The organism is Cryobacterium sp. Y50, assembly GCF_002929805.1.
Lineage (GTDB): Bacteria > Actinomycetota > Actinomycetes > Actinomycetales > Microbacteriaceae > Cryobacterium.
The window spans coordinates 56,446-167,805 of the sequence record NZ_PJJM01000105.1; the positions used below are offsets into that span (position 1 = coordinate 56,446).

116 protein-coding genes, 1 tRNA gene and 1 pseudogene (2 of these 118 cut by a window edge) are annotated in these 111,360 nt (G+C 64.0%); 73 read left to right on the plus strand and 45 right to left on the minus strand.

Annotation, left to right across the window (positions count from 1 at the left end; translation table 11 throughout):
- The 7 genes and pseudogenes from rpsR to CXY73_RS23070 form a co-directional block, all read left to right on the plus strand.
- Window positions 1-143 carry the 3' portion of a 30S ribosomal protein S18 gene (gene rpsR / locus CXY73_RS20270; protein WP_035835236.1) on the plus strand. It extends 121 nt beyond the left edge of the window, so 143 of the gene's 264 nt are visible here — the last part of the coding sequence; the start codon falls outside the window, past its left edge; its stop codon occupies window positions 141-143.
- 9 nt (window positions 144-152) lie between these two features.
- Complete coding sequence (gene rplI / locus CXY73_RS20275) at window positions 153-602, plus strand: 50S ribosomal protein L9 (RefSeq protein ID WP_104136015.1); 450 nt, start codon at window positions 153-155, stop codon at window positions 600-602.
- A 577-nt stretch (window positions 603-1,179) separates the two neighbouring features.
- A complete protein-coding gene (gene dnaB, locus CXY73_RS20280) occupies window positions 1,180-2,487 on the plus strand; it encodes a replicative DNA helicase (protein ID WP_255411409.1) in 1,308 nt (435 codons plus the stop codon).
- A gap of 86 nt (window positions 2,488-2,573) precedes the next feature.
- The gene (locus CXY73_RS20285) at window positions 2,574-3,170 is read left to right on the plus strand and encodes a hypothetical protein (RefSeq protein WP_104178727.1); all 597 of its coding nucleotides are present in this window, start codon (window positions 2,574-2,576) and stop codon (window positions 3,168-3,170) included.
- 26 nt (window positions 3,171-3,196) lie between these two features.
- Complete coding sequence (locus CXY73_RS20290; protein WP_233198498.1) at window positions 3,197-3,466, plus strand: hypothetical protein; 270 nt, start codon at window positions 3,197-3,199, stop codon at window positions 3,464-3,466.
- 210 nt (window positions 3,467-3,676) lie between these two features.
- Window positions 3,677-3,766: pseudogene (locus CXY73_RS23065) on the plus strand (alcohol dehydrogenase catalytic domain-containing protein); the annotation flags it as partial.
- A 32-nt stretch (window positions 3,767-3,798) separates the two neighbouring features.
- Entirely contained in the window at window positions 3,799-4,011 is a 213-nt protein-coding gene (locus tag CXY73_RS23070) for a hypothetical protein (RefSeq protein WP_233198524.1), read from the plus strand.
- A gap of 58 nt (window positions 4,012-4,069) precedes the next feature.
- Here the strand turns inward: CXY73_RS23070 and purB are convergent, their stop codons facing one another.
- Together purB and CXY73_RS20305 are read right to left on the minus strand one after the other, a co-directional pair.
- Entirely contained in the window at window positions 4,070-5,452 is a 1,383-nt protein-coding gene (purB, locus tag CXY73_RS20300; protein ID WP_104136013.1) for an adenylosuccinate lyase, read from the minus strand.
- A complete protein-coding gene (locus CXY73_RS20305) occupies window positions 5,449-5,976 on the minus strand; it encodes a low molecular weight protein-tyrosine-phosphatase (RefSeq protein WP_104136012.1) in 528 nt (175 codons plus the stop codon). Before CXY73_RS20305 ends, purB begins: the two co-directional genes overlap by 4 nt.
- A 126-nt stretch (window positions 5,977-6,102) precedes the next feature.
- On the opposite strand from CXY73_RS20305, the gene CXY73_RS20310 reads away from it, so the two are divergent.
- Both CXY73_RS20310 and CXY73_RS20315 read left to right on the plus strand, forming a co-directional pair.
- Window positions 6,103-6,390: a hypothetical protein gene (locus CXY73_RS20310; protein WP_104178728.1), complete on the plus strand. Its 288-nt coding sequence runs from the start codon at window positions 6,103-6,105 to the stop codon at window positions 6,388-6,390.
- Entirely contained in the window at window positions 6,387-7,811 is a 1,425-nt protein-coding gene (locus CXY73_RS20315; protein WP_146071833.1) for a hypothetical protein, read from the plus strand. The genes CXY73_RS20310 and CXY73_RS20315 overlap by 4 nt, the downstream gene beginning before the upstream one ends.
- A gap of 9 nt (window positions 7,812-7,820) precedes the next feature.
- Here the strand turns inward: CXY73_RS20315 and CXY73_RS20320 are convergent, their stop codons facing one another.
- The gene (locus tag CXY73_RS20320; protein WP_104136009.1) at window positions 7,821-8,213 is read right to left on the minus strand and encodes a phage holin family protein; all 393 of its coding nucleotides are present in this window, start codon (window positions 8,211-8,213) and stop codon (window positions 7,821-7,823) included.
- A 113-nt stretch (window positions 8,214-8,326) separates the two neighbouring features.
- Between CXY73_RS20320 and CXY73_RS20325 the strand changes: the two genes are divergently transcribed.
- From CXY73_RS20325 to CXY73_RS20390, 15 genes are all read left to right on the plus strand, one after another.
- Window positions 8,327-9,433 (plus strand): histidinol-phosphate transaminase, encoded by a 1,107-nt coding sequence (locus tag CXY73_RS20325; protein WP_104178730.1) that lies wholly within the window; start codon window positions 8,327-8,329, stop codon window positions 9,431-9,433.
- Window positions 9,434-9,530: 97 nt separating this feature from the next.
- A complete protein-coding gene (locus CXY73_RS20330) occupies window positions 9,531-10,622 on the plus strand; it encodes a thiamine pyrophosphate-dependent dehydrogenase E1 component subunit alpha (RefSeq protein ID WP_369831270.1) in 1,092 nt (363 codons plus the stop codon).
- The gene (locus CXY73_RS20335) at window positions 10,622-11,626 is read left to right on the plus strand and encodes an alpha-ketoacid dehydrogenase subunit beta (RefSeq protein ID WP_104136006.1); all 1,005 of its coding nucleotides are present in this window, start codon (window positions 10,622-10,624) and stop codon (window positions 11,624-11,626) included. Before CXY73_RS20330 ends, CXY73_RS20335 begins: the two co-directional genes overlap by 1 nt.
- A gap of 32 nt (window positions 11,627-11,658) precedes the next feature.
- Window positions 11,659-13,041 (plus strand): dihydrolipoamide acetyltransferase family protein, encoded by a 1,383-nt coding sequence (locus CXY73_RS20340; protein WP_104178731.1) that lies wholly within the window; start codon window positions 11,659-11,661, stop codon window positions 13,039-13,041.
- A gap of 294 nt (window positions 13,042-13,335) precedes the next feature.
- Window positions 13,336-13,527: a hypothetical protein gene (locus tag CXY73_RS21685; RefSeq protein WP_104136004.1), complete on the plus strand. Its 192-nt coding sequence runs from the start codon at window positions 13,336-13,338 to the stop codon at window positions 13,525-13,527.
- Window positions 13,528-13,586: 59 nt separating this feature from the next.
- Window positions 13,587-14,624, plus strand: a complete 1,038-nt coding sequence (locus CXY73_RS20345; RefSeq protein WP_104178732.1) for a metal ABC transporter substrate-binding protein — start codon at window positions 13,587-13,589, stop codon at window positions 14,622-14,624.
- 7 nt (window positions 14,625-14,631) lie between these two features.
- A complete protein-coding gene (locus tag CXY73_RS20350; RefSeq protein ID WP_233198499.1) occupies window positions 14,632-15,429 on the plus strand; it encodes a metal ABC transporter ATP-binding protein in 798 nt (265 codons plus the stop codon).
- A complete protein-coding gene (locus CXY73_RS20355; RefSeq protein WP_233198500.1) occupies window positions 15,430-16,314 on the plus strand; it encodes a metal ABC transporter permease in 885 nt (294 codons plus the stop codon). It abuts the gene before it with no gap.
- The gene (locus tag CXY73_RS20360; protein WP_104136001.1) at window positions 16,314-17,165 is read left to right on the plus strand and encodes a metal ABC transporter permease; all 852 of its coding nucleotides are present in this window, start codon (window positions 16,314-16,316) and stop codon (window positions 17,163-17,165) included. Before CXY73_RS20355 ends, CXY73_RS20360 begins: the two co-directional genes overlap by 1 nt.
- Window positions 17,162-17,563, plus strand: coding sequence for a Fur family transcriptional regulator (locus CXY73_RS20365; protein ID WP_104178733.1), 402 nt, complete (start codon window positions 17,162-17,164; stop codon window positions 17,561-17,563). The genes CXY73_RS20360 and CXY73_RS20365 overlap by 4 nt, the downstream gene beginning before the upstream one ends.
- Before the next feature lie 245 nt (window positions 17,564-17,808).
- Window positions 17,809-18,045, plus strand: coding sequence for a 50S ribosomal protein L28 (gene rpmB, locus CXY73_RS20370; protein ID WP_035835252.1), 237 nt, complete (start codon window positions 17,809-17,811; stop codon window positions 18,043-18,045).
- Window positions 18,045-18,212 (plus strand): 50S ribosomal protein L33, encoded by a 168-nt coding sequence (gene rpmG, locus CXY73_RS20375; protein WP_035880539.1) that lies wholly within the window; start codon window positions 18,045-18,047, stop codon window positions 18,210-18,212. Before rpmB ends, rpmG begins: the two co-directional genes overlap by 1 nt.
- A 2-nt stretch (window positions 18,213-18,214) precedes the next feature.
- Window positions 18,215-18,520, plus strand: coding sequence for a 30S ribosomal protein S14 (gene rpsN, locus CXY73_RS20380; protein ID WP_092110538.1), 306 nt, complete (start codon window positions 18,215-18,217; stop codon window positions 18,518-18,520).
- Between the two features lie 290 nt (window positions 18,521-18,810).
- Window positions 18,811-19,098 carry an HU family DNA-binding protein gene (locus CXY73_RS20385; RefSeq protein ID WP_092447981.1) on the plus strand — a complete coding sequence of 96 codons (288 nt, stop codon included), beginning with the start codon at window positions 18,811-18,813 and terminating at the stop codon, window positions 19,096-19,098.
- 236 nt (window positions 19,099-19,334) lie between these two features.
- A complete protein-coding gene (locus tag CXY73_RS20390; protein WP_104135999.1) occupies window positions 19,335-21,326 on the plus strand; it encodes a cytochrome c oxidase assembly protein in 1,992 nt (663 codons plus the stop codon).
- Between the two features lie 95 nt (window positions 21,327-21,421).
- Here the strand turns inward: CXY73_RS20390 and CXY73_RS20395 are convergent, their stop codons facing one another.
- A complete protein-coding gene (locus CXY73_RS20395; RefSeq protein WP_104178734.1) occupies window positions 21,422-22,489 on the minus strand; it encodes a hypothetical protein in 1,068 nt (355 codons plus the stop codon).
- Window positions 22,490-22,615: 126 nt separating this feature from the next.
- Here CXY73_RS20395 and CXY73_RS20400 point away from each other — a divergent pair, with 126 nt between their 5' ends.
- Window positions 22,616-23,971 carry an ATP-dependent RecD-like DNA helicase gene (locus CXY73_RS20400; RefSeq protein ID WP_104178735.1) on the plus strand — a complete coding sequence of 452 codons (1,356 nt, stop codon included), beginning with the start codon at window positions 22,616-22,618 and terminating at the stop codon, window positions 23,969-23,971.
- Between the two features lie 38 nt (window positions 23,972-24,009).
- Here CXY73_RS20400 and CXY73_RS20405 read toward each other — a convergent pair whose 3' ends face one another.
- From CXY73_RS20405 to CXY73_RS20420, 4 genes are all read right to left on the minus strand, one after another.
- On the minus strand, window positions 24,010-24,585 hold the full coding sequence (locus CXY73_RS20405) for a hypothetical protein (RefSeq protein WP_104178736.1): 576 nt from the start codon (window positions 24,583-24,585) through the stop codon (window positions 24,010-24,012).
- Between the two features lie 54 nt (window positions 24,586-24,639).
- On the minus strand, window positions 24,640-25,050 hold the full coding sequence (locus tag CXY73_RS20410) for a DUF4383 domain-containing protein (RefSeq protein ID WP_104135995.1): 411 nt from the start codon (window positions 25,048-25,050) through the stop codon (window positions 24,640-24,642).
- A gap of 191 nt (window positions 25,051-25,241) precedes the next feature.
- On the minus strand, window positions 25,242-25,505 hold the full coding sequence (locus CXY73_RS20415; RefSeq protein WP_104135994.1) for a GlsB/YeaQ/YmgE family stress response membrane protein: 264 nt from the start codon (window positions 25,503-25,505) through the stop codon (window positions 25,242-25,244).
- Between the two features lie 132 nt (window positions 25,506-25,637).
- Window positions 25,638-25,913 carry a hypothetical protein gene (locus CXY73_RS20420; protein ID WP_146072819.1) on the minus strand — a complete coding sequence of 92 codons (276 nt, stop codon included), beginning with the start codon at window positions 25,911-25,913 and terminating at the stop codon, window positions 25,638-25,640.
- 270 nt (window positions 25,914-26,183) lie between these two features.
- Between CXY73_RS20420 and CXY73_RS20425 the strand changes: the two genes are divergently transcribed.
- Entirely contained in the window at window positions 26,184-26,651 is a 468-nt protein-coding gene (locus CXY73_RS20425; RefSeq protein WP_104135992.1) for a MarR family winged helix-turn-helix transcriptional regulator, read from the plus strand.
- Window positions 26,652-26,742: 91 nt separating this feature from the next.
- Here the strand turns inward: CXY73_RS20425 and CXY73_RS20430 are convergent, their stop codons facing one another.
- A complete protein-coding gene (locus CXY73_RS20430; protein WP_104135991.1) occupies window positions 26,743-27,606 on the minus strand; it encodes an NAD-dependent epimerase/dehydratase family protein in 864 nt (287 codons plus the stop codon).
- Between the two features lie 154 nt (window positions 27,607-27,760).
- Here CXY73_RS20430 and CXY73_RS20435 point away from each other — a divergent pair, with 154 nt between their 5' ends.
- The 6 genes from CXY73_RS20435 to CXY73_RS20460 all read left to right on the plus strand — a co-directional run bounded on the left by CXY73_RS20435 (window position 27,761) and on the right by CXY73_RS20460 (window position 34,210).
- The gene (locus CXY73_RS20435) at window positions 27,761-29,026 is read left to right on the plus strand and encodes an alkaline phosphatase PhoX (protein ID WP_104135990.1); all 1,266 of its coding nucleotides are present in this window, start codon (window positions 27,761-27,763) and stop codon (window positions 29,024-29,026) included.
- Between the two features lie 108 nt (window positions 29,027-29,134).
- Window positions 29,135-29,656: a methyltransferase type 12 gene (locus CXY73_RS20440; RefSeq protein WP_104135989.1), complete on the plus strand. Its 522-nt coding sequence runs from the start codon at window positions 29,135-29,137 to the stop codon at window positions 29,654-29,656.
- Between the two features lie 128 nt (window positions 29,657-29,784).
- Window positions 29,785-30,822: a 2-keto-3-deoxygluconate permease gene (locus CXY73_RS20445; protein ID WP_199185440.1), complete on the plus strand. Its 1,038-nt coding sequence runs from the start codon at window positions 29,785-29,787 to the stop codon at window positions 30,820-30,822.
- A gap of 33 nt (window positions 30,823-30,855) precedes the next feature.
- Window positions 30,856-32,229, plus strand: a complete 1,374-nt coding sequence (locus CXY73_RS20450; RefSeq protein ID WP_104178737.1) for a four-carbon acid sugar kinase family protein — start codon at window positions 30,856-30,858, stop codon at window positions 32,227-32,229.
- Window positions 32,226-33,251: a 4-hydroxythreonine-4-phosphate dehydrogenase PdxA gene (gene pdxA / locus CXY73_RS20455; protein ID WP_104178738.1), complete on the plus strand. Its 1,026-nt coding sequence runs from the start codon at window positions 32,226-32,228 to the stop codon at window positions 33,249-33,251. Before CXY73_RS20450 ends, pdxA begins: the two co-directional genes overlap by 4 nt.
- Before the next feature lie 83 nt (window positions 33,252-33,334).
- Window positions 33,335-34,210: a GntR family transcriptional regulator gene (locus CXY73_RS20460; protein ID WP_104178739.1), complete on the plus strand. Its 876-nt coding sequence runs from the start codon at window positions 33,335-33,337 to the stop codon at window positions 34,208-34,210.
- Between the two features lie 198 nt (window positions 34,211-34,408).
- Here the strand turns inward: CXY73_RS20460 and CXY73_RS20465 are convergent.
- Window positions 34,409-34,482 (minus strand) — tRNA-Gly (locus CXY73_RS20465).
- Window positions 34,483-34,553: 71 nt separating this feature from the next.
- Here CXY73_RS20465 and dcd point away from each other — a divergent pair.
- Window positions 34,554-35,135, plus strand: coding sequence for a dCTP deaminase (dcd, locus tag CXY73_RS20470; RefSeq protein WP_104178740.1), 582 nt, complete (start codon window positions 34,554-34,556; stop codon window positions 35,133-35,135).
- A 68-nt stretch (window positions 35,136-35,203) separates the two neighbouring features.
- On the plus strand, window positions 35,204-35,725 hold the full coding sequence (locus CXY73_RS20475; protein WP_104135984.1) for a hypothetical protein: 522 nt from the start codon (window positions 35,204-35,206) through the stop codon (window positions 35,723-35,725).
- A 36-nt stretch (window positions 35,726-35,761) separates the two neighbouring features.
- On the opposite strand, the gene CXY73_RS20480 is transcribed toward CXY73_RS20475, so the two are convergent.
- Both CXY73_RS20480 and CXY73_RS20485 read right to left on the minus strand, forming a co-directional pair.
- On the minus strand, window positions 35,762-36,562 hold the full coding sequence (locus tag CXY73_RS20480; protein ID WP_104178741.1) for an isocitrate lyase/phosphoenolpyruvate mutase family protein: 801 nt from the start codon (window positions 36,560-36,562) through the stop codon (window positions 35,762-35,764).
- A gap of 210 nt (window positions 36,563-36,772) precedes the next feature.
- Entirely contained in the window at window positions 36,773-38,083 is a 1,311-nt protein-coding gene (locus CXY73_RS20485) for an MFS transporter (RefSeq protein WP_104178742.1), read from the minus strand.
- A gap of 206 nt (window positions 38,084-38,289) precedes the next feature.
- Between CXY73_RS20485 and dnaK the strand changes: the two genes are divergently transcribed.
- From dnaK to CXY73_RS20510, 5 genes are all read left to right on the plus strand, one after another.
- On the plus strand, window positions 38,290-40,164 hold the full coding sequence (dnaK, locus tag CXY73_RS20490) for a molecular chaperone DnaK (protein ID WP_104178743.1): 1,875 nt from the start codon (window positions 38,290-38,292) through the stop codon (window positions 40,162-40,164).
- A gap of 9 nt (window positions 40,165-40,173) precedes the next feature.
- Window positions 40,174-40,785 carry a nucleotide exchange factor GrpE gene (locus CXY73_RS20495; RefSeq protein ID WP_104178744.1) on the plus strand — a complete coding sequence of 204 codons (612 nt, stop codon included), beginning with the start codon at window positions 40,174-40,176 and terminating at the stop codon, window positions 40,783-40,785.
- Complete coding sequence (locus CXY73_RS20500) at window positions 40,778-41,779, plus strand: DnaJ C-terminal domain-containing protein (protein ID WP_104135981.1); 1,002 nt, start codon at window positions 40,778-40,780, stop codon at window positions 41,777-41,779. Before CXY73_RS20495 ends, CXY73_RS20500 begins: the two co-directional genes overlap by 8 nt.
- Window positions 41,780-41,781: 2 nt before the next feature.
- Window positions 41,782-42,195, plus strand: a complete 414-nt coding sequence (locus tag CXY73_RS20505) for a heat shock protein transcriptional repressor HspR (protein WP_104178745.1) — start codon at window positions 41,782-41,784, stop codon at window positions 42,193-42,195.
- A gap of 130 nt (window positions 42,196-42,325) precedes the next feature.
- A complete protein-coding gene (locus CXY73_RS20510; RefSeq protein ID WP_233198501.1) occupies window positions 42,326-43,462 on the plus strand; it encodes a class I SAM-dependent methyltransferase in 1,137 nt (378 codons plus the stop codon).
- A gap of 60 nt (window positions 43,463-43,522) precedes the next feature.
- On the opposite strand, the gene CXY73_RS20515 is transcribed toward CXY73_RS20510, so the two are convergent.
- The 4 genes from CXY73_RS20515 to CXY73_RS20530 form a co-directional block, all read right to left on the minus strand.
- A complete protein-coding gene (locus tag CXY73_RS20515) occupies window positions 43,523-44,116 on the minus strand; it encodes a histidine phosphatase family protein (protein WP_104135978.1) in 594 nt (197 codons plus the stop codon).
- Window positions 44,113-45,435 (minus strand): glycosyltransferase 87 family protein, encoded by a 1,323-nt coding sequence (locus CXY73_RS20520; protein ID WP_104135977.1) that lies wholly within the window; start codon window positions 45,433-45,435, stop codon window positions 44,113-44,115. The genes CXY73_RS20515 and CXY73_RS20520 overlap by 4 nt, the downstream gene beginning before the upstream one ends.
- Before the next feature lie 160 nt (window positions 45,436-45,595).
- The gene (locus CXY73_RS20525) at window positions 45,596-49,069 is read right to left on the minus strand and encodes a DEAD/DEAH box helicase (protein WP_104178747.1); all 3,474 of its coding nucleotides are present in this window, start codon (window positions 49,067-49,069) and stop codon (window positions 45,596-45,598) included.
- A 170-nt stretch (window positions 49,070-49,239) separates the two neighbouring features.
- Window positions 49,240-49,746, minus strand: a complete 507-nt coding sequence (locus CXY73_RS20530) for an Lrp/AsnC family transcriptional regulator (protein ID WP_104135975.1) — start codon at window positions 49,744-49,746, stop codon at window positions 49,240-49,242.
- A gap of 192 nt (window positions 49,747-49,938) precedes the next feature.
- Here CXY73_RS20530 and CXY73_RS20535 point away from each other — a divergent pair, with 192 nt between their 5' ends.
- Genes CXY73_RS20535 through CXY73_RS20550 form a run of 4 tightly spaced genes read left to right on the plus strand, consistent with a single transcriptional unit; the run spans window position 49,939 to window position 53,142 of the window.
- A complete protein-coding gene (locus tag CXY73_RS20535) occupies window positions 49,939-51,042 on the plus strand; it encodes a thiamine pyrophosphate-dependent enzyme (protein ID WP_104135974.1) in 1,104 nt (367 codons plus the stop codon).
- Complete coding sequence (locus CXY73_RS20540; RefSeq protein ID WP_104135973.1) at window positions 51,035-52,054, plus strand: alpha-ketoacid dehydrogenase subunit beta; 1,020 nt, start codon at window positions 51,035-51,037, stop codon at window positions 52,052-52,054. The genes CXY73_RS20535 and CXY73_RS20540 overlap by 8 nt, the downstream gene beginning before the upstream one ends.
- The gene (locus CXY73_RS20545) at window positions 52,047-52,376 is read left to right on the plus strand and encodes a biotin/lipoyl-containing protein (protein ID WP_104135972.1); all 330 of its coding nucleotides are present in this window, start codon (window positions 52,047-52,049) and stop codon (window positions 52,374-52,376) included. Before CXY73_RS20540 ends, CXY73_RS20545 begins: the two co-directional genes overlap by 8 nt.
- A 4-nt stretch (window positions 52,377-52,380) precedes the next feature.
- Complete coding sequence (locus CXY73_RS20550; RefSeq protein ID WP_104178748.1) at window positions 52,381-53,142, plus strand: alpha/beta fold hydrolase; 762 nt, start codon at window positions 52,381-52,383, stop codon at window positions 53,140-53,142.
- Between the two features lie 196 nt (window positions 53,143-53,338).
- On the opposite strand, the gene CXY73_RS20555 is transcribed toward CXY73_RS20550, so the two are convergent.
- From CXY73_RS20555 to hisC, 5 genes are all read right to left on the minus strand, one after another.
- A complete protein-coding gene (locus CXY73_RS20555; protein ID WP_233198502.1) occupies window positions 53,339-53,668 on the minus strand; it encodes a type II toxin-antitoxin system PemK/MazF family toxin in 330 nt (109 codons plus the stop codon).
- 223 nt (window positions 53,669-53,891) lie between these two features.
- Entirely contained in the window at window positions 53,892-54,683 is a 792-nt protein-coding gene (locus CXY73_RS20560) for an ABC transporter ATP-binding protein (RefSeq protein ID WP_104135970.1), read from the minus strand.
- A gap of 7 nt (window positions 54,684-54,690) precedes the next feature.
- On the minus strand, window positions 54,691-55,602 hold the full coding sequence (locus tag CXY73_RS20565) for an ABC transporter permease (protein WP_104178749.1): 912 nt from the start codon (window positions 55,600-55,602) through the stop codon (window positions 54,691-54,693).
- A 32-nt stretch (window positions 55,603-55,634) separates the two neighbouring features.
- Window positions 55,635-56,630 carry an ABC transporter substrate-binding protein gene (locus CXY73_RS20570; protein ID WP_104178750.1) on the minus strand — a complete coding sequence of 332 codons (996 nt, stop codon included), beginning with the start codon at window positions 56,628-56,630 and terminating at the stop codon, window positions 55,635-55,637.
- Between the two features lie 67 nt (window positions 56,631-56,697).
- A complete protein-coding gene (gene hisC / locus CXY73_RS20575; protein WP_199185441.1) occupies window positions 56,698-57,765 on the minus strand; it encodes a histidinol-phosphate transaminase in 1,068 nt (355 codons plus the stop codon).
- Window positions 57,766-58,035: 270 nt separating this feature from the next.
- On the opposite strand from hisC, the gene CXY73_RS20580 reads away from it, so the two are divergent.
- The 4 genes from CXY73_RS20580 (at window position 58,036) to CXY73_RS20595 (ending at window position 62,694) form a co-directional block, all read left to right on the plus strand.
- The gene (locus CXY73_RS20580) at window positions 58,036-60,216 is read left to right on the plus strand and encodes an ATP-dependent Clp protease ATP-binding subunit (protein ID WP_104178752.1); all 2,181 of its coding nucleotides are present in this window, start codon (window positions 58,036-58,038) and stop codon (window positions 60,214-60,216) included.
- A 60-nt stretch (window positions 60,217-60,276) separates the two neighbouring features.
- Window positions 60,277-61,326, plus strand: a complete 1,050-nt coding sequence (locus CXY73_RS20585; protein WP_104178753.1) for a zinc-dependent alcohol dehydrogenase family protein — start codon at window positions 60,277-60,279, stop codon at window positions 61,324-61,326.
- A gap of 22 nt (window positions 61,327-61,348) precedes the next feature.
- Window positions 61,349-61,846: a hypothetical protein gene (locus CXY73_RS20590; protein ID WP_104135964.1), complete on the plus strand. Its 498-nt coding sequence runs from the start codon at window positions 61,349-61,351 to the stop codon at window positions 61,844-61,846.
- Between the two features lie 185 nt (window positions 61,847-62,031).
- A complete protein-coding gene (locus CXY73_RS20595) occupies window positions 62,032-62,694 on the plus strand; it encodes a hypothetical protein (RefSeq protein WP_104178754.1) in 663 nt (220 codons plus the stop codon).
- A 9-nt stretch (window positions 62,695-62,703) separates the two neighbouring features.
- Here CXY73_RS20595 and CXY73_RS20600 read toward each other — a convergent pair whose 3' ends face one another.
- The 10 genes from CXY73_RS20600 to CXY73_RS20640 form a co-directional block, all read right to left on the minus strand.
- Complete coding sequence (locus CXY73_RS20600; RefSeq protein ID WP_104178755.1) at window positions 62,704-64,389, minus strand: long-chain-fatty-acid--CoA ligase; 1,686 nt, start codon at window positions 64,387-64,389, stop codon at window positions 62,704-62,706.
- Window positions 64,386-65,468, minus strand: coding sequence for a low specificity L-threonine aldolase (locus tag CXY73_RS20605; RefSeq protein WP_104135961.1), 1,083 nt, complete (start codon window positions 65,466-65,468; stop codon window positions 64,386-64,388). The genes CXY73_RS20600 and CXY73_RS20605 overlap by 4 nt, the downstream gene beginning before the upstream one ends.
- A 31-nt stretch (window positions 65,469-65,499) precedes the next feature.
- Entirely contained in the window at window positions 65,500-66,612 is a 1,113-nt protein-coding gene (locus CXY73_RS20610; RefSeq protein WP_104135960.1) for an ABC transporter permease, read from the minus strand.
- Window positions 66,609-67,493 carry an ABC transporter ATP-binding protein gene (locus CXY73_RS20615; protein ID WP_104135959.1) on the minus strand — a complete coding sequence of 295 codons (885 nt, stop codon included), beginning with the start codon at window positions 67,491-67,493 and terminating at the stop codon, window positions 66,609-66,611. Before CXY73_RS20615 ends, CXY73_RS20610 begins: the two co-directional genes overlap by 4 nt.
- Before the next feature lie 98 nt (window positions 67,494-67,591).
- The gene (locus CXY73_RS20620) at window positions 67,592-68,287 is read right to left on the minus strand and encodes a response regulator transcription factor (RefSeq protein ID WP_104135958.1); all 696 of its coding nucleotides are present in this window, start codon (window positions 68,285-68,287) and stop codon (window positions 67,592-67,594) included.
- A complete protein-coding gene (locus CXY73_RS20625; protein ID WP_104178756.1) occupies window positions 68,284-69,603 on the minus strand; it encodes a sensor histidine kinase in 1,320 nt (439 codons plus the stop codon). The genes CXY73_RS20620 and CXY73_RS20625 overlap by 4 nt, the downstream gene beginning before the upstream one ends.
- Window positions 69,604-69,757: 154 nt before the next feature.
- Window positions 69,758-70,417: an SDR family NAD(P)-dependent oxidoreductase gene (locus CXY73_RS20630; RefSeq protein ID WP_104135956.1), complete on the minus strand. Its 660-nt coding sequence runs from the start codon at window positions 70,415-70,417 to the stop codon at window positions 69,758-69,760.
- On the minus strand, window positions 70,417-71,817 hold the full coding sequence (locus tag CXY73_RS20635; RefSeq protein WP_104135955.1) for a DUF6421 family protein: 1,401 nt from the start codon (window positions 71,815-71,817) through the stop codon (window positions 70,417-70,419). The genes CXY73_RS20630 and CXY73_RS20635 overlap by 1 nt, the downstream gene beginning before the upstream one ends.
- Window positions 71,818-72,032: 215 nt before the next feature.
- Window positions 72,033-72,167 carry a hypothetical protein gene (locus CXY73_RS23290; protein WP_255411408.1) on the minus strand — a complete coding sequence of 45 codons (135 nt, stop codon included), beginning with the start codon at window positions 72,165-72,167 and terminating at the stop codon, window positions 72,033-72,035.
- A gap of 161 nt (window positions 72,168-72,328) precedes the next feature.
- Window positions 72,329-73,087: a Fic family protein gene (locus CXY73_RS20640; RefSeq protein WP_104136029.1), complete on the minus strand. Its 759-nt coding sequence runs from the start codon at window positions 73,085-73,087 to the stop codon at window positions 72,329-72,331.
- A gap of 146 nt (window positions 73,088-73,233) precedes the next feature.
- Here CXY73_RS20640 and CXY73_RS23690 point away from each other — a divergent pair, with 146 nt between their 5' ends.
- The 4 genes from CXY73_RS23690 (at window position 73,234) to CXY73_RS20655 (ending at window position 75,493) form a co-directional block, all read left to right on the plus strand.
- Window positions 73,234-73,398 (plus strand): nucleotidyltransferase family protein, encoded by a 165-nt coding sequence (locus CXY73_RS23690; RefSeq protein WP_369831271.1) that lies wholly within the window; start codon window positions 73,234-73,236, stop codon window positions 73,396-73,398.
- Window positions 73,395-73,562 carry a hypothetical protein gene (locus CXY73_RS22155; RefSeq protein ID WP_158254173.1) on the plus strand — a complete coding sequence of 56 codons (168 nt, stop codon included), beginning with the start codon at window positions 73,395-73,397 and terminating at the stop codon, window positions 73,560-73,562. The genes CXY73_RS23690 and CXY73_RS22155 overlap by 4 nt, the downstream gene beginning before the upstream one ends.
- A 115-nt stretch (window positions 73,563-73,677) precedes the next feature.
- The gene (locus tag CXY73_RS20650; RefSeq protein ID WP_104178757.1) at window positions 73,678-74,676 is read left to right on the plus strand and encodes an acetamidase/formamidase family protein; all 999 of its coding nucleotides are present in this window, start codon (window positions 73,678-73,680) and stop codon (window positions 74,674-74,676) included.
- Window positions 74,677-74,731: 55 nt separating this feature from the next.
- Window positions 74,732-75,493 carry an SDR family NAD(P)-dependent oxidoreductase gene (locus CXY73_RS20655; protein ID WP_104135952.1) on the plus strand — a complete coding sequence of 254 codons (762 nt, stop codon included), beginning with the start codon at window positions 74,732-74,734 and terminating at the stop codon, window positions 75,491-75,493.
- 21 nt (window positions 75,494-75,514) lie between these two features.
- Here CXY73_RS20655 and CXY73_RS20660 read toward each other — a convergent pair whose 3' ends face one another.
- Together CXY73_RS20660 and CXY73_RS20665 are read right to left on the minus strand one after the other, a co-directional pair.
- Window positions 75,515-76,408, minus strand: coding sequence for an amidohydrolase family protein (locus CXY73_RS20660; RefSeq protein ID WP_104178758.1), 894 nt, complete (start codon window positions 76,406-76,408; stop codon window positions 75,515-75,517).
- A 35-nt stretch (window positions 76,409-76,443) separates the two neighbouring features.
- Window positions 76,444-77,220, minus strand: a complete 777-nt coding sequence (locus tag CXY73_RS20665) for a sulfite exporter TauE/SafE family protein (RefSeq protein ID WP_104178759.1) — start codon at window positions 77,218-77,220, stop codon at window positions 76,444-76,446.
- A gap of 93 nt (window positions 77,221-77,313) precedes the next feature.
- Between CXY73_RS20665 and CXY73_RS20670 the strand changes: the two genes are divergently transcribed.
- The 8 genes from CXY73_RS20670 to CXY73_RS20710 all read left to right on the plus strand — a co-directional run bounded on the left by CXY73_RS20670 (window position 77,314) and on the right by CXY73_RS20710 (window position 86,230).
- Window positions 77,314-78,864 (plus strand): ABC transporter substrate-binding protein, encoded by a 1,551-nt coding sequence (locus CXY73_RS20670; RefSeq protein ID WP_158254174.1) that lies wholly within the window; start codon window positions 77,314-77,316, stop codon window positions 78,862-78,864.
- 30 nt (window positions 78,865-78,894) lie between these two features.
- Window positions 78,895-79,848, plus strand: coding sequence for an ABC transporter permease (locus CXY73_RS20675; RefSeq protein WP_104135948.1), 954 nt, complete (start codon window positions 78,895-78,897; stop codon window positions 79,846-79,848).
- Window positions 79,845-80,732, plus strand: a complete 888-nt coding sequence (locus CXY73_RS20680; protein ID WP_104135947.1) for an ABC transporter permease — start codon at window positions 79,845-79,847, stop codon at window positions 80,730-80,732. Before CXY73_RS20675 ends, CXY73_RS20680 begins: the two co-directional genes overlap by 4 nt.
- Entirely contained in the window at window positions 80,729-81,715 is a 987-nt protein-coding gene (locus CXY73_RS20685) for an ABC transporter ATP-binding protein (RefSeq protein WP_104178761.1), read from the plus strand. The genes CXY73_RS20680 and CXY73_RS20685 overlap by 4 nt, the downstream gene beginning before the upstream one ends.
- On the plus strand, window positions 81,712-82,749 hold the full coding sequence (locus CXY73_RS20690; RefSeq protein ID WP_104135945.1) for an ABC transporter ATP-binding protein: 1,038 nt from the start codon (window positions 81,712-81,714) through the stop codon (window positions 82,747-82,749). Before CXY73_RS20685 ends, CXY73_RS20690 begins: the two co-directional genes overlap by 4 nt.
- Complete coding sequence (locus CXY73_RS20695) at window positions 82,730-84,508, plus strand: gamma-glutamyltransferase family protein (RefSeq protein ID WP_369831267.1); 1,779 nt, start codon at window positions 82,730-82,732, stop codon at window positions 84,506-84,508. The genes CXY73_RS20690 and CXY73_RS20695 overlap by 20 nt, the downstream gene beginning before the upstream one ends.
- A 154-nt stretch (window positions 84,509-84,662) precedes the next feature.
- Complete coding sequence (locus tag CXY73_RS20700; protein ID WP_158253084.1) at window positions 84,663-85,346, plus strand: GntR family transcriptional regulator; 684 nt, start codon at window positions 84,663-84,665, stop codon at window positions 85,344-85,346.
- 392 nt (window positions 85,347-85,738) lie between these two features.
- Window positions 85,739-86,230, plus strand: coding sequence for a sortase (locus tag CXY73_RS20710; protein WP_233198505.1), 492 nt, complete (start codon window positions 85,739-85,741; stop codon window positions 86,228-86,230).
- Here CXY73_RS20710 and CXY73_RS20715 read toward each other — a convergent pair.
- Window positions 86,227-87,378, minus strand: a complete 1,152-nt coding sequence (locus tag CXY73_RS20715; RefSeq protein WP_104178763.1) for a cation:proton antiporter — start codon at window positions 87,376-87,378, stop codon at window positions 86,227-86,229. The two genes, CXY73_RS20710 and CXY73_RS20715, sit on opposite strands and share 4 nt — an antisense overlap.
- An 83-nt stretch (window positions 87,379-87,461) precedes the next feature.
- Here CXY73_RS20715 and CXY73_RS20720 point away from each other — a divergent pair, with 83 nt between their 5' ends.
- The gene (locus tag CXY73_RS20720) at window positions 87,462-88,298 is read left to right on the plus strand and encodes an SDR family NAD(P)-dependent oxidoreductase (RefSeq protein ID WP_104135942.1); all 837 of its coding nucleotides are present in this window, start codon (window positions 87,462-87,464) and stop codon (window positions 88,296-88,298) included.
- 203 nt (window positions 88,299-88,501) lie between these two features.
- Here CXY73_RS20720 and CXY73_RS20725 read toward each other — a convergent pair whose 3' ends face one another.
- The gene (locus CXY73_RS20725; RefSeq protein WP_158253083.1) at window positions 88,502-89,317 is read right to left on the minus strand and encodes an alpha/beta fold hydrolase; all 816 of its coding nucleotides are present in this window, start codon (window positions 89,315-89,317) and stop codon (window positions 88,502-88,504) included.
- A gap of 137 nt (window positions 89,318-89,454) precedes the next feature.
- On the opposite strand from CXY73_RS20725, the gene CXY73_RS20730 reads away from it, so the two are divergent.
- Window positions 89,455-90,375, plus strand: coding sequence for an AEC family transporter (locus CXY73_RS20730; protein WP_104135940.1), 921 nt, complete (start codon window positions 89,455-89,457; stop codon window positions 90,373-90,375).
- 117 nt (window positions 90,376-90,492) lie between these two features.
- A complete protein-coding gene (locus tag CXY73_RS20735) occupies window positions 90,493-91,236 on the plus strand; it encodes a fumarylacetoacetate hydrolase family protein (RefSeq protein ID WP_104135939.1) in 744 nt (247 codons plus the stop codon).
- Window positions 91,237-91,279: 43 nt separating this feature from the next.
- Here the strand turns inward: CXY73_RS20735 and CXY73_RS20740 are convergent, their stop codons facing one another.
- From CXY73_RS20740 to CXY73_RS20750, 3 genes are all read right to left on the minus strand, one after another.
- Entirely contained in the window at window positions 91,280-91,951 is a 672-nt protein-coding gene (locus CXY73_RS20740) for a GntR family transcriptional regulator (protein WP_104178764.1), read from the minus strand.
- Window positions 91,952-92,131: 180 nt separating this feature from the next.
- Window positions 92,132-93,316, minus strand: coding sequence for an acyl-CoA dehydrogenase family protein (locus tag CXY73_RS20745; RefSeq protein WP_104135925.1), 1,185 nt, complete (start codon window positions 93,314-93,316; stop codon window positions 92,132-92,134).
- A gap of 35 nt (window positions 93,317-93,351) precedes the next feature.
- The gene (locus CXY73_RS20750; protein WP_104178765.1) at window positions 93,352-94,512 is read right to left on the minus strand and encodes a CaiB/BaiF CoA-transferase family protein; all 1,161 of its coding nucleotides are present in this window, start codon (window positions 94,510-94,512) and stop codon (window positions 93,352-93,354) included.
- A gap of 242 nt (window positions 94,513-94,754) precedes the next feature.
- Here CXY73_RS20750 and putP point away from each other — a divergent pair, with 242 nt between their 5' ends.
- Both putP and CXY73_RS20760 read left to right on the plus strand, forming a co-directional pair.
- Window positions 94,755-96,257: a sodium/proline symporter PutP gene (gene putP, locus CXY73_RS20755; protein ID WP_104135923.1), complete on the plus strand. Its 1,503-nt coding sequence runs from the start codon at window positions 94,755-94,757 to the stop codon at window positions 96,255-96,257.
- A 110-nt stretch (window positions 96,258-96,367) separates the two neighbouring features.
- Window positions 96,368-96,568, plus strand: a complete 201-nt coding sequence (locus CXY73_RS20760; RefSeq protein ID WP_104135922.1) for a hypothetical protein — start codon at window positions 96,368-96,370, stop codon at window positions 96,566-96,568.
- A gap of 65 nt (window positions 96,569-96,633) precedes the next feature.
- Here CXY73_RS20760 and CXY73_RS20765 read toward each other — a convergent pair whose 3' ends face one another.
- Window positions 96,634-97,470 (minus strand): exodeoxyribonuclease III, encoded by an 837-nt coding sequence (locus CXY73_RS20765; RefSeq protein ID WP_104135921.1) that lies wholly within the window; start codon window positions 97,468-97,470, stop codon window positions 96,634-96,636.
- A 125-nt stretch (window positions 97,471-97,595) separates the two neighbouring features.
- Here CXY73_RS20765 and CXY73_RS20770 point away from each other — a divergent pair, with 125 nt between their 5' ends.
- Entirely contained in the window at window positions 97,596-98,597 is a 1,002-nt protein-coding gene (locus CXY73_RS20770) for a TIGR03557 family F420-dependent LLM class oxidoreductase (RefSeq protein ID WP_104178766.1), read from the plus strand.
- Window positions 98,598-98,645: 48 nt separating this feature from the next.
- Window positions 98,646-99,443, plus strand: coding sequence for a coenzyme F420-0:L-glutamate ligase (cofE, locus tag CXY73_RS20775; RefSeq protein WP_104135937.1), 798 nt, complete (start codon window positions 98,646-98,648; stop codon window positions 99,441-99,443).
- Between the two features lie 232 nt (window positions 99,444-99,675).
- Here cofE and CXY73_RS20780 read toward each other — a convergent pair whose 3' ends face one another.
- On the minus strand, window positions 99,676-100,077 hold the full coding sequence (locus tag CXY73_RS20780; RefSeq protein WP_146071835.1) for a nuclear transport factor 2 family protein: 402 nt from the start codon (window positions 100,075-100,077) through the stop codon (window positions 99,676-99,678).
- A 132-nt stretch (window positions 100,078-100,209) separates the two neighbouring features.
- Between CXY73_RS20780 and CXY73_RS20785 the strand changes: the two genes are divergently transcribed.
- The 3 genes from CXY73_RS20785 to cofC are packed head-to-tail and all read left to right on the plus strand — an operon-like array spanning window position 100,210 to window position 101,505.
- Window positions 100,210-100,446 carry an AbrB/MazE/SpoVT family DNA-binding domain-containing protein gene (locus CXY73_RS20785; RefSeq protein WP_104135918.1) on the plus strand — a complete coding sequence of 79 codons (237 nt, stop codon included), beginning with the start codon at window positions 100,210-100,212 and terminating at the stop codon, window positions 100,444-100,446.
- Window positions 100,443-100,859 carry a type II toxin-antitoxin system VapC family toxin gene (locus CXY73_RS20790; RefSeq protein ID WP_104135917.1) on the plus strand — a complete coding sequence of 139 codons (417 nt, stop codon included), beginning with the start codon at window positions 100,443-100,445 and terminating at the stop codon, window positions 100,857-100,859. The genes CXY73_RS20785 and CXY73_RS20790 overlap by 4 nt, the downstream gene beginning before the upstream one ends.
- Window positions 100,840-101,505 (plus strand): 2-phospho-L-lactate guanylyltransferase, encoded by a 666-nt coding sequence (gene cofC, locus CXY73_RS20795; RefSeq protein ID WP_233198506.1) that lies wholly within the window; start codon window positions 100,840-100,842, stop codon window positions 101,503-101,505. The genes CXY73_RS20790 and cofC overlap by 20 nt, the downstream gene beginning before the upstream one ends.
- A gap of 3 nt (window positions 101,506-101,508) precedes the next feature.
- On the opposite strand, the gene cofD is transcribed toward cofC, so the two are convergent.
- From cofD to CXY73_RS20820, 5 genes are all read right to left on the minus strand, one after another.
- The gene (gene cofD, locus CXY73_RS20800) at window positions 101,509-102,498 is read right to left on the minus strand and encodes a 2-phospho-L-lactate transferase (protein WP_104135915.1); all 990 of its coding nucleotides are present in this window, start codon (window positions 102,496-102,498) and stop codon (window positions 101,509-101,511) included.
- Window positions 102,495-103,283 (minus strand): ABC transporter ATP-binding protein, encoded by a 789-nt coding sequence (locus CXY73_RS20805; protein WP_233198507.1) that lies wholly within the window; start codon window positions 103,281-103,283, stop codon window positions 102,495-102,497. Before CXY73_RS20805 ends, cofD begins: the two co-directional genes overlap by 4 nt.
- A complete protein-coding gene (locus tag CXY73_RS20810; RefSeq protein WP_104135935.1) occupies window positions 103,274-104,290 on the minus strand; it encodes a putative F420-0 ABC transporter permease subunit in 1,017 nt (338 codons plus the stop codon). Before CXY73_RS20810 ends, CXY73_RS20805 begins: the two co-directional genes overlap by 10 nt.
- 40 nt (window positions 104,291-104,330) lie before the next feature.
- The gene (locus CXY73_RS20815; RefSeq protein ID WP_104178768.1) at window positions 104,331-105,317 is read right to left on the minus strand and encodes a putative F420-0 ABC transporter substrate-binding protein; all 987 of its coding nucleotides are present in this window, start codon (window positions 105,315-105,317) and stop codon (window positions 104,331-104,333) included.
- 161 nt (window positions 105,318-105,478) lie between these two features.
- Window positions 105,479-106,843 carry a PLP-dependent aminotransferase family protein gene (locus tag CXY73_RS20820; RefSeq protein WP_104178769.1) on the minus strand — a complete coding sequence of 455 codons (1,365 nt, stop codon included), beginning with the start codon at window positions 106,841-106,843 and terminating at the stop codon, window positions 105,479-105,481.
- Window positions 106,844-106,995: 152 nt separating this feature from the next.
- Here CXY73_RS20820 and CXY73_RS20825 point away from each other — a divergent pair, with 152 nt between their 5' ends.
- The 4 genes from CXY73_RS20825 to CXY73_RS20840 form a co-directional block, all read left to right on the plus strand.
- A complete protein-coding gene (locus CXY73_RS20825) occupies window positions 106,996-107,871 on the plus strand; it encodes a nitrilase-related carbon-nitrogen hydrolase (protein WP_104135912.1) in 876 nt (291 codons plus the stop codon).
- A 79-nt stretch (window positions 107,872-107,950) separates the two neighbouring features.
- Window positions 107,951-109,384: a dihydropyrimidinase gene (gene hydA, locus CXY73_RS20830; protein WP_104178770.1), complete on the plus strand. Its 1,434-nt coding sequence runs from the start codon at window positions 107,951-107,953 to the stop codon at window positions 109,382-109,384.
- Window positions 109,385-109,393: 9 nt separating this feature from the next.
- Entirely contained in the window at window positions 109,394-110,410 is a 1,017-nt protein-coding gene (locus CXY73_RS20835) for a TIGR03842 family LLM class F420-dependent oxidoreductase (protein ID WP_104178771.1), read from the plus strand.
- A gap of 46 nt (window positions 110,411-110,456) precedes the next feature.
- Window positions 110,457-111,360, plus strand: the 5' portion of a protein-coding gene (locus tag CXY73_RS20840; protein WP_104178772.1) for an aspartate aminotransferase family protein. It continues 452 nt past the right edge of the window; the window shows 904 of its 1,356 coding nt (coding positions 1-904); the start codon lies at window positions 110,457-110,459; its stop codon lies beyond the right edge, outside the window.

Consider the following 111,360-nt stretch of genomic DNA (forward strand, 5'->3'; position numbering starts at 1 on the left):
TGCGCAAGTTCATCTCCGAGCGTGGAAAGATCCGCGCCCGCCGCATCACAGGCGTTTCCGTTCAGGAACAGCGCCTCATCGCCCGTGCCGTCAAGAACGCCCGCGAAATGGCTTTGCTGCCCTACGCAGGCTCAGGCCGGTAAGGAAACCAAATGTCGAAATTGATTCTGACGCATGAGGTCTCCGGCCTCGGTGCACCCGGCGACGTCGTAGACGTCAAGAACGGGTTTGCTCGTAACTACCTCGTTCCCAAGGGCTTCGCTGTGGCGTGGACCCGCGGTGGCGAGAAGCAGATCGAGCAGATCAAGGCAGCCCGCGTAGCGCGCGAGCACGCCACCTTCGAAGAGGCCGAGGCGCTCAAGGTCAAGCTTGAGAACACCAAGGTCACACTGGTCGTCAAGGCCGGTGCCGGCGGGCGTCTGTTCGGTTCAGTCAAGACCACGGATGTGGCGAACGCCGTTGCAGCCGCCGGTCTCGGCACGGTCGACAAGCGCAAGATTGAACTCACCGCGATCAAGCTGACCGGTGAGCACACGGCAACGGTTCGTCTTCGCGACGAGCTCAGCGCTACGATCACCCTGGTGGTCGTCTCAGCCAAGTAAGGTCACTGCCGGTTTCGCGAGTCACCGGTACGTTTGCCTCTTCCATAGCGGAGGGTTCCGAAAGGAATCCTCCGCTATGCGGCGTTAAGAGCCATTTTGTCGGGGTAGACGCAACACTTTTGTACACAGGTGAGCATTCGTCTCGTCAAGGTTCAACGGTTGATTGAGGTTACTTTATTCACAGCCTATAAATTCTATGAATCACCTGATCAAATCGATTTATGCGGCTGCGTTAAACTATTTATACACAGCTGAGTGCACAGGTTCTGCACAATCCGCACGGCGTTTCGCGCAGATTCTCCACAAGGTTATCCACAGGGGGGTTTGTGGGGGCGCCGCTACCTACCTAAGGTGATGCAGTGCTGGTTTCTAACCCAAGCTGGTGAATCGCGGCCCGTGTCGGTGGGTCCTGATACACCTGAAAGCACAAGAGAGAAAGAGGTATCGAGTGTCGATCGCTCACCTGGGCCTGGCCAAACAGCCAGCGTCAAACGAGTACGCTTCGTCAGCCCGCGGTGGCGCAGTCGACCAGAATCGAGGTGAGCGGCCCGCTGAAGCCTGGAAGTCGGAGCGCTCCCTGCCGCACGATCTACTCGCCGAGCAGAGCGCCCTCGGTGGCATGATGCTCAGCAAAGACGCCGTTGCCGATGTCGTCGAGACCGTGCGCGGCGGGGACTTCTACATTCCCAAGCACGAGATCATCTTTGATGCCATTCTCTCGCTCTACGCGCAGGGTGAGCCCACCGACGTCATCACGGTCACCGACGAGCTGACCAAGCTCGGTGAGTTGTCGCGAGCCGGTGGTGCCGACTACCTGCACACTCTCACGAGCCTTGTGCCCACGGCAGCCAACGCCGGCTTCTACTCGACCATCGTGGCTGAGCGTGCCCTGCTGCGCCGCCTGGTCGAGGCTGGTACCCGCATTGCTCAAATGGGCTATGCCGGCGAGGGTGAGGTGCTCGACCTCGTCAACACCGCACAGGCCGAAATTTACTCGGTCACCGGCGGCACCGAAACCGAAGACTACGTACCGCTCACCGATGCCGTCACCGCCGCCATCGAGGAGATCGAGGCGGCCAAGCTCAAAGACGGACAGATGAGCGGTGTACCGACCGGTTTCGCCGATCTAGACGAACTGACCAACGGATTTCACGGCGGCCAGCTCATTATCGTCGCCGCCCGTCCGGCCCTGGGAAAGTCCACCCTCGCGCTCGACTTCGCCCGCTCGGCTTCGATTCACAACAACATGCCCAGCATCTTCTTCTCGCTCGAAATGGGACGAAGTGAAATTGCGATGCGCCTGCTCGCAGCCGAGGCATCCGTTCCACTGCAGAGCATGCGCAAGGGAACCGTCGAGGCCCGGGACTGGACCACGATCGCGGCCACCCGCGGTCGCATCAACGATGCGCCGCTGTACATTGACGACAGCCCGAACATGACCCTGGTCGAGATTCGGGCCAAGTGCCGCCGCCTCAAGCAACGGGTGGGGCTCAAGATGGTCATCATCGACTACCTGCAGCTCATGACGAGCGGCAAGAAGGTCGAATCGCGCCAGCAGGAGGTCAGTGAATTCTCGCGCGCGCTCAAGCTGCTCGCCAAAGAACTGCAGGTTCCCGTAATCGCGCTGTCCCAGCTCAACCGTGGTCCGGAGCAGCGGGCCGACAAGATGCCGGCCATCTCCGATCTTCGAGAATCGGGTTCGCTTGAGCAGGACGCCGACATGGTCATCTTGTTGCACCGCGAGAGCGCTTATGAGAAAGACAACCCGCGTGCCGGCGAGGCCGACCTCATCGTGGCCAAACACCGTAACGGCCCCACCCGCACCGTCACGGTCGCCTTCCACGGCCACTACTCCCGGTTCGCCGACATGGTCACCGGCGGTTAGCCTCGGCACGCAGCCCGCTCGCAGTCCCGGGCCGAGTCGCCACGTAGACTGGACACGACAAAATTGTGCAACGAAAGAGGTCGTGCGTGGCGAAGACCCAGGCGCCATCAAACGTCGGTCCGGGGTACTGGACCGTTCCCTTTGGGCGCGCCATGATCGCGGTGATTCCCGCTGCGATCATCACCTTCAATCGGGATCACTCAGCCCAACTAGGATTGGTCGTGTTCGGCGCGTTCGCCCTCGCAAGTGGCCTGTTGCTCATTCTGACCGGGCCGCGCGCACTGACTGTAGCTACCGACCGCAGCCTGTTCCTGATCAATGGAATCGTGAGCATGGTAGCCGGCGGAGTGGCCCTCGCATTTTACACCGGCGGGCACGGGTTCTTCCTGTTCGTAGTGAGCGTCTGGGGGGCCGTCACTGGGTTCCTGGAGATCTATGCCGGCATTCGCGTGCGTAAGCGCGCCGTACCCGCGAAGGATTGGCTGTTCACGGGGATCAGCACCGCCATCCTCGCGCTGCTGTTTCTCCTGCTTCCGCCCAACCCCGTCGTGTCGGTAGGTTTGTTCGGAGCTTATCTGGTCTTTCTCGCGGTTTTCCTGCCCATTGCCGGGCTCTCCCTCAAGTGGGATTCCCCGCGGCAGCGCCGCGGCGTTCCCGTCCCCAACGATTCGGATTCCCTGTGACATTTAAACGCGTGCCAAGAAAAAAAGTGACCAAGAAGATTCCCGGTACGCCCAACCCCGCGCACCAGCCGAGTCGGTCCGATCGGCTGAAACCGGCTGAACTGCTCGGTATTTCCGGTCTGATGGGACTGTTCATCGCCGGCACGGTTCTTTTGACCACGCGCGACCTGATATTTTCGGCGATTGGTTTCGGCGTGACCTTCATCGTGGCCCTCGTGGTGATTGCGATGCTTGTACTCGGCATGAAGCCGAACGCGTTGGAGCAGACTGACCTTGATGAGCAAAACGGGCACTGAGCACTCGCTGGCATATCGCGTGGCACGCCCAGCTCGGGTGTTCTAAACAGGGATGCCCGCCGCGGACTCAAGCGCCGACGGTGGTCGCCGGGTCTTGAGGTCGAGACTTGGGGACTGTCCCGTGGGGCGTTCAGTGGCATCCAGCCGTCGAAAGCGGCTCGGAGTCACCCATCCGAGCGGGGGTCGACCCCCGCTCGCATCGGGCAGCGTGTGGCCGTTGAACCGCAGCGGCCGTGCCGCGCCTGCGAGCAATGCAAAGCCGGCCGTTACAACCTTTGTCCCGACATCGAGTTCTTTGCGACGCCGCCGATCGACGGGCATTCTGCGAGTACGTGGCGATTCAAACGGACTTTGCTTATGCAATTTTGGACGGCGTCTTTCGCTACACCAACACCTGGCCGCTCGGAATTCAGCTGGTCGAGAGCGGCGTCGTCGAGCTTGACGTGCTGGTCACGAGCACTTTTGTGCTCGCCGACGCTGAGCAGACTCTCACTGCCGGTCGCGAGCCGGGCCAGATGAAGGTCATCCTCTACGCCGGTCGGTGATGAAGCTGCGCACGTCCGGCCCAACCCGAACCTGCGCTGGTTCACCTGGCTGGACCGACTACGGCAGATAGTCGATCAGAGAGTCAGCGAGACCGATATAGCCGGCCGGGGTGAGGTGTAGCAGACGAGTCTTTGCGGCCGGGCCGATGTCGAGGGTTGAGACGAAAGCGGCGAGATCGGCGCTGGTGATGCGCTTGCCGCGGGTCAGCTCCTTGAGCAGGGCATAGGGGTCTTCGATCGAGGACCGGCCGGCCGAAACCTCGGCGCGAATCACGGTCTGGATCGCTTCGCCGAGAATCTCCCAGTTGGAGTCGAGGTCGCGCTCCAGCAGGGCGCGGTCGATGTCGATCTCGCCGAGACCGCGCAGAATGTTGTCGAGGGCGAGCAGGGAATGCCCTAAACCGACGCCGATGTTTCGCTGGGTGGTGGAGTCGGTGAGGTCGCGCTGCAGCCGGCTGGTCACCAGCGTCGCGGCAAGCGAGTCGAGAATGGCACAGGACAATTCGAGGTTCGCCTCGGCGTTCTCGAATCGGATCGGGTTGATCTTGTGCGGCATTGTGGAGGATCCGGTGGCTCCGGCCTGTGGAATCTGACGGAAGTAGCCGATCGAGATGTAGGTCCAGATGTCCGTGGCCAGGTTGTGCAGGATGCGGTTGGCGTGGGAGGCGCGGGAGTAGAGCTCGGCCTGCCAGTCGTGCGACTCGATCTGGGTGGTGAGTGGGTTCCAGCCGAGGCCGAGGCCTTCGACGAACTCACGGGAAACGGCGGGCCAGTCCACCGACGGCTCGGCGGCGACGTGGGCGGCGAACGTGCCGGTAGCGCCGCTGAACTTGCCGAGGTAATCACCGGCGTCGATCTGTGCCACAACGCGCTCAAGCCGATAGACGAACACGGCTAGTTCCTTGCCCATGGTGGTCGGAGTAGCGGGCTGCCCGTGAGTGCGGGCTAGCATCGCATCCGCTCGAAATTCGAGAGCACTGCCACGCAGCGCATCGATGACCAGGCGAAGCTTGGGCAGCCAGACCGTCTGCACGGCGTCACGCACGGTGAGGGCGTAGGAGAGGTTGTTGATGTCTTCGCTGGTCGCGGCGAAGTGGGTGAGCTCGCTGATGTGGGCGAGACCGAGCGTGCCAAGGCGGCGACGCACGAGGTATTCGACAGCCTTCACGTCATGACGGGTGGTTGCCTCGAGCTCGGCGAGCTCATCGATCTCGGCCTGACCGAAGTTCGTCACGAGGGCGCGCAGGTCGAGCTTTTGCTCGCCGGTGAGCGGGCCTGAGCCGAACAGGCTGCGGTCGGTGAGTGTGATCAGCCACTCGACCTCCACGCGCACCCGGGCGCGGTTAAGGCCAGCCTCGGACAGGTATTCGCCCAGATCGGAAACGGCGGATCGGTAGCGGCCGTCAAGCGGGCTTAGAACCTGTACGGGTAGGTGACTCATTGGACTCCCTGTCGAATTGCGGGTGCAAGTTGTTTCAAAAGTGCGTGGTTGGCACTCTCAATCATGCCCAATACGGAGTCAAACAACGCATCGTCGGAATAGTAGGGATCTGGCACGTCGCACAGGGCGGCCTGCTCGGCGTCAAAACTCAGCAGCAGGCGTACCTTGGCGCGATCGCGATCAGCCAGTGCCCAGTTTCGCAGGATGCGCTCCTGGCCGCGGTCGAGGACGACGACCAGGTCGTGATCAGCGAACCAGAGCGGATCGAACTGTCGAGCCCGATGGTGGCTGCCGTCATAACCCCGCTTGGCCAGCGCGGTAATCGTGCGACCGTCGGCCTGCTCACCCACATGCCAGTCTCCGGTGCCGGCCGAGCTGGTCGCGATCAGTCGCTCCAAGCCGAGCTTCGTGATCAGATCACGCAGCACGACCTCGGCCATGGGCGACCGGCAGATGTTGCCGGTGCAGACGAAAATGATGCGGAATGGCGTCGACTCGTCTGGGGTGAGCGACGCGAAAGACATGTATTCCATTGTGGAGTAGATTCGGCTCCTGCACACGGGCAGTTTTCGGGGTCTGGGCACAGAATCGTCGAGGGGAGACCCGGCGGCCGGAGATTCTGCGACGATCGGCACTGATTGGGAGGTGCCATGGGCTTTTACGATTTTCCACCGGCCGAGAATCCCGCGGATCGTCTGGACCTGCTGCGATCACAGCGGCATCTCCTTTTCACGTTGTATGAGGAAATCGCTGCCGCGCGCCGAAACCTGGTGGTGCTCGACCCCAGCGACTTCTGGAATTCAGCGTCCCAGTGTGCATTTCAGCTTTGCCTGGCAGACGTGATGGTGGACCTTGATCTCGTGCTTCACTACCTCGACGAGGCGCGCGACAGCGTGCGCGCCCAAATCCAGTTTGCGGAGGCAATGTGTCGAGCGTGAGCGCTGACCAGGCGGGTGGGGAGCTGCTTGTCTCGGTCGGTGGCACCACCATTGTGGCAACCGATGTGGTGTTGGCCCATTCGCAGTTCCTGCACGCCGTGCAGGTCGAGGCGGTGAACTGGCGCACTCGTGCGCGCCGCATCGGGCAATTGGATCTGCGCGCTCCTCTGCCCGTGCCGGAGCCTTTGCCGGATTTGCTCCACGCAGAGTGGCTGCTCGATCAGTTTCAACATCGCTGCGGCGAGTTGGCCGACCACCTGGTGAAGGCGGCGGAGAATTACGGTCACGCAGAGATTGTCGCGCAACGCATCGCCCTCATCTACGGTGCAGATCTGGCTCATAACCTCGGCCAGTTCCTAAGATCCGCGTTGATGTTCTCGCCCTTGGCAATGGTGAGCGTGGCTGTGCCGGGCCTGGGCCTGCTGGGAGTGATCAGCGGGTCGAAAAGCGGTTCGGTGGGTGGAGTCGCGATCGACCAGCGTCTGCTCACCAATCCAACCGTGGTTTCCCTGGTTCGGGTGGCGGTCTCATCTGTCGACGATGTGAAAGCAGGCTTGATGGGAACGCCGCGGATTGTTGGACGAGTATTGGGCGACGAGGGCTTGGGGGTGATCGGGGTCTCCAATACCGCGCTCGGAGTGCTGACTACAGCACGGGCCACAGGCCGGTTTCGCGAAGCGCCGGTGAAAGTGGTGCAGGTGGGTGCACCGAGACGAGTCACCGCACCCAGCGGGGTGGCTGACCTGGCCGCTGCAATCCCGAATGCCGCTGTGGGCCAGCCGCAGGTACGGATCGAGAGATACGGTCCAGCCGGGAAACCATCATGGGTGGTCTATATCGGTGGAACGGTCGATTGGAACACGGTTGCCTCGAGCGAGCCGTGGGACCTCACCGCCAACGTGACAGCCATCGCCGGGCAGAATGCGGGCTCCTTCGCCGCGGTCGTGGCCGCGATGTCGTTCGCTGGAATTGCGTCGGACGACCCGGTCATTCTCTCCGGTTGTTCGCAGGGGGGCCTGGTCGCCACCCAGGTCGCCGCCGTAGGGACGTTCAACGTGCAGGCGGTCGCCACCTTTGGAGCACCCGAATCGAGCGTGCCGGTGCCACCGGGCGTCGCCATCCTTACCGTCGAGCACACCGATGACGTGGTGCCCGCGACGGGCGGGGACAGTCGGGTCGAATCAGATGATCGCCTCACCGTGCGCCGGGAGGCCTTTGCGATGGTGCGACCACCAACCAATGAGGCCTTGCCGGCGCACAACCTCGACCGATACCAGGAAACGGCGCAGCTCATCGACGCTTCCCCAGAAAAGAGCCTGCAAAATTTTCAGGACACAGTGACCGGTATTGTCGGAAACGGGGCGGGCGAGGCCGTCTTATGGCGAGGCATCCGCTTGCCGGCAGGGCCAGCCCCGAAGTGACAGCCCGGCTCAGTTACGGTCGGTGACCGGGCGCACGATCAGGCCGAGCAGCCAGGAGATGATGCCGAGGACCAAGGCACCGAGCACGCCCCACCATAAGCCATCGACGACGAGACCGAACCCCAGAAAACCGGACAGCCAGCCGACGAGCAGCAACAGCAGGCCGTTGACGATGAGCGCGAACAGTCCGAGGGTGAGGATGTACAGCGGAAACGCGACGACCCGCACGACGCCGCCGACGACGGTGTTCACGAACCCGAAGATCAGCGCGATGAGCAGGTAGGTGATCACACTGGCACCCGAGTCGGGTGCGTACGGAATGACGTGCACCCCGGTGACGAGCAGTGCGGTGAACCACAAGGCCACCGCGTTGACGATCAACTTGATCAGGAATCTGGCCATGTCCCTACTATCTCACCGGGAAGCGCCGCCAGGGCGGTACCCGGGCCGCGCGGTCGAAAGTCGTGCAATCATTCATTCGCCATTGCGAATATATGCGGGCGTAGACTCCACGAGTGAGCCTCTTCGACCGACCCTCCGTCCGCCTGCGCCCGGAGATCATCGCACTCCCGGCCTATCAGCAGGGCAAACCGGCTGATGCCAGTGCCTACAAGCTCTCCAGCAACGAAAACCCCTTTGACCCGCTACTGGGGGTCATCGCGGCGGTCACCGCCGAAACGGCCCTCAACCGCTACCCGGATGCCTCGGCGCTGGCCCTGCGTGAGCGCCTTGCCACCAAGTACAGCGTCGATGTCGACCAGGTGCACGTCGGTTCGGGCTCGGTGGCCCTGCTGGCCCAGCTGATTCTCGCTGCCGCCGGCCCTGGCGATGAAGTGCTCTACTCCTGGCGATCGTTCGAGGCCTATCCTTCGCTCGTCACCGTCGCGGGCGCGGCCAGCGTGCGCGTGCCCAACCGCGCCGATCACGGTCATGACCTGCCGGAAATGGCCGCCGCGATCAGCGACCAGACCCGGGTCGTCATCGTCTGCTCGCCCAACAACCCCACCGGCACCATCGTCACCAAGGACGAATTCGAGGCCTTCATGGCCGTCGTCCCGACCGATCTGCTGGTCATTCTCGATGAGGCATATATCGAATTCGTCACCGAAGCGGATGCCGTGACCGGCCCGTCGCTGCTGGCCCGCTACCCCAATCTGGTCGTGCTGCGCACCTTCTCCAAGGCCTACGGCCTGGCCGGACTGCGCATCGGCTACGCGCTCGGCCCGGTGGACATTCTGAACGCCGCCCGCTCGACCGCCATTCCGCTCTCGGTCACCGCGCAAGCAGCCGCGGCAGCGATGGCCTCCCTCAACGCCGAAAAGGAACTGCTTGACCGGGTTCGAACGGTTGCTGCGCGTCGCGATGCAACCTGGGCAACACTCACCCGGCAGGGCTGGAACATTCCCCAGCCGCAGGGCAACTTTCTTTGGCTGCCCACGGGCGCCGAAACCGCGAGTGTGGCCGAGGCTCTCGACGAGGCCGGCCTCGTCGTGCGCTCCTTCGTGCCGGAGGGCATTCGAGTGTCGATCGGTGAGGAGCAGGCTGTGGCGACACTCCTATTAATGAGCGCGGATCTTGTCGACGCCCTTCCCGTCGGTCACCCGGCACGAAAGATAGGTTAGTACAGTGTCAGCCACCCGAAACGATGCGACTGTGCCCATGACAGCAGCGCCCACGTCAGCAGCCTTTGGCCTCGATGGTGCCGAGACCTGCGTACGAATGATCTCCCCGAACGGCGCGTTCGAACCCAACGCCGCCGCCGAGGAGTTTCTGCCCTATCTCGACCGGCTCACCGAGGCCGATCACCGTCGCTTCTACCGTGACATGGTCGTGGTGCGTAAGTTTGACAGCGAAGCGGCCAACCTGCAGCGCCAGGGGCAGCTCGCCCTCTGGGTGCCGAGCCACGGCCAAGAAGCCGCCCAGGTGGGCTCCGCCTACGCCACCCGGCCACAGGACCACGTCTTCCCGTCGTACCGCGAGCACGTCGTCGGCATGATTCGCGGCCTCGACCTCGTTGATATTCTGCGGATGCTGCGCGGCGTCACCCTCGGCGGCTGGGTGCCGGAAGAGCACGGTAACTTTCACCTCTATACCCTCGTACTCGCCTCGCAGACCTTGCATTCCACCGGCTACGCCATGGGTATGCAGCTCGATGGATCGACCGCGACCGGCAATCCCCAGACCGATCAGGCCGTTATTGTCTATTACGGCGATGGTGCCTCCTCGCAGGGCGACGCCAACGAGGCCCTGGTCTTCGCGGCGAGCTACCAGACGCCGCAGGTGTTCTTTCTGCAGAACAATCACTGGGCCATCTCGGTACCCGTCGCTCGGCAGTCGCGCACACCGCTGTACCTGCGCGCTGGCGGCTTCGGCATGCCCGGCACCCAGATCGACGGCAACGACGTGCTCGCAAGCTTCGCGGTCACCACCAAGTCGATGGATGACGCCCGTGCCGGCTACGGCCCGTCGCTGATCGAGGCACTCACTTATCGGGTCGGCGCGCACACCACCGCCGACGACCCCACCAAGTATCGTGATCCCGATGAACTCGCTTACTGGGTGGCCCGCGACCCGATCGTGCGCTTTCGCACTTACCTGCAGGGCCGGGGTATTGAGCAGGAGTTCCTCGACGCCGTCGATGAAGAAGCGGCCGATTTCGCTGCTGACACGCGCAAGCGCGCGCTGGAGATCACCGGACCGGAGCAATCGGTGATCTTTGACAATGTGTATGCCGAACCGCATCCGCTGGTGGCTGAGCAAAAGGCTTGGCTGGAACGCTACGAAGCATCTTTTGATGAGGGTAAGAACTGATGAACGCTGTAGTTGACACGAACGTGGCATCCGCTTCGCTGCCGATGACGAAGGCCCTGAACGCTGGCCTTCGCCGGGCGATGTTTGATGACCCCAAGGTGCTGCTGATGGGCGAGGACATCGGCCCGCTCGGCGGCGTTTTTCGGGTCACCGAGGGGCTGATCGCCGAATTCGGGGACAAGCGCGTGCTCGATACCCCGCTGGCCGAATCCGGTATCATCGGCACGGCCATCGGCCTGGCCATGCGCGGTTTTCGCCCAGTCTGCGAGATTCAGTTCGACGGATTCGTCTTCCCAGGGTTCGACCAAATCACCAGCCAGCTGGCCCGGATGCGCAACCGGCACGAGGGCGGCCTGATCATGCCCGTCGTGATTCGCATTCCCTACGGCGGACACATCGGCTCGATCGAGCACCACCAGGAGAGCCCGGAGGCCTACTTCGCGCACACCCCCGGCCTGCGCGTGGTCAGCCCGTCGAACCCGCACGATGCCTACTGGATGATGCAGGAAGCAATCAAGAGCGATGACCCGGTTATTTTCTTCGAACCGAAGAGCCGCTACTGGCCCAAGGGCGAGGTGCGGTTTGAGCAGAGCGGAACGCCGCTGCACGCCAGCCGCGTCGTGCGGGCCGGCACCGATGTGACCGTCGTCGGCCACGGCGCCATGGTGAGTGTGCTGCTGCAGGCCGCCGAATTGGCCGCCATCGAGGGCATCAGCCTCGAGGTGATCGACCTGCGCTCGATCTCCCCGATTGACTATGGACCGATTCTGAATTCCGTGCAGAAAACCGGTCATCTTGTGGTCACCCAGGAGGCCCCCGGCTTTGTCAGTGTCGGCAGCGAGATCGCCGCCACGGTCGCCGAGCGGGCGTTCTACACGCTCGAAGCGCCCGTGCTGCGCGTCTCCGGCTTTGACACCCCGTTCCCCCCGGCGGCGGTCGAGACGCACTTTCTGCCGAGCCCCGACCGGGTACTCGAAGCCGTGGACCGCGCTCTCGCTTACTAATGGGCACTGATGAACTTTAAGAAGGGCACCTTATGAGCGTGTCGAAATTCACCCTCCCCGATGTCGGCGAAGGTTTGACCGAGGCCGAAATCGTCGAATGGAAGGTCGCCCCCGGCGACACCGTGGCGATCAACCAGGTGCTGGTCGAGATCGAAACGGCCAAATCCCTGGTCGAGCTGCCGTCTCCGTTCGTGGGCGTCGTCGCTGAAATTCTGGTCGCGGCCGGTACGACGGTCGACGTGGGTACGGTGATCATCACGATTGATTCCCAGGCCGACGCGAGTGCAGACCGGCCGGCGGCCTCTTCGTCAGCGGATGCCGCAGCATCCGCTCTGCAGGCGGACGACACGAACACGTTGGCCACGGATACCAGCAGCAGTATCAGCGACGAAGCCCCCGAGCCGGTACTGGTCGGCCGCGGTGCTGCCGCCACGATGCCGACGCGGCGTCGCCGGCACACCGGAACGAACGTTGCCCACGAGACGCTCGCGCCGGAACCCGCTGTGCGTGCGCGGGCGGAGCCGCTGGAGCCGACTCGGCGGTCGGCATCCGCTGGACCGGTTATGGCCAAGCCGCCCATTCGCAAGCTCGCCAAGGACCTCGGCGTCGACCTGTCGCTCGTTGAGGCGACCGGTCCGGTCGGCGACGTGACCCGGGAAGACGTGCTGCGCGGGACGACCCAGGCCAGTGTGTTCCGCAACATCCAGACGCCCCAATGGCCGGTGGATCGCGACGAACACATTCCGGTGAAGGGCGTGCGCAAGGCCATTGCCCAAGCCATGGTGAAGAGTGCCTTCACCGCGCCGCACGTTAGCCTGTTCGTCGACGTGGATGCCACCCGCACGATGGAATTCGTCAGGCGCCTCAAGGCCTCGACCGACTTCGCCGGAGTGCGCGTATCGCCGCTGCTGATCATGGCCAAGGCCATGATCTGGGCGGTTCGGCGCAATCCAACGGTGAACTCCACTTTCACCGATGAGGAAATCATCGTGCGGCACTACGTGAACCTCGGCATTGCAGCGGCGACGCCGCGCGGGCTGATCGTGCCCAACATTAAGGAAGCGCAGGACATGAGCCTGCTCGAACTCGCTCGTGCGCTTGAGAAGCTCACCATGACCGCGCGCGACGGCAAGACCAGCCCGGCCGAGATGAGCAATGGCACGATCACGATCACCAACATCGGCGTGTTCGGCATGGATACCGGCACCCCCATTCTCAACTCCCCTGAGGCGGGAATCGTGGCCCTTGGTACGATCAAGCAGAAGCCGTGGGTCGTCGACGGCGAGGTGCGGGTGCGGTACGTGACCACCATCGGTGCGAGCTTCGACCACCGCGTCGTTGACGGTGATGTCGCGAGCCGTTTTCTCGCCGACGTCGCGAGCATCATCGAGGAGCCGGCCCTGCTGCTCGAGTAGGACGGCACCGGCGTCTCAGGCCGATGCGCAACTGCTGGCCGATGCGCAACTGCTGGCCGGTTCGGCGGCGGTCGAGCTGGGTGTTCCGCTGCTGTTGACACCGACCTCCGGAAAGAGCATAGCGCTCGACCATGAGCTCACCCGCCTGGGGGCGTCAACCGTTCTCAGTATTGGTGGGGACGATGGAGTACAGAACACGGAAACAGCGGGTGACCACACTAGGTTGTGGATGCCTGCGACGGCGTCCGCCATCAATGCTGTACTGCCGGGGCCGCGACCGAACCACTGCCGTGCGTGACACGACCCCAGAGCCTGACCGACGTGTGGATTCTCGCGACGGATGCCCCAGCGCAGCTTGCCGGGGTAGCCACGGCACGGGCGGCTGGTGCCGCCGCCGCCGTGCTGGTGCTGGTGTCGGTGGACCAGCTGTACCTGCAGGCGTTCGCTTCGGTCGTGCCGGCGCCCGACCTCGTCACCTACCAGTAGTGCCCCCCAGAACGGGTAATGGTTTTGACAATCATTATCAACAGAGCTAATCTCGAAGCATGCACAAGAGATATTTAGCCGTTCCTGCACTCCTCGCGTCCGTAGCACTCGCCCTTTCGGGGTGCTCGGCCGGCACGACCGCCAGCGCCGACAACGGGGCCAATGACTTCAAGGTCGTCGCTACGACCACGCAGGTCGCCGACTTCACCCGCAACGTGATCGGAAACGCCAGCGGCGTCGATCTCACCCAGCTGATCCAGCCCAACCAGAGTGCCCACAGCTACGACCCGTCCGCGGCGGACCTGACCGCTCTTGGTGCGGCGGACGTGCTCGTGATCAACGGGGTCGGGCTCGAAGAGTGGCTCGACGACGCCATTGCCGCGTCGGGTTTCGACGGTGTGATGATCGACGCCGATGAGGGCATCACCATCTCCGAGGTAGGGGCCGGCGAGGACCACTCCGAGGACGAGCACGCTGACGAGGAAGCGGATGCGCACGCCGGCGAGGACGAGCACGCCCACGAGGACGGCGACCCGCACATCTGGACCGACGTGCACAACGCCGAGACCATCGTGCAGACGATCACCGACGGCCTGGTGGCTGCCGACAGCGACAACGCCGCGGACTTTGAGACCAACGCAGCAGCGTATTCCGCCCAACTCAGTGCGCTAGACGACTGGATCCGCACCAACGTGGAGACCGTTCCGGAAAGCGAGCGTCTGCTCGTGAGCAACCACGACGCCCTCGGCTACTTCACTGCGGCATACCACATCGACTATGTCGGCTCGGTTATTCCGAGTTTCGATGATAACGCCGAGCCGAGTGCGGCCGAGATTGATGCGCTGGTCGACGCCATCCAGGCCACCGGTGTCACCGCCGTATTCTCCGAGGCGTCGCTCAGCCCCAAGACCGCGGAGACCATCGCGACCGAAGCCGGCGTCACCGTCTATTCCGGCGATGATGCCCTCTACGTCGACTCGCTCGGGCCCGACGATAGCGCCGGTGACACCTACATCAACGCCCAGCTGCACAATACGACCCTGATGTTGGGATCGTGGGGCGTTACACCCTCTGCTTTGCCCGCCGACCTGCAATAGTTAACTCGTGATCGAGAACACTTCTCAAGAAACGCCAATATCGAACGCTGCCGCCGCTCTTCGAGTGGCGGCAGCGTCGTTTGCCTACGGCGCAGAGCCCGCCCTTACCGGCATCGATTTTACCGTGTTGTCGGGCCAGGCCGTTGCCCTGATCGGCCCGAACGGCTCGGGCAAGTCCACCCTGCTCAAAGGCATTCTCGGACTCATTCCCCGTACGATTGGAACCGTCGAGGTGCTCGGCCAGTGGCCGGCCCCGGCGGGGTACATCGGCTATGTGCCGCAGACCGACCAGCTCGACCCACATTTTCCGGTTTCGCTCGAGCAGGTCGTCATGATGGGCCGCTATCGCTCGCTCGGCTGGTGGCATTTGCCCGGTCGGGCCGATCGCCAGGCGGTTGCCGAGGCGATCGAGACTGTCGGCCTCAGCGACCGTGCGAGAACGCGCTTTGGTGAACTGTCGGGCGGACAGCAACAACGCGGTCTGCTCGCTCGCGCCGTCGCATCCGCCCCCCGCTTGCTTCTGCTCGATGAGCCCTTCAACGGACTCGACCAGGTGAACCGAGACGCCCTCATTGAAACGGTGAAGCGGCTCAAGCTGGCGGGAGTGGCCGTGCTCGTGTCCACCCACGACCTCGACCTGGCTCGCGCCGTGTGCGAAAGCGTGTTGCTGCTCAACGGCGCCCAGGTGGCATTCGGGCCGCGCGATACCGTGCTGACCCTCGCTAACGTGCAGCAGGCGTTCGGTTCGGTCGGCGTCGAAATGGACGAGCACACCATTGTCGTTCCCGGCCACGGGGGTCACTGAGTGGATGTCTTCACGCCGCTATTCAACGCATTTGACCTGCCGTTCATGGCCAGGGCGTTGCTAGTCCTCGTCGTGCTGAGCCTCGTGGCCGGCCTCGTCGGAGTGCTGGTGAACCTGCGGGGGCTGGAATTCATCAGCGACGGGCTCACCCACGCCGTCTTTCCCGGTGTGACGATCGGATTCGTCTGGGGCGGACGCGACGGCCTCTTCGTCGGGGCGATGGTCGCTGCTCTCATCGCCGCAGTCGTGCTCACGGTCATCGTCAAACGCGCGGTGACATCGGACGCCGCAATTGCCATCGTCTTCACGGCCATGTTCAGCGTCGGAATCATCGTGGTTTCTCGGGAAACAAATTACGTCGGTCAGCTGGACGCCCTGCTGTTCGGGCGCCTGCTGACCGTGAGCGAAGCCGAGGTCAATCAGACCGTGATCGTCTGCCTCGCGGCCCTGATCATCGTCGGGTTCACGCTCAAGGAGCAGGTTTTTCGCGCCTTCGACCTCGAGGGTTCTCGGGCCGCCGGTTACCGACCCCTCGTGCTCGACATTCTGCTCAACGTGGCTATCGCCCTCGTCGTCGTGGCCGCGAGCAGCGCCGTGGGCAACCTGCTCGTACTCGCCGTTTTGATCGTACCCGGCGCCGTCGCGCGCCTGGTGACCGATCGCCTGTGGCTGCTCTTTCCGGTGGCGGCCGGCTTTGCGATTCTGGCCGCCTGGCTGGGTCTCGCGCTCGGCTACGAAGCTTCGGTGAACCGCGGTGTCGACTTGCCGAGCGGCGCCACCGTCGTGCTCGTACTCGTTGCCGGCTACGTGCTGGTCCTGGTCGCTCGGCTTGGGATTGACCGGATCAACGTCCCTCGTCGCACTGCGGGCGCGGTGGTGCGCTGATGGACTACTTCGAACAGGCGCTGGTGGCCGCGTTGTTGATCGGGGCGCTCAGCGGCCTCGTCGGAACCCTCGTGGTGCTGCGCCAGCGCACCTTCTTCGCCCAGGCCCTGACCCACGCGACCTTCCCGGGAGCGGTGGGTGCGGCGATCCTGGGCGTGAGTATCCCGCTTGGCGCCGCGGTGGCCAGCGTCTTCATCGTGGGTATCATGACGATGATCGGTCGAGTCAAACGACAGGGAAACCAGGTCGCATCGGGCATTCTGCTCACCGCCGGGTTCGCGCTCGGTGTTCTGTTGCAGGGGCTCAATCCCTCCCTGCCGGTGAAGGTCGACTCCTACCTGGTCGGTTCCATCCTTACGGTGTCCACCAGAGATGTGACGCTCGTGGCCGTTGTGCTGGCGTTCGCCGTACTGGCCGTCGTGTTCCTGGGCAAGCAAATTATGTTCTCGACCTTCGACGTGAACGGCTTTCGCGCCGCTGGCTACCGCGAATGGCCGATCGAGCTGCTTACCTTGGTACTCATCACTGCCACCGTCGTAACCGCAATGCCTGCCGTCGGGGCTATCCTCGCCATCGCCCTGATTGCTGCCCCCGCCGCAGCCGCCCGGCTGGTCTCGCGCACGACCACTCAGATGTTCGTGATTGCTCCCGTGGTCGGCGCAGTTGCCGCCGTGGTCGGCGTGTTGCTTTCCCGCTCGCTCGACGTGGCCGCCGGCCCGACCATCGCCCTCACGGCGGCCGCGTTCTTCCTGCTCGCCCTGGTCGCGCGGCGACTGGTCGGTAGCGCTCGGATACCCAGAAAAGTGGATGCGCGCCCGCCTGCGCGAACATCGCTACGGTTGAACTCATGAAGCGAAACACCTGGCAGCGCGAGGCCGTTCGAGGCGCCCTCGATGATAACGACGGCTTTGTCAGCGCCCAGGCGTTGCACTCCGCCCTGCATGCGACCGGATCCCCGATCGGCTTGGCCACGGTCTACCGGGCCTTGGCCGATCTGGCGGTCAAGGGTGACGCTGACTCACTCCAATCGCCTGAGGGTGAAAGCTTGTACCGCGCGTGCAGCAGCAACGGGCACCACCATCACCTGATCTGCCGCAATTGCGGACTCACGGTCGAGATCGAAGCGGATGCCGTTGAACGCTGGGCCAAAGACGTCGCCGCCCAGAATGGGTTCACTCAGGCCGCCCACGTCGTAGACGTCTTCGGGCTGTGCGCCGCCTGCACGGCCAAAGCCGCCGCATCCGCTTAACAAGCGGCGCGGAAGCGGGTGAACAGTTGCTTCGTGCTCGATGAAGTAACCGTTCACCCGCTTCCGCGGCCAGGCGAGTTTGCGGGAGGCGCGCGGATCTAGTAGCATGGGCAACTGCTACGCCTGTGTGCGTACACTGCGGGCGTTTCTCCCCGGTCTCGAGTTAGTTCGGGGCTGATGTGGGGTTGTGCCCGTCGACAAGGGATCTTGGGAAGAGCATTCGCTCTTCGGTAATGGAGGAAACCATGGCATCTGTATGCCAGGTGACCGGAGCTGTTCCCGGCTTCGGACACAACATTTCGCACTCGCACCGACGCACCAAGCGTCGTTTCGACCCGAACGTTCAGAAGAAGACGTACTACGTGCCGTCGCTTCGTCGCAAGGTCACCTTGACCTTGTCCGCAAAGGGCATCAAGGTAATTGATGCTCGTGGTATCGAGAGTGTCGTTAAAGACGTTCTCGCTCGTGGGGTGAAGATCTAATGGCTAAGGCTCATGACGTACGTCCGATCATCAAACTTCGTTCCACGGCTGGAACCGGTTACACCTATGTAACCAAGAAGAACCGCCGTAACGACCCCGACCGTCTGGTACTCAAGAAGTACGACCCGGTCATTCGTAAGCACGTTGACTTCCGTGAGGAGCGCTAAACATGGCGAAGAAGAGCATGATTGCCAAGAACAACCAGCGCAAGGTCATCGTCGAGCGGTACGCCGTCAAGCGCCTTGAGCTCAAGAAGGCCTTGGTTGACCCTGCTGGCACCGACGAGTCGCGTGAAGCCGCTCGCAAGGGCCTGCAGAAGCTGCCGCGCAACGCGAGCCCGGTGCGCCTGCGCAACCGTGACGCCGTTGACGGTCGTCCCCGTGGCCACCTCTCCAAGTTCGGCATCTCGCGTGTTCGTTTTCGCGACATGGCGCACCGCGGCGAGCTGCCCGGCATCACCAAGTCCAGCTGGTAACTCCTTCTGGTAGCCGGTTTCGCCGGTCTCTGAACCATCAAAATGGGATGTCGACTTCGGTCGACATCCCATTTTGATGTTCACGACGTTTTCGCGGAGAGCGAAAATCGGGTGCCTGAGTGGGTAAAAGTACCTTGAAATGGTCGATAATCACCGTAAATCCGGGGATTCTGGCGGATCAATGCTAGATTTCAACTCGGTCGAACCGACCAGCGGGGCTTTTCTCTCGAGGAGCATCCGTATTACGAATATTGCTGTTTACACAGACGAAGGTCCGAGGAGGACACTCAATGGCTGACAAGTCGCTGAACAAGACCGAGCTCGTTGCCAAGGTTGCCGCTGACTCCGGACAGAGCCAGGCCGCCGTTGACGGCGTTCTGAATGCATTCTTTGCAACCCTGGCCGAGACCGTTGCCGCTGACGGCAAGGTCACCATCCCGGGATGGTTGGGCGTCGAGCGCACCGCAACCGCTGCTCGCACCGGCCGCAACCCGCAGACCGGCGCAGAAATCGCCATCGCGGCCGGCCACCGCGTCAAGCTGACCGCCGGAAGCAAGCTCAAGGCTGCCGCGAAGTAGCTTTCAGTACTGAAAAGGGGCGTCGACCACGGTCGGCGCCCCTTTTGGCGCCCCTGGGCATCTGTTTCCGGTGCTCGAGGGTTTGTGTCGGGACGTGAGTTTCGATCACCGAGACATGAATCTCGACCCTAAAAAAGCCGGTAAAGGGGCCAAAACTCACGGTTCGGCGGCGCGGGCGCATGGCGCGCGGCCTCAGGCGAGACAGATGCCCAGGGCTAGGCTAATAAGCTGGACGGGTGCCCCGTCTCGTCCGTGTTCTCGGACCGGCAGCTCTGCTGCTGGTCGCTGTGTTGTCCACCCTTGTCGCACTCGCCTATGGTGGTGGCGCCTCGGCCCAGCTGCTCGCCGACCCGGGGCCGGTGGTGCGCTGGGGACTCCCCCTCGCCAAGGTCGTCGTCAATATTGCAGCGGCCGGAACCATCGGCGCCCTCGTACTCACGCTTTTCGCCCTGAGCCCCAAGGAACGCGAGTTCGGAACCGCTCTCGACTTCGCTGCAGCCTCGGCAGCCTTGTTCGCCGTCGCATCTGCTGTCACCGGCTTTCTGACCTTTCTCCAGGTCACCAATGTTCCCTTCGGCATTAGTGATCAGTTCAGCGCCACGGTCGGACAGTTCTTCAGCCAGATCGAACTCGGCCAGGCCTGGCTCGCGACCACGCTGATCGCCGCCGGCGTCACCGTGCTCTGCTTCGCCGTGCGCAATCAGACCGCCCTGATCTTCGTCACAGTGCTGGCGTTGCTCTCGCTGCTGCCCATGGCGCAGCAGGGCCACTCGGCGGGCGCCGCCGGCCACAACGCCGCGATCACCGCCCTCGGCCTGCACCTCGTCTTCGCGGCGATCTGGCTCGGCGGCCTGCTGACTATCATCGTGTTGCGCACTCAGCTCGACGGTGAACGCATCCACTCGGTGATTGCACGCTATTCCTCCCTCGCCCTGGTCTCCTTCGTCGTGGTAGCGGCCTCCGGCTACGTCAGCGCCGAACTGCGCATCGGCAGCTGGGAAAACCTGTTCAGCCCGTACGGCTTTCTGGTGCTCGTGAAGGTCGCCGCCCTCGTGGCCCTCGGCGGCTTCGGCATTCTGCAACGCCGGTTCTTCATCAAGCGGATGCAGCAGGCCGAGCCCGCGCGCGGCCGCTGGTTCTGGTGGCTCGTGGTGACCGAACTCGGCTTCATGGGGCTCGCCTCTGGTGTAGCCGCCGCCCTCGCCCGCACGGCGACGCCGGTCGCCCAGGTCGTCGCCACCGAGATTCCGCAGTCAACACCGGCCCAGATTCTCACCGGCGAACTCTTGCCGCCGGAGCTGACCTTCTCCCGCTATTTCACCGAGTGGAACTTCGACCTCGCCTGGATTCTGTTTTGCGCGTTTGGCATCTTCTTCTATCTGGCCGGTGTCTGGCGGTTGCATCGCCGCGGCGACGCCTGGCCGATCTACCGCAGCGTGGTCTGGATTCTCGGCATCCTCACCCTGTTCTACATCACCAACGGTGGCGTGAACGTGTACGAGAAGTACCTGTTCTCCACCCACATGCTCATGCACATGTTGCTGACCATGCTCGTTCCCCTCATGCTCGTTCCGGGCGCCCCGGTGACCCTCGCCGCGCGCGCGATCGCCAAGCGACAGGATGGCAGCCGCGGAGCGCGTGAGTGGATTCTCACCGCAGTGCACTCACGCTTCGCCGGAATCGTCGCCAACCCGATCGTTGCCGCAGTGCTGTTCGGTGTCTCGCTCTGGGTGTTCTACTACACCTCCATTTTCAGCTGGGCGACGACCGACCACATCGGCCACCAGTGGATGATCGTGCACTTCCTGATCACCGGCTACCTGTTCGTGCAGTCGCTGATCGGCATCGACCCGGTGCCGTACCGCCTGCCCTACGCCTTCCGCCTGCTCCTGCTTCTGGTCACGATGGCTTTCCACGCCTTCTTCGGCCTCGCCCTGATGAGCGGCACCGGGCTGCTCTTGGCCGACTGGTACGGCGCGATGGGCCGCACCTGGGGCCTCTCCGCCATCGCCGACCAGCAGATGGGCGGCGGCGTCGCCTGGGGTATCGGCGAGCTGCCGACCTTTGTGCTGGCTGTTGTCGTGGCGATTCAGTGGAGTCGCGACGACACCAAGGTCACAAGGAGGCTGGATCGCAAGGCCGACCGCAACGAGGACGCCGAGTTGATCGCCTACAACGCGAACCTGGCGCGGATCAGCGAGCGCGACGCACAAAGTCCGCGCGGCTAGGGTCGGCGCTTGGTCACCCTGAGGGGGCGTTTTGAGGTCGATTTGCGACCCCACCGGGCGGCCACCTTGTCCCGTCGCAGTCGGGGTACGGGAGACTAGTGCAGCTGGATGGCCAGGGCGCCGCTGGGCTGCAAGACAACGCTGAGCCCCATGGTGAACGGCACGTTTTCGTCGCGGGTGCTGACGTCGCCGTCGAACAGGGATTGCACCTCGACTACGATGTGGGCTTGTCCAGCCGTCGCCACCATCTCGAAGGACCGTTCCCCGGCGGTAAGTTCAACTGCGGGGTAACCGGTGATCGACCAGACCGGGGCGCCCTCGATGCGGTCATCGATGGTGATACCCCACGGGCAGCTGGTCGGTTGCAGCACGGTCTGGGTGGCACACTCGTCGAGGAACTTATTCAGTTCTGACTGCACCTGCACGATCATCTCTTCGTTGGGCAGGGCGTCGATCTCGACCGCGGTGGCCCCGGATGCCGTCACGCGCACGCTCGTCTTCTCCGCGGTCAGCATGGCTGAGGAGTGTTCAAAGGTGTAGCGGTTCGGGGCGAAGGCGAGATACGCGGCGGACGTCGAGAAGGTGGCTGGCGCATCCGCTGCCGCGTGGGCGCGGGTATCGAGCGTGAGGCCATTGACCGTGAAGGTGCGTTCGTGCAGCACCGACACCTGCAGCATAGCGAGCGGGCTGACGGCAAACGTCCAGGCATTGAAGACGCCGGCGAAGGTTCCGGCCCGCTCGATCGTGAACGCCATACTCGACGCGGTACCGTTCAAATCAAACTCGAATACGACACGGTGGGTGTCATCGCCGGCCGCATTGCTGGGTGTGTCGCTCTTCAACTCGATATTGCTCAGGCCGCTCAAAACGGATGCACGCAGCAGCGTCTCCGGGAGATCTCCTGTGAGCTCCGCCGCGGCCAGTTCCGCGGCTGTTGGCATGACCCCACCGAGGGCGAGGGCTCCGACGGTGTCGCCGCGGGCGAGGGCATCGAGGTACTGCTCCACGAATCCGCCGGCGCTGTACACCGTGCGATTGAGGGCGGTGATGGTGCCCACGAGACCGGCCGCGAGGAGGGCGGCGACGACCACGAGGGCGAGGACGGCCCGGAGCATTCTGCCGCGGCGCCCGCTCGCCCGCTGGTTTTCGGCCGGGGTGGTCACATAAATATTGTACGGGGGGTGGGTCGGACCTGCGGCCAGTGCCCGATCCAGTGCTCGCAGCGGGTCCACGGGACGTTACAGTGGTATGTCCCCCGTGCAGCATGAGCCTGCCAGAGAAAGTGTGCCGTGTCCGAGATTCCGCTCAGCCGTGAACAGGCGCTGGTCTTCGCGGCGATCGAGGGAACCAAGCAGAACGTGTTTGTCACCGGTCGGGCCGGAACGGGTAAATCGACGCTGCTGAACCACCTCTCGTGGAACACCAGCAAGCAGATCGTGATTGCGGCACCCACCGGTGTCGCTGCGCTCAATGTGGGTGGCCAGACGATTCACTCGCTCTTTCGCCTGCCGATCGGAGTCATCGCCGACAGCCCGATCGACCAGAACGATCAGGTGCGCAAACTTCTCAATACCATCGACACCCTCGTCATCGACGAGGTCTCGATGGTTAACGCCGACCTGATGGACGCGATCGACCGCAGCCTGCGTCAGGCCCGCCAACGCCCGTTCGAGGTGTTCGGCGGGGTGCAGATCGTGCTGTTCGGCGACCCGTACCAGCTGGCCCCGGTACCAGGCGGCCCCGACGAACGCGCCTATTTCGCCGACCACTACCGGTCGATGTGGTTCTTCGACGCCAAGGTCTGGCGTGATGCCGAGCTGCGCATCTTCGAGCTCACCGAAATTCACCGCCAACGTGACAACGACTTCAAGCTCATGCTCAACGCCGTACGCCACGGTCAGGTCACCGCCGAGATCGGCGGTGCGCTCAACGGTGCAGGGGCACGAACCCCGCCGAGCGATGGCGTGATCACCCTCGCGACGCGCAATGATGCTGTGAACCGCATCAACGCATCCGCTTTGAAGAAGCTGTCGGGCAAGTCGCTCACCGCGAAGGCCGATATCACCGGGGATTTCGGCGGAAAGCAGTTTCCGGCCGACGAGGTACTCGAGCTCAAGGTGGGCGCGCAAGTGATGTTCTTGCGCAACGACTCGCCGCTCGATGGCGGGCCGCGCTGGGTGAACGGCAGTATCGGCACGGTCACCAAGGTCACCTCTACGGTGTTCGTGAATATTGATGGTGACGTGCACGAGGTCGAGCCGACGGTGTGGGAGAAGTACAAGTACACCTACAACGCAGCGACCAAGAAGCTGAGTCGGGATGTCGTGGCGGAATTCACGCAATTTCCACTGCGGCTGGCCTGGGCGGTCACCATTCACAAATCACAGGGCGCCACCTATGAGCGGGCCGTCGTCGACCTCGGTGCGCGGGTGTTCAGCCCCGGCCAGACCTATGTAGCGCTGAGCCGGCTGACCAGCCTCGACGGGCTGTACCTGACCCGACCGTTGCGACCGAGTGACATCATCGTCGACGAGAACGTCAAACGGTTCATGAACATCGAGGTGGTGCCGCCGGTGGCCGACCTGGCGGGGCTTGACACGTCGGGCGAGGAGTCAATCGACCCCGAAACCGAGCTGCCCGCCTGACCCGTGGTGTCATGCGTTCTTGAGCTCTGCGAGGGACTCTAGTGCGCGCCGTGGCCGGAGTCGGGGATGGCCGGTTCGGTCACTCCGTGTGAACCGTGGGGCACGGCGTGCGAGCCGACCTCCGTGGCGGCGAGGGCCGGGGTGGTGAGCGCCGAGAGCAGGAAGCCTCCAACGACGAGCCCGGTGATAAAGCGCCAGCCGCTCGGTGGGGCAGCCCTTACTATGGCAGGGCTCGAGGTTGCGGGCGTACGAGGCCCAGTCCGTGAGCGGCGCAGTGCGATGGCCACAGTGGCGGCCAGGAATACGTTGAAGAGTGAAGCTACGGCCATTGGGTACAGAGGCAGGCCACTTTGGCCGCTGGTCACCCCGAGGCCGCTGCCGACGACGGCGGTGACACCCCAAATGAAAACCGGGGTGAGCGCCGCTCCGACGATGACCCGGGGCACGAGCACCCGGCCAGCAGCGAGGGTGGCGATTCCCCAGCCGAGTTCGGCAACGCCGAACCCGAACAGGAGAACCGACAAGGGAAGCGGAGCGGTCACACCCACGGCCAAATGAATCAGGGCGGCGCCGAAAGCGGCGAAACCGAGCCAGGTGCGAACGACCGGGGACATGATGCTCCTATTATCTTGGTGCAAAAGGATGAAGTTATGGTGCGTTGTGGTGGGTTAGACGCTGGCCGTGCTGCGAACCGTTTTATCAGCGGTGAGACCGACACCGAGGAGCACGATCGCACTGGCGAGGTGCAGGAAGTGGTCGGCGGTGTTGAGCGCCAGGATGTTCAGCGAGGTGCTCGCAATGAAGAATCCGACGATACCGAGGAGCAGGTAGACGGCACCGATCGTGGTGTTGGTGGCCTTGGCCGCCATGGCGTTGGAGAGACCGGCGATAAGCAGCGCGGCACCAATCAAGAGGTGCGCGATGTTGTGCAGCGGGTTGACCTCGAAGATGCCGAGGAGCAATCCGCCCTCGGTGGCAATAAAGCCGATACTGCCAGTGACGGCAAAGCCGAGTAGTCCGACGAGAACGTAGACCGCGCCGAAGACGGTGGCGATCAGGCGATTGGGTGATGTGCGCATTTCAGGTGCCTCCTATGTGATTCACGGCTAAGCGTGGTTGCTATGTGTTCGGAGCTCCATCTGCTTCGGATTGGTACTAATTGTGGCCCTGATCTCCCCGTTTAGGGGGGCGCGGACGCACTGAGATCAAAAAACAGCGCGTCACCCGAAGAATCGGGTGACGCGCTGGCCGCGAATAATGTTGAGACGGATCATGCCTTGCGGCGGTTCGTGATCGCGCCGTAGATGAGCAGTACAATCAGCGAACCAACGATGGCCAGGGCCCAGGTGGTGAGCGAGAAGAATTCGCCCAGATTGACGTTGAACAAGAGCCCGCCGAGCCAACCGCCGAGGAAGGCGCCGACGACCCCGAGTAGCAGGGTGATAATCCAGCCCCCGCCTTGGCGGCCGGGCAGGATCGCCTTCGCGATGGCTCCGGCGATGAGACCGAGCAGGAGAAAACCGAGGAAACTCATGAGAACTGCCTTTCAGATTGACTTGGATGCGGCGCGGACGTGTGCCGTTCGCGTGAACCTACCCGCGGGCGTGCGCGTCGTCAATGGCCCGGGCCAACCATCCGATTTACCAGCGGATGTCGGTGGACGGCTTCAGTCCAGCCAGTAGTCGTCATCAAGGTACTGCGGACCGATCGCCGGGGTTGCGTCGTTGATATCGGGAAGGTCGACGGCATTGATCGTTTCAATCTTGACCATGGAGTGAGCCGTGATCAGCAGGGACACATGCGATCGCATGGAACTGACGACGTCGACGAAGCCTCCACCGCTGTGCACGGCGGCGGACAGGGCTGACTTGAGGCCGGCGATGTTGTACTCGGACGACAGGTAAAACCAGTCGTTATTGATCGTCAACCGGTAGCTCTGCATTGCATGGTCCATTTCGTTGTGACAGGTTCGTGGGCGCGCTGCCGGTCAAAAGCGTGCGGGGCTTCGCGGCCACCATAGACTCCGCGCGCCGCGCTAGACCGCCAGCGCGACTTTCAATATACGGGATTTACCTCAAACAGCAAACTATTTAAAAGTTAAGAAACTTACGAATTGATCTAACCGCTACACTGACAGAACAGAATGCCCTCACGGGCAATTTTGCGCGCCTGAAGTTGGGCGAAACAAACAGACCAGAGGTCAGGAGAACTCATGTACGGTCGGGACACTTCCGGACGCGCCCAAGATGCCTTGTCGGCATCCGCTTTAACTTTTCTGCGCGCCATGGATCGCAATCGAAACCGGGTCGCGGCCGAGTGCGGCCTGACCGGCAGCGAGCTACGGGCCGTGGCTCGCGTGGCCGAAGCGGGAAGTATCACCCCGAAATTACTCGCGTTATCGATGGAAATGACCACCGGCGCCGTGACGGCGATCTCGAATCGCCTTGTGGCCTTGCAACTGCTGACGCGTGGTGCCCACCCGCATGATCGGCGCAGTCTGCTGCTGACCTTGACGCCCGCCGCAGAGCAGCTCACGCAGAAAATTTACGACGACTTTGAGGCGCTCATCGCCCACTCCGTGCGCGAGATCGGCCCGGAGGAACAGTCGCGGCTGGGCGCTATGCTGACCGCTATGGCGTTGACCGTGGATGCGGACGCCGATCTGAGTCTGACCGCCTGAGTCTGACCGCCTGAGTCTGACCGCCTGAGTCTGACCGCCTGAGTCTGACTGCTTGAGTTTGGCGGTCCGGGCTTGTTCGGCTGGGCAGCCGTTAGGGGTGGCGGATTCCACGCCCGGCCAGCATGGATCGATAGCCCTCCCGATAGGTGGGGTAGCTGAAGGTGAAGCCCGTATCGCGCAGGAGCTGATTGCTCAGGAGCTTGTCGCCACCACGCTGGCTTTCGCGGGTGCGCGTCGGCTGGTCCGACTCGTTCAGCGTCGGTTTGGGTAGGTCGAGCTCGGCGGCGAGAAAGGTCAGCACCTCGTCGCTGCGTACCGGCTCGTTGTCGACGCCGAGATAGAGCGGCGCCGGTTGCTCAGAACGCAGCAGCAGGTGAACGATAGCGGCGGCTGCGTCGTCCCGATGGATGCGGTTGGTGTGGCGTGACTGGGCGGAGAGCCCGGCACCGGCTCGTACTTGCTCGATCAGGCGTTCACGACCGGGGCCGTAGATGCCGGCCAGGCGCAAAACGATCGCGGCGGGGAGACGGGAGTGGAGCATCCGTTCGGCATCGAGCACAATTGAATCGGTGCCCGGTTTCGGGTTTGCCGGGGTCTGCTCGTCGACCCGGCTGCCGTCATTGACGTCGTAGACCGCCGTCGAAGACACCAGCAGCATGCGGCGCGGCGTGACCCGAGCATCCCTGAGAGCGTCGAGCAGGTTGCGCAGGCCGTCGAGGTAGGCGGCGCGGTAGGCCGTGACCGTTGGGCTGCCAGCTGAGAGAGCCACGACCACAAACTTGGTATCTGATGGAATGACGGGTTTTTGAATGCTCAGGTCGATGGATTGGCCGGTGATTTCTGCGGGTAGCACCCTCGCCGTGCGACGCAGCCCGACCACAGCGTGCCCCAGTCGGGCAAATCGCAGACCCACCTCGGTGCCGAGGTCGCCGCATCCAGCGATGAGTACCGTCATCTGTCTCCTTGTGCTCAGGGACAACGCTAGCTGGCTTCGGCGCCGAAATGGACAATCCGGGATAGTCACTGAAACGTGGGGTGAGCGTTGCCGCCTGTTCACCTCGGGAAAATACTCTTGAGAAGTTCTCAGCCATCGACTCAGAAGGATTGACATGATCAAGAAGATTGCAACTGGCGCTGTATTCGTCTCCCTGCTGCTCAGCCTCGGAAATGCTGCCCACGCAGGTTCGGTTGGCCCCAAGGCGGGTTCTGACGACCACGGAAAAGGTGCGTTCGCATTTGAGCCCCTCGCCGCATCCGCCTACGATCAGGCCAGCAGTGACTGGACCGTGCCGTACCTCGTGCCAGCCGGTTTCACGCAGACCCTGGTGAAGGACGAGACCGTGCTCGATGTTTACCCCGGCGTCGATGACCTGCACGATATGAATACCCACAATGAGACCGGCCACGAAGCCGGACGCTATCTGTACAACACCTACGAGGTCGGCGAGAACGGCGCTGTGGCTGTCACTGATTTGAAGACCGGCAAAGCCTCGGTCATCGCCCAGCGAGCCGACTGGAATCGCCTGGACGGCATCCGTTGGACGCCGTGGGGTTCCCTGCTGATTACCGAAGAGACGGCTGGCGGCAAGGTCTACGAGCTGTTCCTCGACAAGAAAGACCTCACCAAGGTCGTCAAGATCGAGGAGCGAATCGCGCTCGGCGTATTGCGCCATGAGGGCATCGACGTCGACAAGGACGGCAACGTTTACGTCATCGACGAGCTCAATGGTGGTTCGGTCTACAAGTTCGTACCCACCCGCAAGGGCAACCTTGCAATAGGCCAGCTCTACGCGCTCAAGCTGACCGGGCTGGCCGATGCCGATCAGCTCTGGAATCAGGCGACCTTCGCGAACAAGGTCGGCTCTTTCACCTGGGTTGCCCTCGACCAGAATCAGGTTCAAACGGATGCCGACGTCGCGTCGAACGCGGTCGTCGCGACCGAATTCGGTCGCCCCGAAGACGTCGAGATCATTGACCACACGCTGTACGTGGCCAACACCTCGGAAGACCGCGTCATCGCCATCGACCTGAAGAAGAGCCTACTCAGCACCTTCGTGCAGGCCGGGGTCAACGCGCCGGTCGAGAACCAGACCGCTGGAATCACGGGATTCAACAACCCCGATAACCTGGCTGAGGGTCCCGACGGCGCCCTGTGGATCGTCGAGGACAACAGCTTCAGCGATGTCTACCGGGCCAGCACGCGCACCAATAAGGTCGGTAACTCCACGAACGTTGAACTCTTCGCTTCCCTGACAGACCAGGGCGCCGAGACGACCGGCATCTACTTCGGTAAGAATCCGAAGGACCTCTACGTGAGCGTGCAGCACCCCGACAAGGCGCTCGCCGACGGTATCTGGAAGATCAGCAAGCGCTAAGTTCGGCCTGGCATCGACGCGCCGCCCGGCAGCCGGGCGGCGCATGCGTCTAATCAGGTGCTGCGACCGGCCGCAGATGCGTCGAAAGGTGGCCGCTACCATGAAGCCATGGCTATTGTTCCTGACACGTCTGACTGGACCTGGGTGCTCGAACGACCCTGCCCCGACTGTGGATTTCGGGCGAATGCGGTGGCCTTCGACGACCTTCCGCGCTTGATTCGCGAGAATGCGGCGGCGTGGGGTGCAGTGTTGGTGCGAGCGGATGCTGCGGTGCGCCCGAACGATCACACCTGGTCGCCTTTGGAATACGCGGCCCACGTGCGCGATGTCTGTCGGCTCTTCGAGGAACGCCTGCACCTGGTGCTGACCGAAGACGACCCGCTGCTGGCGAACTGGGACCAGGATGCCACGGCGATCGCCGAGCGGTACGACCTGCAGGTGCCGGAGACGGTGGGTAGCGAGCTTGCTGCGGCTGCAGCATCCGTTGCCGAGCGCTTTGCGAAGGTCGCGGTGGATGCCCGCCAGCGGACCGCGCGCCGCAGTGACGGGCCGTCGTTTACTGCAGCAACGCTCGGGGCGTACTTTCTGCACGATATCGTGCATCATCGCCACGACGTGGGTGCCGACTAACGATCGAGCTGGAAGCGCGCTAGGGGGTAGAAACGGGTTGACATCGCGGCTTGGCCGGATAAAGTAAGTACATTGTGTACGTACACATTATTCGCGGGCATCGCAGCCCCTAGCTAAGGAGATTCGCCATGGTAGCCGGATCCAAAATCGTCAGCCGAGTGCCTTTGTTTGATGGCATGAACCGCATTCCCGGTGGACTGATGCTCCTTCCACTTATTCTCGGCTCTGTCGTGGGCACGTTCTTCCCTGGCTTTCTCAGCATGGGTAACTTCACCACCGCACTATTCCAAGCCAGTGCGCTTCCACTGATCGGCCTGCTGATCTTCGCCACAGGCATGCAGATCACCCTGAAAACATCCGGTCCGGTGCTCGCCACCTCCGGAGTCCTGCTGCTCTGCAAGTCCATTATTCCGGCCACGATCGTCGTGCTCCTCGCCCAGATCGTGGGCATCGATGGAATTTTGGGCGTTTCCATTCTCGCGCTGCTCGTGACCATGGACAACAGCAACGGTGGCCTCTGGCTTGCCTTTACCGGGCGCTATGGAGATGCCCGCGACCGCGGGGCATACATGGCTTCCGCCATCAATGACGGGCCCTTTTTCTCAATGCTCTTCCTGGGCGTCGCTGGCCTGGCCAACATTCCCTTCCAACTGCTTCTGGCGGCCGTCATTCCGTTGCTGATCGGCGTGATCGTGGGCAACCTCGACCAGAAATGGACCGAGATCATGCGCCCGATCCCGAACATGATCATTCCGTTCTTCGCCTTCGCGTTGGGCACCGGCATCAACCTGCAGAATGTGCTGACCGGGGGACTGTCCGGTATCATCGTGGGCATCGTCGCCACCCTACTCACCGGCACGCTCGCCTATCTCGGCTACCGATTCATTCTGCGCCGCGGTAACAAGTCCGGCATCGGTATCGCATCGGCCACCACGGCCGGCAACGCGATCGCCACCCCGGCCATCATCGCCCTCGCCGACCCTACCTTTGCACCCTTCGTCGAGGTCGCAACGGCCCAGGTCGCCTCCGCAGTACTCGTCACCGCGGTGTTCGCGCCGCTGCTGGCAGCCTGGGTACTCAAAAGAGAAGGTGGCCTGGTTGCCAATGAGCCGGCCGCCGAATCCTCCGGCGACACTGTTGCGGTACACACGGTCGAACACTCATGACCGGCCGCATCCGCCAGTATCACGCCCGCCACCATGGTTGAGCCCTTCCGACATGACTTGGAGCATCCGGAGTCAGGCCCCCTGGCCGACGGAACGCGTGCCGACCATGTTTCCGTAGGCATCGTGGCCGATGACCTCACCGGTGGCGGCGATTCAGCGGTGCAATTTGCCCGCGACGGATGGCGCACCCGGCTCGCATTGACCGCGCCCGACAGCGGAGCCACCAGCCACGGAACGGTTCTCGCGGTGGTGTCCGACGCCCGCGCGCAGTCGGCGCAGCTCGCCCGAATGAGTACATCAGAGGCCGTGGAGGCGCTCGGGAATGCGGGCGTCAATCGGCTCCTGCTTAAAATCGACTCGACCATGCGGGGCTCGGTTCACGCTCAAATTCACGGCGCGGTCACCGCGTGGCGCAAGCTTTACGATGCAGCTTTCGCTGTTGTTTGCCCCGCGTATCCGGCAATGAAACGAACCGTGCAGAACGGTCGGGTTCTGGTCAATGGTCAGGGTGTGGAGACGACGGCCGTTGGCACCGATCCGGTGACGCCCGTGACAACGAATTTGCTGTCGGAACTGGTGCCGGGAAGCGTTCACATCTCCCTTGGCCGGGGAACGCCCCTGGAACACGCCGAACAACTGCGCGCCGCGGCACGCAACCAGACCCGCGTCGTCACGGTCGACGCAGCAACGGATGCGGACCTGATGGTACTGGCCGAAGCTGTGGCCCTGCTCGGGGCCGAGGCCGTTCCCGCCGGGAGCGCCGGGCTGGCGCTTGCGCTCTCGCAGGTCTGGTGCCGTGACCTGGCCGCCGCGGCAGAGTCACGGCGGGTGCGGGCAGGGCGTGTGGTCATCGTGGTCAGTTCGCTGCACGATGTCTCCCGGTCTCAGTACGATCATCTGGTCGGCAGCACCCCGCCGCAACACGTGCGCACATTCGCGCCGAGCCTGAGCGTGTTGCTCGAGCCGGCTGCGGTTGGCCGTTGGATTGCCGCGGAGCTAGCGGCGGCACCATATCTTCCCGCGATCGTGATCGTGGCAACCCCATCGGAGCGGCCCGCGGCATCCACTGCAACTGAATCGGCGGCCGTAATTATCGCCGACGGGCTCGCGACAATCACCGCGGCGGTATTCGCACACCGTTCCGTGGGAGCTTTGGTGCTCATGGGCGGCGAGGGCGCGCGGGCCGTGCTCAATCGCTTTGAGGCCGGTGCCATCGTGGTGACGGATGCCATTCGCGAGGGAATTCCGGTAGGCCTAATCGAAGGCGGCCTCGCTGACGGCCTGACTGTCGTCACTAAGGCCGGCGGCTTCGGCGTCACATCGTCGATTGCCGATATTCTTCCCGAACTCTTGGCTGACCACGTGCTTAGCCCCTCTATCAGCCCGAACATAGGAGTACACCCATGACACTTCCCATCCTTGCTGTCACCATTGGAGACGTGGCCGGAATCGGTCCCGAGATTACGGCCAAGTCACTGCTCGGTCACGGAGACGTTCGCACGCGGTGCGTTCCCGTCGTAATCGGCGATGAGGCGGCGATGCGCCGCGGCGTGCTCAACGTGGGCGGCGATCAGGCGGCGATTCGCGTGATCGCTAATGTGGCCGACGCCCGTAACGAGCCCGGAACAATTGAGCTGTTGCAGACCGGCCCGTCACTCGAACACGTGGAGCAAGGCGTGCTCAGTGCCGCGGCCGGCGATGCCTCCTACCGTTTCGTGGTGGAGGCCTGCCGGCTCGCCCGCGCCGGCGAGGTGCAGGGAATCGTGACGGCGCCGCTGAACAAGGCTGCGATGCACGCCGGTGGGCACAACTGGCCCGGCCACACCGAGCTGCTCGCTCACGAATTCGGGGTGAAAAATTTTTCCCTCGTGTTGTCGGCCGGGGACCTGTATTTTTTTCACCTCACCACGCACGTGTCGATGCGCCAGGCTATCGAGAACATCACGATCGAGCGCACTCTTTCGGTGTTAGAACTGGCTGGCGCCTTCGCCAAATCCATGGGCAAGCCCGATGAGCTGATTGGACTCGCCGGCCTCAACCCGCATGCGGGCGAAAATCGGCTCTTCGGAAATGAAGATGCCGACATTTTGGCACCGGCCGTGGTCGAGGCCAGGGCTCGTGGACTCAACGTCGTTGGCCCCCTGCCCGCCGACGCTCTGATTCCCGCGGCCGTACGCGGAAAGTACAACCTCGCCGTGGTCTGCTACCACGACCAGGGTCACGCACCCTTCAAAGCCGTCTACGGTGACGACGGCGTGAACATCACGGTCGGACTGCCAGTCGTGCGCGTGTCAGTCGACCACGGCACCGCGTTCGACATCGCCGGTCAGGGAATCGCCCGCGAGGCCAGCCTCGTGCTGTCGCTGGAACGCGCCGCAGCACTCGCGCCCGGGTGGGACCACGTGTGGCGGGCCGCGCAGGCCGCCTAACCGTCATGGCCAGCCGAGCGCATGCCCGGTCCGCGCAGGCAGCGCGGCCGGGGCGATGGCACTCTGCGCCCTACGATGGAGTGATGTGGCTAGATGAAGTGCCCGCCGGGGCGGTCAATGCCGCCAACGGCAGCCCACTGCACAGCCAGGTTGGGGCAATCATCCGTTCCCATATCGTCAATGGGCAACTGCCGCCCGGGTCGCAGTTGCCCACCGAGGCGGAGTTGCAGGAACGGTTCTCCGTTTCCCGCTCGGTCGTGCGTCAGGCACTCGCCGCGCTCAGTGCTGAAGGCCTCGTTCAGCGCGGGCGCGGGCGCGGCAGCGTGGTGTCGCCGCGCGGTGAGCACCATCGACTCGTGCAGCGCATGTCGGGCCTGTCCACCCAGATCTCGGCCGAGGGCGCTGATGTCTTCACCGCCGTGCTCGCACTGGCGCCCGAGCAGAATGCTGCTGCATCAGCGGCGCTGGGTGGGGCTGAGGTCGTCGGTATCCGTCGACTGAGATCTGCCGGCACCGGCCCCCTCGCGGTCATTCACACCTGGCTGCCCCTGTCGATTGGTGCCGGCCTCACGGCCGTCGAGCTGACGGATGCCTCGCTGCACACCGTTCTGCGTTCTCGCCTGGGCGTGTCGTTCGTCTCGGGCCGCCGGCAGGTGCGCGCTGTAGCTGCCACGGAGGGCCTGGCGAAGCTGTTGCAGATCAGTGTGGGGGAGCCGCTGCTACTGCTCGAAGGTACGAGTCTTGACGAACATGGCGTGCCCATCGAGATGTTCTCCACCTGGCACCGTGCCGACCGCGTGGTTTTCGACCTCGACGTGGTCGACGCCGATGCGCCGGCTATCGCACCTGACCTAGCGCACGCCGACGGCCGTGTGACCCGCCCCCAGCTGGCAGCTCACGCCGCGGACTTAGCCCGCCAGCTCCACGAGCTATCCGTGGAACTGGACCGGAACGACTGACCCGAGATCGGTACCTGTTGTAGAAGGCGCACCAGCCTGGCTGCCGATCCGCGCGATGTGCTGAAATCGCACCATACGAGAGCGTAGCGAAGCTGTCGGGCACTGCTAAAGGTCGGTGCCCTCCACGGTGCCCTCCGTTGTGCCCGCTGAGCGAATGCTTCCCGGTTGGGCGTCGACGCCCTCACGGGACTTATGCAGTGGAGCGGATGACGGGAATCGAACCCGCGCTATCAGCTTGGGAAGCTGAAGTTCTACCATTGAACTACATCCGCGCGCCCGACCGTGAGCGAACAACAATCGGAACGGTGCCAGCATATCAACCCGGCGCGGCTAGGCTGGCACCGTGCTGCTCTCAGATCGCGATATCAAAGCTGAACTCGACGCTGGACGAATCGGTTTGGAGCCGCTCGACCCGGCCATGATCCAGCCATCGAGCATAGATGTGCGCCTGGACCGCCTGTTTCGGCTGTTTGACAACCACAAGTACGCCTACATCGATCCGGCCGAGGATCAGCCGGAACTGACCCGCCTGATCGAGACCAAGCCCAACGAGCCGTTCATTCTGCACCCGGGCGAGTTCGTGCTCGGCGCCACCTATGAGCAGGTGACCCTGCCCGACGACATTGCCGCCCGGCTCGAGGGCAAGAGCTCGCTCGGGCGTCTCGGTCTACTGACCCACTCCACAGCCGGGTTCATCGACCCGGGCTTTTCGGGCCACGTCACGCTCGAGCTCAGCAACGTCGCGACACTGCCGATCAAGCTTTGGCCCGGAATGAAGATTGGCCAGCTGTGCTTCTTTCAGCTCAGCTCTCCGGCCGAAAAGCCGTACGGCTCGAGCGAATACGGCTCCCGCTACCAGGGACAGCGCGGCCCGACGGCTTCGCGCTCGTTCCAAAACTTTCACCGCACCGCCATCGAGCGCTGAACCCCCTTCGAAAGAAGGCGGATGCCCGGGTAATCCGAACGTAACCTCGCGTCGGGTAAAATCTAGGTATGACTTCCATGCCCACCCGATTCGACGAGGCGCTCATCGCGCACGGTCCGACGCCGGAGTACCCCGGGCGCATGCACCGTTTCGGCCAGATGGTCGGGTCCTGGGCCGCCAAGGGCACCCGACTTGACGAGACCACCGGTGAGTGGCTCGAACGTGACTTTGTTTGGATGGTCGAATTCATCCTCGACGGTCGGGCCGTGCAAGATGTGGAGGTCGTCGCGAGCACGACGCACCCGTCTGGATTCGAAACCGTCGCGACCACAGTGCGCGTCTACGACCCCTTGGCCGGAGCCTGGCGCGTCAGCTACTTCGCCCCGGCACTGGGCGAATACTGCCAGCTCATAGCAACCCCATACCGCCATGGTGTGCGGCAGGAGGGCACCCGCACCGACGGCCGCCCGATCCGCTGGAACTTCACTGCTATCACTCCCGACAGCTACAAGTGGGAGGGCTGGGTCTCCGCCGACGAGGGAACGACCTGGCAACTCATCGAACACAACGAGGCCACCCGCATCCGCTGAAAAAACGGATGCCAGTAGCCTCGGCGAGTGGGCGGCCTACAGGGCGAACTTGAAGCCGAGGCCGTCGGGGTACTCACCGAGGGCGGTGAGGTTCGTGGCCGCGGTCTGCAGAGCCGCGAGGGTGAGGGCGAGCGTGCCAGGACCGAAGCTGACTCGGCTGATGCCGAGTTCGGCGAGGCGCCCCAGCGGAACGAGTCCGGGCGCACCGATCACCGAGATCTTGCCGTTGACCTGCTCGATCGCGCGCGACACCTTGTCTTCGTCGGTGAGGCCGAGGAAGAAGATGACGTCAGCGCCGGCGCCGAGGTAGGCGTTCGCGCGGGCGACGGCTTCGTCCCAGTCACCGCCGCCGGCCAGGGTGTCGACGCGGGCGTTGATCACCAGTGGAATGCCGCTCTGGTCGGCTCCGGCACGGGCCGCTGCTACGCGTGCGGCGGCGGTTTCGATGTCGAACTGCGGGGCCTTCTCACTGCCGACGGAATCCTCAATGTTGATGCCGACGATGCCGGATTCCTCGATGAGGCGACGCACGTTGCGGGTCACGCCCACGGCATCCGGGGCATAACCCTTTTCGAAGTCGGCTGAGACCGGTAGGTCGACGGCACCGGCGATGATCGTGGCGGCACGGATAGCCTCGTCGAGCGAGAGGCCCTCACCGTCTTGTAAACCTCGCACGTTCGAGATGGAGTGGCTCGCGGTGGCGAGGGCTTTGATGCCGGGGGCGTCGGCCACGATCTTGGCGGTGATGGCATCCCACACGTTGGTCACGATGAGAGGCTCGCCCGGTACGTGCAGCGAGAGCAGGAGTTCGGCCTTCTGGAGCTGGGTAAGTGTCATGCGTGCCAGTCTGACCGGCTCGCGCGCCCCAAGCGAGGGGACGGCCTCATTCCAGCGGATGCTCAGGAAAAAACAGGGTGACGCTCAGCAAGACGCGCACTGGCGTTCGGTGTGCCACCTGCGGCCGGGCGCGCGAACTTGAAGTGGCACTCACCGCTACTGGGCACTACGAGGCGCGCCAGGAACAAAGATTGCGGTGCCGCAACCCGACTAGCGGATCTGCTGTTGCCGAGCTGAGACTGGAATGAGCAGGAGCAGGCCGAGAAGCAGTACGAGCATGATGCCGAGAATGCCCCAGTAGGTCTCGCCGAAGATCGTGACCGACAGTGCGAAGGCGGTCGGGGCAAGAAAGCTGACGGCCCGACCGGTTGTGGCGTAGAGTCCGAAAACCTCGCCCTCACGGCCGACGGGAATGAGACGGGCCAAAAAGGTACGGCTGGCCGATTGAGCCGGTCCGACGAACAGGCACAAAGCCAGTCCCGCCGTCCAGAACACGATCTGCCCGCCATCGTGCAGGAAAAACACTACGAGGCCGCTGATCAGAAGCCCGATCAGGGCGGTCACGATGACGGGCTTCGCGCCGAGCCGGTCGTCAAGGGCCCCGACGCTCATCGTGGCTACGCCGGCGACGATATTGGCGGCGATGGCAAAGATGATGACCTCGCCGGGTGAGAATCCGAAAACGGATGCCGCGAGCACGCCTCCGAAGGTGAAGACGCCGGCCAGACCGTCGCGGAACACCGCGCTCGCGATGAGAAAGTAGACCGTCTGGCGGCTGGTCTTCCAGAGGCGGGCAATATCGTGGGCGAGCACCACGTAACTTTGAAAAAAGCTGACCTTTTCGCGGCGGGCGGCCTTGGGCGCCCGATACTCCGGCACCCGCAGGAGTACGGGCAGCGCGAACAGGCCAAACCAGGCGGCTGCGAGCAGCATGGAGACGCGCACGGCGAGGCCGTTGTCGCCGGTCACCCCGAACAGGCCGACATCGGGCTGGATAAAGCCGAAGTACACGATGAGCAGCAGCACGATACCGCCGAGATAGCCCATGCCCCAGCCGAATCCGCTGACCTTGCCGATGGTGCGCGGCGTCGACACCTGCGCGAGCATAGCGTTGTAGTTGACGGATGCGAATTCGAAGAAGACGTTGCCGGCCGCGACCAGGAACAGTCCGAGCAGCAGGTAGCTCGGGCTTGCCTGCACGAAGAACATGGTCGCGGTCAGCGCGACGACGATGAAGGTGTTCACGCCGAGCCAGAATTTGCGACGGCCGGAGGTGTCGGAGCGTTGCCCGGTGATCGGGGCCAGTGCGGCAATGACGAGGCCGGCGATGGCCAGGGCCCAGCCAAGTTGGGCGCTGATCACGTCGTCATCGCCGAAAGACGAGCCGGTGATGTACACCGTGAAGACGAAGGTGGTGACGACCGCGTTGAACGCGGCCGAGCCCCAGTCCCAGAACGCCCAGGCGACCACCCGACCACGCGTCGGAGTGGTTTCCGCGTCTACGGCGACAGTCTGGGTCATGTGCACAATCTACTGCGTGCCGGTAAACATCGGGATTTGGCGAGCCACGGCATCCGTTTGAATGAAACTTGAGTCACTCACACTCAACTTTCAGCCACAGAAATTGACAGGGACGAAACAGCTCTGGAATACTTGAGTCGTCGAGGCTCAAGTCTTGAGATCACTTTGTAGTTCGTTTCACACATGATTGAAGGAGAACAACCCACATGGCTCGTGCAGTAGGTATTGACCTCGGAACCACCAACTCTGTGGTGGCCGTGCTCGAAGGTGGAGAACCCACCGTCATCGCCAACGCTGAAGGCTTGCGCACCACCCCCTCGGTGGTCGCGTTCACCAAAGACGGCGAGGTTCTCGTCGGAGAAACCGCCAAGCGCCAGAACGTCACCAACGTCGACCGCACCATCTCCAGCGTCAAGCGCCACATGGGCACCGGCTGGAACGTCGCCATTGACGACAAGAAGTACACCCCGCAGGAGATCTCGGCTCGTATTCTCGCCAAGCTCAAGCGTGACGCTGAACAGTACCTGGGCGAGAAGGTCACCGACGCCGTCGTGACCGTGCCCGCGTACTTCAACGACGCCGAGCGTCAGGCCACGAAGGAGGCCGGCGAGATCGCCGGACTCAACGTGCTACGCATCATCAACGAGCCGACCGCTGCCGCGCTGGCCTACGGACTCGACAAGGGCAAGGAAGACGAGCTCATCCTGGTCTTCGACCTCGGAGGCGGAACCTTCGACGTGTCGCTGCTCGAGGTAGGCAAAGACGACGACTTCTCCACCATTCAGGTACGTTCGACCTCCGGCGACAACCGCCTCGGCGGCGACGACTGGGACCAGCGCATCGTTGATCACCTGATCAAGCGCTTCAAGGAGACCACTGGCGTTGACGTGTCTAAGGATAAGATCGCCAAGCAGCGCCTCAAGGAAGCCGCTGAGCAGGCCAAGAAGGAACTCTCCTCGAGCATGTCAACGAGCATCCAGCTGCCCTACCTCTCGCTGACTGAAAATGGCCCGGCCAACCTCGACGAGACGCTCACCCGCGCCCAGTTCGAGAAGATGACCGAAGACCTGCTCGACCGCACCAAGAAGCCCTTCCAGGACGTCATTCGTGAGGCCGGCGTCAAGGTCGGCGACATCGCCCACGTCGTTCTCGTCGGTGGTTCGACCCGTATGCCCGCCGTTTACGAGCTCGTCAAGAGCGAGACCGGCGGCAAGGACCCGAACAAGGGTGTCAACCCGGACGAGGTCGTCGCCGTCGGCGCCGCGCTGCAGGCCGGCGTTCTGAAGGGTGAGCGCAAGGACGTTCTGCTCATCGACGTCACCCCGTTGAGCCTCGGCATCGAGACCAAGGGCGGCATCATGACGCGTCTGATCGAACGCAACACGGCCATCCCGACCAAGCGCAGCGAAACCTTCACCACGGCCGACGACAACCAGCCGTCCGTTGCTATCCAGGTCTTCCAGGGCGAGCGCGAGTTCACCCGCGACAACAAGAATCTCGGAACCTTCGAGCTCACCGGCATCGCGCCGGCGCCGCGCGGTATCCCGCAGGTTGAGGTCACCTTCGACATCGACGCCAACGGCATCGTGCACGTGTCCGCTAAGGACAAGGGCACCGGAACCGAGCAGTCGATGACCATCACGGGCGGTTCCTCGCTCGCGAAGGAAGACATCGAGCGCATGGTGCGCGAGGGTGAAGAGCACGCTGCAGAAGACAAGCGTCTGCGCGAGGTTGCCGAGACCCGCAACACGGCCGAGCAGCTCGCCTACTCGATCGAGAAGCTGATCAAGGACAACGTCGACAAACTGCCCGAAGACGTCAAGAATGAGGTGCAGGCTGATGTCGACGCCCTCAAGTCCGCTCTGGCCGGCGACGATGACGACGCGGTGAAGACCGCGTTCGACAAGCTCAACGAAAGCCAGGGCAAGCTCGGCGAAGCAATCTACAAGTCCAGCCAAGCGGATGCCGCAGCCGGTGCTGACGAGACCAGCACCGACGAGGTCCCCGCTGAAGAGCACAAGGACGAAGACGTTGTCGACGCCGAGGTTGTCGACGACGACGAAGACGAGAAGAAGAAGTAGGCCGCAACCATGGCTGACAAAAAACATCCAGACAACGACGCGTCCGCTGCGGGGGTGCCCGATGACGGCACTGCCGCAGCGGGCGCGGCCGCTGCTGATGCAGCATCCGCTTCTGAAGCTGACGGTACGGCCGACGGGATCGAAGAAGACGAACTGACCGTTCAGGACATTTTGGACGCGGCGGAACGTGAAGAGGCTGAGCCGACGAGCGAACACCTCGCCGACCTCAAGCGCGTGACGGCCGAGTACGCCAACTACCGTCGGCGCACCGAAGCCAACCGTGCGATCGAGAAAGAGCGCGTGACCGGGGATATCGTCAAGGTACTCATTCCGGTACTGGACGACATCTACCGTGCTGAGAAGCACGGCGATCTCGTGCCCGACTCCGCCTTCGCCACGATCGCGGCCAAACTGCGCGCGAGCGTTGAACGCCTCGGCCTGACCTCCTTTGGTACAGTCGGCGACCCCTTTGACCCGACCATGCACGAGGCGATCTTCCAGCAGCCGAGTGCGGCCGTCGGCACCGAAACCGTCGGCGACGTTGCGGAGACGGGGTACTACCTCGGCTCCACGCTACTGCGCGCGGCCAAGGTCGTCGTTCAGGTACCGAGCGATGGCTAGCCAGGACTGGTTCGACAAAGACTTCTACAAGGTTCTCGGGGTATCGAAAGATGTCACGCCGGCCGAGTTGAAGAAGGCGTACCGCAAACTCGCGCGAAAGTACCACCCAGACTCCAACCCGGGGAACCCCACCGCTGAGGCGAAGTTCAAGGAACTCAGCGAGGCGCACTCGGTACTGAGCGATGCCGCGCAGCGCAAGGAATACGACGCCGTGCGGGCCATGGGCAGTGGGGCGCGCTTCGCCGCGCCCGGCGGCCGAACTCAGAGCGGCGGCTTCGAGGATGCCTTCGGAGGCATGTTCGGCGGCGGAAGCCGCCAGCAAAGTTACACCTTCGAGCAGGGCGGCTTCGACGATATCCTCGGGGGTATGTTCGGCAGAGGTAGCGGCGGTGGTGGCGGCTTTGGCAATCCCACCGGCGGCTATCGCGGGTCGGGCGCGCCTACCCGCGGCCGCGACGTGATCGCGTCGACGACCATCGACTTCATCACGGCCACCCAAGGCGACCAGATCAGTCTGCAAACCCAAGATGGCCGGCCGATCAAGGTCAAGGTCCCAGCCGGCGTTGCGGACGGGCAGAAGATCCGCCTGCGCGGCAAGGGCCAGCCCAGCCCCGACGGCGGAGAAACCGGCGATATCGTACTGACGATCACCGTGCGCAAGCACCCGGTGTTCGAACGTGACGGTCTCAACCTGCGGGTGACGGTTCCGGTCACCTTTGTGGAGGCGAGCCTCGGCGCGACGATCGAGGTGCCCACCCTCGGTGGTCCCCCGGTCAAACTGCGCGTGACCCCTGGCACTCCCGGAGGACGCGTGCTTCGCGTCAAGGGTCGCGGTGTCACCACGGCGAAGGGCACTGGCGACCTGCTCGCCATCGTGCAGGTTGCCGTGCCGTCACACCTCTCGAAGGACGCGGAAGAAAAACTCGAAGCCTTCGCCGAGGCGCTGCCCAAGGAAAACCCGCGCGATGAACTACTCAAGCGGGCGAAGGGCTAGCCATGGACGAGACCACCCGGGTTTTCGTGATTTCCATGGCAGCAGAGCTTGCGGGAATGCACCCGCAAACCCTGCGCCAATACGATCGCCTGGGCCTGGTCAGCCCGGAACGCACCCTGGGAAAGAGCCGTCGCTACTCCATGCTCGACGTGGCAAAGCTCCGTGAAATTGCGTTCTTAGGCTCAGAAGGCGTGAGTCTGGAAGGCATTCGTCGTATCCTCGAACTCGAGGATCACGTGCGCGGGCTTGAAAATCGCCTGCGCGAGTTGGAATCGACGCTCGCCGACGAATTGCTGAACCGTCCGGGCCGCCGCGTTTTTGCGGCTGGCTCGGCCGGCGACGTTATTTCGATGAAGGCGGGCACTCGCACCAGACGCAGCAACCAGATTGTCATCTGGCGGCAGCCCAGACCATAGCTAGCTCCACGTTTCGCTTTCACAGCACGAACTGGTTGCACCAGCACCACTTTCAGGGGGAACCATGTCCGAATCGGGCACGCACGACCAGTCCGCGCCGCGGAACATCAGAATGAATGCGAAAGACAGCATGAACGAATTCGAGTTTGAATTCGACTTCGATCGGCTGCGTCGTCGCCCCGACATCGAGGCTGAGAACTTGTTCGCCGTCGACGCGAGCGATCGGCTCATTCTCGATGAGGCCGCCGGTGCAATCGCCGCCTACCGCAGCGGCGGAGTCGTCGTGCTCGAGGACCGCTACGGCGCCCTCACCCTCGGCGCAGCCGCGCTGCACGACGCCCGCGGCATTCGCGTTTATCAAGATGCACTCTCGGGCGAGTACGCGCTTGACAGCAACGCCTCCGGCGTCAATCTGACGGATGCCTACCGCTCCCTTCCACTTGGCGAAGAGCTGCTGAGCGACGCCCACGTCGTGCTGCTGCAGCTGCCCAAAAGCCTCGACGCCCTCGATGAGATCGCCGGCGCCATCGCCAAATACGCCGCTCCCGACGTCATCGTCTTCGCCGGCGGCCGCATCAAGCACATGACCGTGAGCATGAACGAGGTGCTGCGCCGCCACTTCGGTGCCCTCAACGTGCGCCCGGCACGCCAGAAGTCCCGCGTGCTCATCGCCTCTTCGCCACTTGCCACCTCGACGACCGACTGGCCGCACAGCGAAAAGTACGAGGACTTCGACCTCGTGGTGCGCGGCCACGGCGGAGTGTTCGCCGGAACCAGCATCGACATCGGCACCCGGGCACTGCTCGAGGTACTCGACCGCATGAAGCCCGACGCCGAGCGTGCGATCGATCTCGGCTGCGGCACCGGCGTGCTCGCTTCGGCTCTCGCGGCGCAGCGACCCCGGCTGCGAGTACTCGCGACGGACCAGTCGGCCGTTGCTGTCGCATCCGCTCGCGCCACCGTCGACGCCAACGCGCTCGCCGAGCGGGTCACCGTCGTGCGGGCCGACGGCCTGTCTGGACAAGCGGATGACTCCGCCGACCTAATCCTGCTCAACCCGCCCTTTCACATTGGAGCGTCCGTGCACGCGGGCCTGGCCGAGAAGCTGTTCATCGACGCGGCACGGGTGCTCGCGCCCGGCGGTGAACTGTGGACGGTCTGGAATACCCACCTCGGCTACCGCCCGATACTCACCCGCATCGTCGGCTCGACCCGCCAGGTCGGCCGCAACACCAAGTTCACGGTGACGGTGTCAACTGGTCGCTAGCCTTTTCGGGGCGGGTGGCTACCGTCCCGTGCTGATCACGGCGACTGCTGACCCAGAGGATCAGGCGTGCACGAGCGGCTCGCCGTTCAGAATGTCGAGCTGCCAGGCCGTCGCTCCGTTTGAGTGCGAGTGGTGGTGCTGCACGAGGTTGAGCGACGCATTGCTGATACTGCCGACGGGCTGGTCGAGCGCGTTTTCGAGGCTTAAGCGAATGAGTGTGCCGTGCGCGACCACGATAATGCGCGCTCCGGGGTGCTCGCGAGCGAGGTCGCGCAGGGCGTCGATGCCTCGTGCAGCGACGGCCTGCTCGGTCTCGGCACCGTGGAATCCGCCGAGAAAACGCAGGGCATCGAGTTCGGCGCCGGCGCTCAAACCCTCGGCCGGCCCATAGTTGCGCTCGATCAGTGCAGGGAGGCGACGGACGACGTCGAGGCCGAGTTGCTGACCGATCAGGTCAGCGGTTTCTGCTGCGCGGGAGAGCGGTGACGAGACGATGAAATCCCAGTCGTAGCGTTTCAATGCAGCGACGGCATCCGTGGCCTGACTGCGCCCCACGTCGTTGAGGGGGATATCGGTGGCGCCCTGGATGCGCGCAGCGGCGTTCCAATCGGTCTGGCCGTGGCGGATGAGGGCGAAGGTCGTCGTCGTGGTCACCCGTCTATTCTGCCTTGGCCGACTGGGAGTGCGCGCCGCGCGCCAGCTGCGGCCTTGCGTCCCGCTGCGGCCAGGGCCAATCGCGCCAAAACCAAGACCGACCAGCCCAACAGCACCACGAGCAGCCCGTTGCGGGCGGTGAGCAGCAGCAGCGAGAACAGGTTACCGTCGATCAAAGGCAGGTAGAAGATCGGAAAGATCAACGTAGTCAGGCCCGCAATGGCCAGCATCAGCACGGCGGGCGCCCGCCAGATTGCCCAGCTGCGGCCAACGCCGACCGCGACGATCGGCACCAGCCAGAGCATGTATTGTGGCGACCCGACCTTGTTGAAGACGATGAATGCGCTGACCAGGGACAGGGAACCGAGCAACAGCAGTTCGACGGCATCCGCTTGTCGGCGTTGAGCAATAACCATCAGCACGGAGATGGCTGCGATGGCGCCGAACATGACCGGTGTCATCAGGGAGGCGACCAGATCGGTTCCGGGGCCGCTCACCTCGCGTGTCGCGATGGAAAAATTTTCGTAGATGACCGTGTCGTGCTGGCCGAGCGTGGCGAGCCACACCCACGGGGTCGTGACCGGAGCCTCGAGCTGCAGCGCACGGTCAGTCTGTTCGGTGACGAATCCGGTGAGAAACTGCCCAGCATCGAGCAGCCAAACAGATGCCGCCACCACCGCCGACAACGCCGCTCCGGTCAACACCACCGTGAGTTTTCGCGACGATACCGTGACGACGGCGAGGAAAACTGCGGCGGGCCAGACCTTGATCCAGGTGGCGAGGGCCAGCAGGAGTGCGGCGATGATCGGTCGACGCGCCAGCAGCACGAGTCCGACGATGACGAGCGGGGCGGTAATTCCTTCCAGGCGCAGCAGCCCGACCGGGCTCAGCAGAAACGAGCAGAGCAACCAGTACCAGGCCGGTTTGAAGCCGCTGCGGCGGCGTCCCCAGTCGGTCAGGGCTCCGACGGCAACGGCATTGAGCGCTGTCGTCATCAGAAACCAGAGCAGTTGGTAGAGCAGCGGCCCGGCGAGGTTGGCGACTGCGATCGGCAGCATGGCGCCGATCGGGTACACCCACGCCACATCGAGGCCCTGCCAGAAACCGTTGTCCAGGCCGAGTTCGGCCCATCTTCGGTAGAGCGGGAGATCGCCGAGTACCCGGCCGGTGAGGATGGTGGGGAGCAGGGCGACGAGAAAGACCGCGTGCAGGCCCAGAAACCCCAGGGCCAGGGTGCGTGGTCGTTGCAGGGTGAGACGGCGGTTCGGAGTGATCACCCTGGCCAGCCGGGCGTCGACGCGATCGAAGATTGTGGACATGAAACCATTTCTACAGCGCAGGGTGGGGTAGTCGTGGGCAGTCTAGGGGTGGCGAGTGAACTTCTGGTTACGGGTGGTTATTCCCTGGGCCGGGCCCGAAACCAGGTCCACGACAGATCATGGGCCCCGTTTTCGGACCCGGGCTTGAAAAGTCGTGCGGTTAGGCGAGGAGCTCGCGAATGTCGGCGGCGGTCAGGGCGGTGCCGGCCGGGGCACCATCGGTCATGACACTCTCGAACAGGCGGGCCTTGGTGGCTTTGAGGGCCATGACCTTCTCCTCGATGGTGTCCTTCGACACCAATCGGTAGACCATGACGTTCTTGGTCTGGCCGATGCGGTGTACGCGGTCGACGGCCTGCGCCTCGGTTGCCGGGTTCCACCAGGGGTCGAGCAAAATGACGTAGTCGGCTTCGGTTAGGTTGAGGCCGAATCCGCCGGCCTTGAGACTGATCAGAAAGACCGAGCTCGAGCCCTCCTTGAAGTCGCTGATGGCCTTCGCCCGGTTGCGGGTCTTGCCGTCGAGGTAGGAATAGCTGATGCCGGCCGCGTCAAGTCGATCGCGTGCCTTGCCGAGGTACTGGGTGAACTGGCTGAAAATGAGGGTGCGATGGCCCTCGGCGACGGTGTCTTCGAGCAACTCGAGCAGGGCATCGAGCTTGGTCGAGGGAACGCTGTCGTATTTCTTGTCGTACAGGCTCGCGTCGAGGCTGAGCTGGCGCAACATGGTGAGCGAGCGAAAGATCTCGAACCGGTTCGCATTCATGTCCTCGATCAGGCCGAGCACCTTCTGGCGTTCCCGGGCCAGGTGCATGTCGTAGACCTTGCGGTGCCGTGGGTGCAGGTCGAGTTCGAGCACCTGCTCCTGCTTCTCTGGCAGGTCGCTGGCAACCTGGGCTTTGGTGCGTCGCAGCATAAACGGACGGATGCGGCGGCGCAGCTGCGCGAGACGCTCGCCGTCGGCATCCGTTTCAATGGGCTTGCGGTAGTAGTCGGCGAAGCGGCTGGGGCTCGGGAACAGGCCCGGCGCGGTAATGGAAAGGAGCGACCACAGCTCCATTAGGTTGTTCTCCATCGGCGTGCCGGTGATGGCGAGCTTGAACGGAGTGCGCAGCCGGCGCGCGCAGACGTGTGCCTTGCTCTGGTGGTTCTTCACAAACTGTGCTTCGTCGAGCAGCAGCCCGGCCCAGTCCTGGGCGTTGTACTCTTCGAAGTCGAGTCGAAAGAGCGTGTAGGAGGTGACCACGACATCCGCTTCGCCCAGCACGTCCTGCAGGCTGGAGCCTCGCTTTCCGGCGGTCTGAGTGATGGCGACCGTCGCCAGGTCGGGAGCGAACCGGGCGCACTCGGTGGCCCAGTTGGAGACGACGCTCGTGGGCGCGACGACGAGGAACGGTTTGCGCACAGTACCGGGCTGCGCGCGTTCACTGTCGCGGGCGTGGGCGATGAGGGCGATCGCCTGCAGAGTCTTGCCGAGCCCCATGTCGTCGGCGAGTACGCCGCCGAGCTGGTGGTCGTAGAGAAAGCTGAGCCAGTCGAAACCGGTCTGCTGATAGGCGCGCAGGGTGGCGTGCACGGCTGGCGGGAGCGGGCGTTCGGCGATCGGTGCAGCCTCCGACAGGCCCTCGACGGCGCTTCGCCAGGTAGCGGCCTGTTCGGCGACCACGCCGAGCAGCTGCAGCTCGTCCCACAGGTCAGCCTGAAAGCGGCTGAGGCCGAGGGTGCCGGCGTTGTTCTCCTGTAGACCGCGAGCTTCTTCGATCAGGCGTCGCAGCTGCTGCAGTTCCGGCCGGTCGAGGCTGAAATAGGTTCCGCTGTCGAGGATCATCAGGTCCTGATCGGTAGCCAGCGCCCGAAACAGGTCGTCGAAGGGAATGTCTTCGCCCTCGATCGATACGGTGACGGCGAGGTCGAACCAGTCGCGGGTATCGGTGCTTTCGGTGGTGGCGAGGCTGATTACTGGCGCTTCGTCGGCCTCGCGATAGCTGGGCGCGTCGGCCGACACCTGCACGATGACACCTTCCTCCGTGAGCCGGGGTACGCCTTCACCGAAGAAGGTGATCATGACGGCGCCCTGCAGCCCGGAATGCTCGAGCAGGCGGGCCGTGCTGATCGGCGTGGCTGGCTGCCAGAGCTGCTCGAACGAGCTGATTGCGCGTTCGACGTTTCGCAGCGTGTTGCTCTCGCAAGTCGCGTCGCGAAAGTGGGTGTCGCCGGGGGTCGGGCGCAGCGGGTGGCGGTAGAGCACGGGTGCTGGCTCTATTTTACCGGCGTCCTGATCACCTTCGGCAGCGGATGCCGCGCCGATGACCGAGGCGGCTGCGGCCTGATCGGTGGGCGCGACATACTGCCACTCCCAGGCCAGGGTGATGCGGGCATCCGTTTGGTGGGTGATGGTGAGAGCCAACTGCGGCCGGGCCGTCTTGGGCAGATCGAACGAAGCGTCGTGGCTGGTCAGCGTGAGTTTTTGCTGAAGAAAAGGGTAGAAGTCGGCGAGAAATGCTGCCTCGTCGTCGGCCGGAATGTCGAAGCCGCCGGTCACGGCCAGGGCGCGGATCTCAGAGTTCACCGGGGCCTTGAGCGGGGCGAGGACGAGCTGATTGCCGGTCGCGAGCGGGTCGGCGGGGGCGGTCCAGGTGTAGGCGCCGTGTGCCGGATCGCCCAGAAATCCAAATTCGACGCCGCGGTGCAGCTTCTCGTTCAGCACGAGCAGCGGGGTCAGCTGCAGGCCGTCATCGTCCCGCCGAATATCGACCTCGAGCGTGGCGGGCGTGGGGGAGAGGAGAACGAGATTCTGGGCATCCGTGGCGCAGACCAGCGGCAGACCGCTCAGCTGGGCTTCATGCAGCAGATCCCAGAGGGCCTTGTTCTCGAAGTTGTCGAGGTAGAGCCAGTGGTCGGTGTAGCTGTAATAACGCTGCCCGGTGGCTGAGAGGGCGTAGAGGGCGTTCAGAATTTTGCGGTGGCCGCGGTTGTAGGTGCCCGGGGTCCAGGACAGGTTGTCCCAGGTGAGGGAGCCGCGAATCCACTTGCCCTTCTTGCCCATGACCATGGGGCGTGCGCCAAGGCGGCGCGGTCCCTGGCGGCGGTTTGGGCTGTACGCGGGGTCGAGCAGGTCGAATTGCAGCGCGAGGGCCGTGCTCGTGGCTGTCTCGGCGCTGGTCGGCTTCGCGAGCGGCGCCAGGGCTGCGCGCCAGGCCGGAACAGGTGGGCGAATGGGCACGACGGGCGCGGGGGTGAGCGGCTGATGCGCGGCCGGCACGAAGGTCGACTCGAAGACGGGGGTGCGGCGGTCACCGATGGCACGCACGTTGGACGCCGCGCGCTCGGCGTTCAGCTCGGCGGGGGTGCTGCGGCTCGCCAGCAGTAGGGCGGCGACGTGCTTGCAATTGCTGCCCATCGGGCAGGTGCAGGTTCCACTGGCCCGAACGGCCTGGCCGGCCGCATTGAGGGTGAATGAGATTAGAACGGTGTACGGCTGGGGGCTGGTGCCGCTCACGCGTCCGGTGAGGTGTGTTCCCGACGAAGCCCAGGACTGTTCGGTGACGTGTCCGTTGCGGGCGTACCGTTCACCACGCGAGAACGATTGGCTGCCGACGATGCGGGCAATCTCGTGAGTGCTGAGGGAATGGGCCATAGGTGGGAGAGCTCCGTAAGAACAAGGGACCAACCTTTATTGTCTCACGCAAGCCTGAGCGGCCAGGCTCACGTCACTTCGCCCTCGCGGCACTCAGTGGAGTTGGCGGCACTCCTAAAACCAGGGACGCCCCGAACTCTAACGAGTGCCGCGACAGTCGGGGCGGCCAATTAGCCCGCAGCGCCGGTCGACACGGCGGTTGTGTAGGCTCCGGCGGCGGTGGCCTGCAGCAGGGCGAGGGCTTGCGCCTCGATGTGGGTCTGCAGCACGATCACGCTCGAGGAGCGCACCACCGTTTGGGTGGCGACGATGAGGTCGAGCACTCGCTGCACGTCGGCGTTCGACCGGGCGACCACCCGGGCGAGCATGTCGCTGTCACCGGAGACCGTGTGCAACTCCAGAATCTCGGGAATTCTGGCGAGAGCGGCAACGACAACCGCATGGCCCGAGTCTTGGCGCACGGTGAGTGAGCAGTAGGCGGTGACTGGGTAGCCGAACTCGCTCGGGTTCAGGGTCGGTGCCCAGGACTTGATCACCCGGCGGCTCATCAGCCGGTCGAGTCGGGCCTGCACCGTAGCCCTGGCCACCTTGAGCCGCCGCGAGGCCTCGAGCACCGAGAGCTTCGGCCGCTCGCAGAACAGTGTGACGAGTCGGGCATCCAGCGAGTCGACATCCATGAGCGGGACCTTTCGGTGATCCGGTCGGGCATCGGTGCCGCACCGGGTGAATATACCAACTGTATAGTGTTACGTAGAAAATACACACAATTATTCACAGATTGTGCACTCTAAATGGTCACTGTGGCAGACGCTCGGCAAAGTCACTAGCTTTATTGTAGCCCACCCAGTCAACGATCAGAAGGAGCCAGCATGGCGACTCGCGCCCTCGACACCCTTCCGCTTCGAGAAACGGATGCCGGTGACCTCACCCCGGATCAGCTGCGCGATCTGTATCGGATCCTGGCGAACGTGCGCCGGCTCGACACCTCTGCCGTGGCCTGGCAGCGCCAGGGTCTCATTCCCGGCTACGCACCGATGCTCGGCCAGGAGGCAGCCCAGGTCGGTGCCGGCTTCGGCGTCGATAAGACCCGGGACTTCGTCTTTCCGACCTACCGCGAGATGGGGGTCGCGTACACCCTGGGCGTGAACATGGTCGGGTACATGTCCACCCACAAAGCCATCTGGCATGGCGGGCTCTATGACCCGGTGGCCACCCACTTCGCCCCGTTTCAAGCGGTCGTCGGCGGATCCGTGCTGCACGCGGTCGGCTGGGCGCACGGCCAGACGCTGAACGGCCAGACGCTGAACGGGACGGCTGCGGCGACTGGCGGCACGGCATCCGCTTCGAAAACCGGTCTCGGCGTGGGCCTGGCCTTTCTCGGCGACGGCGCGAGCTCGCAGGGTGACGTGCACGAGGCCATGAACTTCGCCGCCATTCTCAAGGCGCCGGTCGTGTTCTTTGTACAGAACAACGGCTGGGCCATCTCGGTGCCGACCGAACAGCAGGTGGCTGGTGGCTCGGTGGCTGCACGCGCTGCCGGCTACAGCATGCCGGCCGTGCAGGTTGACGGCAACGACGTACTCGCTGTGCTCGACGCGACCCAGCGCGCTGTCGCCCACGCACGCGCTGGTCTCGGCCCGGTCGTGGTCGAAGCGATGACCTACCGGCGCGGTCCGCACTCCACGAGCGACGATCCCGGTCGCTACCGCACCCTCGAGGACGAGAAAATCGGCGGCGGCGAAGACCCACTGAGCCGCTTTCGCACGATTCTACTGGCCGAAAAAGTTGCCGACGCCGCGTTCTTCGCCGAGGCCGACGCGCAAGCCCAGACGCGGGCCGACGAGATTCGCGACGGTGTCGTGGCCCTCACCAGTCGCCCAGGCAGCGAAATGTTCGACTTCGTTTTTCAAGAATCAACCCCGACACTCGGCGCCCAGGCGCGCCAGTGGAGAGAGGAATCCGAGCATGTCTGACGTCCTTGAACGCATACAGGAGACCCCGCTCCTGCAGCTATCCATGCAGCAGGCCATCAACCGGGCACTCGGTGAGATTCTCGAAGCCGACGACCGCGCCCTCATCTTCGGCGAAGACGTTGGCGTGCTCGGCGGAGTCTTTCGGGTCACCGACGGGCTGCAGCAGCGCTTCGGCGCGAACCGGGTGTTTGATACCCCCCTCGCAGAATCGGGCATTCTCGGCACCGCGATTGGTCTGGCCATGGCGGGCTTTCACCCGATTCCCGAGGTGCAGTTCGATGGGTTCGCCTACCCGGCCGTGAACCAGATCATCACCCAGCTGGCCCGCATGAACTATCGCAGCCGCGGTACCCTGCCCATGCCGGTGACGCTGCGCGTGCCGAGCTTCGGCGGTATTCGTGCTCCCGAACATCACGGTGAAAGCCTCGAATCGCTGTTCGCCCACGTGCCAGGGCTCAAGGTCGTCTCGCCCGCCAACCCGCAGCAGGCCTATCACCTGCTCAAGCACGCCGCCTCGATGCCCGACCCGGTCATCTTCATGGAGCCCAAGGCTCGCTACTGGAACAAGGCCGGGGTCGACCTGACTGAGAACAGCGCCTCCCTCGAGGGGGCGGTGATCGCCCGCCCGGGTACGCACGCCACCCTCATCGCCTGGGGCGGCATGGTGTCCCGCTGCTTGCAGGTCGCGGAGCTGGCCGCGGAAGATGGCATCGAACTCGAGGTGCTCGATTTGCGCTGGCTGAAGCCGATTGACGAAGCGCAGCTGGCGGCATCCGTTTCACGTACCCGTCGCGCTATCGTCGTGCACGAAGGCCCGCGCACCATTGGCCTCGGTGCCGAGGTCGCCGCGCTCGTGTCGCAGAGCTGCTTCGATACCCTGCGGGCGCCGGTTGAACGGGTGACCGGTTTCGATGTACCGTACCCGTCCGGCGATCTCGAGGACGAGTACATCCCGAACATTGATCGAATTCTTTTCGGAGTTCAGCGAGTATTGGAGTACCGCCGTGGCTGAAATCTCATTCCCCCTGCCCGATCTCGGTGAGGGCCTGCTCGAAGCGACCGTGCTCGAATGGCTGGTCAAGGTCGGTGACCAGGTCGAACGCAACCAACCGTTCGTCGAGGTCGAAACGACGAAGTCGTCGGTGGAATTGCCCTCGCCGATCGCCGGCATTGTGCTCACGCTGCACGGTGAGCCGGGCGACGTAGTACTCGTCGACACTCCGCTGATCACCTTTGCCGTCGCCGACGATTCCGCCGGCATCGTGGGTACCGTTCCGCAGGAGGCCGCGCCGAAACGCCGCGTGCGCCTCTCCGCCGTTCTCGACGAGGACTAGAAAAATGCTTACCAGCTGGTGCTGGCATGAACCCGCGCTCGACGCCGGCCTTGCCCCGGTGCTGCTCGTGCACGGCTTCGCGTCGTCGACCGCTCTCAACTGGGAGGCGACCGGCTGGGTGCGCGACCTTCGAAACGCCGGTCGGCGCGTCATCACCGTCGATCTGCTCGGCCACGGCGCGAGTCATGCCCCGCTCGAAACGGATGCCTACGCCCCCAGCCGCCTGCGCGCCCACCTGCTCGAGGTACTCACCCTGGCCGGCGTCCGGCCCCGCGAGGTCGACCAGCCCGCCTCCGGCGTCGACCTGGTCGGCTACTCGCTCGGCTCACGCCTGGTCTGGGAACTCGCCGCCGAGCGGCCCGACCTGATCAACCGCGCGGTGCTCGGCGGCATGAGTGCCGTGGACCCGCTCGCCGACTTCGACCTTGAGGCGGCCGCTCGGTTTCTCGCCGACTCCTCGGTGATCGACCACGAGTCGACCGCCTCATTGATGTCCATGATGCAGCTCGCTCCCGGCGCGAACACCCCCGCGTTGCTGCGGCTGGTCGCTGCGATCAAAGCGGAACGGTTCGAGCCGGGCGCATCCGTTCCAGTGCGGCCTCTTCTCTTCGTGACCGGCGATCGTGATGTGCTCGCGACCGGAACCACTGTGCTGGCGGCCCTCGCCGCCGATACCGAAACGCTGTGGCTGCCCGCCCGAACTCACCTGAACGCCGTGAGCTCACGGGCCTTCAAGCAGGCTGCGATCGAGTTTCTCGGTCGGTGATTCCGGTGCGGAATACGCCCGCTCAGTCGTTCTGCCGATAGGTCGAGCGAGCGAAGCCGTGATACGACGCCGGGTGGTTCATATCGAAGCCTGGTCAGGTCCTCGGAGCTATCGATGGAGTTCTTGCAGCATCCGCCCGCCGGGCACTTCCCGCCGTCTCCATGAATGGTGCGCCGGTCTAGAAACCGAGGGCGAGTCAGATGCCGGCTCCAATCTCGACGAGCAGGTGCGCAGGGATATGCCCGGCGGGATACGGTTCGAGGAACTCCCGGCTGCCTGGGCTGACCTGAGAGACGACTGCGACGGAGTCTCTCTCGAGCCCAGAGGCCTCGGCGGGTATGAGGACATTCCCAGGGAACGCTTTCAGGCCTAAGTGCGACGTCAACGGGACGACCTGTACGGTGGCGACGTTTGTCGCCAATAACCAGTCCTCTTGCACGACGACCGCAGGGCGAACTTTGGCGGGTTCGGAGCCGCGCGGCGAGCCGAAGTCGACCCAGACGATGTCCCCGTGCGCGGTCACCATTCGGTACTTTCGCGGATCAGCCGCTCGGATTCGTGCAGGAATGCAAGGTATACATCCCAGGTTGTTTTATGAGCCGAGATGTATACGTCCTCGGGTGCGAATGCGCGTGATTCGGCTCAGGCGGCACACGCCGACGAGCCAGCCGCGATCGAGTCTACGGCCCGTCACAGGGACAGAAACGCCGACCCGGTACCCGCATCCCCGCGTTTCTTGCCGCCGCCGACTACCCGAGCAGCGCCCGGTCGTCGAGGGACGCGCCCTTGATCTTCGCGAACTCGGCGAGCAGGTCGGGCACCGTCATGGTGGCCTTGCGCTCGGCGTCGACGTCGAGAATGATCTGGCCCTCGTGCATCATGATGAGTCGGTTGCCGAGGCGCAGCGCCTGTTCCATATTGTGCGTGACCATGAGCGTGGTCAGATGGTGCTTCTCGACGATGCTCTCGGTGAGCGTCGTGACCAGCTCAGCCCGCTGCGGGTCGAGGGCGGCGGTGTGCTCATCGAGCAGCAGGATGCGTGGCTGGGTGAAGCTCGCCATGAGCAGTGACAGGGCCTGCCGCTGGCCGCCCGAAAGCAGTCCCACCCGGGCCTTGAGCCGGTTTTCGAGGCCGAGCTCAAGCGAGAGCAACTCCTCGCGAAAGAACGCCCGACGCTTGTGGGTGACGCCCCAGGCGAGCCCGCGATGCTGACCGCGGCGCAGCGCGAGCGCAAGGTTTTGTTCGATGCTCAGGTCGGGCGCGGTGCCGGCCATGGGATCTTGGAACACTCGGCCGACATACGCGGCGCGTGCGTAGTCGGGCATCCGCTTGACAGAACTGCCATCGATCGACAGGTCGCCGGAATCAACCGGCAGCTTGCCGCTGATCATGTTGAGCAGGGTGGATTTGCCGGCGCCGTTGCTGCCAATGACGGTGACGAAATCACCGGTTTTCAGCTGCAATGATACGTCGTTGAGGGCGACGCGTTCGTTGATTGTGCCGGGAAAGAAGGTCTTGGTGATGTTCTGAATGAGCAGCATGAGACTCCTAAGTGGATTTGCTGTAGTTGGCACTGCCGGCGGCGGAACGCATCTGGCGCAGCGAGGGGATGTGTTTCAGGAAGCCCCAGCGCGGCAGCAGCAGCGCTGCGACGACGAGCAGCGCCGAGATGAGCTTCATGTCGTTCGGGTTGAGGCCGGCGCCGAGGGCAAAGAAGATCACCAAGCGATAGATCACGGCGCCGCCGATGACGGCGAGCGAGGCGAGAAAAATGGTGCGACGCCCGAAAACGGCCTGGCCGACGATGACGGAGGCGAGTCCGACCAGAATGAGGCCGATGCCCATGCTGACGTCGGCGAAGCCCTGGTACTGCGCGATGAGCGCGCCGCAGAGCGCGACAAGCCCGTTGGAGATCGCGAGGGTGAGAATCGTCGTGCGGTGCGTGTTGACGCCGAGGCTGCGGATCATCTGTTCGTTGTTGCCGGTTGCCTGAATCGACAGACCGAGGTCGGTGCTGAGGAACCAGTCGATGGCGAACTTGATGAGGAGGGCCGCAACGGCGAAGATCAGGATGCTCCAGGCTCCGCCGAGCAGACCGGCGTCACGCAGCGGCGTCATCATGGTGTCTTCGCGCAACAAGGGCAGATTGGATTTGCCCATGATGCGCAGGTTGATCGACCACAGCGCGATCATGGTCAGGATGCCGGCGAGGAGGCCGTCGATGCGCCCCTTGGTATAGAGCACACCGGTGACCAGGCCGGCCACCGCTCCCGACGCCGCCCCGGCGAGGGTGGCGAGGGGAGCGGGCACACCATTGATGATGAGCGACGCGGCTACCGCAGCCCCGGTCGTGAAACTTCCGTCGACGGTGAGGTCAGGAAAGTTGAGGATTCGAAACGTCAGGTAGACACCCAACGCCATGATTCCGTAGAGCAGGCCGAGTTCGAGAGCCGCATTCATCTGGTTATTCCTTCGGGTATGAGGAGCGGTTGTTATTCGATGATTCGGTCGGCCTTGGCGATGAGTTCTTCGGTGAGGGTCACTCCCATGCGCTCGGCAGCGGCCGGGTTGAGGATGAACTCGATCGTGTCGAGGGTTTCAACGGGCATGTCGCCCGGGTTCTCCCCGTCTTCGAGGATGCGGATGGCCATCTGGCCGGTCTGGTAGCCGAGGTCGGTGTAGCTGATGCCGTAGGTCGCGATGGCGCCACGCTCGACCTGCCCGTTTTCGGCACCGAACAGCGGAATCTGGTTCGACTCGGAGTACTGGATGACGGCTTCGAGGCCCTCGGTGACACGGTTGTCGGTGGGAATATAGATGGCGTCGACATCGCCGAGCGATACGGTGGCCTGGGCGACCTCGCTTGAGTTGGTGACGGTCGCTTCCTTGATGGTCAGGCCCAGGTCCTTAGCCGCCTCCTTGGCGAGCTCAACCTGAACGTCGGAGTTGACCTCGCCCGAGCTATAGATGATGCCGACCGTCTGGGCGTCTGGCAGAATCTCCTGGATCAGTTCGAGCTGTTCCTTGACCGGGTTCAGGTCACTAGTGCCACTGATGTTGCTGCCCGGCTTCTCCCAGCTCTCGACCAGTCCGGCTTCTTTGGGCTCGGTCACGGCGGTGAACAGCACGGGAATGTCGATGATCGTCTGCGCGGCGGCCTGCGCGGTGGGCGTGGCGATCGCCAGCACGAGGTCGACCTTGTCGGCGGCAAACTTAGCAGCGATGGTGCTCGCGGTGGCCTGCTCGCCCTGCGCGTTCTGCTCGTCGAACTCAATGTCGGTGCCCTCGACGTAGCCGGCGTCCACGAAGGCCTGCTTGAAGCCCTCGCGGGCGTCGTCGAGCGCCTGGTGCTGCACGATCTGGCTGATGCCGATCGTGATCATGTCGTCTGAAGCGGATGCTTTCGGTTCGCTCGCCGCGCATCCGCTGAGTGCGAGGGCGCCCGCGGCGACCAGGGCGAGGCCGGATAAAGATCTGGTGTGTTTCATGCTGGAAATTCTCCTTTGAATTTATGCTGATACGGCACGCAGGAATCTGCGGCCGGACGGTCGGGGGTTAGACGGTTGCGGGCTCGAGGGCGGCTGCCGCGGCGACCAGGAATCGGTCGTTTTGCTCGGCCGTGCCGATCGTCACGCGCAGTCCCTCGCCGGGGAAAGCCCGGGCCAGGATGCCTTCGGTGATGAACACGGCGTTCACCCGGTCGGTGTCGTCGCCGGTGCGCAGCCAGACGAAATTTCCCTGCGAATCGGTGACGCGCCATCCGCTCGCGCGCAATGCGATCAATACCCGGGTGCGTTCGGCGACAATCTGGTCGATGCGCACGGTCAGTTCGGCCTCCGCATCGAGGGAAGCGAGGGCGGCGCGCTGGGCGAGCGCGGTCACGCCGAACGGCAGGGCCACTCGGCGCAGGTTCGCGGCAACAGCGGTCGGTGCAATCGCATAGCCGATGCGCAGGCCGGCCAGACCGTAGGCCTTGGAGAAGGTGTGCAGCACGGCCACGTTGGGGTAGCGGTGAAAAAAATCAATGCCAACAGCGGAGGAGGCGTCCCGGTTGAAGTGCACGTAGGCTTCGTCGACGACGACCAGCACGTTCTCGGGCACCCGCGCCAGGAACGTGTGCAACTCGTCGATGGTGACGAAGGCGCCGGTCGGGTTGTTCGGATTGCAGACCAGAATGAGCCGGGTCTGAGTGGTGATCGCGTCGGCCATGGCGTTTAGGTCGTGGCGTTCGTCGCTCGTGAGGGCGACCGGAACGGGCGTCGCTCCGGCGACCTGCACCAGGATCGGGTAGGCCTCGAAGGATCGCCAGGCGAAGATGACCTCGTCGCCGGCTCCGGCGCTCGCGTGGATGATCTGGGACAGTACCTCAACCGAGCCGGCACCGAAGGCCACGTTCGAGGCATCAACGTCGAATCTGGCGGCGATGCGGTCGGTGACCTCGGCCACAGCCATGCTCGGATACAGGTGGATCTCCCCAAGAGCGGATGCGAGGACCCCAGTCACCGAGGCGAGCGGCGGGAACGGGTTCTCGTTCGACGACAGTTTGAATGCTCCCGAATCGCCCGCGGCGGCGCCCTGCTTGTAGGCGGGCAGCCTGCTGATGGCTTCGCGCTGCTGCACCATAATCTTTCAACCTCACTCGTAACCGGGTGCCAGACATGCTCGGCGAGTAAAGCGTCGGCAATGACGGGTCTGGTTCAAAGCGTAGTGATGTAGCAGAAGTTTGACAATTCGACTAATCAGGACGTCACAAACTGCACTATCTGACTGGTGCTCAGCGAACTTTGCCGAACAAGTTGTTCAGTTTTGGAATCTTCGGTGGCCTATTTCGGCTGGTGGCCTCGGGGGGACTAAACTTGAGCCAGTCAGGCTCAACTTTAGAGGGGATAGCGCATGCAAGCCGGTCAGCAACCCCCGCAGCAAGACGCCAAGTCGGCCCTCGAACTGTATGGCATGAACCTCACCGATATCGCCCGCAGCGGAAAGCTCGACCCGGTGATTGGACGTGACGCCGAAATTCGCCGGATCAGCCAGGTGCTCACCCGGCGCACCAAGAACAATCCCGTACTGATCGGCCAACCCGGCGTGGGTAAGACCGCCGTGGTCGAGGGACTGGCCCAACGCATCGTCGCCGGCGACGTCGCCGACTCACTCAAGGACAAGCAACTCGTCTCGCTCGACCTGGCCGCCCTCGTGGCGGGCGCCAAGTATCGCGGCGAGTTTGAGGAGCGGCTCAAGGCCGTGCTCAAGGAGATCAATGACGCTGACGGCCAGATCATCACCTTCGTCGATGAACTGCACACCCTTATGGGCGCGGGCGGCGGTGAGGGCTCCGTGGCGGCGTCGAATATGCTCAAGCCCATGCTCGCCCGCGGCGAACTGCGCCTGATCGGCGCCACGACTCTCAACGAGTACCGCGAATTCATTGAAAAGGATGCCGCCCTCGAGCGCCGCTTCCAGCCGGTACTCGTCGACGAACCCTCGGTGGAAGACACCGTCGCCATTCTGCGCGGGCTCAAGGAACGCTACGAAGCCCACCACAAAGTGACGATCGCCGATTCGGCCCTCGTGGCCGCGGCATCCCTCTCGAATCGGTTTATCACCGCCCGTCAGCTGCCCGATAAGGCCATTGACCTCATCGATGAGGCCGCCAGCCGGTTGCGGATGGAGATCGACTCCTCGCCGGTGGAGATCGACGAGCTACGGCGTAGCGTCGACCGGCTCAAGTTGGAAGAACTCGCACTGAAGAAAGAGAAGGACGACGCCTCCAAAGCGCGTTTGGTGAAACTGCGCAGCGATCTGACGGAGCGCGAGGCAAACCTGAAGGAGCTCCAGGCGCGCTGGGATGCCGAGCGGGCCTCGCTCAACCGGGTCGGCGAGTTGCGCGAGCGCCTTGACGCCGCGCGCATTGAGTCGGATCGAGCTCAGCGTGGGGGCAATCTGGAGAAGGCGTCCCGGCTGCTCTACGGCGATATTCCGGTGATGGAACGGGCGCTCGCCGATGCCGAGAAGGAAGAGTCTGTCGGACCGCGCATGGTCAACGATCAGGTCACGAGCGAGGACATCGCCGCAGTGGTCGCCGCCTGGACCGGCATTCCGGTCGGCCGCCTGCTGCAGGGCGAAACCGACAAGCTGTTGAACCTCGAACATGAGCTCGGCCACCGTCTGATCGGGCAGAAGCGGGCGGTGCGCTCGGTCGCCGACGCCGTGCGGCGCTCCCGCGCCGGAATCTCCGACCCCGATCGGCCGACCGGTTCGTTCCTCTTTCTAGGCCCGACCGGCGTCGGCAAGACCGAGCTCGCCAAGGCGCTCGCCGAGTTTCTGTTCGACGACGAAAAAGCCATGGTGCGCATCGACATGAGCGAGTACGGCGAGAAGTTCTCGGTGTCGCGCCTGGTCGGAGCGCCTCCCGGCTACGTCGGTTACGAGCAGGGCGGGCAGCTCACCGAAGCTGTGCGGCGTCGCCCCTACTCGGTGATTCTGTTCGACGAGGTCGAGAAGGCGCACCCCGAGGTGTTCGACGTGCTGCTGCAGGTGCTCGATGACGGCCGGCTTACCGACGGCCAGGGCCGCACCGTGGACTTTCGCAACACCATCCTCGTGCTCACTTCCAACCTCGGCTCGCAGTTTCTGGTCGACCAGAGTCTCTCGGTGCAACAGAAGGAGGACGCCGTGCAGTCGCTCGTGCGGCAGTCCTTTAAACCTGAGTTCGTCAACCGGCTCGACGACATCGTGGTGTTCTCCTCGCTCACCACCGATGAGCTTGGCGAAATCGTTGAACTCGACGTCGACCGCTTGCAGAAGCGTCTCGCCGAGCGCCGGCTTGAGCTCGCCGTGACACCGGATGCCCGCCGCTGGCTGGCCGAACGCGGTTACGATCCAATCTACGGTGCGCGTCCGTTGCGGCGCCTGATGCAACGGGAGATCGACGACCGCCTGGCCAGGGCGCTGCTCGCCGGCGAGATTCGCGACGGCGATACGGTGCTCGTGGCGCTCGCCGAAGGCGGCGATTCGCTCACCGTCGCATCCGCTCCCGCCCTGTTGGACGTTCCCCTCGAGGAGGACCTGCTCTAGCCCGTTACGCGAATGCAGGTGAGGGGGGAGACACCCAGAGTCGCGGGTTAGGGTTTAGCAATGCTTGCTACTGTGATTTATGGTGAACGCGATGTTCGCCTCGAAGAAGTTCCTGAACCCGTACTCTCGACCGGTGGCGATGCCATTGTTCGCGTCGTCGCGGCCTGCGTCTGCGGGTCCGACCTCTGGTCCTACCGCGGAATCACACCGACCAAGAAACCGCACCGTATCGGCCACGAATTCGTCGGTATCGTCGAAGCCGTCGGTCCGGATGTGTCGACCATCAAGGTCGGCGAGTTCGTCATTGCCCCGTTCTACGACTGCGACGGCACCTGCGCGAACTGCCAGAATGGCGTGAGCACCTCCTGCCTTAACGGCGGCTGGTGGGGAGCGGATGACCAGCTCGGCGGCTTCGCCGACGGCGCCCAGGGCGAGCGCGTTCGCGTGCCGCACGCCGACGGTTCGCTCGTTGCCACACCGACCGTTCCAAACGATGACCTCGTGCCGAGTCTGCTCACCCTCGCCGATGTCATGGGCACCGGACATCACGCTGCCGTCTCGGCCGGCGTGACGCCCGGTAGCACCGTGGTCGTCGTCGGTGACGGAGCCGTTGGGCTGTGCGCCATCCTGGCCAGCAAGCGCCTCGGTGCGAGCCGCATCGTCGCCATGTCCCGTCACGCGGATCGTCAGGCTCTCGCCCGCGAATTCGGTGCGACCGATGTCATCGAAGCGCGCGGCGACGCGGGTGTTGCCGCCGTGCAGGCCCTGTTCGACGGGATCGGCGCGGACTTCGTACTGGAGTGCGTCGGCACCCAGGAATCGATGGACCAGGCCATTCGCTCTGCTCGGCCCGGCGGAATGGTCGGCTATGTCGGCGTGCCCAACGGCGGCGCCGAGCTGCCCATCCGCACCCTGTTCGGAACGAACGTGGGCGTGAACGGTGGCGTGGCATCCGTTCGCAGCTATGTTGAGGAGCTGCTGCCCGAGGTGCTCTCGGGCCAGATCAACCCCGGCCGCGTCTTCGACGTGCAGCTGCCCCTCGCCGAGGTAGCCGAGGCCTACGCCGCGATGGACGAGCGCCGGGCCATCAAAGTTCTCCTCCGCCCCTAAGCCCGGCAGGAGACCGACAGCTGTGAATCAGCCAATTCTGTGGGGAAGCCTGCTGGCCGTCGTGGTAGCCAGCGGAGTACTGCGGCTCGTGCTGGGTCGCCCGGTACTGCGTGGCCGTTCCGTGCGCGTGGGCTGGGCGGCGGCTGCCCTCGCGTTCGTGAGCGGGCTGCTGCTCGTGTTCCACTGTGCGGCGATGTTCTTTGGCCCCTGGGTCGACGCGGTTCCGTTTCTGCAGGTGCCGGCTGACTCGGTGCGCGCAATGGGCGTGGGAAGTGAAATCGCCTATTGGATTCCCGCTGCGGCCTTGATCTTCGCCTGGCGGCGAGTGTGGTGGCCGGCTCTGGCGGCTCTGGTCATCACCCTGGCGGGTGTGGGAGTGACCATGTACTGGCCGTACCCGCTCGTGGTGCACCTCGCGTGGCTCACGGCAGTGATTATCGTCGGATCGTCGATCCCGACGTTTCTGCTCCGTGGGCCGCGCGCTGCGCAACCGGAGGGGCTAGTCGTTCGCGAGAAGTAGTTCGTCCTGCTCCGGCGTGAGATTGAACGCGGCAGCGATGGCGGCGCCGTCGAATGCGCTTATCTGGTGCGTGTGTAGTCCCGCGTGCTGGGCCTGAATCGACAGATGGGGTGCAACAATTTAGGGTACGCATGATTCCACCTAAGGTGTCATTAGGTAACAGAACGAAGACCCGAGGTGGAACCGTGAAGCAGCACACCAGTGCGCGTCCTTTCGGAGTGCTGGCGGCAACGACCGCGTTGGTGGTGTCCATGACCGGCTGCAGCGCCTACTTTCCGGCGGACGTGACGTCGACGGCATCCGTTTCGAGTCCCCAACCGGTGGCTTGCAGTCCGCAAGATGCGCAACTGACCTGGCATCCGCTGCAGGACGCGGAGCTAGGCGCCCTCGGCTACCGGACACTGAACGTAGCACCGGACGGAATGCAAGACCATGTTGATACCGAGTTCGACTATGCGCCCACTGTGACCAGTGATGAACTTCTTGCCCCGGCCTATTTTGAACCTCCGTGGCTTGACTTTCTGATGGGCGAATTCGGCCGAACCGGCCAGGTAGGTGCTTTTACGGGTGAGCTGAGCGATTTCTTCGATTCTGCGAAACCGTCCGATCCCCAGATCGGTGTCTACATCATGGGGTTTCAGACCGGCCAAGTCAGCGTTCCCTTCGACCTCACCTGTGCCGGTGAGGAGGTTGGCTCCGGTCTGCTGACGACGAGTGCGAGTCCGTTGATGAGCTCCATGGTGTTCTGTGGCGAGGAAAGTGGCGAGGAAAGTGGCGAGGAAACCAGTGCGTCCGCCATCGACGAGGACTTTCTCGTGCAACTCCGCTCGTACTGCCCCGCGAGTTAGCCGCGCAGCCTACTTGCCCTGCAGTCGGTTGCGCACCTCGCGACGCAGCACCTTGCCGAGCAGGCTGCGCGGCAGGTCATCGACCTCGACGATGCGGCGTGGCACCTTGTAGGCGGAGAGCCGGGTGCGGCAGTATTCGCGCACCGCGCTCACATCGAGTTCCGCGCCGGGAGTCAGCACGACCACGGCCACAACGTCCTCGCCGCCGTTCGCGCTTGGCAGGCCGACCGCAGCAGCATCGACGATGTCGGGGTGCGAGAGCAGTGCTCCTTCGACCTCAGACGGCGAAACGTTGAAACCGCCGGTGATGATGAGTTCCTTCATGCGGTCGACGACCGTGATGAAGCCGTCGGCGGAGACCCGCACGATATCGCCGGTGCGCAGCCAGCCGCCGGGCAGCAGCACCTGGGCGGTCTCGCTCGGGCGGTCCCAATAGCCCGAGAATACCTGGGGACCGGCGACGAGCAGCTCGCCCTCCTCCTCGAAGCCGCGCTCGATCGTCGGGTCCTCCGGGTCGACCACGCGAATGTCGGTGCTCGGAAACGGCACCCCGACCGTTCCGGGGCGTCGGGTCGGGCCGATCGGGTTGCCGGCCACGATCGGCGACGCTTCGGTCATGCCGTAGCCCTCGACCAGCAGCCCGCCGGTCGCCTTCTCCCAGCGTTCCACGATCGACACCGGCAGGTTCATGGCACCAGAAATAGCAAAGTGGATGCCCGCCAGACTCACCTTCTTCTTCGCTGCGGCCGTGACCAGGCGGTCGTAGATCGGGGGCACCGCGGGCAAAAAAGTGGGCGGAGCGTGCCGGGCTGCGTCGAGCACGAGCTTCTCGTCGAACTTCGGAAACAGCACAAGGCGCGCGCCGATGCTCATGGCGAAGGTAAGGCAGAGCGTGAGGCCATGGGCGTGGAACATGGGCAGCACGCCGTACACGGTTTCCTCTCCGGGCCGTAGGCCCGCCACCCAGGCGGAGCCCTGCGCGGCGTTGGCGCGCAGGTTATAGTGGCTCAAAATGGCGCCCTTGGGGGTGCCGGTCGTGCCGCTCGTGTATTGCAAAACGGCAGTGTCCCCGAGCAGCGGGCGCTGGTGCGACGCATGCAGCCTGCGCGTTCCAACGATGGAGTGCCAGCTGATCGCGCCCTTTCCGGGGCCGGCGGTGAGGGAGGCGCGAGCGTCCCTGGCCTTCTTGATCGGCAGCTTGAGGGCCAGCCGTTTCGAGAACGGCATGGCGCGGGTGAGGTCGATGGTGACGACATCCGTTACGCCCATGTCTTTGGGAAAAGCACGGACGGCGTCGTAGACCTTGTCCCAGACGATCGCGACCTTCGCGCCGTGGTCTTCAAATTGGTGGCGCAGCTCCCGGTCGGTGTAGAGCGGATTGTGCTCGACCACGATGGCGCCGAGGCGCAGAACCGCGTAGAACGCGACGACGTGCTGCGGGCAGTTCGGCAGTACGAGGGCCACCCGGTCGCCCGGGCTCACGCCGAGTTTGCGCAGACCATTGGCAGCTCGGGAGATTTGCTCGCCGAGCTCCTCAAAGGTGGTCGTGGCACCGAAGAAATCCAACGCGATGTTAAGCGCGAACCGCTCGACCGAGGCCTCGATCATGTCGGTAAGGGTTTCGGCAGTCTCATCGATGGTGTCGGGAACGCCGGGAGCGTAGGAGGCGAGCCACGGCTGATCCTTGAAGGTCATGACAGTTCTCGGGTGATGGCGACGATGAACTGGTCGATATCGTCCTCGGTCGTGTCGAAGCCGCACATCCAGCGCACCTCGTTCCTGGCGGCGTCCCAATCGTAAAAGCGAAAGGAATCGCGCAGGCGGTCGGCGACACCGTCGGGCAGAGTGGCGAAGATTGCGTTGGCCTGGGTTGCCTGGCTAAAGGTCAGGCCGGTGATCGTGCCCTGGGCGAGTTCGGTTTCAAGCGCGCCGCGCAGCCGGGCGGCCATCGCATTGGCGTGGCTGGCGTTTCGCAACCACAGGTCGCCGTCGAGTAGCGCGATCAGCTGCGCCGACACAAAACGCATCTTGCTGGAGAGCTGCATGTTTGACTTGCGCAGAAATTTCAGACCGGTGGATGCTGCCGGGTTCAGTACCACGATGCACTCACCGAGCATCATGCCGTTCTTGGTGCCGCCGAAGCTGAGCACGTCGACGCCGGCATCGCGGGTGAAGGCGCGGAGCGGCACTCCCAGGCTCGCCGCGGCGTTAGAAATGCGGGCGCCGTCCATGTGCAGCGTCATTCCCTTGGAGTGGGCGTGATCGGCGATCGCGCGCACCTCGTCCACGGTGTACGCAGTGCCAAGCTCCGTGGTTTGAGTGATGGCCACGACGAGCGGCTGGGCGCGGTGCTCATCGCCCCAACCCCAGGCCTCTTGGTCGATCAGTTCGGGGGTGAGCTTGCCGTCGGGGGTGACAACCGGCAGCAGCTTGAAGCCACCGACGTGCTCCGGAGCGCCGCCCTCATCGTTGTGAATGTGGGCGGTGGCCGAGCAGACCACGGCGCCCCAACGCGGCAGCATCGACTGCAGCCCGGTGACGTTGGCGCCGGTGCCATTGAACACCGGGAACGCTTCGACGCCGTCGCCGAACTGTTCGACGAAGACTTCCTGCAGCCTAGCCGTGTAAACGTCTTCGCCGTAGGCAACTTGATGGGCGCCATTGGCCTGGATTATCGCCTCCAGAATTTCCGGATGAATGCCGGAGTAATTGTCGGAAGCGAAACCGCGGGATGTCAGATCATGGAGTTGGGTCACCCCTCCATCTTCTCGCATTCGGCTGGCCGTCTGCACGAAGCGGATGCCGCTACCGGTGCAGTGCCTCGCGCAGGGAGACGCGGGCACCCATGCGCAGCAGCGCGTTGGAGTAGATGCGTGACCCGATGAGAATCACCACGATCGTCGACAGGGCGAGCACGATCAGGGACAACACCGGCTCCCACCATTCGGCCTGGCTCAGGAAGATGCGCACCGGCATTCCGACCGGCGCCGAGAACGGCACGTACGACATGATCGCCAGCACGAGCGGGTTGTCGTTGAAGAAAACCACCATGAAATAGGGGATCATCACGAGGAACAACACCGGCGAGGTTGCCGATCCCACGTCTTCCTGCCGGGACACCATCGACGCCGTCGCCGCGTAAAGGGCGGCGAGCAACACGAACCCGAAGGCGAAGAAAACGGCGAACCAGACAATCGCCGGTCCCACATCGGCCAGCAGCACGCGTTGCCCGGTGACCGCCAGACCGATCGAGACCAGCAGGCCGATGGACACGATCTGCGCGAACGCCATCAGGCTGTTGCCGAGAACCTTGCCGGCGAGCAGGGCGCGCACCGAGATGGTCGACATGAGAATCTCGACGATACGGGTCTGCTTCTCTTCCACGACGCTCTGGGCGATGGTGGCGCCGAAGGTAGTGGCCGACATGAGAAAGATGATACCGAAGCCGATGGCCACGAGGTAGGCGAGAAAACCATCCTGTTCGGCCGGTTCGAGAATTTTCACGTCGGGGCTCACGGTGAGCGTGCCGTGAACATCGTTGGGCGCCGAGTCGAGCGTGATCACGGTGATACCGAGCGGGGAATCGGTATTCGTCGACGGCACAACGGCCGCATCGACGCTGCCATCGCGTACGAGGGCCTCGGCGCCTTCGACGCTGGAAGCTTCCACGATGTCGAAGGCTTGCGTCTGCTCGACGACGCTGATCGCGGTGCCGACCACGGCGACCCTGGTCAGGCTCGTATTCTGGCTCATGATGCTGCCGACGATGACAGAGCCCATCGAAATGAGCAGCAAAATGCCGGTCGCGATCAGGAACGATTTGCTGCGCAATCGCGCCGCAATCTCGCGGTTGGAGACCAGCCAGACGCTCTGGGCGAAGGTGGGCGCGGTGTGTACCGGGCGGGTGGGGTTGCTCATGCGATGACCTCCTTGAAGATGGTGGCGAGACTGGGCCTCTGCTGGCTGAAGGTGTGCACCGCGCCGATCGTGATCGCACGGTGCAGAACAGCCTGGCTGGCGGCATCCGTTTCGGCTTCAAAGACGGCGAAATCGCCGTCGAAGTCGATCACGGTGATGCCGGGCTGTGAGCGGATCCAGCCGGTGTCGCCAGCAGTGCGAATTTCATAGCGCGGGCTGCTGTGCTGCTCGCGCAGGGCCTCGCGGGAGCCGTTCGCGCGAATCTCGCCGTCGGCGATGATGACGAGGTCGTCGCAGAGCCGTTCAACGATGTCAAGCTGGTGCGAGGAGAACAGCACGGGCGCGCCCTGAGCGGCGTAGCCGGCGAGCACGCTCATCACCACCTCCACCGCGAGTGGGTCGAGGCCGGAGAATGGCTCATCGAGCACGAGAAACTCGGGGTCGTGCACGAGAGCTGCGGCGATCTGGGCTCGCTGCTGGTTGCCGAGCGAGAGCGACTCGACGGTGTCACGGGCGCGTTCGGTTAGACCGAGACGCTCAAGTAGATCGTCGGTGTTGCGGCGAGCGGATGCCGGTGTCAGCCCGTGCAGGCGGGCCAGGTAGACAAGCTGCTCGGCGACCTTCATCTTGGGGTAAAGGCCCCGTTCCTCTGGCATGTAGCCAAACCGACGGCGATCGTTCGGGGTGACCGGTACGCCGTCGATGAGAACGATGCCCGCGTTCGGCGATAGCACGCCGAGAATGATGCGCATAGTTGTGGTCTTACCGGCGCCATTCGCGCCGACAAAGCCGGTCATACGGCCGTCCCCGACGGTGAAACTCACGTCGGAGAGCACCTTTCTCGTGCCATAGCTCTTGGTGACTCCCCTGATGTCGAGCATTCCCCGCCCTTTCGTTGTGCCTGTCTTCACGGTAGCGCGGGGTAGCGGTCTGCCACATCCGCCTGGCGGATGAAGCCAGTCTCCGCCTGGCGGTGGAGCTACGCTTCGAGGGCGCCGCCGGGCACAATGACGCGGTGCTCGTAGGCGTAGACCACGGCTTGGATGCGGTCGCGCAGCCCCAGCTTCATCAGCACCTTCGAGACGTGCGATTTCACTGTGGCCTCACCGAGAAAGAGCTGCGCGGCAATTTCAGCGTTAGCCAGCCCTTGGGCGAGCAGCGCAAACACCTCGCACTCGCGTTCGGTCAGCTCATGCAGTGCCTTGGGCGAGGCAGCCGCCAAAACGGACGCCCCGGTCAGGTTCACACACCGCTCAATGACGCGTCGGGTGACGTCGGGGGCCAGCAGGGCATCGCCGCGCGCGAGCACCTGCACGGCCTCGATCAGCGCTTCGGGCGTGGAATTCTTCAGGATGAATCCGCTCGCGCCGTGTTGCAGCGCTGCAAACAGGTAGTCCTCGCGGTCGAAGGTCGTGAGCATGAGCACTGCGGCGTGGATCGAGCGGTCGTCGACGATCGACCCGGTGGCAGTGAGGCCGCCGACGCCGGGCATCTGTACGTCCATGCAGATGACGTCGGGCTGAAGCGTTCGAGCCAGGACGAGCGCGGCGGCGCCATCGGAGGCCTCGCCCACGACGTGAATACCCGGCTCGGACTGCAGAATGACACGAAACCCCGCGCGCACGAGCGCCTGGTCGTCCACGAGCAGCACGCGAATGCCGGCCGGCTCGCTCATACGGTCTCTCGCTTCATGAGCGGGAACCGTGCGCGCACGAGGTAGCCGCCGCGTGGTCGACTGTCGAGGTGCAGTTCGCCGCCAACCGCAGCGACCCGTTCGCGCATGCCACGCTGGCCCAGCCCGGTGGTTTCGGCGCTCGCGCCGCTGGCAACTGCCGCGCCGAATTGTCGCCGGGGGCCGACTCCGTCGTCGGTGATCTCGAGCTCGATGGCATCCGTTTCGTAGCGCAGGCGTAGGTCCGTGCTGACGCCGGGGCCGGCGTGTTTGCGGGTGTTGGTCAGGGCTTCCTGGGCGATGCGGTAGATGCTCAGGCCGATCGTGGCAGGAATCGGGCGTTCCTCGCCCACGATTGACAGGCGTACGGGAACGCCGGCGGTACGGCTCTCGTCGGCGAGTTCGCCGAGCTGAGCGATGCCGCGGGTGCTGCTGCTCTGGTTAGTGGGTTCCGATCCTGGGGCATCGTGGCCACGCAGGGCTCCGAGCATGGTGTGCAACTCGTCTACCGCGCTGCGTGCGCTCTGTTCGATTATGGTGAGCGCGTCGGCCGCCTGCCCGGGGGCACTCGAGAGGATGCGCCGGGCTGCGCCAGCCTGCACGCCCATTACCGACACATGGTGGGCGACGACGTCGTGCAACTCGCGGGCGATGCGTACCCGTTCCAGCGTGATGGCCTGGGCTGCCGTGCGCTCGCGCTCGACGGTGAGCGCGGCGGTGCTGTCCTTCAGGGCGGTGCTGTTGCGGGCGGATTTCCATGCGGATTCGCCGAAATACCAGGCCGCACCGAAATAGACCAGGTTGATCAAGACCTGCAATACTCCGAACGCCGCATAGGGGGAGAAGAACCCCTCGCGGGAGAGATCGGGCATCATGGTGAGCTGGTTGGCCTGCACGATGAGCTGGGCGAATAGCCAGATGAACATGCCGGCAACGATGGTGACCCGCACCCACTTGGCCGCAACGCGGTGGCGGCTCCATGCTCCGACCGCATAGATGGCCAGATAGAGGCAGATGTTGGAGAAGAGCATGTCGCTGGCTTCGAGCATGGCACCGGCGGCGAAGACCACGGAGACGGTGACGGCCACAATCTCGGGCCACCGACGGCGCAGCGCGAGGGGCAGGGTGATGAGCGCGACCCACAGTGCTACTTGCCAGACCGGCGCTTCGGTGAAGACGCCAGCGCTGCGAGTGAGCGACACGCTCAGGGCGGTCGCGGCGGCCAGAACCAGCGTGACCCACAGATCTTTGCGCAGGCTAGGCCCGCTGGGGGTGGGCCTCTGCCACTCGGCGTTGAGGTGGGAGTCTGTGGTGCTCATGACTCCACGCTAGCGTGGGCTGCCGACTTGAGCGGCCGGGCAGGAGCATCCGCACCGATCGTCGCGAGGCCGCCGCCAAAAGCTGCAGGGGAGTGCTTGCGGTTGGCGCGTTCGGCAAACTAGCAGCGCGAGCAGTTTCTAGGCCTCAGGTTTTTCAAGTCTCTGGCGCCAGTACGAGCCGACTGTTATTGACGGATGCCGCCGCCTTGCCCCACAGCCCCGTCACCCGGGTAGCCAGCTCGGTTTCGAGCCCGTCGAGCGAACGTACGACGAAGATTGCAGCCGCGGCGGTGTCGCCGGCTTTTGCAAATCCCGCTCCGACCGCGCGCACCCACGTTTCGGCCGCGGACTTCGCGGCCGCATAATTCGCGCCGCCAGCGGTCGGCCGGTCTACCGACACGCTCGACACGATGGCGAGCCGCCCGGCCGACGAGGCCAGCAAGTCGGCGTTGAAGGCCCGAGTCGTGTTGCGCAGCGTGGTGACCACGTGCGAGTGCAGAAAGTCCCAGTCCTCGTCGGTCTGGCCGGCGAGGCCTCCGCCGCCGCGCCAGCCGCCTACCAGGTGAATCAAGCCGTCGATCGGGCCGGTCGCGCCGGCCAGCGCGGTCACCGCAGCAAAGTCAGTGAGGTCACACTCATAGAGCGCGGCATCGGGCGCGACCCCGAGCACGGACTGGAGACGTTCGAGATTGGAGCCGACGGCGACGACGCGCGCACCGGAATCCGCGAGTAACGACGCAACGGCCAGGCCGGCCGTGCTGGTCGCACCGGCGATCAGCACGGTACGACCAGCGACGGCGCGGCTGGCGCCCATCAGTCCACCGCGCTGCCGGTGATGCCGGCCGTCGAGTCGATGACCGTGCGCATCTTCTTTTCGAGCGCTTCGAAGAACATCGACAGCGGAAATTCGTCGTCGAGAACCTGGTCGGTGTAGCCCTTGGGAGAACCGGCGAGCACCTCGAGCGGCAGCCCGCGGGCCCAGGTCGAAGCCGGATTGGGCGTGAGGGTCTTCGAGATCATCTCGTAGGCCGCGAGCCAGTGCGCCTTCTTCGGTCGGTCGATTGACGCCCAGTACAGCTCGTCGATCTGCGCTCCGAGTGCAATGACCACCTCGGGAACGGCGTCCCAATCGAAGGTGAGGCGGGTGTCGGTCCAGTGCAGCACACCGTGCTGGTGCATCCAGGCGAACAACAGCTGACCGCCGAGGCCGTCATAGTTGCGCACCCGGTTGCCGGTGATCGCGAACCGAAAGATGCGGTCGAAGATGACTGCATACTGCACCAGTTTCGCGTGTTGACGCGCGTCCGGGCTCGCCAGTTCACTGCGCTCGATTGTGACCGATTCGCGAAAAGCGGTCAGGTCGCAGCGCAGCTCTTCGAGTGAATAGAGGAAGAACGGCATGCGCTGCTTGATCATGAACGGGTCGAACGGCAGGTCGCCGCGCATGTGCGTGCGGTCATGGATGAGGTCCCACATCACGAAGGTCTCTTCGGTGAGGTGCTGGTCGTCGAGCAACAGCGCCGCATCCTTCGGTAGCTCAAGCCGCGTGATCTCGGCGGCAGCGCGCACGACGCGGCGGAAGCGGGCGGCTTCGCGGTCGGCGAAAATCGCTCCCCAGGTAAACGTCGGAATCTCGCGCATCGCGACCGTCTCGGGAAAGAGCACGGCCGAATTGGTGTCGTAACCCGGCGTGAAGTCGAGAAAACGAATCGGTACGAACAGCTTGTTCGTGTAGCCCGCCTCCAGTTCGCCGATGAATTCGGGCCAGATGACCTCGATCAGCACGGCCTCGACCAGGCGATTGGCGCTGCCATTCTGCGTGTACATCGGGAACACCACGAGGTGGCGCAGCCCGTTGACGCGATGCTGCTGCGGCTGAAAAGCCATCAGGGAATCGTAGAAGTCGGGCACTCCGAATCCGTCGGAGGCCCAGCGGTCAAAGTCCACGATCAGAGCGTCAAGGTAGGTGGCATCGTGCGTGAACCGTGGCGCCAGGTCGGTAACCGCGGCGGTGATGCGCGAAACGGATGCCGCGGCATCCGCATGCCGCGAGGCGTCGGCAATCGAGCCGTCCTGCGACTGCAGGCCCTGCAGCGAGGTCGCCGCGACCTTGAGGTCAAGCCAGGACGGATGCTGCGCGAGGCCGTCTTCGAGAACCTCGGGCTCTCCGACCAGAGCGTTAGCTACGTGTGTTTTTTCAACAGATATCGACATGGGAACCTCCAGTTCTCGTGAGTGCCGCGGTCGCGGCGGGCGTGCGCACCGAAAAGAATGCTCCTTCAGAATATCGGGCACGGTGCGGCGTTTTCTTGCGATTTTTCGCAACAAATCGTCGCTCGTGCCGGGTTTGGACGCGGAGAATCGACGTTCCGCTCGCGTGCGCGCACTTCATACCGACGTGACCGTGCACCGGAGTGGAGCGTGCATAATCAGGCTCTGATGCGCCTGCCGGGGACGATTTGGGAAACGCGGCCCTTTGTGATGCCGAGGAGGTGTCCGATATCGCGAACCGAATAACCTGCGTCGGCCAGTTCGACGGCGCGTTCGGACGTGTCGGTGACCATCGCCCGAGTTTCGGCCTCCCTCGCGTGTGACTTCTACTGTGTAGCTCACCGGAGTCACCCCTTCCCCAGAACCCCTTCGAGGTCTCGTTCTATCGCGCGGAGCAAGCCAGAGGGGAGGCGTGAGTTCCGCGCGCGATACGTAATGCGAAATCTGAGAGCCCTCAGTTTCCCCAGCGTTGACGACGTGCGCGGGCACCGAAATCGTCCAGCGCGTTCAGTAGTTCTGTCGCCTGCCAGTGGCGATTGCGTCGGCCTGCTGTCGACTGAGACAGGATGCCGGCATCGACGAGCTTTTTGATGGAGGTGTCTGCGGCTGGTTCACTGACTCCGAGCTCGCGGCAGACTATCGCGATGGTTACGATCGGCTGCCGCAGCAGCAAAATTTTTAGACCATGCACAGAGGAGTCGCTGCGCGCTTGTACCGTTGCGTCCCATCCGGCGGTGATCGACGTGATTTCCTTCTCCAGCCTGCGACCGTTTGTGACGGCAGCGAACGCGGCTTCCGTCATCGTCTCGATAATCGGACGCACATCCCCATTGCGATAAGCAGTGAGTGCATCGAAGTAGCCCTTGGTGTCGCCGAGGAGACCGGCGGAGACTGGGACCGTCACGTTTTTGGTGACGCCGCCTGCGCGGAGCATCCCCTGCACCAAGGCGCGCCCGGTGCGATCGTTGCCGTCGGGGAAGGGATGGATGGTTTCGAACTGAGCATGCGCTATCGCGACCTGCGCGATCACAGGGAGATCGCTGCGACGTACGAACTTCATTACGTCATCCATGAATTCGGGGACTCGGTCTTGGTGCGGGGGAATGAACGAGGCGTTGTGCGGAGAAAATGAACCACCGCCGATCCACACTTGCTCATTCCGCCAGCGTCCGACAATCAGGGGATTCGACTTCTCCAACAGCGCACGGTGCATGGTGAGAACGGCTTCGAGGTCTAAGCCGTCGGCCAAAGCGATGGCAGCATCGCAGCAAGATAATCGCTCTGGCCGCCGCTCGCGGGGCTACGAACCTCCGCGTCTTCGGGAGTGCTGCCCGCGGCATCGATACCTCGGAGTCCGATATCGACCTGCTGGCCGACATTGCGCCAAGAACGGGACTGCTCGCGCTGGCTCGATTGGAACGCGAGCTGGGCGACCTGCTCGGAACCAAAGTTGACGTAGTGCCGGCCAGTGGCCTTCGCGAACACCTCCCTGAACGAGTAATGAAAGAGGCCGTGCCACTGTGAGCAGGTCCGATGTCGAGCTCGTGCGGGACGCACTCGATCATATTGACGTACTCAACCGACCACTCTCGAGCAGCGCGCCGCCTACCGCGCCGCGCGGGGCGTGCTCATGGGTGGGACCGACGCTGATGACGGGTATTACGTCGTGGGCGGGGTATCCGGTCTGAGCGATTTTCTACTCCCCGCCGCGGATTGAAGCAGGTCGACCGCCGCCAACGCAAGCCATGCAGGTATCGGCATATGGTGACGACGTGGGCATATATCGCCGCGATAAGCTGCATTATGGACTCCCTCGACTTTCGCCCGGATCGCAGCCAGTTCGTGTACACCTTCGGCGGCGCGGCGCCCAGCCACCGGGTGCGGCCAGGGACCCTGCTCAACCTCTGGTCGGAGGACGCGTTCAACCACGCACTGACGAGCGTCAGCGACGTCGCCAGCCACGTGCTCGACTTTCGCTACCTCAACCCGCAGACCGGCCCCTTCTACGTAGAAGGGGCTGAACCGGGCGACACTCTGGCCATTCACATCATTGATCTCACCCCGGCGCGCAGCTGGGGAGCCTCGGCTGCCATCCCCTTCTTTGGCGGCATGACGAGCACCGATCGCACCGCCATGCTGCAACAGGCGCTGCCTGAAGCTACTTGGATCTATGAGGTTGATACGCTGGCTGGCACCGTCGGCTTCCAATCCCGCTTTAGTGATTTTGAGGTAGCACTGCCCCTCGCACCCATGCTCGGCACGGTGGGAGTAGCCCCATCAGGGGGCGAGGTGCGCTCCTCCCTCGTGCCCGAGCGTTTTGGCGGCAACATGGATACCCCCGAGATCAAGCCCGGCACCACCGTCTTTCTCGGTGTAAATGTTGAGGGCGCTCTATTCTCTATCGGCGACGGTCACTACCGGCAGGGCGAGGGTGAGAGCTGCGGCACCGCCGTCGAAGGTGCAATGAACTCCGTCATTCTGGTCGACCTGATCAAGGGCCGCGCTCCGCTATGGCCGCGCCTGGAAACCGACGACTACTGGATGATCGTCGGCTCGTCCCGACCCATGGAAGATTCCTGGCGGATCGCTCAGCTCGAGATGATCCGCTGGCTCAGCGAGCTCTTCGATCTTCACGAAATGGATGCCTACCAACTGCTCAGCCAGACCGCCGAGGCACCCATTGCCAACGTGGTCGACCCCAATTACAGCGTCGTCGTGAAGGTGCGCAAATCGCTATTCCCCACCGTTCACGCTTTCGACGGGATGCACCGCGACCTGCGCGAGCGGGCCGCCATCCGCTGACCTGCTCCGAGACTTTCTCACTCGCTCCGAACCCGCATCACCGAAAGGACCCACCTTGGATCTGCGCATCGCCCAAAAAACCGCACTCGTCACCGGCGGCACGAAGGGCATCGGGCGCGCGATCGTCGATGCCTTCGTTGCCGAGGGCGCCAACGTCGCCTTCTGTGCCCGCAGTGCAGCGGAAGTCGCCGCTACCGAATCCGAATTCGCCAATGGCCCAGCCACTGTCGTCGGCACGGTGCTCGACGTACGCGACAGCGAGGCTCTGGGGCGATGGGTTGCCGACTCCGCCAAGCGCTTCGGCGGCATCGACATGGTGGTGAGCAACGTGAGCGCCCTGGCCATTCCAGATACGGCGGCCAACTGGACGGACTCGATCGAGGTCGATCTGATGGGAACGGTCAACCTCGTGAAGGCATCGATCCCATTTCTGGAGCAGAGCACCGCGCCGTCGATAGTGGCGTTGTCGAGCGTATCCGGCCGCGAGGTGGACTTCGCGAGCGGTCCGTATGGCACGGTGAAGACGGCCATCATCGGTTACATTGCCGGTGTCGCCTACCAGCTTGCAGCGAAAGGAATCCGTGCAAATACGGTTTCACCGGGCAATACGTACCATGCGGGTGGAGTCTGGGAGAGCCTCGAGACCAGCGATACCGAGTTCTTCACCGAGGCGGTAGGGCTCAACCCGACCGGTCGCATGGGCACGCCGCAGGAGATTGCAGCGAGCGTAGTGTTCCTATCCAGCCCGGTGTCGAGCCGAACAACGGGCGCGAACCTGCTGATCGATGGCGCGCTCACCCGCGGAATCCAATTTTGACTTCCTGAGTTCGTTACCGAACTACTCGCCGATCAGGCGCAGCCCGTTGTACCAACAGACGGCGCGTAGCCAGTCGTCGTCGAGTCGCGGCTCTCGGGCGCGCAGGCGTTCGAGCACCTCCAACTGGTGCGCATACGGGTACGGAATGTTGGGGAAATCGCTGCCGAGCACCACACGGTCGGGCAGGTCCGCCAGCCGGGACAGCAGGGCGGGGTCGAAGGGCGCGAGCTGCTCGAAAAAGTCGGTGAACACCATCGTCGTATCGAGGTGCACCCAGGGATACCGCTCGGCCAGGTCGAGAAACTCGCTGTATTCCGGGGCGCCCATGTGTGCAACGACGACCGTCAACAGCGGATGCCGCACCAGCACTCCCGCAAGCGTGTGCGGCCCGGTGATGCCCGGTCGAGAAACCGGCCCGCTGCCGACATGGATCACGACCGGAATCGCTGCGTCGGCCAGTAGCCCCCAGACCGGGTCGAGGATCGGTTCGCGCAGGTCAAAAGCCCCGATCTGCACATGAATTTTGAATACTCGAGCGCCGCGGTCGAGGGCGGACTGAACCTGATCGAGCACGCCATCCTCCGGGTAAAACGTGGCACTCGGAACGCAGTCGGCATGCTCGTCCGCGAGGTCCAGTGAGAAATCGGTCAGGGACGCCGCCATTCCGGGGCGATGCGCATAGGACAGCGCGGTGAAGCGCCGCACGCCGAGTCGGCGAATCGTCGCGAGTCGCGACTCCTGGTCGTCGCGATAGTGAATCGGCCACGGGTGACCGATGAGCGGCTCGATCTCGTCGAAGTGAGCCCAGACGCGCCGCAGCATCCGCTCGGGAAGAAAATGGGTGTGCAGGTCGACCAGCCCGGGCAGGCCGAGCCCCCGCCACCAGGTTGGTACCGCGTTGTCACTGAGACTCATTGCATCCAGTGTGTCAGATTGCCTGACCGGAGTAACTACGTGACCAGCAACACGGCCGCGGCCGTCAGCGCGACGATCACGAGAATCGTGCGCAGCACTGGAGCGGGCAGGCGCCGCCCGATTCTGGCACCGAGCCAGCCGCCGAGGGCTGAGCCCACGCCGATCAGGAGGACAATCATCCAGTCGACCGTGCCGCTGGAGATAAAGATCACCGACGACACGACGTTGGCGACACCGGCCAAAACGTTCTTGGCCCCGTTGGCGCGGTGCATGTCGGTCGACCAGAGAATCCCGAGGAGGGCGAGAAGTACAACGCCCTGGGCTGCACCGAAATAGCCGCCGTACACGCCCGTCGCCAGCACGCCGAGGCTGAGACCAATCGTCACCGGGCGGGTGTCGGCATGGGTTGCGGCAGATTTGCGCCGCACGAATCGCGCGATGCGCGGCTGAATTGCGGAGAGCACACCCGCAAGGATCAGCAGGTACGGAACGACCATGGAAAATGCGGATGCCGGCAGAACCAGCAGCAGGACGCCGCCGACGATCCCGCCGATGGCGGAGAAGATGGCCATGAGCCCCACGGCGCGCCACTGCCCCTGGAGTTCTCGACGGTAGCCGTAAGCGCCAGTGACGGAGGCCGGTACCAGGCCAACGGTGTTCGACACATTCGCGGTGATCGGAGGGATGCCAAGGGCGAGCAGGGTCGGAAAAGTGATCAGCGTGCCTGCGCCGGCCACCACGTTGATGATTCCGGCCACGATCCCCGCCACGAAGATAATCGAGCCATTGAGCAGGCCTATCTCAATTTCCATGGGTGTTGTCCTATTCGTAGACGATCTGTCTCTATACCGTATACAGTATCCAGACAACGGACAGACTTTTTCATTACTTCCACTGGAGACATGATGCTTCGAAGAACGTTGAACATTGGTTGTATAGCCGCGGCATCGTTGATGTTGGTTTCGTGTGCCTCTACGCCCTCGGCCTCGCCCAGCGCCGACGAAGTCGTGGCTGGTGGAATTGCCGTTGTCGCGCTGTCGGACGAACCGGACACGTTGGACCCCACGGTCGCCAACACGTTTGTGGCCAGGGTCGTGTTCACCGCTTTCTGCGAGAAACTCTACGATTCCAACGACAGCCTCGAACTCGTGCCGCAACTGGCTGCGTCCCTGCCGGTCACCAGCGCTGACGGTCTGACGGTTGATATCGCGCTGCGTGAAGGCATCCTCTTCAACGACGGAACACCCTTCAATGCGGATGCCGTGAAGATCACCCTCGACCGCAACCTCACGCTCGATACCTCCTCGCGTAAGAAGGAACTCGCTGCGCTGCAGAGCGTTGAAGTCGTTGATGAGAACAATATTCGCCTGACCCTCTCGCGCCCATTCAGCCCCCTGGGTGCACAACTCGCCGACCGTGCTGGGGCGATCATGTCGCCCACGGCACTTGAGACGCTCGGCCTCGACTTTGGAACCGACCCGGTGTGCGTTGGCCCGTTCGATTTCACGGACCGGGTTCCCGGAAGTGAGATCAACTTCACCAAGTCTGACTATTACTACGACAAGGACCTGGTCAAGCTCGATGGCGTGACCTATAAGTTCATCACCGACCCGAACATTCGGGCGGCGAACCTGCGCTCATCCGATATCAACGTTGCAGAACGCCTCAACGCGAGCGATGTCGATCAGCTGGACGCGGACGGAGTCGACGTCCTCGACGTCAGCGCCATTGGCTACCAGGGCCTGACCATCAATACCGACCCAACAATGTCGTCCAGCCCCCTGGCCAGCTCGGTCGAACTGCGCAAGGCCTTCGAACTCAGCATTGATCGTGATGCCCTGAACACGGTGGTCTTCGCCGGTCAGACCACGCCGGACTGCGTGCCGTTGCCGAAACAAATGGCGTTCCGACCCGATGACATCCAGTGCACGGACTTCGACTCCGACGCCGCCCGCGCATTGGTCGAGGCATCGGGCGAGACGCTCCCGATTCCGGTAGAACTGCTGATCCCCGCGCGCCCGACGGACCAGAAAACGGCTGAAGTCATCCAGCAAATGGCGAACGATGTTGGCTTCGACGTCACGATCAAGCCGGTCGAGTTCGTCTCGGCGCTTGACCTGGGCCGGGCCGGCGACTTCGACATGTTCCTGATCGGGTGGTCTGGCCGCATGGACCCGGACGGCGACATGAACGACCTGCTCACCACCGGCGGCACCAATAACTACTCGCAAATGGCTGATTCCGAGGTGGATTTCCTGATCTCCGAGGCGGCGTCCGTCACCGAAACGGATGCCCGCCAGGACCTCTACGGGCAGGCCCTCGATCGGATCGATGAGATCAAGCCGCTCATCTACCTGTATCACGACACCTGGTTCCTCGGTCTGGCCGATATCACCGGGGTGGAGTACTCCGCCGACGCGATCCCGCGCTTCAAGACCGCTGAACTGACCAAGTAGCTCGAAAACCGATACGGAACGGCTGGACCAGTGGCTCGCTTCATGCTCCAACGGGTGATCACCTCGATCGTCACGCTGTTTCTCGCCAGCATCGTCGTCTTCGTCGGGGTTCGCCTTCTTCCCGGTGACCCCGCCCTGGTGCTGGCGGGCGAGACCGCTGATCCAGCCGTTGTCGCGGCAATCCGGGAACAGTTCGGTCTCAATCAGCCGATCTGGATTCAATACTTCAACTACGTGGGGCAGGCGCTGCAAGGAAACTTCGGGGTGTCCACCCGAGACCGCATTCCCGTTGCCGAAATTTTGCTGCAGCGGCTGCCCATCACCCTCGAACTGGCCGGGCTGGCCATCCTGGTCGGTGTACTGATCGGTTTGACGGCGGGCATCGTATCGGCCGTGAAGCGCGGAAGTTTCGCAGATTACGCCGCCAACGCGTTCGGTCTCATCGGGCTGTCCGTGCCGCACTTCTGGCTCGGGATGCTGGCCATTCTGTTCTTTGCCATCAATCTGCAGGTCCTTCCCGCCTCCGGATACGTGGCGTTCACAGAAGATCCGGGCGAAAATCTGAGACGAATGATCCTCCCGGCTCTGGTGCTCGGTACCGGACTGTCGGCGGTCTTGATGCGGCAAACCCGAGCGGCTCTGCTGGGACAGCTGTCGGCCGACTACGTGCGAACGGCACGGTCGAAGGGTGTTAGCCGTAGTCGCGAAGTCAAGCACGCTCTGCGCAACAGCCTGACGACGGTCGTCACGGTGCTCGGACTCCAACTCGGCGCGCTCATTGGCGGCGCCATCATTACGGAGCAGATCTTCGTCATTCCTGGCTTTGGCAAGCTCATCATTGACGCCGTGTCGGCGCGCAACTATCCCGTCCTCCAGGGTGCCGTACTCGTAGCCGTCACCGGGTACGTTCTGGTCAACTTGGCGGTCGATATCGCCTATGCCTACCTGAATCCCCGTATGCGCCTGGCTGGAGGAGCTCGATGAGCCAGAAATTGATCACGGCCAAACGGAAAACCGTCAGCAGCATACCGCGACCGCGGTGGCAGCGCGTTGTTCGGCGTTTCGCCCGGCGCCCGATGGCCGTGACCGGATTGATTCTCGTCGTCGGCTTCGTGCTGTTCGCCCTGCTCGGGCCGATCCTGTTGTCCGATCCGAACCAGCAGGACTTCGCCGCCATCCTCCAGACACCCTCGCTTGCGCATCTGCTGGGCACCGATGATCTGGGCCGGGACGTGTTCGCTCGAATCGCCAACGGCGCCCGCGTTTCGCTCATGGCCGGCGTCATGTCCACGGCCTTAGCACTGATCATCGGCATCACCATTGGCCTGATCACCGGCTTCTACCGGGGCTGGGTTGACGTCATCGTCATGCGCATCGTCGATGTGATGCTGGCCTTCCCCTTCCTCATCTTCGCGGTCGGACTGGCGGCGATTCTCGGCGCATCTCTCACGAACGTCATCATCGCGCTGGCGGTGTCGCAGGTTCCAGAGGTGATCCGCATCGCGCGTGGCGAGGCGATGGCGATTCGGGAACAGGAATTTGTCAGCGGCGCTGTCGCCGACGGCGCACGTGACGGGACGATCATGTTCCGGTATATCGCCCCCAACGCTATGGGCGCGTTCATCGTGCAGGCGACCGTCGCCATCCCGGCGGCCATCATCGGCGAAGCCACGCTGAGTTTTCTCGGCCTGGGCGTTCAGCCACCAATGTCGTCCTGGGGGATCATGCTCACCAGCGCGCAGCAATACCTGGCCCAGGCACCGTACCTGGCTCTCTTCCCCGGAATCGCCATTGCCCTCACTGCGCTCGGTTTCAATCTGCTCGGCGATGGACTTCGCGATGTACTCGACCCCAAGGAGACCCGATGAGCGTGTTGGAGGTCGAACACCTGCGGGTTGAGTTCGGCACGGAGAATGGGCCGGTCATCGCCGTCAAAGATGTGTCGTTCACGCTGGAGAAGGGAGAGATCCTCTCGCTCGTAGGCGAGTCGGGCTGCGGAAAATCTACGGTGGCCATGTCCATCCCCCGACTTCTGGGCGATTCACACGTCACCCTCGGTGGATCGGTGCACCTGAACGGTGTCGATCTGTCCGCATATTCCGAAAAGCGGATGCAGGAGGTGCGTGGCAAGGAAATCTCGGTGGTCTTTCAGGAACCGATGACCTCGTTGAATCCCGCGTACACCGTGGGAAACCAAATTTCAGAGGTTCTGCTGCAGCATGAGGGGCTGTCGCGGCGAGCTGCCCTGGCGCGCGCCGTCGAGCTGCTCGAACTGGTGGGGATTCCTGATGCGCAGCGTCGAACGGCCGCTTTCCCGCACGAACTGTCCGGCGGTATGCGGCAGCGGGTCATGATCGCTATCGCCGTGGCGTGCAACCCGCTCGTACTGATCGCCGATGAGCCCACCACCGCCCTTGACGTGACGATTCAGGCCGGTGTGCTCGACATCTTCCGTCGGCTGCGGGACAATCTGGGCACGTCCATCGTGCTCATCACGCACGACCTCGGCGTGGTCGCCGATATCGCAGACCGGGTGGCGATTATGTACGCCGGTCGAATCGTAGAGATGGCGTCAACGGCCGAAATCTTCGCAGCTCCCACCCACCCCTACACGCGTGGACTGCTCGGTGCGCTGCCGTCGCGGGCGATCATGCAGGCCAATGGCCGCCGACGCCTCACCGACATTCCCGGCCTGGTGCCCTCACCGTCGACCGACCCGGACCAGTGTCAATTCGCCCCGCGTTGCGCCAGCGCCAGCATCGAGTGCACCGCCGCCCGACCCACTGCGGAGCCCGTCGCGGTCGGGCACACCGTGTCCTGTTACCACCCCGCAGTAGGAGCGATGCTATGAGCGAGCAACCAGTCCTCGAGGTTTCCAACCTGGTGAAGCACTTTCAATCCGGTTCGCGGTTGGGCGGAGGGCGCACGGTGGTTCGGGCCGTCGACGGCGTCGATCTGACCATCGGGCGTGGTGAAATTCTCGGCCTGGTCGGTGAATCCGGTAGCGGAAAATCCACCGTCGGCAGCTGTATCGCCCGGCTCACACAGCCCACTAGCGGAACGATTCGTCTGCTGGGCCGCGATATCTCCACGCTGAGTCGACGGGAGATGCGCCCGCTCCGCTCCGAAGTGCATGTCGTGTTCCAGGACCCGTACTCGTCGCTGAATCCGCGCATGACGGTCGGCCAGATCGTCACCGAGCCGTTGCGTCAGCATCACCGTGGCGGTCGGGCGGAGCGCAACCGGATCGTCTCCGACATGCTCGAACGCACGGGGCTCAGTCTGGAGCTGGTAGGCCGCTACCCGCATGAACTGTCCGGCGGCCAGCGCCAGCGGGTTGCACTGGCCCGCGCGCTGGTGCTCGGCCCGTCACTCGTGATCGCGGACGAACCGGTTTCGGCGCTCGACGTGTCGGTGCAGGCATCCATTCTCAACGTCATTCTCGATTTGCAGGTCGAACTAGGATTCTCCTGCTTGTTCATTACCCATGACCTGTCGGTCGTTGAATTCATCAGCGATCGCATCGCGGTGATGTATCTGGGAAAAATCGTAGAAACGGCGACGCGAGCTGAGCTGTTTCGTGACCCGCAGCATCCGTACACGCAGGCGCTGCTCTCGGCTGCGCCAATGGCTGACCCCTCCAGCGCTCGCGGTCGTGAGCGCATCATTCTCAGCGGAGACCTGCCGAGTCCGACCGAAGAAATAAGTGGATGCCCGTTCCACGCCCGTTGCCCGGTTGCGATTGATCGCTGCCGAACCGAGGTGCCGCGTCTGCTCGGCGTAACGAGCCCCGAACACCAGAGCGCATGCCACCTCGTCACCGCAGAAAACGGTGCACCGCACATTAAACAAGGAGACAAGAATCTTGTTCACAACGCGTCCTGAACTCATCGGAAACGTCGGCATGGTGGCATCAACCCACTGGATCGCCTCGGCCACCGGAATGAGCGTGCTCGAGCGCGGCGGTAATGCCGCCGATGCCGCGGTCGCCACCGGCTTCGTACTGCAAATTGTTGAGCCGCACCTCAACGGACCCGGTGGCGAGGTTCCGATTCTGGTCTGGTCGGAAACCGATCAGCAGGTATCCACCATTTGTGGTCAGGGCGTGTCGCCAGCTGCGGCAACGATCGAGGCCGTGACCGGGTTGGGCCTTGACGTGATGCCGGGGACGGGCCTGCTGCCCGCGGTCGTGCCGGGTGCCTTTGGGGCGTGGACGCTGCTCTTGGAACTACACGGAACGATGACGCTGCGTCAGGTGCTCGAACCGGCCATCCACTATGCCGAGGAGGGGCATCCACTGCTCGAGCGGGTATCCGCAGCCATCGGAACGATGCAGGAGCTGTTCACGAACGAGTGGCCCAGCTCAGCTGCGACCTGGATGCCGGGTGGGCAGGTGCCCGCAGCGGGGAGTTGCTTCCGAAATCCCGTGCTGGCCACGACCCTGCGCCGGATAATTTCGGAGTCCGAAGCTGCCGGCGGGTCGCGAGAAGTGCAAATCCGCGCGGCCAGGGATTGCTGGTACCGCGGGTTTATCGCCGAAGCCATCGGCGATTTCTGTGCCCACAATGAGGTGATGGACACCTCGGGGGAGCGTCATCGGGGGCTGTTGACCGCCGACGACCTGGCCCGGTGGGAGCCGACGGTTGAACAGCCGCTCACCTACGATTATCACAACTACACCGTCTGCAAGACGGGCCCATGGGGGCAGGGACCCGTTTTTCTGCAGCAGCTTGCGCTTCTCGAAGGCTTCGATCTGACCGCGATGGGGCCCGGCTCCGCTGATTGGGTGCACACCATCCTCGAGAGTTGCAAACTCGCGTTTGCCGATCGCGAGGCCTGGTACGGCGACCCGAATTTCACCGACGTGCCCATGGCGGCATTGCTCAGCGCGGAATACAACGCCCAGCGGCGCTTGCTAATCACCGACACCGCGTCCGTGGAACTGCGCCCCGGTAACCCCGGTGGAGCCCAGGCGCGACTGCCGCGCTACCCGGCGTCTCCAGCTGGATATGAGAATTTGATCGGATCCGGCGAGCCGACGATCGCTAAGTCGGGGGAAACCCGCGGGGACACGTGCCACGTCGACGTTGTCGATTCCAACGGGATGATGATCTCGGCCACGCCCAGTGGTGGCTGGATGCAATCCTCGCCGACCATCCCCGCGCTGGGCTTCTGCCTCAGCACTCGCGCACAAATGTTCTGGCTTCAGGAAGGCTTGCCGAACTCCCTGCGCCCCAGCGCTCGCCCACGAACCACGTTGACGCCGTCCTTCGCCCTGCGCGACGGCAAGCCGTGGCTCGCGTTCGGAACGCCGGGTGGCGACGCGCAGGATCAGTGGTCGTTGAACTACTTCCTGAACCTCGTGCACGGGGATATGAATCTCCAGGAGGGTATCGATGCGCCCGGTTTTCACTCCACCCACATGCCCAACTCCTTCTTCCCACGGGATGCGCATCCAGCCGAGGTGTATCTGGAGAGCCGGTTTGATTCGGCCGTTCTCGACGAGTTGCGGTGCCGCGGTCACCTCGTCGTGGTCGGTGAGCCCTGGTCCGAAGGGCGAGTGAGCGCTGTGGCGCGCGATGGCGGCTGGCTCAAGGCCGCGGCCAACCCCCGGGGCAACCAGGGCTACGCCGTCGGGCGCTAGTTGCACGGGGCACGGAGCGAGGCGTCCAGAGAACTGCGGCATAATCAACATTGCTTATGCGCGCCGGGCGGCGGCAGATGACGATCCGCGATGCAGGAACGGCCAAGGAGGAGTAGTTGAAGTGTGGGACGTCTTAGAGTCGAAAGGGGATGATTTGAGCACGTTGGGCTTGCTCAAAGCTGCGCAAACCCTCGGCGAACGGGTTTACGAGGTGTTGGAAGAGTCCATTGTCGACGGTGTCATCGCACCGGGTTCCCACCTGCGTGAAGACGAAGTCGCCAGGCAGCTGGGCGTGAGCCGAAACCCGGTGCGTGAGGCCATTCAGCGGCTCGTGCACGACGGATTCGTCGAACACCGGGCGGGCAAGAAGGGTGCGTTTGTGCACGCCCCCAGTGACAAAGAAGTGCAGGAGGTTTTCCACGCCCGCTCACTGTTGGAAAGCGACTGCGCACGGTTGGCCGCCGAAAATATTTCAGATATCGATTTATCCCGACTCCAGGAACTGCTGGGGCATGGTGATGCGGCGATCGCGGCCCAGGACGCCAAGCACCTGCTGGAGCTCAACGACCGTTTTCACAATATTGTCGTGAAGGCCGCCGACAATTCGGTGATTGCGCGAATGCTGGGAGTGCTGCAACGACGAATTCGCTGGTATTTCTACCAGGTCGTCGTCACGCGGGCCGCCGGCTCGTGGGATCAACACCGCCAGATTTACGAGGCGCTGCGTGACCATGACGGCGACCGGGCAGCGGTGTGCATGATGGCTCACGTCATGCAGACCGCCGCGACCATCCGTGATCACCAAGACACGGTGGAGGGCGCTGGCCTTCCCAACTAGCCAGCGCAACCTTGACAAGAGCGCACCGCAGGCTTTTTTTCCCTGCGAGAAGAGGCCACACGATGCACCCTCCGCAGGTCAGTATTGTCCGCAGCACTCCATTTATCGGGTATTTGCGAGAGTTCGACGCTCCGGTGGCTCTGGTGGTCCAGGCCTTTTTCATGATTCGCACGCCCTCGTCGAGGCGGGCCAGGCGCTCGCCGGGTAGGGGAAACCCGTAACCAGAGGCTCGCCACTCGTGCTCGTACCAGCCAGCTCCAATGCCCATCTCTCCCAAATAAATTCCCAGGTACCGGCATCGGCGTGGGCGGCCAGGCGGCTCATGGTTGCCCACTGCTCGGCAGGTTCGATTCCGACCAGATCGCGGCGCCAGCCCCGGGGATACAAACAGTATGAATCGTATGGTTTCAGCCTGGACCGCCGCATTGAAGGGGCGTCAAACGTTACTCTGGAGCCAGGACGACAACAATAAACGGACGGCGGTGGCAGTGCACGCTCTCGACTTCGCCGGCATCATGAGCGAGATCCTCACCTTCGTCGGCCTCATCATCGGAGCGCTGCTCTACATTGTCGGTCTGTCCGTGCGCGGCATCAGCGGCCGCTGGACCCGCACGACCGCGGTGATCGCCGCGTCGGGGCCGGCCACGGTCATCCGCTGGTTTGATGGCGACGGAGATGTACACGAATGCCCGGCCGATACGCACGAGACGCACCACCTGGTGCCCGGCGACGACGTGTGTGTGTGGTTTCGTAACCGCCACCCCGAGCGTTGCCGCACACACGACCCCGAACTCGACGGCAAGGGCCTGCGCCTGATCGGCCTGGTCTTGCTCGGCATCGGCGTGCTCGCCGGCCTGACCGGCATCGTGCTGATGTTCGTCTAACCAACCGTTTTTTCGGCAGCGGATGCCGCGCGCGGCCGCGCCCATCCGCTCGCCGCCGCGGCCACCACGATTGTCACGAGTGCGCCGAGCAGCAGCGCCGCCGCCTCCCCGGGGGCGAGTACGTGCAGCTGGGAGCCGATCGTCGCGGCCGCGATCGGAATTCCGAGCTGGGCCGCCGACAGCAGCCCGAACGACAGGGGAAGGCCCACCATACGGGTGGTCGCGTGGGTCAGCAGGGTCGCCAGGCCGAGTGTCAGGCCGAGGGCGATCATCTGCGGGTGGTCGGCTAGGTCGCGCAGCGCGAGCGAAGCGCCGAGCCAGACGAAGAACAGCGGGCCGAAGAATCCGTCGGCGAGGGCGAAGAGCTGGCGGGCCAGGCGGCGCGGTTCACCGAGCATCGCGACGGCAAGCCCGAACGCGAACCCCGCGAGCATGACCGAGACATGGCTGAACACAGCCACCGCCGAGAGGGCAAACAGAATGGCCAGCTGGATGCGCAGCTCGAGGGCGAACTTGCGGTTCGCCGACAGCTTGTGCAGCCGTGCGCGGGAGCCGTTTTTTTCCAAACGGGACAGCAAGAGGTACACGGCCACGGTCAGCGCCGCGATCAGGGCGGCGCCGAGCGCCGCGCGGCCCGCATTGGGCGGGTCGATGGCCAGGGGCAGCGCCACGATGGCCGCGATGTCCGCGATCGCAACCTGCGCCGTGAGTTCGAGTATCGAGCGCCCACGCAGCCCCAGGGAGTGGATGAGCGGCAGCACGAGCGCGGCCGATGAGGAGGCCAACAACACTATATAGAGAGGTGCGTGATTCGTTCCGAACATCATCGCAATGGCTACGCCGAGGGCGCTCGCCGAGACCGTGACGAGCATCGCCCGCACCAGGCCGGCCGAGAACGCCGCGCGAATCGCGCCGGTACGAACCGGTACATGCGTGCCGGCCACGAACATGATCAACGCGAATCCGACATCCGCTAGCAGGGTCAGGGTGGGGTCGGCGGCATCGACGAGGCCGAAGCCGGTTCGACCGACGATGATGCCGGCGGCGAGCTGGCCGATGACGACCGGGATATTCCAGCGGCGCGGCGTCGCCAGGAGTGGCCCGAGCAGCGCGACCACGGAGATGATCGCGAGGGTCTGAAAGTCCATCCGCGCCTCCTCCTGTTGCTAGATCGAGCGTAGTACTGCTGCAGACTGCGCCGAACGGCCCGTGCAGGCGGCATGATGGGAGTATGAGTCGAACCGTCGCCGGAGCCCGCGTGCTGATAACCGGAGCAGCCAGGGGTATGGGCCGCCTGTACGCCGAACGCTGCGTTGCGGAGGGGGCCAAAGCCGTCATTCTCTGGGACCGTGACGGTGCTGCCCTCGCCCAGGCCGCTGCCATCCTGACGGAACGTTCCAACGGGCTCACCCGGATCGCGCCCTACGTTCTGGATATCGCCGATCTGGGCGCCATTGCGCAGACCGCGCAGCGCGTGCGTACCGAGATCGGCGACCCCGACGTCGTCATCAACAATGCCGGAATCGTGCGTGGCAAATATTTTTGGGAGCACGACAACGGCGCAGACACCCGCCCGACCATGCAGATCAACGCGCTCGCCCCGATGTACATCACCCGCGAGTTTCTCCCCGCCATGATTTCGAGCGGATGGCGTGAGTCACGCATCGTGAACATCGCCTCCGCCGCCGGCACCCTCAGCAACCCGCGCATGAGTGTTTATGCCGCTTCGAAGGCGGCCCTGATCGGCTGGAGCGATTCGCTGCGGCTCGAGCTAGTGCAGCAGGGTCACGGCCACGTCAAAGTCACCACGGTCTGCCCGAGCTACATCGACACCGGCATGTTCGAGGGCGCGCGCGGGCCGCTGCTCACCCCGCTTATGACCCCGCAGTATGTCGTCGATCGGGTCTGGCGGGCGATGCTCGCCGGCAAGCCGCAGCTGCTGTTGCCCTGGACGGTCAGCCTGTCGAAGGTGCTGCGCGGAGTGCTGCCGCTGGCTGCCTGGGACGCCGTCGCCGGTCGCGTCTTCGGCGTGTACCGCTCGATGGATCGGTGGGTCGGTCGCGGGTAGCGGCCCCCGTTCGCCGCGCGAGATCGCCGAAGAAAGTGTGAATTTCGACAAATATCAAGCTTGCGCGGTGCCAAAATCTGAGTGTTCCCCTGTGTGGCTGTGGCACTCGCGCTCCCATTGTTGGCTCTCTTCCCGCAGTAAGGTGACCACGGTGACGGACCGGGGCACCAACCTTTTGGTGCCCGTGCCCGCGCAGTGGCCAGTCAGAGGTTGTTGGTCGCCAGCCAACTGATCAGTACTCGCTGAAACTCGAGCGGCTGCTCCACGCTGGGCAGGTGCGCGGTGCCGCGAAATGTGCATCCGCTTGATTGCGGCAGCATCTCCAACAGGAATTCGTAGTGGGCCAGCGCCGAGGTGACGTCGAGTTCGCCCACGGTGACGAGCGCCGGAACATCGATGTCGCTGACCCGGTCGAGCGCGGGCGGCTCGAGCGGTACCAAAATCGGCGCCTCCGTGGCGTGGATGACGTTGCGCAGGTTGAGCTCTTGCGCCAGGGCGAGAAAGGCCGGGTCGACGTCGGCCGGTTTGCGGGTCGGCCCGACCGCCCACAGGGTGACCTCAAGCCGGGCCAGCCGGGGCCACTGGCGGGCGGTGAAGGCCGCATCCAGTTTGTCGAACAGGGCGTCTTCCCGCTCGGTGAGCTCCACGTCGGGGAATCCGCTTGGGCCGGATCCGATCGTGACCAGACCGGCCACTCGCTCGGGACTAGCCACGGCCAGGTCGATCGCAATCGTGCCACCGCGCGAGCATCCGATCAGGGTCGCCCGAGCCACGTCGAGATGATCGAGCAGCGCCGTGGCATCCGCTCGATTGGAGAATTCCACATTCTCGGTTGTCGTCTGGCCGAAACCGCGGGCGTCGAAGCGAATGACGTAGTGGTGGGCAGCGAGAGCGGCGACCTGTGGATCCCACATGCGCAGAGTCGCAATGCCGGCGTGGAGCAACAGCAGTGCGGGAGATTGGGGGTTGCCCAATGTTTCGTAGTAGAGCGAAGCGCCTGGAACGTCGAGTCTGGGCATGCTTGAGCGTAGCGCTACGTCTGGTGCGCCCGAAAGGACGCGCTCGTGCGATGGCTGGAATTGGCTGAGACTGCTGTGACCTGATGCGCGGTCCGGGTGAAGCATCACCGCCCATGACAACCCCTAGGCTCAACATAATGGGCGGTGTACTGGTCGGGTTTTCGATTATCGGATTTGTGATCCTGATCGGGTACTTCGTCGAGCGGTTCGGCATCGTCGGCGTCGGTACCGGACGAGTGCTCAACCGAATGGCCTTCTTCGTGGCGACTCCCGCGCTGCTGTTCACGGTTCTCGCGCACGCGGATGTCACCGTTCTGTTCTCCGAGTTTCTGCTCTCCACCGTCTGCACCATCGCGGTCGGTGTCGTCGTGTATATCATCGCCGCCCGCCTTTTTTTTCGTCGACCGCTGGCCGAGACGGTGCTCGGCGCCTCGACCGCGACCTATGTCAATGCCAACAACATCGGGCTTCCGGTAGCCATCTATGTGCTCGGCAGTGCGCAGTACGTGGCTCCCGTGCTGCTGCTGCAGCTGGTCATTCTGGCCCCGACCATTCTGACCATTCTCGACCTGGCCACCCAGGGCCGGGCGTCGTTTCGGTCGATCGTGACCCAGCCCATTCGTAACCCGATGATTATTGCTTCGCTCGCCGGTGTGTTCGTGGCCATGCTGGGAATCACGCTGCCCGAACCCGTGCTCGCCCCGTTCGAACTGATCGGCGGCGCCGCCATTCCCTTGGTGCTGCTGTCGTTTGGCATGTCGCTGCACGGTCAGCGACTGCTGAAGGCTGGAACCGGACGCAAACAGGTCGTCGCCGCGACCGTGATCAAGGTCGCGCTCATGCCGATCGTTGCGTACCTGTTCGGGCACGTCGTGTTCAACCTCGCTGGCGCCGAACTGTTCGCCGTCGTCGCCGTGGCGGCGCTGCCGACCGCGCAGAACATCTTCAACTTCGCCTCGCGCTACGACCGGGCCATGGTCGTCACCCGCGACACCGTGTTGCTCACTACGATCCTGTCTATGCCCGCCCTGCTCGTGATTGCGGCCCTCCTTGCCTGAGTGCCGGCAGAACTGCGAAGATTTTACTCAAATCCCTCGAAATCGAACGGGTCACCGCACGGCCGTTTCGCGGGTGTGCACGGGCACCTAGTGATTTTGCCCCTCGAAAGGATGAAAATGTCGCACAGCACCCCCGAGACCGGCTTGCCGGCTCCGTTCTCCCCACCGAAACCCACCAGCCTGCCGATTAGTGACTCGGCCGGCCGGTTCTATCTAAACCGGGTCTACTGCGTCGGCCGCAACTATGCCGATCATGCGCGAGAAATGGGCAATAACCCCGATCGGGAGCCGCCGTTCTTCTTCGCCAAACCGGCCGACGCTGTGTTCGCCGTGACCGAGGGCGTTCCCGCGCGGGGCGTGTTGACGCATGAGGTTCCCTACCCGCCCGAGACCGACAACCTGCACTTCGAGATGGAACTCGTTGTCGCGATCGGTGTTGGCGGCGCGGACATCGCGGCAGCGGATGCCCTCGGTCACGTCTTCGGCTACGGCGCGGGCGTCGACCTCACCCGCCGCGACCTACAGGATGCAGCCAAGGCCTTGCGCCGCCCGTGGGACCTTTCCAAGGGCTTCGACTTTTCCGGACCGTGCTCGCCGATCGTCGCCGCGGCCGCGATCGGTCATCCGACCGAGGCCCGCATTTGGCTCGACGTCGACGCTGCCACCCGTCAAGACGGGAACCTCGCCGACCAAATCTGGCCCGTCCCCGGCGTTATTGCCGCGCTGTCCCGCTTTGTTATGCTGCGTCCGGGTGACCTCATCTTCACCGGAACTCCCGCCGGCGTCGGCCGCATCGAGCCCGGTAACGACGTCACCGCCGGAATCGACGGGATTGGCAAGCTCGCGTTCCGCGTCATCTGATCCGCGGCGGCATCCGATTGCCCGCAGAGCAGAGCAGAGCAGCTCAGGCCAGCAGCGCGCCGAGGGCGGTCGTGGCGTGGCCGCGATGCTCATCGAGCAGGCGGATGACGAGCACGGCGTCCCCGACGGCGAAGGCGTCGACGATGCTGGCATGCTCGTGCTCGACCAAGGTCCTGTTGCTGGACTGCTCGTAGTAGAGCCGGCGGTAGGCTTCGGTCGAATCCCAGAGCGCGCGCAAAATACGTTCCAGGCGGGGGAGCCCGGATGACGTCACGAGTATGAAGTGAAATCGCCGGTTGGCCGCGTTCATGGCGAGCAGGTTGCCGGCCGCATTGGCCTGTTCTACCTCGGCGGCGGCCGCGCGCAGATCGGCGAGCACCTGTTTGCCGTCGCGCGCGATCGTGGCGCGCACGGCCTCCGCCTCGAGCAGCTGCCGCAGTCGGTACACCTCGAGCAGGTCGGCGAGCGAAAGCTCGGTCACCCGGTAGCCGCGATGCGGCTCGTGCACGACGTGCCCCTCGGTTTCGAGCGTGTTGAGGGCCTCCCGCACCGGCACCCGGCTGACGCCAAGGCGTACGGCCAGATCCTCTTGCCGCAGCGGCTGCCCGGGAGCAAACTCGCCGACGGCGATCAGGCGTCGCAGCTCAGCGAGCACGAACGCCGGAACGGTCGGCGGGCGCTGGGTGGGAAGCGGGGTTCGCTCGGGGGCAGGCATGTTGAAAACCCTAACTCAGCATTCGGCTGTTCGTCTGACTGGCCCATTGTGCCCGAATAGCACCGGGCTGCGGTATAACTTCTGCAATTCGTGCACGGTTCTCAAGGGTTGCTCGGGTAGATGGATGAACAGCCAGAGAATACTGGCGTTATGCATCGCCCAAGCTCAGCAGTTGAGGCCCTAGCGGAAGGCGGCGATGCCGGTGATGTGCTGGCCGAGAATGAGGGTGTGTACCTCGTCGGTGCCCTCGTAGGTGCGCACGCTCTCGAGGTTGTTGGCGTGGCGCATCGGGGAATAGTCCAGGGTGATGCCGTTGCCGCCGAGCATGGCGCGGGCCTCCCGGCAAATGGCAATGGCCTCGCGGCAGTTGTTGAGCTTGCCGACCGAGATCTGGTGCGGTGCGAGCGTCCCGGCGTCCTTGAGCCGGCCGAGCTGCAGTGCGAGCAGGGTTCCCTTGTTGATTTCGAGGGCCATGTTGACAAGTTTCTGCTGGGTCAGTTGGTAGCCGGCGAGCGGCTTGCCGAACTGCATCCGCTCCTGCGAGAAGGCCAGCGCAGTGAGGTAGCTGTCGCGGGCCGCACCCATGACGCCCCAGACGATGCCGTAGCGGGCCTCGTTCAGGCACTCGAACGGGCCGCGCAGACCGCGGGCCTTGGGCAGCATCGCCGAGTCGGGCAGGCGCAGCTCGGTCAGTTCAATCTCGCACTGAATCGAGGCCCGCATCGAGAGCTTTTGCTCGATCGGCGTGGCGACGAATCCGGGGGTGTCGGTGGGCACGACGAAGCCGCGGATCCCATCATCCGTCATGGCCCAGATGATGGCGACCTGCGCGACCGAGGCCAAGCCAATCCAGCGCTTGGTGCCATTCAGAACCCAGTCGGTGCCGTCGCGGCGCGCGAAAGTGGTCATGCCGGCCGGGTCGGAGCCGGCGGTCGGTTCGGTCAGCCCGAAGCAACCGATCACCGAACCGGCGGCCATGCGCGGCAGCCACTCGTTTTTCTGCTCCTCGGAGCCGTGCTTGTGGATCGCGCTCATCGCGAGCGAGCCCTGCACGCTCACGAAGGTGCGCAGCCCAGAGTCGCCGGCCTCGAGTTCGAGCGCGGCGAGGCCGTATTCGACCGAGCTGCGCCCGGGGCAGCCGTAGCCCGTGAGGTGCATGCCGAGCAGGCCGAGCCTGGCCAGCTGGGGAATGATCTCGAATGGAAAGATCGCATTTTCGTACCAGAGCGCGATGTTGGGCTTGATGGTCATGTTGACGAAGGCGCGCACCTTGCCCCGCAGGGCGATCTCGGTCTCGGACAGCAGGGAATCGATGCCAACGAGGTCGGCGGCGTCGGTCAGATCGGTTTCATTGAGGGTAGTCATGAGTCGCCTTCTTTCAGTAGAGCGGATGCTTATGGTCAGAAAAAGGTCGCCCCATTGTGTTCCCCGAGTAGTGGCGGTGGGCGCCGGTATTGTGCGGGGGTGGCGGAGAGGCTGATCGGATTGGCAATCTGCTGGCTCACCCGCGACCGGTCCGAATCGGTCACCGGCACGACCGGGACCAAGCCGAGTTCAGTGGCCAGTTCGAGCGCCTCGGCGATCGAGTTCACCTTGCCGGCCGGCACACGCACGGTCGCCAGCAGCGTGGTCCATTCTGTGGCCGGACGGGTGGCGAGGCGCGCTTCGAGAAGCTCCTTGAGCGCAGCGCGATGCGCGAGGCGGTCGGCGTTGCAAACGAACCGTTGGTCGACTGCCAGCTCGGGGTGGTCGAGCACCTGCACGAGCGCGCTGAACTGCTTATCGGTGCCGACCGCGATCGCGATCGGATCGTCCAGAGTTCGAAACGTTTCATAGGGCGCGATGCTCGGGTGGGCGTTGCCAAGGCGTTTGGGGGCGACCCCGGTGGCGAGGGTACTCGAGGCCTGGTTGACCAGCCCAGCCAGCAGCGAGGAGAGCAGATTCACTTCGACGCGCTGACCCAGACCGGTCTGCTCGCGCGCGCGTAGTGCGGCGAGAATGCCGACGACTGCGTTCTGCCCGGTCAGTACATCGACGAGGGCGACCCCGACCTTGCTCGGTTCTTCGGCGGCCGAGCCGGTCACGCTCATCAGCCCGCCGACCGCCTGCACGAGCAGGTCGTAGCCGGGTAGGGCGGCGCCGCCAGCGCGGCCGAATCCGGTGATCGAGCAGTAGACGAGCTCGGGGCGCTCCGCGGTCAAACTGGCGTAATCGAGGCCGTACTGTTCCATGACGCCCGGACGGAAGTTTTCGATCACGACGTCGGCACTCAGCGCGAGGGTACGCGCTTCGGCCAGGGCGTTCTCGGCGCGCAAATCGCAGACCACAGAGCGCTTATTGCGGTTGACGCTCGCGAAATAGCTGCCCATGCCGTTCGGGTCGACCGGGGGCACCCAGGCGCGAGTGTCATCGCCGAGCGGATGCTCGATCTTGATCACGTCGGCGCCGAAATCGGCCAGCATCATCGATGCAAAAGGCCCGGCGAGCACGCGAGAAAAATCCGCAACACGAATGCCGTCCAACGGCCCAATCGCAGGTGCCGAACCATCGTTTCCACTCATTCGGATACTGTATCCAATTTGAGATGGGACGGGAAGGGGTGGGCGCCTCCTGCGGTCATTGTGGGCCCGCTCAGCCCGACCTCGGACAGGGGGTAAGCCCTCCGTTATCAAACGGTTACGGGGGCGAATAGGCGGTTAAAGATGGCGCAATGCCCATATTTCTGCGAGACTAGAGCTTTGAGCTTGCTCGCACCTCGAGTAATCACGTCCAGTACGTCGGGCATCCCAACAAAGGAATCCCATTGACGGATCAAACATTTCAACTCATCGCAATCGTTTTATATCTCGCAGGCATGGTCGTCATCGGCTACTTTGCCTTTCGTCAGACCAAAGACCTTGACGACTATATGCTCGCCGGTCGCGGACTCAAACCGGGCACAGCGGCCCTGAGTGCGGGTGCTTCGGACATGTCCGGCTGGCTGTTGCTGGGCCTCCCCGGAGCCATCTACGTGTCCGGTCTCGTTGAGGCCTGGATCGCCATCGGTCTTACCATCGGTGCCTGGCTGAACTGGAAATACGTGGCCCCGCGGCTGCGCTCCTACACCTTCGTGTCAAAGAACTCGATCACCATCCCGAGCTTCTTCGAAAACCGGCTGAAAGACTCGTCGCGGCTATTGCGCGTGGTCTCCGGCCTCATTATTTTGGTGTTCTTCACCTTCTACGTCTCCTCCGGCATGGTGGCCGGTGGCGTGTTCTTCGAGGAGTCCTTCGGCTCCACCTTCCTCACCGGCATGTTGATCGTGGGCGGCATCACCCTGCTCTACACGCTGTTCGGTGGCTTTCTCGGTGCCACCCTCACCGACGTTGCCCAGGGCATCCTCATGCTCATCGCGCTGATCGCCGTTCCCCTCGTAGCACTGAACGCCACTGGCGGAGTCGTTGCGACCCTCGACTCCATCCGCGAAGTCAATCCCGACCTGCTGTCCATCACCGCCGGCGGATCCGTGCTCGGTGTCATCTCGGCCGCTGCCTGGGGCCTCGGTTATGTTGGCCAGCCGCACATTATCGTGCGTTTCATGGCCATGCGCACCCCGCAGGACGCCAAGGCCGGTCGTCGCATTGGCATCGGCTGGATGGTCGCCACCGCCCTGGGTGCTGTTGCGACCGCCCTGATCGGTATCGCGTACTTTCAGCAGAACCCAGACCTGGATCTCGCAAACCCAGAGACGGTGTTCCTGATCCTCTCGCAAACCCTGTTCCACCCCTTCATTGCAGGCCTCGTGTTGGCCGCTGTGCTCGCCGCAATTATGAGCACCATTTCCTCGCAGCTGATCGTGTCATCCTCGGCGTTGGTTGAGGACCTCTACAAGATCGTCGGCAAGAAGGCTTCGCCGAAGCAGCTGGTCATGCTCGGCCGTAGCGGCGTGCTGCTCGTGGCCGTCATCGCCGCACTGATCGCGCTGCAGCAGAACTCGACCATTCTCGACCTGGTCGGCTTCGCCTGGGCCGGCTTCGGTGCCGCCTTCGGACCAGTGGTCATCCTCTCGCTGTACTGGAAGAAGCTGTCCACCTGGGGGGCGCTAGCCTCCATGATCACCGGTGCTGTCGTCGTGTTCGTCTGGGGCAACTCGGCCCTGGGCGACATCCTGTATGAGATCGTGCCGGGCTTTGCGGCCAGCCTGATCGTGGCCGTCGTGGTCTCCCTGGCTACGTTCAAGCCGAACGCCGAAATCGACGCCGAATTCGACCTTGCTGCGGAACAAGCGCACCCGAAGTACCAGGCTCCCAACAAGGTTTCGGTCTAACCAGCCTCAGACCGCGCGCTGCAACGGCATCCGCCGCTGGCCTCACGGTCGGCTGCCGGTGCCGTTGGTGTTGATATCAGCCCACAGGCGCCACGACGAGCAGATCATCGATGGTGCAGATCATCGAAGCGTTGGTCGGGAACACGGTGGCGTCCGGCGGTTTTGCCGGGCTGACCGAGCGCGTTGTGCTGGCGACGGTGCCGTCCGGGTCTGACGACGCTGTCGCATCCACGCTACAGGTCAAGCTGGGACAGACGGCGGTGAAGGAGGCTGCCGGGGGCTGGTTTTCCTGCGGACCCCCAGCAGGCTAGACCCAGCAGGCTAGACCCAGCAGGTGGGTGGGACAACCCCTCGGTGCGGCAGAACAGCGCAGGGCTTAGAAGATCATCGGGCGGTCGTCGTCATCGCCGCCCAGGTCGAGGTCGACGAGCACTGGAACGTGGTCGCTCGGGGCGTCGCCCTTGCGCTCGTTGCGGTGGATGCTGGCATCCGTTACCAGATCGGCGAAGGCGGGCGAGCCGAGAATGAAGTCGATGCGCATACCCTCGTTGCGCGGAAATCGCAGCTGTTTGTAGTCCCAGAAGGTGAACCCTTCCGGCACGATCGGCCGCACGACATCGGTCAAGCCGGCCTGCTCGAAGGCGTCGAACGCCGCGCGCTCAAGCGCCGAAATGTGAGTAGAAACGCCGAGTACGAAGCTCGGGTCACCCATATCTTCGTCGCGCGGCGCGACGTTCCAGTCGCCCATCATGGCCAGCGCGAGCGCCGGATGCTGGCTAAGTTCCGCGGCCGCGTGGGTCTCGAGGGCCCTCAGCCAGGCCAGCTTGTAGTCGTAGTGCGGGTCGCCGAGCGCGCGCCCGTTCGGCACGTACAAGCTCCACAGGCGCAGGTCGTTCACGGTCACGCCGAGCGCGCGCGCCTCGAGCGGCTGGTCTGGACCGACCGCACCCTTCAGGAAGCCGGGCATATTCGGAAAATTGGTGACGACATCGGTCATCGGCTCGCGGCTGGCAAACGCAACGCCATTCCACTGGCTCAGACCGTGGATGGCGAGGTCGTAGCCTGCGTCCTCGAACACCTGCGAGGGAAACTGCTCGGGCTTGCACTTGATCTCCTGCATGGCCAGAACGTCGATATCCTCGCGTTCCATCCAGTCGACGATTCGTCCGGAGCGGGCACGAACGGAGTTGACGTTCCAGGTGGCGATGCGCATGCCACCAGCCTATAAGCCGCGAAGCGGATGCTGCTGCTCGTGGTATCGAATGCGGCCCGAGCCGTGTTGCGATTGAATGGGTACGCAGTTGATAGGTACAGTCACCAATGCGCAGGAAGGTCACAATGACGGAGTTGCAGATTGGCTATGCGGCCATGTTGGAGCAGTTCGCACCGGCCGAGGCGGTCGCTCTTTCGGCCTACGCCGAGGAGCACGGCTTCACCGGCGTGATGGCGGCCGACCACTTTCAACCGTGGGTTCCGGCCCAGGGCCAGTCGAGTTTCGTCTGGAGCGTGCTTGCCTCGATCGCCGAGCGCACCACGGGTGACTTCGGCCCCGGCGTGACCGCGCCGACCTTTCGCTGGCACCCGGCCATGGTCGCCCAGGCCTCCGCAACGCTTGCTTCGATGTATCCCGGCCGGCACTGGCTGGGCCTGGGTTCGGGTGAAGCCCTGAACGAGCACATCGTCGGCGGCTACTGGCCCGAAGCTCCCGAACGCATCAACCGCATGTTCGAGGCCATCGAAATCATCTCGAAGCTGTTCACCGGCTCGATCGCCGGTAAGGACGTCAAGCATTCCGGCCAGTTCTTCAAGCTCGAGTCAACCCGGTTATGGACCATGCCCGAGATCGCTCCGGAGATTCTGGTTGCCACCGCCGGACCGGTCACCGCTAAGCGCGCCGGTCGCCTGGCCGATGGCCTCATCACGGTCGGCGCTCCGCTGGAGAAGATCTCAATGCTGTTCGGCAAGTTCGATGACGGTGCCCGCGAGGCCGGCAAGGACCCTTCGGCGATGCCCAAGGTGCTGCAGCTGCACATGAGCTGGGCCGAAACCGACGAAGAGGCCAGGACCAACGCGCTGCACGAGTGGCCGAACGGTGGCATGAAGTTTCCGAAGGGGGACATTCGTTCACCGTTCGAGTTCGAGCAGATGGCCAAGCTGGTGCGCCCCGAAGATTTCGAGGGCCGCATGATCATCTCGGCCGACCCCGACGAACACCGCAAGTACATTCAGAAGTTCGTCGACCTCGGCTTCGATCGCATCTACCTGCACAACGTGGGCCGCAATCAGAAGCAGTGGATCGACGTCTTCGGTGCATCCGTTCTGCCGAAGCTCGTTCGGTAGATGACGTACGATTCCCGGCCCGACGCCGCGGCCGCTGAAGTGGGCGCTATGGAGCTATTCGGCCTCAAGGTGTTCACCCTCGGTGGTTTTGGCGAGATTCAGGCTGGCGACGACCTCGCCGACCTGATCGCCGAGGCCGCACAGTCGCGCCTGATAGACGGCGATATTCTGGTCGTGACCAGCAAAATCGTCTCCAAAGCCGAAGGACGTTTCGCCCGCGCCGCCGATCGGGAACAAGCGATCACCGACGAGACCGTGCGCATCGTGGCGTCGCGGGCGTACCCCGGCGGCCTCACCCGCATCGTCGAGAACCGGCAGGGCCTGGTCATGGCGGCGGCCGGCGTCGACACCAGCAATGCGCCCGACGGGGTGGTGCTGTTGCTGCCGGTTGATCCGGATAAGTCGGCGCGTGCCATCTGCGCGGCCCTGCGCGAACGCACCGGACTGCGGCTCGGCGTGCTCGTGACCGACACCGCCGGACGCCCGTGGCGGGAAGGCCAGACCGACATTGCCATTGGTGCGGCCGGGCTCGCGGTACTCGATGACCTGCGCGGCACAACGGATGCCTCCGGTCGCCGCCTCGACGTCACCGTCGCGGCGGTCGCCGACGAGATCGCCGGCGCCGCCGACCTGGTCCAAGGCAAGACCAGCGGCAACCCGGTCGCTGTGATCCGCGGTCTCGGTCGACTGGTCGGAGAAATGGATGTCGCCGGTGCGCGGGCGCTGCAACGGCCGAGCGACACCGACATGTTTCGACTCGGCACGGCTGAGGCCCGCGCCGAAGGGTACGCGGAGGGTTTCGCGGCCGGGCGCGCCGCCGGCGGTGCGACGGGTTCGGCCAGCTGAGCTTCGCGGGGCGGGCCGGGCAGTGCGCGGCCGTTTCCTGCAGGCGCTGTCGTGACCGGCTCGCGCGCCTGGCTTGTCAGCCGCGCGAGCAACAGCGAGGTGCTGGCGCAGCACATGGCAGCGCGACCCGTGCCGTCCGCCAGCCGGAGCCGGGCGTGTCTGCAGCAATTGGTCCCGCCATCCACTCTGCTGGAAACCGGGCCTGCCGGACGCGCCTCGCAGGCGAAGAATCCTAGATCGAGATGGTGAGGTTCTGGATCAGGCCGGTCTCGGGCTCGAGTTCGAAGCGGTAGCTCAGGTCGACGCTGCGGCCCGGAAAGTTGCCCTCGATGCGATTGATGACGGTCGTCGCTGACTCGTCTGTCTCGGTACCCAGCAGCGTCGTGGTGTACTCAAACTCCGCGGCGCTGCCCGCCAGCCAGGCCGCGATGGCCGCTTCGCCGGTGTACGTCTTGCCGTCATCCACGACGACAGCGTTTTCGACGAAGGTCTGGCGGGCTGACGCTGGCTTGGCGCTGACGCTGCGCTCAAGGTAGGTGACAACCGCCATGGGGAGCGCCCGAGCCTGTGCGGTGGGTGACTGTGTGGTGGGTGACTGTGCGGTAAGTGACTGTGCGGTGAGTGACGCTGACATGGGACCTCCTGGGCCGTTCCAACGAACGTAGTCGGGTCGATGGATGTATCTACTCGACCCTTGAGGCTACCGCGCCGGGTGGTCCCTGGAGCGTGCTCGCCAGAGAGGGAAAGCGCTGGTAACGTAATCCCTATGGAAGTAACTCTCGATGCCGTCGGCCGGCTCATGGTCCCCAAGGCCCTGCGCGATGCACTGGGACTCCACCCCGGGTCAACCGTGGATATTTCTCAATACGGTAGTGGGCTGCAGGTTCTGCCAGCGGGACGGACAGCCCGACTCGTCGACGAAGCCGGGGTGCTGGTGGCTGCGTCCTCGACTCCCATCGACGATGACATCGTCTTTGGCCTGATCGATGCCGGACGCCGTTGAAGACGCTCGTCGCACTCGATACCAGCGTCGCGATTCCCCTGCTCGTAACGAGCCACCGGGCGCACCGAGCGGTTGTCGACTGGTGGCAGGGACGTGAGGTGGCGCTTGCCGGGCACGCGCTGGCTGAGACCTATTCGGTGCTCACGCGGTTGCCCGGTGACGCACGGCTTGACCCCGAATCGGCGTCCCGACTCTTGGCGACGCGGTTTGTGACACCGGTCCTGATGTCCGCTGAAACGGCACGTCGGTTGCCGACAGTCCTCGCAGACCTGGGTCTTGCCGGTGGTGCTGTCTACGATGCATTAGTGGCCCTCGCGGCACAGGAGAATGACTGTGTTCTCGCCACCCGAGATGCTCGTGCCAAAGCGACCTATGATGCCATTGGCGTTCGGCTTGAAGTCGTTGGCCGCTAACTCGTTGGCCGCCGGCTGGGTCGTCGTGGTGCCGGTCAAAGGAAGCTCGGGCGCCAAGAGCCGGCTCGGGAACATGCCGGAGCGGGCGGCGCTCGCCGACACGATCGCTCTCGACACGGTGACGGCGCTACTCGCAGCATCCGCCGTGGACCGCGTGTTCGTGGTGACCGGCAGCGGGCGCCTCGGTATTCGCCTCGCTGCCCTCGGGGCGGTGATCGTGCCGGAAACGGTGGCCAACACCACGGGGCACGACCGGCTAAACGCCGCGATCGAGCAGGGCATCGCCGCGGCCCGGCTCGTTTGCCCGGATGCGAACCTAGCCGTGATGACCGGGGACCTGCCCGCCCTGCGATTGGCCGATGTCGACACCGTGTTCGGGCTCGCCGCGGCACATCTGCGCTCGATGGTGCCGGACGCCGAAGGCATTGGCACGACGACTCTGTTGGCCCGAGCGGGCGTCATGTTGGTGCCCCGGTTCGGCCTGGACTCCCGCGCCGCGCACGAGAAGGCCGGCCACGTGGTGCTCGATCTACCGTCGCGCTCATCGATTCGGCGCGACGTGGATACCGCCGCCGACCTCGACGTGGCACGCGCGCTCGGGCTCGGGCCGAACACGAGCGTGCTGCTCGATAGTGTTCAGCACTGAAGTTTAGTTAGCGGCAACCAGACGCAGCGCGGCGCCGGCCAGCGCGGTCGTGGTGGGCAGGTCGGTCATCCACAGTGGCACCGCAGCTGAGCGGATGCCGGCGGCCGCCAGCGCGGGCAGCGCCGTGGCATCCGTTTCATCGATCAGCCAGCCATCGAGTATCCCGCCGGAATGCCGCGACCCATAGTGCAAACCCACGCCCACAGCGGTCGTCTCCACTCCAATTGTCGACAGACACGCGTCGGCCATCCCACGCACCGCCACGCCGCCGATGATCGGGGACACCCCGACCACTTGGGCGGCCGTGGAGCGCAGGGCGTCGCGCACGCCAGGCACCGCCAGAATCGTGCCGACCGACACAACCGGATTCGACGGCGGAAGCACAACGAAGTCGGCCGTGTTGATGGCTTTGAGTACACCCGGAGCGGCGACCGCGTCGGTGAGTCCGCGCTGGATGAATCCGCTCACGGCTACCCGAGCGCGGTACCGAACCCACCATTCCTCAAAGTGAATATAATCGCCACTAGCATGTTCGTCAATATTCTCCGCGAGGCATACGTGAGTTTCGACCGGCTGATCGCTCATCGGCAACAGCCGCACCCCCGGCTGCCAGCGGCGGCAGAGAAACTCGGTCGCCTCCGACAGGGTAGAGCCATTTCGCAGCAGATCGGTTCGTACGATGTGCGTGGCGAGGTCGAGGTCCCCGAGTGTAAACCACGACCAGCCGCGACCATAGGCGGCGATCTCGGCTGAGGTCCGGCGGGTTTCAGCGGGTCGGCCCCAGCCCTGCTCCTCGTTGATACCACCGCCCAGCGTGTACATGATTGTGTCGAGGTCGGGGCAGATCCGCAGCCCGTCGAGCCACAGGTCGTCGCCGGTGTTCACGATCACAGTGACCGCCGTATCGGGTGCTGCAACGGCGAGGTGCGCCAGCAGCCCCCGGGTGAAGCGGGCGCCTCCGACCCCTCCGGCCAGGACAGTGACATTTCTCATATGTTTCCCTTCGATGTGGGGGCCGAGTAGACGATAACCGGATGCCCTCCGCGTGGATGCGCCAGAATGAAACAGTCCACCCCATAGACGGCTCCGATAATTTCGGGGGTCAGCACCTCGGCGGGCGTGCCAGCGGCGACCAGTCGACCCGCGTCGAGCAGCAGAATGTGGTCACAGTACGCGGCGGCGAGGTTGAGGTCGTGCAGCGCCATGATCGCCGTCAATTGCAGGTCGCGCACCTGAGCAAGCAGCGACAGCTGGGCGCTTACATCGAGGTGGTTGGTTGGTTCGTCGAGTAGCAACAGGCTCGGTTGCTGCGCCATCGCCCGGGCAATTTGCACGCGCTGCTGCTGCCCGCCACTGAGGGTCTGCCAGGATCGGTCGGTGAGTGATGCCGCGCCGACCGAGGCGAGGGCTCTCAGGGCGACAGCGCGGTCATCCCCGGCGGCGAACGAGCCGAGCAGTCGGCTGCGATGCGGAATACGCCCGAGCAGCACTACCTCGAGCACGGTGAGTTCCACACTCGGCGACGCGTTCTGTTCGAGCAGGGCGATGCGGCGGGCCGCTTCGCGGCGCGGTAGGGATCCAACCGTGACGCCGTCGAGGTCGACGGTGCCTCCAGCCGCTTGTTCGATGCCAGCCACGAGGCGCAGCAGCGTGGATTTTCCGGCACCGTTCGGCCCGAGCAGCCCGGTCACGCTGCCGGTGGGCATCGACGCGGAGATGTCGCGCAAAATCATGCTGCCGTCGATGCCGAACGACAGACCGTTCAGGTCTACGCCCACAAATGCGATTTCTTTCTCTTGATCAGCAAAATAAACACCGGCACGCCGATGAAGGCTGTGATGATGCCGACCGGAAGCTCGCGCGGATCGAACACCGTGCGAGCGAGCGTGTCGGCGATGACCAAAAACAGCGCGCCGCAGACGGCGACGAGCGGCAGCAGCCGGCGATGGCCCGGCCCGCTGATGCCGCGCACGAGGTGCGGCAGAATGAGTCCGACGAACCCGATCGATCCACTGACGGCCACCATGGCTCCGGTCAACAGCGCGACCGCACCGAGCAGCGCCCAGCGGGTGCGGTTGACATTGATACCGAGGCTCGCCGCCGAGGTATCACCGAAGGCGAATGCGTCAAGCCGGGTCGCCGACAAAAGGATGCCGGTGCCGACGACCGCCACGGCCGTCGCCGCGATCGCGACGCTCTCCCAGGTGGCGCCGGCCACCGAGCCGAGCAGCCAGTTGAGAATCTCCCGGTAGGAGTCGCCCTTGGCCGCCCAGAAAATGATGAACGAGGTCAGGGCGCCGGCGAGTTGGGCGATGGCCAGCCCGGCGAGCACAGCCCGCACCGGGGTGATTGTTCCGCCGACCTTGGCGATGCTGAGCGTCGCCACGAGGGCCAGCAATGCCCCGGCAAACGCTGCAACCGGCAGGGCGAAGCCGATGCTGAGAATGACCACGCAGACCGCGCCGACGGATGCCCCGCTCGAGAGTCCGAGCAGGTACGGGTCGGCGAGGGGGTTACGCGTCACGCTCTGCATCACCGCGCCGCTGATGGCGAGGCCGGCGCCGACCAGCGCGGCCGTGAGTACCCGTGGCAGTCGCAGTTGCCAGACGATCGAGTCGACCAGCAAAGGCACCGGCTCGGTCGCGAGGCCGAGGTGCGCGCCGATACTGCCGGCCACCTGCGCCAGGCTGACTGCGGCTGGCCCGATGGTCACCGCTACCCCGCACACGACGACGAGGGCAACCGCCGCGGCCACGAGCCAGGCGAGGTACCTGCTCCGGGTCACGAACCCCACCGAACGGGACGCGAGAGCGGCCAGGAGCGGCTCACTCGAAGCTGGAGAGTTGGGCGATGGCGGAAGAGGCAGCCTCGACGTTGCGCGGGCCGGCCTCGGTCGCCGCGAACGGCAAAATGACGTAGCGCTGGTTTTTCACGGCGTCGAGCACCTGAGTGGCCGGGTCGGATTCCAGGTGGGCGATCTTGGCCGCCGCGGTGTTCCACGTGGCGTCAACGAGCACGATGACGCTCGGGTTGGCCTCGATGATCGATTCCCAGCCGACCGAGGTCCAGGTGTCGACCACGTCAGCAAAGATATTGCTGAGCCCGGCGGCCTCCATAATTATGGCCGGCGAGCCGATGCCCGCGCCAACGTAGGGGGTGGTCGTGCCGCTCGAGTACCAGACTGCGGTGGTCCCCGCCGAGGCCGGTTCGAGCGCGGCGAGCTCGGTCTCCAGGGTGCTGACCAGATCGGCGGCGGCATCCGCTGCCCCGAAGAGCTCACCGGCCTCGGTGATTTCGGTGAACACGGTCTCGAAGGTGAGCGGGCTGGGCATGGCGTCGCCCTTGCAGGCGGCCGGCGAGACGTAGCTTCCGATGCCGAGTTCGGCGAGACCGGCCCGTTCGCCCACGCCGTCGGCGGTGAAGTTGGACTCCCACCCGCCGTAGATGAAGTCGGGGTTCAGACCGAGCACGGCCTCCCGCCCGGGCAGAAAGTCGCTGATCACGTTGAGGTCGGCGCCTTCGGCGGCGAGTGAATCGGGCAGCGGGCCGTCGAGAAAGGCCGATCCGACAATGCGGTCGCCGAGCCCGAGGGCGAGCAACAGTTCGGTCGCCGAGGACTTGATCGACACGATGCGTTCCGGCGCGGCCGCGACGGTCAGGCTCGTGCCGCAGTTGTCGACGGTGACCGGGTAGTTCGCACTGGCGGCTGGAGTCTCGGTGGGTGAGACGGCGGGGGTGGCCGTGGCGGCGCATCCGCTCAAAAACAGGGCCCCGGCGGCAAGAGCGGCGGCGCGCGCGGTAATTCGAAACATGAGGTCTCTTTCGACTCGTCACGGTGGGCTGCACGAAGCAGCGCGGGCGCAAACTGGCACGGTGTCGTTGGCACAGTATTGGTGGACCTCAGCCCAAATCCAGGCCAGCGGGGCCGGTCAAAGCAAACCGGTGGTCTGCCTCAACTCTAAACCCGGCGGCACTACGCCCAGCGCGCACCGATCGGGTGTACGGCCGAATCAGACGGATGCGCCGCCGCGGCCAGCGCTTCGGCTACCGGTCGCACGTCATCGGGCAGGGCGCCGGCGGTCACCCGAATGAACGCGGGACCGCCCTTGGTCGCCAGGAACGGCGAGCCGCCGGCCACCCGAATGCCCGAGGCGGCGAGGCGTACCAGGGCATCGCGCTCGTTCTGCACCGGCAGCCAGGTGTTGATGCCGTCGGCTTGCCTGACGTTGAGTCCGAACTCGCGGAGCGCCTCGGAGAGGGCGCGTTGCCGCGCAAAGTAGATGTGACGGGCCTCGCTGACCCGCGCCAGGCTGTCGCCGGTGGTGAGCAGGTCGTGCAGAATAGTCTGCAGCATGCGACTGGTCCAGCCGGGGCCGAGTAGGCGCCGCGACACAATCGGTTCGATGAGCGCAGCGGGACCGCCCAGCGCGGCCATGCGCAGGTCGGGGCCGTGCGTCTTCGAGAAGCTGCGCACGTGCAGGGTGCGCTCGGGCAGCCACCGGCCGAGACTCACATCGGGCGCGATGCTGATATCCGCCGAGTGATCGTCCTCGATCACGATGGTCTTCGACGCGGCGCCCGCGCGCAACAGCCCGGCTAGCTGCTCGGCACGCTTGAGGCTCATCGACGTCCCGGTCGGGTTGTGGGCGCGCGGCTGCAGAATGACAGCGACCGGGCCGAGCTTGAGCGCTGCGGCAAAATCGGCGGGAACCAGGCCGTGCTGATCGACGGCCACCGGCAGGCGTTCGAGGCCGAGCTGGTCGAGCAGGTCGAAGAACGGCGGAAACGATGGGTTCTCCACGATGACCCGGTCGCCGAACCGGGTCACTGCGTCGAGGCTGCGCGAAATGGCGTCGAGAGCGCCGTCCACGATGGTGATCGTCTCCACCGGGTACGGCCATGAAGCCTGCAGCACCTCGAGGAGCTCCGGAATGATCGGCAGGTCGTGATAGCTCGGGGTAACCGCGCGCTGTGCAACCCGGGAGAGCGCAGGTCCCAGCGGCGGCAACAACCGCGGGTCTGGCGTACCGCGGGAGAGGTCGAGCCGGGCGGGGCCAACCGCGCCGATCATGGACTGGCTGCGAGCCGGCAACCAGTTGGGCGCTTTGTCCTGCACGAAAGTGCCGCCGCGGCCGCGCGACACGATCAGCCCGACCGCCGCGAGCGCCTGCCAGGCGTGGCTGACGGTCGCGGGGCTCACACCGAGCTCGCCGGCCAGCACCCGCACGGTGGGCAGGCGGTCGCCCGGTGTGAGGCGCCCAGAGGTGATCAGCCGCCCAATGGCAGCGGCGATCCCCGCGGGGGTGCGTTGCTCAATTTCGTCGATAAAGTTCTGCATTGCCCTTGCCTCTGACTGCGTTGGCCGACAGGATGATTAATGCGTGCGATACACAGAGAAACACATTTGAAATGTTTACGTCAAATAATAACAATACGAACAACGCGGTTCGTAACGGTCATTGACTAACGAAAGCAAGTGGAAGGCACAGCATGAGTAACGGCACCACCTCCGATACCAGGAACATTGTTCGTACGGCTATCACTCAGGCCACCTGGACCGGCGACGAAGAATCGATGATTCAAAAGCACGAGGGCTTCGTGCGTACCGCGGCCGCTCAGGGCGTGCAGGTGATCTGCTTTCAGGAACTCTTTCACGGTCCCTACTTCGGCATCGTGCAAGACGCCAAGTATTACGACTACGCCCAGCCCGTGCCCGGCCCCATTGTTGAGCGGTTTCAAAAGCTCGCCGCCGAGTACAACATGGTCATCGTCGTGCCGATGTACGAAGAAGAACAGCCCGGCGTGCTCTACAACACCGCAGTGGTCATCGACGCCGACGGAACCTATCTCGGCAAGTACCGCAAGCACCACATCCCGCACCTGCCGCAGTTCTGGGAGAAGTTCTACTTTCGCCCGGGCAACACTGACTACCCGGTTTTTGACACCAAGTACGGCAAGATCGGCGTCTACATTTGCTACGACCGCCATTTTCCCGAGGGTTGGCGAGTACTCGGCCTAAACGGCGCCGAGATCGTGTTCAATCCCTCGGCGACCAAGCCGGGGCTGTCCAACCGCCTGTGGGAGCTCGAGCAGCCAGCTGCCGCGGTCGCCAACCAATACTACGTCGGCGCGAACAACCGTATCGGCAATGAGAAGTCCGAATTCGGCGACGAGGCCGTGACGTTCTACGGAAGCTCTTACTTCGTTGACCCCAAGGGCAACTACGTGGGCGAGCGAGCCTCGACCGACACCGAGGAGATCGTCGTGCGCGACCTCGACCTCGGCGTCATTCGCGAGGTGCGCAACTCCTGGCAGTTCTACCGCGACCGTCGCCCCGACTCGTATGAGGCCCTCGTCGCTCCTTGAAGCGCATAGAACGGATGCTGCCGACCGACCCGGTCGGCGGCATCCGCTGGCCCTGACACTTTTGAGCGAAGAGGATGCCATGAAGACTTTGATCAAGAACGGCACCGTGGTCAATGCCACGGGCCGAGGAGTCGCCGATGTGCTCATCGACGGGGAGCAAATCGCTGCCGTGCTCGCGCCCGGCTCGAACCTGCTCGGCTTCGATGTCGCGGGCAATGTCGACCGCATCATCGACGCCAGCGGCAAATACGTCATCCCCGGCGGTATCGACGCCCACACCCACATGGAGATGCCGTTCGGTGGCACCCAGGCCAGCGACACCTTCGAAACCGGAACCCGTGCTGCTGCCTGGGGCGGAACGACGAGCATCGTCGACTTCGTCGTGCAGTACACCGGCGAGGACGTGCTCGAGCGCTACGCCGCCTGGCAGCAGAAGGCTGCCGGCCAGTGCGCCATCGACTACGGCTTTCACCAGATCCTCAGTGACGTGCAAGACAGCTCACTGACCGCAATGGACGAACTCGTCAACGAGGGCGTCTCGAGTTTCAAACTGTTCATGGCCTACAAGGGCGTGTTCCTCAGTGATGACGGTCAGATCGTCAAAGCCATGCAGCGCGCGGCCACGAACGGCAGCATGATCATGATGCACGCCGAGAACGGCAGTGTCATCGACCTGCTCGTGCAGCAGGCGGTCGCCGCCGGTAACACCAGCCCGCTGTACCACGGCCTCACCCGGCCCTGGCAGGCCGAAGAAGAGGCCACCCATCGGGCGATCATGCTCGCCAACCTCACCGGCGCTCCTCTCTATATAGTGCACGTTTCAGCTAAACAGGCCGTGGACCAGATTGCCGAAGCTCGGCACAACGGGCAGAACGTGTTCGGCGAGACCTGCCCGCAGTACCTCTACCTCTCCCTCGAAGACAATCTCGGCGCTCCGGGTTTTGAGGGGGCCAAGTGGGTGTGCTCGACGCCGCTGCGCGCCAGGGTCGAGGGTCATCAGCATCACATGTGGCAGAGCCTGCGCACGAACGACATCCAGATGGTCTCCACCGACCACTGCCCGTTTTGCATGAAAGGGCAGAAGGACATGGGCCTGACCGACTTCTCCAAGATTCCCAACGGCATCGGCTCGGTCGAGCACCGGATGGACCTGCTGTATCAGGGCGTCGTTGACGGCAAGATTTCCCTCGAACGCTGGGTCGAGGTCTGCTCCACCACCCCGGCGCGCATGTTCGGCATGTACGGCCAGAAGGGCGTGATCGCGCCCGGCGCCGACGGCGACGTCGTCATCTACGACCCGAACGGGCACACGTCGATCGGGATGCCTGAAACGGGAAGGGTGAAGACCCATCACATGAACATGGACTACTCCGCCTGGGAGGGCTACGAGATCGACGGCCACGTCGACACCGTCATCTCCCGCGGCAAGGTCGTCATCGACGGCTTCGCCTACCTGGGCACCAAGGGTGATGGCCGCTACATCAAGCGCGGCCTGAGCCAGTACCTGATCTAAGGGAAAACCATGGATTTCGGAGCAGTACTGCAGACCAACCCGCCGTCGGCGCGTACCGTGCAACTGGCAAAACTGGCCGAGGCACACGGTTACAGCCACGTCTGGACTTTTGACTCACACCTGCTCTGGCAGGAACCCTATGTGATCTACAGCCGCATCCTGGCCGAGACCAGCAAGATCATCGTCGGACCCATGGTCACCAACCCGGCGACGCGCGACTGGACCGTGACGGCGTCGACCTTCGCGACCCTCAACGAGATGTTCGGGAACCGTACCATCTGCGGCATCGGCCGCGGCGACTCGGCGGTGCGCACCACCAACGGCGCCCCGACCACCCTCAAGACCCTGCACGAATCGATCCACGTCATTCGCGAGCTCGCCAACTCCCGCCCGGTCGAATACAACGGTGCCACGGTGCAGTTTCCGTGGAGCCACGGCTCGAGCCTGGAACTGTGGGTCGCCGCCTACGGTCCGCTCGCGCTCAAACTTGCCGGTGAGGTCGGCGACGGTTTCATTCTGCAAATGGCTGACCTCGATGTCGCCAAGTGGATGATCGAGAGTGTGCGCACCGCCGCCTCGAACGCCGGCCGCGACCCATTAAGGATTAAATTCTGCGTCGCCGCCCCGGCCTACATCGGCGAAGACTGGGAACACATGCGCAACCAGTGCCGCTGGTTCGGGGGCATGGTCGGCAATCACGTGGCCGACATCGTTGCCAAGTACGGCGCCGATTCCAATATCCCCACTGCTCTCACCGACTACATCAAAAACCGTGAGGGTTACGACTACAACCAGCACGGTAAGGCGGGCAACGAGCACGCCGCTTTCGTGCCCGACGAGATCGTCGACCGGTTCTGCCTGCTCGGCACCGCGAAAGACCACCTCGAGAAGCTCGAGGCACTCAAGGAGCTCGGCGTCGACCAGTTCGCCAGCTATCTGCAGCACGACAACAAGGAAGAAACCATGCGCGTCTACGGCGAAACCCTGATTCCAGCCCTCACCGACTCCATCATGGCCACGAAGTAGCATTTTTCATCTCCACCACCACCGACCCAGAAAGCCAGCGATATACGTGACTGACACCAGCACACACACTGTCCCTCCCGCAGCCACCGGAGGGACGCCAAGTCTCAATGCGCACACGAGCGAACTCGACCGGGCCCATGTCTTCCATTCCTGGTCGGCGCAGGCGGCGCTGAAGCCGCTCGTCATCGCCGGCGGGCTCGGCTGCCGAGTCTGGGACCACGATGGGCGCAGTTATCTCGACTTTTCGAGTCAATTGGTGAACGTGAATATCGGCCATCAGCATCCGTCGGTGGTGAAAGCCATCACCGAGCAGGCCGCTCTGCTGAGCACCATTGCACCGTCGACGGCGAACCTGGCGCGCGGCCAAGCCGCCCAGCGCATCACCGATCGCGCCCCGGCGGGATTCAACAAGGTCTTCTTCACCAACGGGGGAGCGGATGCGAATGAGAACGCCATGCGCATGGCCCGCCTGCACACGGGTCGTGACAAGGTGCTCTCCCTCTATAAGTCGTATCACGGCAACACCGGGGCGGCCGTGGTCGCCACCGGCGACTGGCGCCGCATTCCGAACGAATACGCGCGTGGCCACGTGCACTTCTTCGGCCCGTTTCTCTACCGCAGCGAATTCTGGGCCAGCAGCGAAGAGGAGGAATGCGCCCGCGCGCTGCACCACCTCGAACGCGTCATCCAGGGTGAAGGCGTCTCGGCGGTTGCGGCCATTTTGCTCGAGTCGATTCCCGGAACCGCTGGAATCATGATGCCTCCGGCCGGCTACCTGCCCGGGGTGCGCGCGCTCTGCGACAAGTACGGCATCGTGCTCATCCTCGACGAGGTCATGTGTGGCTTCGGTCGCACCGGCAACTGGTTCGCCTTCGAGGCGTACGACGTCGTGCCCGACCTGATCACTTTCGCCAAGGGCGTCAATTCCGGTTACGTACCCACCGGCGGCG

What these genes read in the sequence shown, in the direction of transcription:
- CXY73_RS20360 (WP_104136001.1), top strand. Translation starts at nt 16,314, where the DNA reads ATGGACTACTTCGAACAGGCGCTGGTGGCCGCGTTGTTGATCGGGGCG.
- CXY73_RS20405 (WP_104178736.1), bottom strand. Translation starts at nt 24,585, where the DNA reads ATGTCCCCGGTCGTTCGCACCTGGCTCGGTTTCGCCGCTTTCGGCGCC.
- CXY73_RS20765 (WP_104135921.1), bottom strand. Translation starts at nt 97,470, where the DNA reads ATGCGCATCGCCACCTGGAACGTCAACTCCGTTCGTGCCCGCTCCGGA.
- CXY73_RS20500 (WP_104135981.1), top strand. Translation starts at nt 40,778, where the DNA reads ATGGCTAGCCAGGACTGGTTCGACAAAGACTTCTACAAGGTTCTCGGG.
- purB (WP_104136013.1), bottom strand. Translation starts at nt 5,452, where the DNA reads ATGAGTCACCTACCCGTACAGGTTCTAAGCCCGCTTGACGGCCGCTAC.
- CXY73_RS20560 (WP_104135970.1), bottom strand. Translation starts at nt 54,683, where the DNA reads ATGCTGCTCATTCAGAACATCACCAAGACCTTCTTTCCCGGCACAATC.
- CXY73_RS20750 (WP_104178765.1), bottom strand. Translation starts at nt 94,512, where the DNA reads ATGAGTGGAAACGATGGTTCGGCACCTGCGATTGGGCCGTTGGACGGC.
- pdxA (WP_104178738.1), top strand. Translation starts at nt 32,226, where the DNA reads ATGACACTTCCCATCCTTGCTGTCACCATTGGAGACGTGGCCGGAATC.
- rpmG (WP_035880539.1), top strand. Translation starts at nt 18,045, where the DNA reads ATGGCTAAGGCTCATGACGTACGTCCGATCATCAAACTTCGTTCCACG.
- CXY73_RS20740 (WP_104178764.1), bottom strand. Translation starts at nt 91,951, where the DNA reads ATGCCTGCCCCCGAGCGAACCCCGCTTCCCACCCAGCGCCCGCCGACC.
- CXY73_RS20710 (WP_233198505.1), top strand. Translation starts at nt 85,739, where the DNA reads ATGAATCGTATGGTTTCAGCCTGGACCGCCGCATTGAAGGGGCGTCAA.
- CXY73_RS20625 (WP_104178756.1), bottom strand. Translation starts at nt 69,603, where the DNA reads ATGAGCACCACAGACTCCCACCTCAACGCCGAGTGGCAGAGGCCCACC.
- rpsN (WP_092110538.1), top strand. Translation starts at nt 18,215, where the DNA reads ATGGCGAAGAAGAGCATGATTGCCAAGAACAACCAGCGCAAGGTCATC.
- CXY73_RS20510 (WP_233198501.1), top strand. Translation starts at nt 42,326, where the DNA reads ATGAACGAATTCGAGTTTGAATTCGACTTCGATCGGCTGCGTCGTCGC.
- CXY73_RS20535 (WP_104135974.1), top strand. Translation starts at nt 49,939, where the DNA reads ATGGCGACTCGCGCCCTCGACACCCTTCCGCTTCGAGAAACGGATGCC.
- CXY73_RS20415 (WP_104135994.1), bottom strand. Translation starts at nt 25,505, where the DNA reads ATGAGTTTCCTCGGTTTTCTCCTGCTCGGTCTCATCGCCGGAGCCATC.
- CXY73_RS20550 (WP_104178748.1), top strand. Translation starts at nt 52,381, where the DNA reads ATGCTTACCAGCTGGTGCTGGCATGAACCCGCGCTCGACGCCGGCCTT.
- CXY73_RS20640 (WP_104136029.1), bottom strand. Translation starts at nt 73,087, where the DNA reads ATGCACCGTGCGCTGTTGGAGAAGTCGAATCCCCTGATTGTCGGACGC.
- cofD (WP_104135915.1), bottom strand. Translation starts at nt 102,498, where the DNA reads ATGAGAAATGTCACTGTCCTGGCCGGAGGGGTCGGAGGCGCCCGCTTC.
- CXY73_RS20425 (WP_104135992.1), top strand. Translation starts at nt 26,184, where the DNA reads ATGTACGGTCGGGACACTTCCGGACGCGCCCAAGATGCCTTGTCGGCA.
- CXY73_RS20495 (WP_104178744.1), top strand. Translation starts at nt 40,174, where the DNA reads ATGGCTGACAAAAAACATCCAGACAACGACGCGTCCGCTGCGGGGGTG.
- CXY73_RS20825 (WP_104135912.1), top strand. Translation starts at nt 106,996, where the DNA reads ATGAGTAACGGCACCACCTCCGATACCAGGAACATTGTTCGTACGGCT.
- CXY73_RS20335 (WP_104136006.1), top strand. Translation starts at nt 10,622, where the DNA reads ATGAACGCTGTAGTTGACACGAACGTGGCATCCGCTTCGCTGCCGATG.
- CXY73_RS20770 (WP_104178766.1), top strand. Translation starts at nt 97,596, where the DNA reads ATGACGGAGTTGCAGATTGGCTATGCGGCCATGTTGGAGCAGTTCGCA.
- CXY73_RS20330 (WP_369831270.1), top strand. Translation starts at nt 9,531, where the DNA reads ATGATCTCCCCGAACGGCGCGTTCGAACCCAACGCCGCCGCCGAGGAG.
- CXY73_RS20725 (WP_158253083.1), bottom strand. Translation starts at nt 89,317, where the DNA reads ATGCCCAGACTCGACGTTCCAGGCGCTTCGCTCTACTACGAAACATTG.
- CXY73_RS20365 (WP_104178733.1), top strand. Translation starts at nt 17,162, where the DNA reads ATGAAGCGAAACACCTGGCAGCGCGAGGCCGTTCGAGGCGCCCTCGAT.
- CXY73_RS20540 (WP_104135973.1), top strand. Translation starts at nt 51,035, where the DNA reads ATGTCTGACGTCCTTGAACGCATACAGGAGACCCCGCTCCTGCAGCTA.
- CXY73_RS20505 (WP_104178745.1), top strand. Translation starts at nt 41,782, where the DNA reads ATGGACGAGACCACCCGGGTTTTCGTGATTTCCATGGCAGCAGAGCTT.
- CXY73_RS20430 (WP_104135991.1), bottom strand. Translation starts at nt 27,606, where the DNA reads ATGACGGTACTCATCGCTGGATGCGGCGACCTCGGCACCGAGGTGGGT.
- CXY73_RS20785 (WP_104135918.1), top strand. Translation starts at nt 100,210, where the DNA reads ATGGAAGTAACTCTCGATGCCGTCGGCCGGCTCATGGTCCCCAAGGCC.
- CXY73_RS20340 (WP_104178731.1), top strand. Translation starts at nt 11,659, where the DNA reads ATGAGCGTGTCGAAATTCACCCTCCCCGATGTCGGCGAAGGTTTGACC.
- CXY73_RS20735 (WP_104135939.1), top strand. Translation starts at nt 90,493, where the DNA reads ATGTCGCACAGCACCCCCGAGACCGGCTTGCCGGCTCCGTTCTCCCCA.
- rpmB (WP_035835252.1), top strand. Translation starts at nt 17,809, where the DNA reads ATGGCATCTGTATGCCAGGTGACCGGAGCTGTTCCCGGCTTCGGACAC.
- CXY73_RS20580 (WP_104178752.1), top strand. Translation starts at nt 58,036, where the DNA reads ATGCAAGCCGGTCAGCAACCCCCGCAGCAAGACGCCAAGTCGGCCCTC.
- CXY73_RS20730 (WP_104135940.1), top strand. Translation starts at nt 89,455, where the DNA reads ATGGGCGGTGTACTGGTCGGGTTTTCGATTATCGGATTTGTGATCCTG.
- CXY73_RS20620 (WP_104135958.1), bottom strand. Translation starts at nt 68,287, where the DNA reads ATGAGCGAGCCGGCCGGCATTCGCGTGCTGCTCGTGGACGACCAGGCG.
- CXY73_RS20650 (WP_104178757.1), top strand. Translation starts at nt 73,678, where the DNA reads ATGGACTCCCTCGACTTTCGCCCGGATCGCAGCCAGTTCGTGTACACC.
- CXY73_RS20760 (WP_104135922.1), top strand. Translation starts at nt 96,368, where the DNA reads ATGGTGCAGATCATCGAAGCGTTGGTCGGGAACACGGTGGCGTCCGGC.
- cofE (WP_104135937.1), top strand. Translation starts at nt 98,646, where the DNA reads ATGGAGCTATTCGGCCTCAAGGTGTTCACCCTCGGTGGTTTTGGCGAG.
- CXY73_RS20635 (WP_104135955.1), bottom strand. Translation starts at nt 71,817, where the DNA reads ATGTCGATATCTGTTGAAAAAACACACGTAGCTAACGCTCTGGTCGGA.
- CXY73_RS20630 (WP_104135956.1), bottom strand. Translation starts at nt 70,417, where the DNA reads ATGGGCGCCAGCCGCGCCGTCGCTGGTCGTACCGTGCTGATCGCCGGT.
- CXY73_RS20525 (WP_104178747.1), bottom strand. Translation starts at nt 49,069, where the DNA reads ATGGCCCATTCCCTCAGCACTCACGAGATTGCCCGCATCGTCGGCAGC.
- CXY73_RS20820 (WP_104178769.1), bottom strand. Translation starts at nt 106,843, where the DNA reads ATGCAGAACTTTATCGACGAAATTGAGCAACGCACCCCCGCGGGGATC.
- CXY73_RS20520 (WP_104135977.1), bottom strand. Translation starts at nt 45,435, where the DNA reads ATGTCCACAATCTTCGATCGCGTCGACGCCCGGCTGGCCAGGGTGATC.
- CXY73_RS20720 (WP_104135942.1), top strand. Translation starts at nt 87,462, where the DNA reads ATGAGTCGAACCGTCGCCGGAGCCCGCGTGCTGATAACCGGAGCAGCC.
- CXY73_RS20460 (WP_104178739.1), top strand. Translation starts at nt 33,335, where the DNA reads ATGTGGCTAGATGAAGTGCCCGCCGGGGCGGTCAATGCCGCCAACGGC.
- CXY73_RS20555 (WP_233198502.1), bottom strand. Translation starts at nt 53,668, where the DNA reads ATGGTGACCGCGCACGGGGACATCGTCTGGGTCGACTTCGGCTCGCCG.
- CXY73_RS20450 (WP_104178737.1), top strand. Translation starts at nt 30,856, where the DNA reads ATGGTTGAGCCCTTCCGACATGACTTGGAGCATCCGGAGTCAGGCCCC.
- CXY73_RS23290 (WP_255411408.1), bottom strand. Translation starts at nt 72,167, where the DNA reads ATGGTCACCGACACGTCCGAACGCGCCGTCGAACTGGCCGACGCAGGT.
- rplI (WP_104136015.1), top strand. Translation starts at nt 153, where the DNA reads ATGTCGAAATTGATTCTGACGCATGAGGTCTCCGGCCTCGGTGCACCC.
- CXY73_RS20485 (WP_104178742.1), bottom strand. Translation starts at nt 38,083, where the DNA reads ATGACCCAGACTGTCGCCGTAGACGCGGAAACCACTCCGACGCGTGGT.
- CXY73_RS20435 (WP_104135990.1), top strand. Translation starts at nt 27,761, where the DNA reads ATGATCAAGAAGATTGCAACTGGCGCTGTATTCGTCTCCCTGCTGCTC.
- CXY73_RS20665 (WP_104178759.1), bottom strand. Translation starts at nt 77,220, where the DNA reads ATGGAAATTGAGATAGGCCTGCTCAATGGCTCGATTATCTTCGTGGCG.
- CXY73_RS20530 (WP_104135975.1), bottom strand. Translation starts at nt 49,746, where the DNA reads ATGGATGTCGACTCGCTGGATGCCCGACTCGTCACACTGTTCTGCGAG.
- CXY73_RS20660 (WP_104178758.1), bottom strand. Translation starts at nt 76,408, where the DNA reads ATGAGTCTCAGTGACAACGCGGTACCAACCTGGTGGCGGGGGCTCGGC.
- CXY73_RS20310 (WP_104178728.1), top strand. Translation starts at nt 6,103, where the DNA reads ATGGGCTTTTACGATTTTCCACCGGCCGAGAATCCCGCGGATCGTCTG.
- CXY73_RS20680 (WP_104135947.1), top strand. Translation starts at nt 79,845, where the DNA reads ATGAGCCAGAAATTGATCACGGCCAAACGGAAAACCGTCAGCAGCATA.
- CXY73_RS20610 (WP_104135960.1), bottom strand. Translation starts at nt 66,612, where the DNA reads ATGAGCAACCCCACCCGCCCGGTACACACCGCGCCCACCTTCGCCCAG.
- CXY73_RS20780 (WP_146071835.1), bottom strand. Translation starts at nt 100,077, where the DNA reads ATGTCAGCGTCACTCACCGCACAGTCACTTACCGCACAGTCACCCACC.
- CXY73_RS20670 (WP_158254174.1), top strand. Translation starts at nt 77,314, where the DNA reads ATGCTTCGAAGAACGTTGAACATTGGTTGTATAGCCGCGGCATCGTTG.
- CXY73_RS20565 (WP_104178749.1), bottom strand. Translation starts at nt 55,602, where the DNA reads ATGAATGCGGCTCTCGAACTCGGCCTGCTCTACGGAATCATGGCGTTG.
- CXY73_RS20600 (WP_104178755.1), bottom strand. Translation starts at nt 64,389, where the DNA reads ATGACCTTCAAGGATCAGCCGTGGCTCGCCTCCTACGCTCCCGGCGTT.
- CXY73_RS20835 (WP_104178771.1), top strand. Translation starts at nt 109,394, where the DNA reads ATGGATTTCGGAGCAGTACTGCAGACCAACCCGCCGTCGGCGCGTACC.
- CXY73_RS20410 (WP_104135995.1), bottom strand. Translation starts at nt 25,050, where the DNA reads ATGCGCACATCACCCAATCGCCTGATCGCCACCGTCTTCGGCGCGGTC.
- dnaK (WP_104178743.1), top strand. Translation starts at nt 38,290, where the DNA reads ATGGCTCGTGCAGTAGGTATTGACCTCGGAACCACCAACTCTGTGGTG.
- CXY73_RS20480 (WP_104178741.1), bottom strand. Translation starts at nt 36,562, where the DNA reads ATGACACTTACCCAGCTCCAGAAGGCCGAACTCCTGCTCTCGCTGCAC.
- CXY73_RS20605 (WP_104135961.1), bottom strand. Translation starts at nt 65,468, where the DNA reads ATGCGAGAAGATGGAGGGGTGACCCAACTCCATGATCTGACATCCCGC.
- CXY73_RS20685 (WP_104178761.1), top strand. Translation starts at nt 80,729, where the DNA reads ATGAGCGTGTTGGAGGTCGAACACCTGCGGGTTGAGTTCGGCACGGAG.
- CXY73_RS20445 (WP_199185440.1), top strand. Translation starts at nt 29,785, where the DNA reads ATGGTAGCCGGATCCAAAATCGTCAGCCGAGTGCCTTTGTTTGATGGC.
- CXY73_RS20305 (WP_104136012.1), bottom strand. Translation starts at nt 5,976, where the DNA reads ATGTCTTTCGCGTCGCTCACCCCAGACGAGTCGACGCCATTCCGCATC.
- CXY73_RS20475 (WP_104135984.1), top strand. Translation starts at nt 35,204, where the DNA reads ATGACTTCCATGCCCACCCGATTCGACGAGGCGCTCATCGCGCACGGT.
- CXY73_RS20345 (WP_104178732.1), top strand. Translation starts at nt 13,587, where the DNA reads ATGCACAAGAGATATTTAGCCGTTCCTGCACTCCTCGCGTCCGTAGCA.
- CXY73_RS20570 (WP_104178750.1), bottom strand. Translation starts at nt 56,630, where the DNA reads ATGAAACACACCAGATCTTTATCCGGCCTCGCCCTGGTCGCCGCGGGC.
- CXY73_RS20320 (WP_104136009.1), bottom strand. Translation starts at nt 8,213, where the DNA reads ATGGCCAGATTCCTGATCAAGTTGATCGTCAACGCGGTGGCCTTGTGG.
- CXY73_RS20420 (WP_146072819.1), bottom strand. Translation starts at nt 25,913, where the DNA reads ATGCAGAGCTACCGGTTGACGATCAATAACGACTGGTTTTACCTGTCG.
- hydA (WP_104178770.1), top strand. Translation starts at nt 107,951, where the DNA reads ATGAAGACTTTGATCAAGAACGGCACCGTGGTCAATGCCACGGGCCGA.
- hisC (WP_199185441.1), bottom strand. Translation starts at nt 57,765, where the DNA reads ATGGTGCAGCAGCGCGAAGCCATCAGCAGGCTGCCCGCCTACAAGCAG.
- CXY73_RS20615 (WP_104135959.1), bottom strand. Translation starts at nt 67,493, where the DNA reads ATGCTCGACATCAGGGGAGTCACCAAGAGCTATGGCACGAGAAAGGTG.
- CXY73_RS20585 (WP_104178753.1), top strand. Translation starts at nt 60,277, where the DNA reads ATGCTTGCTACTGTGATTTATGGTGAACGCGATGTTCGCCTCGAAGAA.
- CXY73_RS20385 (WP_092447981.1), top strand. Translation starts at nt 18,811, where the DNA reads ATGGCTGACAAGTCGCTGAACAAGACCGAGCTCGTTGCCAAGGTTGCC.
- CXY73_RS20440 (WP_104135989.1), top strand. Translation starts at nt 29,135, where the DNA reads ATGGCTATTGTTCCTGACACGTCTGACTGGACCTGGGTGCTCGAACGA.
- CXY73_RS20815 (WP_104178768.1), bottom strand. Translation starts at nt 105,317, where the DNA reads ATGTTTCGAATTACCGCGCGCGCCGCCGCTCTTGCCGCCGGGGCCCTG.
- CXY73_RS20690 (WP_104135945.1), top strand. Translation starts at nt 81,712, where the DNA reads ATGAGCGAGCAACCAGTCCTCGAGGTTTCCAACCTGGTGAAGCACTTT.
- CXY73_RS20745 (WP_104135925.1), bottom strand. Translation starts at nt 93,316, where the DNA reads ATGACTACCCTCAATGAAACCGATCTGACCGACGCCGCCGACCTCGTT.
- CXY73_RS20715 (WP_104178763.1), bottom strand. Translation starts at nt 87,378, where the DNA reads ATGGACTTTCAGACCCTCGCGATCATCTCCGTGGTCGCGCTGCTCGGG.